The 111,127-nt window shown below is 66.8% G+C and carries 112 protein-coding genes and 3 pseudogenes (2 of these 115 cut by a window edge); 52 read left to right on the forward strand and 63 right to left on the reverse strand.

The window, feature by feature from the left end:
• The 5 genes from ACILR9_RS06760 to ACILR9_RS06780 form a co-directional block, all read left to right on the forward strand.
• Window positions 1-276 carry the 3' portion of an NADP-dependent malic enzyme gene (locus ACILR9_RS06760; protein ID WP_395709143.1) on the forward strand. It extends 2,025 nt beyond the left edge of the window, so 276 of the gene's 2,301 nt are visible here — the last part of the coding sequence; its start codon lies beyond the left edge, outside the window; the stop codon is at window positions 274-276.
• 2 nt (window positions 277-278) lie between these two features.
• A complete protein-coding gene (locus ACILR9_RS06765; RefSeq protein WP_395709144.1) occupies window positions 279-2,000 on the forward strand; it encodes an amidohydrolase family protein in 1,722 nt (573 codons plus the stop codon).
• Window positions 2,001-2,251: 251 nt separating this feature from the next.
• Window positions 2,252-3,286, forward strand: a complete 1,035-nt coding sequence (locus tag ACILR9_RS06770) for a TRAP transporter substrate-binding protein (protein ID WP_395709145.1) — start codon at window positions 2,252-2,254, stop codon at window positions 3,284-3,286.
• 94 nt (window positions 3,287-3,380) lie between these two features.
• On the forward strand, window positions 3,381-3,881 hold the full coding sequence (locus ACILR9_RS06775) for a TRAP transporter small permease (RefSeq protein WP_395709146.1): 501 nt from the start codon (window positions 3,381-3,383) through the stop codon (window positions 3,879-3,881).
• A gap of 12 nt (window positions 3,882-3,893) precedes the next feature.
• Window positions 3,894-5,177 carry a TRAP transporter large permease gene (locus ACILR9_RS06780; protein ID WP_395709147.1) on the forward strand — a complete coding sequence of 428 codons (1,284 nt, stop codon included), beginning with the start codon at window positions 3,894-3,896 and terminating at the stop codon, window positions 5,175-5,177.
• 164 nt (window positions 5,178-5,341) lie between these two features.
• Here ACILR9_RS06780 and ACILR9_RS06785 read toward each other — a convergent pair whose 3' ends face one another.
• From ACILR9_RS06785 to ACILR9_RS06795, 3 genes are read right to left on the reverse strand one after another with little or no spacing between them, the layout of a single operon-like run.
• Window positions 5,342-6,289 carry a 2-dehydropantoate 2-reductase gene (locus ACILR9_RS06785; RefSeq protein ID WP_395709148.1) on the reverse strand — a complete coding sequence of 316 codons (948 nt, stop codon included), beginning with the start codon at window positions 6,287-6,289 and terminating at the stop codon, window positions 5,342-5,344.
• Window positions 6,286-7,221: a ketopantoate reductase family protein gene (locus ACILR9_RS06790; protein ID WP_395709149.1), complete on the reverse strand. Its 936-nt coding sequence runs from the start codon at window positions 7,219-7,221 to the stop codon at window positions 6,286-6,288. The genes ACILR9_RS06785 and ACILR9_RS06790 overlap by 4 nt, the downstream gene beginning before the upstream one ends.
• Window positions 7,218-7,898 (reverse strand): pyrimidine 5'-nucleotidase, encoded by a 681-nt coding sequence (locus ACILR9_RS06795; RefSeq protein WP_395709150.1) that lies wholly within the window; start codon window positions 7,896-7,898, stop codon window positions 7,218-7,220. The genes ACILR9_RS06790 and ACILR9_RS06795 overlap by 4 nt, the downstream gene beginning before the upstream one ends.
• A 116-nt stretch (window positions 7,899-8,014) precedes the next feature.
• Between ACILR9_RS06795 and ACILR9_RS06800 the strand changes: the two genes are divergently transcribed.
• Window positions 8,015-9,073 carry a DNA recombination protein RmuC gene (locus ACILR9_RS06800; RefSeq protein WP_395709151.1) on the forward strand — a complete coding sequence of 353 codons (1,059 nt, stop codon included), beginning with the start codon at window positions 8,015-8,017 and terminating at the stop codon, window positions 9,071-9,073.
• Window positions 9,074-9,319: 246 nt separating this feature from the next.
• A complete protein-coding gene (locus ACILR9_RS06805; RefSeq protein WP_395709274.1) occupies window positions 9,320-9,460 on the forward strand; it encodes a hypothetical protein in 141 nt (46 codons plus the stop codon).
• Window positions 9,461-9,497: 37 nt separating this feature from the next.
• Here ACILR9_RS06805 and htpX read toward each other — a convergent pair whose 3' ends face one another.
• On the reverse strand, window positions 9,498-10,427 hold the full coding sequence (gene htpX, locus ACILR9_RS06810; protein WP_395709152.1) for a zinc metalloprotease HtpX: 930 nt from the start codon (window positions 10,425-10,427) through the stop codon (window positions 9,498-9,500).
• Window positions 10,428-10,486: 59 nt separating this feature from the next.
• Between htpX and ACILR9_RS06815 the strand changes: the two genes are divergently transcribed.
• The 4 genes from ACILR9_RS06815 to purH all read left to right on the forward strand — a co-directional run bounded on the left by ACILR9_RS06815 (window position 10,487) and on the right by purH (window position 15,129).
• Complete coding sequence (locus tag ACILR9_RS06815) at window positions 10,487-10,684, forward strand: DUF1674 domain-containing protein (protein WP_395709153.1); 198 nt, start codon at window positions 10,487-10,489, stop codon at window positions 10,682-10,684.
• A 72-nt stretch (window positions 10,685-10,756) separates the two neighbouring features.
• A complete protein-coding gene (locus ACILR9_RS06820; RefSeq protein ID WP_395709154.1) occupies window positions 10,757-12,082 on the forward strand; it encodes an NAD(P)/FAD-dependent oxidoreductase in 1,326 nt (441 codons plus the stop codon).
• Between the two features lie 3 nt (window positions 12,083-12,085).
• Window positions 12,086-13,312 (forward strand): threonine ammonia-lyase, encoded by a 1,227-nt coding sequence (locus ACILR9_RS06825; RefSeq protein WP_395709155.1) that lies wholly within the window; start codon window positions 12,086-12,088, stop codon window positions 13,310-13,312.
• Between the two features lie 203 nt (window positions 13,313-13,515).
• The gene (gene purH / locus ACILR9_RS06830; RefSeq protein WP_395709156.1) at window positions 13,516-15,129 is read left to right on the forward strand and encodes a bifunctional phosphoribosylaminoimidazolecarboxamide formyltransferase/IMP cyclohydrolase; all 1,614 of its coding nucleotides are present in this window, start codon (window positions 13,516-13,518) and stop codon (window positions 15,127-15,129) included.
• Here purH and ACILR9_RS06835 read toward each other — a convergent pair.
• On the reverse strand, window positions 15,101-16,015 hold the full coding sequence (locus ACILR9_RS06835) for a DMT family transporter (protein WP_395709157.1): 915 nt from the start codon (window positions 16,013-16,015) through the stop codon (window positions 15,101-15,103). The genes purH and ACILR9_RS06835 overlap by 29 nt on opposite strands.
• Before the next feature lie 100 nt (window positions 16,016-16,115).
• On the opposite strand from ACILR9_RS06835, the gene ACILR9_RS06840 reads away from it, so the two are divergent.
• Window positions 16,116-16,910, forward strand: a complete 795-nt coding sequence (locus ACILR9_RS06840; protein ID WP_395709158.1) for a helix-turn-helix domain-containing protein — start codon at window positions 16,116-16,118, stop codon at window positions 16,908-16,910.
• Here ACILR9_RS06840 and ACILR9_RS06845 read toward each other — a convergent pair.
• Window positions 16,907-17,611 carry a diacylglycerol/lipid kinase family protein gene (locus ACILR9_RS06845; RefSeq protein ID WP_395709159.1) on the reverse strand — a complete coding sequence of 235 codons (705 nt, stop codon included), beginning with the start codon at window positions 17,609-17,611 and terminating at the stop codon, window positions 16,907-16,909. The genes ACILR9_RS06840 and ACILR9_RS06845 overlap by 4 nt on opposite strands.
• 81 nt (window positions 17,612-17,692) lie before the next feature.
• Between ACILR9_RS06845 and ACILR9_RS06850 the strand changes: the two genes are divergently transcribed.
• The 3 genes from ACILR9_RS06850 to ACILR9_RS06860 all read left to right on the forward strand — a co-directional run bounded on the left by ACILR9_RS06850 (window position 17,693) and on the right by ACILR9_RS06860 (window position 19,184).
• On the forward strand, window positions 17,693-18,382 hold the full coding sequence (locus ACILR9_RS06850; protein ID WP_395709160.1) for a helix-turn-helix transcriptional regulator: 690 nt from the start codon (window positions 17,693-17,695) through the stop codon (window positions 18,380-18,382).
• Window positions 18,383-18,570: 188 nt separating this feature from the next.
• Window positions 18,571-18,711: a hypothetical protein gene (locus tag ACILR9_RS06855; RefSeq protein WP_395709161.1), complete on the forward strand. Its 141-nt coding sequence runs from the start codon at window positions 18,571-18,573 to the stop codon at window positions 18,709-18,711.
• Window positions 18,712-18,722: 11 nt separating this feature from the next.
• Window positions 18,723-19,184, forward strand: coding sequence for an EVE domain-containing protein (locus ACILR9_RS06860; RefSeq protein WP_395709162.1), 462 nt, complete (start codon window positions 18,723-18,725; stop codon window positions 19,182-19,184).
• On the opposite strand, the gene ACILR9_RS06865 is transcribed toward ACILR9_RS06860, so the two are convergent.
• From ACILR9_RS06865 to ACILR9_RS06880, 4 genes are all read right to left on the reverse strand, one after another.
• Window positions 19,147-20,136 carry an LLM class flavin-dependent oxidoreductase gene (locus ACILR9_RS06865; protein ID WP_395709163.1) on the reverse strand — a complete coding sequence of 330 codons (990 nt, stop codon included), beginning with the start codon at window positions 20,134-20,136 and terminating at the stop codon, window positions 19,147-19,149. The two genes, ACILR9_RS06860 and ACILR9_RS06865, sit on opposite strands and share 38 nt — an antisense overlap.
• 176 nt (window positions 20,137-20,312) lie before the next feature.
• Window positions 20,313-21,644 carry an aspartate aminotransferase family protein gene (locus ACILR9_RS06870; protein WP_395709164.1) on the reverse strand — a complete coding sequence of 444 codons (1,332 nt, stop codon included), beginning with the start codon at window positions 21,642-21,644 and terminating at the stop codon, window positions 20,313-20,315.
• On the reverse strand, window positions 21,641-22,546 hold the full coding sequence (locus ACILR9_RS06875) for a MurR/RpiR family transcriptional regulator (RefSeq protein ID WP_395709165.1): 906 nt from the start codon (window positions 22,544-22,546) through the stop codon (window positions 21,641-21,643). The genes ACILR9_RS06870 and ACILR9_RS06875 overlap by 4 nt, the downstream gene beginning before the upstream one ends.
• A 135-nt stretch (window positions 22,547-22,681) precedes the next feature.
• Window positions 22,682-23,713: an amino acid ABC transporter substrate-binding protein gene (locus ACILR9_RS06880; protein ID WP_395709166.1), complete on the reverse strand. Its 1,032-nt coding sequence runs from the start codon at window positions 23,711-23,713 to the stop codon at window positions 22,682-22,684.
• 174 nt (window positions 23,714-23,887) lie between these two features.
• Between ACILR9_RS06880 and ACILR9_RS06885 the strand changes: the two genes are divergently transcribed.
• Window positions 23,888-25,036 (forward strand): efflux RND transporter periplasmic adaptor subunit, encoded by a 1,149-nt coding sequence (locus tag ACILR9_RS06885; RefSeq protein ID WP_395709167.1) that lies wholly within the window; start codon window positions 23,888-23,890, stop codon window positions 25,034-25,036.
• A 19-nt stretch (window positions 25,037-25,055) separates the two neighbouring features.
• Window positions 25,056-28,246, forward strand: a pseudogene (locus tag ACILR9_RS06890) (efflux RND transporter permease subunit).
• 267 nt (window positions 28,247-28,513) lie between these two features.
• Here ACILR9_RS06890 and ACILR9_RS06895 read toward each other — a convergent pair.
• On the reverse strand, window positions 28,514-29,494 hold the full coding sequence (locus ACILR9_RS06895) for an aldo/keto reductase (protein ID WP_395709168.1): 981 nt from the start codon (window positions 29,492-29,494) through the stop codon (window positions 28,514-28,516).
• Window positions 29,495-29,513: 19 nt separating this feature from the next.
• Window positions 29,514-30,509, reverse strand: a complete 996-nt coding sequence (locus ACILR9_RS06900) for an aldo/keto reductase (protein WP_395709169.1) — start codon at window positions 30,507-30,509, stop codon at window positions 29,514-29,516.
• Between the two features lie 93 nt (window positions 30,510-30,602).
• Between ACILR9_RS06900 and ACILR9_RS06905 the strand changes: the two genes are divergently transcribed.
• Together ACILR9_RS06905 and msrA are read left to right on the forward strand one after the other, a co-directional pair.
• Window positions 30,603-31,460 carry an SDR family NAD(P)-dependent oxidoreductase gene (locus ACILR9_RS06905; RefSeq protein ID WP_395709170.1) on the forward strand — a complete coding sequence of 286 codons (858 nt, stop codon included), beginning with the start codon at window positions 30,603-30,605 and terminating at the stop codon, window positions 31,458-31,460.
• Window positions 31,461-31,462: 2 nt separating this feature from the next.
• Complete coding sequence (gene msrA / locus ACILR9_RS06910) at window positions 31,463-32,167, forward strand: peptide-methionine (S)-S-oxide reductase MsrA (RefSeq protein WP_395709171.1); 705 nt, start codon at window positions 31,463-31,465, stop codon at window positions 32,165-32,167.
• On the opposite strand, the gene ACILR9_RS06915 is transcribed toward msrA, so the two are convergent.
• On the reverse strand, window positions 32,168-33,391 hold the full coding sequence (locus tag ACILR9_RS06915) for an MFS transporter (RefSeq protein ID WP_395709172.1): 1,224 nt from the start codon (window positions 33,389-33,391) through the stop codon (window positions 32,168-32,170).
• An 89-nt stretch (window positions 33,392-33,480) separates the two neighbouring features.
• Here ACILR9_RS06915 and ACILR9_RS06920 point away from each other — a divergent pair, with 89 nt between their 5' ends.
• Window positions 33,481-34,062, forward strand: a complete 582-nt coding sequence (locus ACILR9_RS06920) for a TetR/AcrR family transcriptional regulator (protein ID WP_395709173.1) — start codon at window positions 33,481-33,483, stop codon at window positions 34,060-34,062.
• A gap of 153 nt (window positions 34,063-34,215) precedes the next feature.
• On the opposite strand, the gene ACILR9_RS06925 is transcribed toward ACILR9_RS06920, so the two are convergent.
• Complete coding sequence (locus ACILR9_RS06925) at window positions 34,216-34,713, reverse strand: DinB family protein (RefSeq protein WP_395709174.1); 498 nt, start codon at window positions 34,711-34,713, stop codon at window positions 34,216-34,218.
• A 20-nt stretch (window positions 34,714-34,733) separates the two neighbouring features.
• On the reverse strand, window positions 34,734-34,865 hold the full coding sequence (locus tag ACILR9_RS06930) for a hypothetical protein (protein WP_395709175.1): 132 nt from the start codon (window positions 34,863-34,865) through the stop codon (window positions 34,734-34,736).
• A gap of 101 nt (window positions 34,866-34,966) precedes the next feature.
• Here ACILR9_RS06930 and ACILR9_RS06935 point away from each other — a divergent pair, with 101 nt between their 5' ends.
• From ACILR9_RS06935 to ACILR9_RS06950, 4 genes are read left to right on the forward strand one after another with little or no spacing between them, the layout of a single operon-like run.
• On the forward strand, window positions 34,967-35,872 hold the full coding sequence (locus ACILR9_RS06935; protein WP_395709176.1) for a LysR family transcriptional regulator: 906 nt from the start codon (window positions 34,967-34,969) through the stop codon (window positions 35,870-35,872).
• 57 nt (window positions 35,873-35,929) lie between these two features.
• Window positions 35,930-36,295, forward strand: coding sequence for a hypothetical protein (locus ACILR9_RS06940; protein ID WP_395709177.1), 366 nt, complete (start codon window positions 35,930-35,932; stop codon window positions 36,293-36,295).
• 17 nt (window positions 36,296-36,312) lie between these two features.
• Window positions 36,313-36,681, forward strand: a complete 369-nt coding sequence (locus ACILR9_RS06945; protein ID WP_395709178.1) for a nuclear transport factor 2 family protein — start codon at window positions 36,313-36,315, stop codon at window positions 36,679-36,681.
• Window positions 36,682-36,684: 3 nt separating this feature from the next.
• Complete coding sequence (locus tag ACILR9_RS06950; RefSeq protein ID WP_395709179.1) at window positions 36,685-37,476, forward strand: enoyl-CoA hydratase-related protein; 792 nt, start codon at window positions 36,685-36,687, stop codon at window positions 37,474-37,476.
• 83 nt (window positions 37,477-37,559) lie between these two features.
• Here ACILR9_RS06950 and ACILR9_RS06955 read toward each other — a convergent pair whose 3' ends face one another.
• The 9 genes from ACILR9_RS06955 to hemE form a co-directional block, all read right to left on the reverse strand.
• Window positions 37,560-37,685: a hypothetical protein gene (locus ACILR9_RS06955; RefSeq protein WP_395709180.1), complete on the reverse strand. Its 126-nt coding sequence runs from the start codon at window positions 37,683-37,685 to the stop codon at window positions 37,560-37,562.
• A complete protein-coding gene (locus tag ACILR9_RS06960) occupies window positions 37,682-38,926 on the reverse strand; it encodes a glyoxalase superfamily protein (protein WP_395709181.1) in 1,245 nt (414 codons plus the stop codon). The genes ACILR9_RS06955 and ACILR9_RS06960 overlap by 4 nt, the downstream gene beginning before the upstream one ends.
• Before the next feature lie 390 nt (window positions 38,927-39,316).
• Window positions 39,317-40,276 (reverse strand): cysteine synthase A, encoded by a 960-nt coding sequence (gene cysK / locus ACILR9_RS06965; protein ID WP_395709182.1) that lies wholly within the window; start codon window positions 40,274-40,276, stop codon window positions 39,317-39,319.
• Window positions 40,277-40,280: 4 nt separating this feature from the next.
• Window positions 40,281-41,414: a C45 family autoproteolytic acyltransferase/hydolase gene (locus tag ACILR9_RS06970; protein ID WP_395709183.1), complete on the reverse strand. Its 1,134-nt coding sequence runs from the start codon at window positions 41,412-41,414 to the stop codon at window positions 40,281-40,283.
• Entirely contained in the window at window positions 41,411-42,025 is a 615-nt protein-coding gene (locus tag ACILR9_RS06975) for a thiamine pyrophosphate-dependent enzyme (protein WP_395709184.1), read from the reverse strand. The genes ACILR9_RS06970 and ACILR9_RS06975 overlap by 4 nt, the downstream gene beginning before the upstream one ends.
• Before the next feature lies 1 nt (window position 42,026).
• A complete protein-coding gene (locus ACILR9_RS06980; RefSeq protein WP_395709185.1) occupies window positions 42,027-42,572 on the reverse strand; it encodes a thiamine pyrophosphate-binding protein in 546 nt (181 codons plus the stop codon).
• 334 nt (window positions 42,573-42,906) lie between these two features.
• Window positions 42,907-43,332, reverse strand: coding sequence for a protoporphyrinogen oxidase HemJ (hemJ, locus tag ACILR9_RS06985; protein ID WP_395709186.1), 426 nt, complete (start codon window positions 43,330-43,332; stop codon window positions 42,907-42,909).
• The gene (gene hemH / locus ACILR9_RS06990) at window positions 43,332-44,264 is read right to left on the reverse strand and encodes a ferrochelatase (protein WP_395709187.1); all 933 of its coding nucleotides are present in this window, start codon (window positions 44,262-44,264) and stop codon (window positions 43,332-43,334) included. The genes hemJ and hemH overlap by 1 nt, the downstream gene beginning before the upstream one ends.
• 4 nt (window positions 44,265-44,268) lie before the next feature.
• The gene (hemE, locus tag ACILR9_RS06995; protein ID WP_395709188.1) at window positions 44,269-45,312 is read right to left on the reverse strand and encodes a uroporphyrinogen decarboxylase; all 1,044 of its coding nucleotides are present in this window, start codon (window positions 45,310-45,312) and stop codon (window positions 44,269-44,271) included.
• Between the two features lie 324 nt (window positions 45,313-45,636).
• On the opposite strand from hemE, the gene ACILR9_RS07000 reads away from it, so the two are divergent.
• The 9 genes from ACILR9_RS07000 (at window position 45,637) to ACILR9_RS07040 (ending at window position 53,592) form a co-directional block, all read left to right on the forward strand.
• Window positions 45,637-46,470 (forward strand): pyruvate, water dikinase regulatory protein, encoded by an 834-nt coding sequence (locus ACILR9_RS07000; protein ID WP_395709189.1) that lies wholly within the window; start codon window positions 45,637-45,639, stop codon window positions 46,468-46,470.
• Window positions 46,471-46,488: 18 nt separating this feature from the next.
• Window positions 46,489-46,914, forward strand: coding sequence for a hypothetical protein (locus ACILR9_RS07005; protein ID WP_395709190.1), 426 nt, complete (start codon window positions 46,489-46,491; stop codon window positions 46,912-46,914).
• Entirely contained in the window at window positions 46,884-47,876 is a 993-nt protein-coding gene (locus tag ACILR9_RS07010; RefSeq protein ID WP_395709191.1) for a Bug family tripartite tricarboxylate transporter substrate binding protein, read from the forward strand. The genes ACILR9_RS07005 and ACILR9_RS07010 overlap by 31 nt, the downstream gene beginning before the upstream one ends.
• Before the next feature lie 130 nt (window positions 47,877-48,006).
• Window positions 48,007-49,146, forward strand: coding sequence for an ABC transporter substrate-binding protein (locus ACILR9_RS07015; RefSeq protein ID WP_395709192.1), 1,140 nt, complete (start codon window positions 48,007-48,009; stop codon window positions 49,144-49,146).
• 214 nt (window positions 49,147-49,360) lie between these two features.
• Window positions 49,361-50,239 carry a branched-chain amino acid ABC transporter permease gene (locus ACILR9_RS07020; protein ID WP_395709193.1) on the forward strand — a complete coding sequence of 293 codons (879 nt, stop codon included), beginning with the start codon at window positions 49,361-49,363 and terminating at the stop codon, window positions 50,237-50,239.
• Window positions 50,236-51,204, forward strand: coding sequence for a branched-chain amino acid ABC transporter permease (locus tag ACILR9_RS07025; RefSeq protein WP_395709194.1), 969 nt, complete (start codon window positions 50,236-50,238; stop codon window positions 51,202-51,204). Before ACILR9_RS07020 ends, ACILR9_RS07025 begins: the two co-directional genes overlap by 4 nt.
• Complete coding sequence (locus ACILR9_RS07030) at window positions 51,201-51,944, forward strand: ABC transporter ATP-binding protein (RefSeq protein WP_395709195.1); 744 nt, start codon at window positions 51,201-51,203, stop codon at window positions 51,942-51,944. Before ACILR9_RS07025 ends, ACILR9_RS07030 begins: the two co-directional genes overlap by 4 nt.
• Window positions 51,945-51,946: 2 nt before the next feature.
• A complete protein-coding gene (locus ACILR9_RS07035; protein ID WP_395709196.1) occupies window positions 51,947-52,711 on the forward strand; it encodes an ABC transporter ATP-binding protein in 765 nt (254 codons plus the stop codon).
• Window positions 52,708-53,592, forward strand: a complete 885-nt coding sequence (locus tag ACILR9_RS07040) for a shikimate dehydrogenase (protein ID WP_395709197.1) — start codon at window positions 52,708-52,710, stop codon at window positions 53,590-53,592. The genes ACILR9_RS07035 and ACILR9_RS07040 overlap by 4 nt, the downstream gene beginning before the upstream one ends.
• A gap of 1 nt (window position 53,593) precedes the next feature.
• On the opposite strand, the gene ACILR9_RS07045 is transcribed toward ACILR9_RS07040, so the two are convergent.
• Both ACILR9_RS07045 and ACILR9_RS07050 read right to left on the reverse strand, forming a co-directional pair.
• Entirely contained in the window at window positions 53,594-53,821 is a 228-nt protein-coding gene (locus ACILR9_RS07045; RefSeq protein ID WP_395709198.1) for a hypothetical protein, read from the reverse strand.
• Between the two features lie 11 nt (window positions 53,822-53,832).
• Complete coding sequence (locus tag ACILR9_RS07050) at window positions 53,833-56,625, reverse strand: [protein-PII] uridylyltransferase (RefSeq protein WP_395709199.1); 2,793 nt, start codon at window positions 56,623-56,625, stop codon at window positions 53,833-53,835.
• Between the two features lie 132 nt (window positions 56,626-56,757).
• Between ACILR9_RS07050 and ACILR9_RS07055 the strand changes: the two genes are divergently transcribed.
• The 3 genes from ACILR9_RS07055 to ACILR9_RS07065 all read left to right on the forward strand — a co-directional run bounded on the left by ACILR9_RS07055 (window position 56,758) and on the right by ACILR9_RS07065 (window position 60,203).
• Window positions 56,758-57,105 carry a ComEA family DNA-binding protein gene (locus tag ACILR9_RS07055; protein WP_395709200.1) on the forward strand — a complete coding sequence of 116 codons (348 nt, stop codon included), beginning with the start codon at window positions 56,758-56,760 and terminating at the stop codon, window positions 57,103-57,105.
• Window positions 57,105-58,469 carry a tRNA uridine-5-carboxymethylaminomethyl(34) synthesis GTPase MnmE gene (gene mnmE / locus ACILR9_RS07060; RefSeq protein ID WP_395709201.1) on the forward strand — a complete coding sequence of 455 codons (1,365 nt, stop codon included), beginning with the start codon at window positions 57,105-57,107 and terminating at the stop codon, window positions 58,467-58,469. Before ACILR9_RS07055 ends, mnmE begins: the two co-directional genes overlap by 1 nt.
• 282 nt (window positions 58,470-58,751) lie before the next feature.
• Window positions 58,752-60,203 carry an amidase gene (locus ACILR9_RS07065; RefSeq protein ID WP_395709202.1) on the forward strand — a complete coding sequence of 484 codons (1,452 nt, stop codon included), beginning with the start codon at window positions 58,752-58,754 and terminating at the stop codon, window positions 60,201-60,203.
• A gap of 32 nt (window positions 60,204-60,235) precedes the next feature.
• Here the strand turns inward: ACILR9_RS07065 and ACILR9_RS07070 are convergent, their stop codons facing one another.
• From ACILR9_RS07070 to ACILR9_RS07080, 3 genes are read right to left on the reverse strand one after another with little or no spacing between them, the layout of a single operon-like run.
• The gene (locus ACILR9_RS07070) at window positions 60,236-62,347 is read right to left on the reverse strand and encodes a molybdopterin cofactor-binding domain-containing protein (RefSeq protein WP_395709203.1); all 2,112 of its coding nucleotides are present in this window, start codon (window positions 62,345-62,347) and stop codon (window positions 60,236-60,238) included.
• Between the two features lie 2 nt (window positions 62,348-62,349).
• The gene (locus ACILR9_RS07075) at window positions 62,350-63,336 is read right to left on the reverse strand and encodes an FAD binding domain-containing protein (protein ID WP_395709204.1); all 987 of its coding nucleotides are present in this window, start codon (window positions 63,334-63,336) and stop codon (window positions 62,350-62,352) included.
• The gene (locus tag ACILR9_RS07080; protein WP_395709205.1) at window positions 63,333-63,995 is read right to left on the reverse strand and encodes a 2Fe-2S iron-sulfur cluster-binding protein; all 663 of its coding nucleotides are present in this window, start codon (window positions 63,993-63,995) and stop codon (window positions 63,333-63,335) included. The genes ACILR9_RS07075 and ACILR9_RS07080 overlap by 4 nt, the downstream gene beginning before the upstream one ends.
• 109 nt (window positions 63,996-64,104) lie before the next feature.
• Between ACILR9_RS07080 and ACILR9_RS07085 the strand changes: the two genes are divergently transcribed.
• From ACILR9_RS07085 to ACILR9_RS07105, 5 genes are all read left to right on the forward strand, one after another.
• On the forward strand, window positions 64,105-64,716 hold the full coding sequence (locus ACILR9_RS07085) for a histidine phosphatase family protein (RefSeq protein ID WP_395709206.1): 612 nt from the start codon (window positions 64,105-64,107) through the stop codon (window positions 64,714-64,716).
• Window positions 64,717-64,786: 70 nt separating this feature from the next.
• Window positions 64,787-66,679, forward strand: a complete 1,893-nt coding sequence (gene mnmG, locus ACILR9_RS07090) for a tRNA uridine-5-carboxymethylaminomethyl(34) synthesis enzyme MnmG (protein WP_395709207.1) — start codon at window positions 64,787-64,789, stop codon at window positions 66,677-66,679.
• 214 nt (window positions 66,680-66,893) lie between these two features.
• Window positions 66,894-67,502, forward strand: a complete 609-nt coding sequence (gene rsmG / locus ACILR9_RS07095) for a 16S rRNA (guanine(527)-N(7))-methyltransferase RsmG (RefSeq protein WP_395709208.1) — start codon at window positions 66,894-66,896, stop codon at window positions 67,500-67,502.
• On the forward strand, window positions 67,444-68,337 hold the full coding sequence (locus ACILR9_RS07100) for a ParA family protein (protein WP_395709209.1): 894 nt from the start codon (window positions 67,444-67,446) through the stop codon (window positions 68,335-68,337). The genes rsmG and ACILR9_RS07100 overlap by 59 nt, the downstream gene beginning before the upstream one ends.
• On the forward strand, window positions 68,321-69,271 hold the full coding sequence (locus tag ACILR9_RS07105; RefSeq protein WP_395709210.1) for a ParB/RepB/Spo0J family partition protein: 951 nt from the start codon (window positions 68,321-68,323) through the stop codon (window positions 69,269-69,271). The genes ACILR9_RS07100 and ACILR9_RS07105 overlap by 17 nt, the downstream gene beginning before the upstream one ends.
• A gap of 181 nt (window positions 69,272-69,452) precedes the next feature.
• On the opposite strand, the gene holA is transcribed toward ACILR9_RS07105, so the two are convergent.
• From holA to ACILR9_RS07120, 3 genes are all read right to left on the reverse strand, one after another.
• Window positions 69,453-70,499 carry a DNA polymerase III subunit delta gene (holA, locus tag ACILR9_RS07110; RefSeq protein WP_395709211.1) on the reverse strand — a complete coding sequence of 349 codons (1,047 nt, stop codon included), beginning with the start codon at window positions 70,497-70,499 and terminating at the stop codon, window positions 69,453-69,455.
• Between the two features lie 6 nt (window positions 70,500-70,505).
• Window positions 70,506-73,112, reverse strand: coding sequence for a leucine--tRNA ligase (leuS, locus tag ACILR9_RS07115; protein ID WP_395709212.1), 2,607 nt, complete (start codon window positions 73,110-73,112; stop codon window positions 70,506-70,508).
• A gap of 121 nt (window positions 73,113-73,233) precedes the next feature.
• The gene (locus tag ACILR9_RS07120) at window positions 73,234-73,662 is read right to left on the reverse strand and encodes a DUF3576 domain-containing protein (RefSeq protein ID WP_395709213.1); all 429 of its coding nucleotides are present in this window, start codon (window positions 73,660-73,662) and stop codon (window positions 73,234-73,236) included.
• Between the two features lie 591 nt (window positions 73,663-74,253).
• Between ACILR9_RS07120 and ACILR9_RS07125 the strand changes: the two genes are divergently transcribed.
• Window positions 74,254-75,531 carry a porin gene (locus tag ACILR9_RS07125; RefSeq protein WP_395709214.1) on the forward strand — a complete coding sequence of 426 codons (1,278 nt, stop codon included), beginning with the start codon at window positions 74,254-74,256 and terminating at the stop codon, window positions 75,529-75,531.
• 87 nt (window positions 75,532-75,618) lie between these two features.
• On the opposite strand, the gene ACILR9_RS07130 is transcribed toward ACILR9_RS07125, so the two are convergent.
• The 4 genes from ACILR9_RS07130 to ACILR9_RS07145 are packed head-to-tail and all read right to left on the reverse strand — an operon-like array spanning window position 75,619 to window position 79,281.
• Window positions 75,619-76,383 carry a class I SAM-dependent methyltransferase gene (locus ACILR9_RS07130; protein ID WP_395709215.1) on the reverse strand — a complete coding sequence of 255 codons (765 nt, stop codon included), beginning with the start codon at window positions 76,381-76,383 and terminating at the stop codon, window positions 75,619-75,621.
• On the reverse strand, window positions 76,380-77,069 hold the full coding sequence (locus ACILR9_RS07135) for a lactate utilization protein C (RefSeq protein ID WP_395709216.1): 690 nt from the start codon (window positions 77,067-77,069) through the stop codon (window positions 76,380-76,382). Before ACILR9_RS07135 ends, ACILR9_RS07130 begins: the two co-directional genes overlap by 4 nt.
• Window positions 77,066-78,484, reverse strand: a complete 1,419-nt coding sequence (locus ACILR9_RS07140; protein WP_395709217.1) for a LutB/LldF family L-lactate oxidation iron-sulfur protein — start codon at window positions 78,482-78,484, stop codon at window positions 77,066-77,068. The genes ACILR9_RS07135 and ACILR9_RS07140 overlap by 4 nt, the downstream gene beginning before the upstream one ends.
• Window positions 78,484-79,281, reverse strand: a complete 798-nt coding sequence (locus ACILR9_RS07145) for a (Fe-S)-binding protein (RefSeq protein ID WP_395709218.1) — start codon at window positions 79,279-79,281, stop codon at window positions 78,484-78,486. The genes ACILR9_RS07140 and ACILR9_RS07145 overlap by 1 nt, the downstream gene beginning before the upstream one ends.
• A 275-nt stretch (window positions 79,282-79,556) precedes the next feature.
• On the opposite strand from ACILR9_RS07145, the gene ACILR9_RS07150 reads away from it, so the two are divergent.
• Window positions 79,557-80,510 carry a 2OG-Fe(II) oxygenase gene (locus ACILR9_RS07150; protein WP_395709219.1) on the forward strand — a complete coding sequence of 318 codons (954 nt, stop codon included), beginning with the start codon at window positions 79,557-79,559 and terminating at the stop codon, window positions 80,508-80,510.
• Here the strand turns inward: ACILR9_RS07150 and ACILR9_RS07155 are convergent.
• From ACILR9_RS07155 to ACILR9_RS07175, 5 genes are all read right to left on the reverse strand, one after another.
• On the reverse strand, window positions 80,507-81,610 hold the full coding sequence (locus ACILR9_RS07155) for a murein transglycosylase A (protein ID WP_395709220.1): 1,104 nt from the start codon (window positions 81,608-81,610) through the stop codon (window positions 80,507-80,509). The genes ACILR9_RS07150 and ACILR9_RS07155 overlap by 4 nt on opposite strands.
• A gap of 16 nt (window positions 81,611-81,626) precedes the next feature.
• Window positions 81,627-82,361: a Tim44/TimA family putative adaptor protein gene (locus ACILR9_RS07160; RefSeq protein WP_395709221.1), complete on the reverse strand. Its 735-nt coding sequence runs from the start codon at window positions 82,359-82,361 to the stop codon at window positions 81,627-81,629.
• Window positions 82,362-82,518: 157 nt separating this feature from the next.
• Window positions 82,519-83,874 (reverse strand): adenylate/guanylate cyclase domain-containing protein, encoded by a 1,356-nt coding sequence (locus tag ACILR9_RS07165; RefSeq protein WP_395709222.1) that lies wholly within the window; start codon window positions 83,872-83,874, stop codon window positions 82,519-82,521.
• Window positions 83,862-84,704, reverse strand: a complete 843-nt coding sequence (locus tag ACILR9_RS07170; protein ID WP_395709223.1) for a class I SAM-dependent methyltransferase — start codon at window positions 84,702-84,704, stop codon at window positions 83,862-83,864. The genes ACILR9_RS07165 and ACILR9_RS07170 overlap by 13 nt, the downstream gene beginning before the upstream one ends.
• 22 nt (window positions 84,705-84,726) lie before the next feature.
• Window positions 84,727-85,575: an MBL fold metallo-hydrolase gene (locus ACILR9_RS07175; RefSeq protein WP_395709224.1), complete on the reverse strand. Its 849-nt coding sequence runs from the start codon at window positions 85,573-85,575 to the stop codon at window positions 84,727-84,729.
• Window positions 85,576-85,811: 236 nt separating this feature from the next.
• Between ACILR9_RS07175 and hspQ the strand changes: the two genes are divergently transcribed.
• A complete protein-coding gene (gene hspQ, locus ACILR9_RS07180; protein ID WP_395709225.1) occupies window positions 85,812-86,183 on the forward strand; it encodes a heat shock protein HspQ in 372 nt (123 codons plus the stop codon).
• Between the two features lie 96 nt (window positions 86,184-86,279).
• On the opposite strand, the gene ACILR9_RS07185 is transcribed toward hspQ, so the two are convergent.
• The 4 genes from ACILR9_RS07185 to rph all read right to left on the reverse strand — a co-directional run bounded on the left by ACILR9_RS07185 (window position 86,280) and on the right by rph (window position 89,820).
• Complete coding sequence (locus ACILR9_RS07185; protein ID WP_395709226.1) at window positions 86,280-87,149, reverse strand: transporter substrate-binding domain-containing protein; 870 nt, start codon at window positions 87,147-87,149, stop codon at window positions 86,280-86,282.
• Entirely contained in the window at window positions 87,146-88,333 is a 1,188-nt protein-coding gene (gene hemW, locus ACILR9_RS07190; protein WP_395709227.1) for a radical SAM family heme chaperone HemW, read from the reverse strand. Before hemW ends, ACILR9_RS07185 begins: the two co-directional genes overlap by 4 nt.
• 123 nt (window positions 88,334-88,456) lie before the next feature.
• A complete protein-coding gene (rdgB, locus tag ACILR9_RS07195) occupies window positions 88,457-89,071 on the reverse strand; it encodes an RdgB/HAM1 family non-canonical purine NTP pyrophosphatase (protein ID WP_395709228.1) in 615 nt (204 codons plus the stop codon).
• A complete protein-coding gene (rph, locus tag ACILR9_RS07200) occupies window positions 89,071-89,820 on the reverse strand; it encodes a ribonuclease PH (protein ID WP_395709229.1) in 750 nt (249 codons plus the stop codon). The genes rdgB and rph overlap by 1 nt, the downstream gene beginning before the upstream one ends.
• A 149-nt stretch (window positions 89,821-89,969) precedes the next feature.
• On the opposite strand from rph, the gene hrcA reads away from it, so the two are divergent.
• Window positions 89,970-91,070, forward strand: coding sequence for a heat-inducible transcriptional repressor HrcA (gene hrcA, locus ACILR9_RS07205; RefSeq protein ID WP_395709230.1), 1,101 nt, complete (start codon window positions 89,970-89,972; stop codon window positions 91,068-91,070).
• A 150-nt stretch (window positions 91,071-91,220) separates the two neighbouring features.
• Here the strand turns inward: hrcA and ACILR9_RS07210 are convergent, their stop codons facing one another.
• Window positions 91,221-91,829 carry a L,D-transpeptidase gene (locus tag ACILR9_RS07210; RefSeq protein ID WP_395709231.1) on the reverse strand — a complete coding sequence of 203 codons (609 nt, stop codon included), beginning with the start codon at window positions 91,827-91,829 and terminating at the stop codon, window positions 91,221-91,223.
• Window positions 91,830-91,881: 52 nt separating this feature from the next.
• Here ACILR9_RS07210 and ACILR9_RS07215 point away from each other — a divergent pair, with 52 nt between their 5' ends.
• Window positions 91,882-92,583 carry a fumarylacetoacetate hydrolase family protein gene (locus ACILR9_RS07215; protein WP_395709232.1) on the forward strand — a complete coding sequence of 234 codons (702 nt, stop codon included), beginning with the start codon at window positions 91,882-91,884 and terminating at the stop codon, window positions 92,581-92,583.
• 134 nt (window positions 92,584-92,717) lie between these two features.
• The gene (locus ACILR9_RS07220) at window positions 92,718-93,182 is read left to right on the forward strand and encodes a hypothetical protein (RefSeq protein ID WP_395709233.1); all 465 of its coding nucleotides are present in this window, start codon (window positions 92,718-92,720) and stop codon (window positions 93,180-93,182) included.
• A gap of 72 nt (window positions 93,183-93,254) precedes the next feature.
• On the opposite strand, the gene ACILR9_RS07225 is transcribed toward ACILR9_RS07220, so the two are convergent.
• Both ACILR9_RS07225 and ACILR9_RS07230 read right to left on the reverse strand, forming a co-directional pair.
• Window positions 93,255-94,253, reverse strand: coding sequence for an alpha/beta fold hydrolase (locus ACILR9_RS07225; protein ID WP_395709234.1), 999 nt, complete (start codon window positions 94,251-94,253; stop codon window positions 93,255-93,257).
• Window positions 94,250-95,173: a fatty acid desaturase gene (locus tag ACILR9_RS07230; protein WP_395709235.1), complete on the reverse strand. Its 924-nt coding sequence runs from the start codon at window positions 95,171-95,173 to the stop codon at window positions 94,250-94,252. Before ACILR9_RS07230 ends, ACILR9_RS07225 begins: the two co-directional genes overlap by 4 nt.
• Before the next feature lie 360 nt (window positions 95,174-95,533).
• Between ACILR9_RS07230 and ACILR9_RS07235 the strand changes: the two genes are divergently transcribed.
• Window positions 95,534-95,824 (forward strand): hypothetical protein, encoded by a 291-nt coding sequence (locus tag ACILR9_RS07235; protein ID WP_395709236.1) that lies wholly within the window; start codon window positions 95,534-95,536, stop codon window positions 95,822-95,824.
• Between the two features lie 188 nt (window positions 95,825-96,012).
• Window positions 96,013-97,305 (forward strand): O-acetylhomoserine aminocarboxypropyltransferase/cysteine synthase family protein, encoded by a 1,293-nt coding sequence (locus ACILR9_RS07240; protein WP_395709237.1) that lies wholly within the window; start codon window positions 96,013-96,015, stop codon window positions 97,303-97,305.
• 263 nt (window positions 97,306-97,568) lie between these two features.
• On the opposite strand, the gene ACILR9_RS07245 is transcribed toward ACILR9_RS07240, so the two are convergent.
• The 3 genes from ACILR9_RS07245 to ACILR9_RS07255 all read right to left on the reverse strand — a co-directional run bounded on the left by ACILR9_RS07245 (window position 97,569) and on the right by ACILR9_RS07255 (window position 99,683).
• Window positions 97,569-98,570, reverse strand: coding sequence for a Bug family tripartite tricarboxylate transporter substrate binding protein (locus ACILR9_RS07245; RefSeq protein ID WP_395709238.1), 1,002 nt, complete (start codon window positions 98,568-98,570; stop codon window positions 97,569-97,571).
• A 129-nt stretch (window positions 98,571-98,699) separates the two neighbouring features.
• The gene (locus tag ACILR9_RS07250; protein WP_395709239.1) at window positions 98,700-99,209 is read right to left on the reverse strand and encodes a DUF302 domain-containing protein; all 510 of its coding nucleotides are present in this window, start codon (window positions 99,207-99,209) and stop codon (window positions 98,700-98,702) included.
• 129 nt (window positions 99,210-99,338) lie between these two features.
• Window positions 99,339-99,683: a nuclear transport factor 2 family protein gene (locus ACILR9_RS07255; RefSeq protein WP_395709240.1), complete on the reverse strand. Its 345-nt coding sequence runs from the start codon at window positions 99,681-99,683 to the stop codon at window positions 99,339-99,341.
• Window positions 99,684-100,067: 384 nt separating this feature from the next.
• Here ACILR9_RS07255 and ACILR9_RS07260 point away from each other — a divergent pair, with 384 nt between their 5' ends.
• Window positions 100,068-100,502 (forward strand): MT-A70 family methyltransferase, encoded by a 435-nt coding sequence (locus ACILR9_RS07260; protein ID WP_395709241.1) that lies wholly within the window; start codon window positions 100,068-100,070, stop codon window positions 100,500-100,502.
• Here ACILR9_RS07260 and tnpC read toward each other — a convergent pair.
• Window positions 100,463-101,032, reverse strand: a pseudogene (gene tnpC / locus ACILR9_RS07265) (IS66 family transposase); the annotation flags it as partial. The gene ACILR9_RS07260 and the pseudogene tnpC sit on opposite strands and share 40 nt — an antisense overlap.
• A 93-nt stretch (window positions 101,033-101,125) precedes the next feature.
• Here tnpC and ACILR9_RS07270 point away from each other — a divergent pair.
• Window positions 101,126-101,641 (forward strand): annotated as a pseudogene (locus ACILR9_RS07270) (transposase); the annotation flags it as partial.
• Between the two features lie 34 nt (window positions 101,642-101,675).
• Window positions 101,676-102,062, forward strand: coding sequence for a DUF3883 domain-containing protein (locus tag ACILR9_RS07275; RefSeq protein ID WP_395709242.1), 387 nt, complete (start codon window positions 101,676-101,678; stop codon window positions 102,060-102,062).
• Here ACILR9_RS07275 and ccmI read toward each other — a convergent pair whose 3' ends face one another.
• The 11 genes from ccmI to ACILR9_RS07330 all read right to left on the reverse strand — a co-directional run.
• On the reverse strand, window positions 102,063-103,337 hold the full coding sequence (ccmI, locus tag ACILR9_RS07280) for a c-type cytochrome biogenesis protein CcmI (protein ID WP_395709243.1): 1,275 nt from the start codon (window positions 103,335-103,337) through the stop codon (window positions 102,063-102,065).
• Window positions 103,337-103,789 (reverse strand): cytochrome c-type biogenesis protein, encoded by a 453-nt coding sequence (locus ACILR9_RS07285; protein WP_395709275.1) that lies wholly within the window; start codon window positions 103,787-103,789, stop codon window positions 103,337-103,339. The genes ccmI and ACILR9_RS07285 overlap by 1 nt, the downstream gene beginning before the upstream one ends.
• Before the next feature lie 20 nt (window positions 103,790-103,809).
• A complete protein-coding gene (locus ACILR9_RS07290; RefSeq protein ID WP_395709244.1) occupies window positions 103,810-104,349 on the reverse strand; it encodes a DsbE family thiol:disulfide interchange protein in 540 nt (179 codons plus the stop codon).
• The gene (locus ACILR9_RS07295; RefSeq protein WP_395709245.1) at window positions 104,346-106,319 is read right to left on the reverse strand and encodes a heme lyase CcmF/NrfE family subunit; all 1,974 of its coding nucleotides are present in this window, start codon (window positions 106,317-106,319) and stop codon (window positions 104,346-104,348) included. The genes ACILR9_RS07290 and ACILR9_RS07295 overlap by 4 nt, the downstream gene beginning before the upstream one ends.
• A gap of 22 nt (window positions 106,320-106,341) precedes the next feature.
• Window positions 106,342-106,776, reverse strand: coding sequence for a cytochrome c maturation protein CcmE (gene ccmE, locus ACILR9_RS07300; RefSeq protein WP_395709246.1), 435 nt, complete (start codon window positions 106,774-106,776; stop codon window positions 106,342-106,344).
• A complete protein-coding gene (gene ccmD / locus ACILR9_RS07305; protein WP_395709247.1) occupies window positions 106,773-106,928 on the reverse strand; it encodes a heme exporter protein CcmD in 156 nt (51 codons plus the stop codon). Before ccmD ends, ccmE begins: the two co-directional genes overlap by 4 nt.
• Window positions 106,925-107,644: a heme ABC transporter permease gene (locus ACILR9_RS07310; protein WP_395709248.1), complete on the reverse strand. Its 720-nt coding sequence runs from the start codon at window positions 107,642-107,644 to the stop codon at window positions 106,925-106,927. Before ACILR9_RS07310 ends, ccmD begins: the two co-directional genes overlap by 4 nt.
• Window positions 107,645-107,678: 34 nt before the next feature.
• A complete protein-coding gene (gene ccmB, locus ACILR9_RS07315) occupies window positions 107,679-108,344 on the reverse strand; it encodes a heme exporter protein CcmB (RefSeq protein WP_395709249.1) in 666 nt (221 codons plus the stop codon).
• Window positions 108,341-109,009, reverse strand: a complete 669-nt coding sequence (gene ccmA / locus ACILR9_RS07320) for a heme ABC exporter ATP-binding protein CcmA (RefSeq protein ID WP_395709250.1) — start codon at window positions 109,007-109,009, stop codon at window positions 108,341-108,343. The genes ccmB and ccmA overlap by 4 nt, the downstream gene beginning before the upstream one ends.
• A 377-nt stretch (window positions 109,010-109,386) precedes the next feature.
• On the reverse strand, window positions 109,387-110,577 hold the full coding sequence (locus ACILR9_RS07325; RefSeq protein WP_395709251.1) for an ABC transporter permease: 1,191 nt from the start codon (window positions 110,575-110,577) through the stop codon (window positions 109,387-109,389).
• Between the two features lies 1 nt (window position 110,578).
• Window positions 110,579-111,127: the 3' portion of an ABC transporter permease gene (locus ACILR9_RS07330; RefSeq protein ID WP_395709252.1), read on the reverse strand. It continues 450 nt past the right edge of the window; the window shows 549 of its 999 coding nt (coding positions 451-999); its start codon lies beyond the right edge, outside the window — the gene reads right to left on this strand; its stop codon occupies window positions 110,579-110,581.

Here is a 111,127-nt window from a genome sequence, read left to right on the forward strand (position 1 = left end):
ATGCAGGCCGACATGGCGCTCGACTACGAGTTGCTGCGCGAGACCTATCCCTTCTGCCGCCTGACCGGGCCGGCCAACGTGCTGGTGATGCCGGGTCTGCACTCGGCGCACATCTCCTCGCGCCTGCTGCAGCGGCTGGGCGGCGTCACGGTGATCGGGCCGGTGATCGACGGCCTGCAGAAACCGGTGCAGATCGTGCAGATGGGCGCCACGGTGAGCGATCTCGTCAACCATGCCGCGCTGGCCGCGTATGGCGCGCTGGCACAACGGAGGTAGTCATGGCCGATCTCGTCATTCGCGGCGCCACCATCGTCGACGGCCTGGGCAGCGAGCCGCGGCGCGCCGACCTTGCGGTCGAGAACGGCCGCATCGCCGATATCGGCAGCATCCGCGACAAGAACGCCGAGACGATCGATGCCGACGGCCTGGTGCTGGCGCCGGGCATCGTCGACGTCCACACACATTACGACGCGCAAGTCACCTGGGACGCGACGCTGTCGCCCTCGCCGTCGCTCGGCGTCACCACGGCGGTGATCGGCAATTGCGGCTTTGGCATCGTGCCGGCGCCGCCTTCGGTGCGCGACCTCGTGATCCGCAACCTCTCGGTCGTCGAAGGCATGGATCTCGATGCGCTGCGCACCGGCATCACCTGGGATTTCGAGAGCTTCAGCGACTACATGAGCATGCTGCGGCGGCGCGGCGCCTACGCCAACCTCGCCGTGCTGGCCGGTCATTCGACCATCCGTACCGCCGTGATGGGCGAGGACGCCTCGCAACGCCACGAGGCGACGCCCGAGGAGATCGCGCGCATGAAGGCGCTGGTCGCCGACGCCATGGCCAACGGCGCGATCGGTCTCGGCGCTTCCTATTCGCTCAATCATTCGGGCTATGGCGGCGTGCCGATGCCGTCGACCGTCGCGCCGCTGTCGGAGCTCGATGCGCTGGTCGAAGCGATGGGCCCGCGCGGCAAGGGCGTGATCGCCATCGCCTCGGGCGCGAAGGAGCCGCAGGAGCTCGAGCCGATGGCCGCCAAGTACGGCAGGCCGTTCTTCCAGGGCACCGGCATGGCGATGCACAACGAGCAGGCACCGGAGCGCGCGCCGCGCCTGTTCGACCAGTGCGCCGCCGCCCTCCGTCGCGGCAACGGGCTCTATTTCCAGATCCCCTGCCAGCCGCTGTCGTTCGACTTCACGATGGCCAACGCCTATCCGTTCTACAGCCACGCCGCGTTCGACCCGATCAAGGCCTACTCGCCCGACCAGCTGAAGGCGGTGTTCCGCGATCCGTCGTGGCGCACCAGGTTCCGCGAGAACGTGAAGAACCCGCGGCCCGGGATGATCTTCCAGGGCAACTGGGATCGCGTCATGGTCGCGGTCGCGCACAAGCAGTCGAACGCGCGCTACGTCAACCGCTACGCTGCCGAGATCGCCGCATCGGAGCATCGCGATCCGCTCGACGTGGTGCTCGATCTCAGCCTCGACGAGAATCTCGAGACGGCGTTCCTCGGCCGCTTCCTCAATGTCGGCGACGACGGCGTCGCCCGGCTGCTGAAGCACGAAGCGGGTGTGGTGGCGCTGTCTGATGCCGGCGCGCATCTCATCTACATGTGCGATGCGGGCTTCGGCCTGCATTTCCTGGCGCACTGGGTGCGCGAGCGCGGCGATTTCGACATCGCCGAGGGCATGCGCCGCCTGACCAGCCATCCGGCCGATCTCTACGGCATCAAGGATCGCGGCCGACTCGCGGTCGGCGCCCACGCCGACCTGCTGCTGTTCGATCCGGTGACCGTCGGCATCAGCCCGGCCGAGCGCGTCGCCGACCTGCCGGGCGGCGGCCGCCGCACCATCCGCCGCCCGACCGGCGTGCATGGCGTGTTCTGCAACGGCGTGAAGACGTTCGACGGCAAGGACTACGTCAAGCACGCCATGGGACCGGGCCACGTGCTCGACAAGTTCAATGCCTCGCAGGGCCGGCACGTGACGGCGATCGCCGCGCAGTAGCACTGATCCGCCGCGCGCACATTCTTGTCGTCCTGAGAAGGACCTCATCGCTGCCTGCCAGGGCGTACTTTGGAACCTCTGGCGATGAGGTCCTTCGCTACGCTCAGGATGACAGGCAAGCGGTCGTCATCCGGAAGACGATGACACATCGACTGCAATTTCGCGAGCGAGGCGATTCGTTTGCACAATCGTAGCTCGTGCGTCGCCGACGCACTAAGCTTGCGCCAATCTATCCGCCTGGGAGGGCGCCCATGTCGTCGGTCATGAAGATCAGCAGCCGGAATCTCCCGGCATTGCGCCGCCGCAGCCTGGTCAAGGGCGGCATGGCCGGCATCCTCGCCAGCGGGCTGGCGCCGACCTTCGCCTACGCCCAGCCCAAGAAGCTGGTGATGGCGCATCTCAACGCCCTTCCCGAGTCGGCCGCCATCGCCTTCGACTGGCAGGCCCAGGAGGTGCGCAAGCGCTCCAACGGCGAGCTCGACATGCAGTTCTTCGGCTCGACGCTCCTCAACAAGGAGCTCGAGATCATGAATGCGGTGAAGTCGGGCAACATCGCCATCGGCAATCCCGGTGGCGCCGCCGCCACCGTGTTCCCCGAGATGGGCGTGTTCCTCGTGCCATACCTCGTGCAGAGCTACGATCAAGCCTACAAGATGTTCAACGGCAAGATCGGAGACACGCTCGATAAGCAGTTTCAGGACAAGTACAAGCTGAAGACGCTGTGCTTCTTCGACTATGGCTTCCGCCATTTCTGGACCAGCAAGAAGCCTATCGTCGAACCCCGCGACCTGCGCGGCGCCAAGATCCGCGTCCAGCAGGCCAAGGTGTTCGGCGACACGATCAACGGTCTGGGCGGCAATGCCGTGCCGATGGCGTGGGGCGAGGTGATCTCGGCCGCCAAGTCGGGCGTAATCGACGGCGGCGACCTGCCGATCGTCAACCAGATCGCGCTCAAGATCTACGAGGTCTCGAAATTCTGCTCGATGACCTTCCACAATTACGGCCCCACGCTCAACACCATGAACCTGGCGGTATGGGAAGGTCTCAGCGAGCCGCACAAGAAGCTGATGCTCGACACCAGCCGCGAGGCCCAGGCCAAGTGCCGCGAGCTTACCGAATCGGTCGACAACCTCGCGGCCGCCAAGAAGGAGCTCGAGCCCAAGGGCATGACGGTGGTGCAAGGCAACGTCGAGGCCTTCCGCAAGGTCGCGCAGGAGAAGATCTGGCCGGCCTACAAGGCCCAGTACGCCGCGCTGTGGGACGACATCGCCAACTTCAAGGCGTAGGCATGGACGCATTCATGCTCTTCCGGACCGCGAGCATCCTGCTCGCTCATGAGCTTGAGCGAGCAGGATGCTCGCGGTCCGGAAGACGATGAACATGAGCAGATTCATCGCCAACATCCCGAAGATCGTCGTTGCCCTGCTGCTGGTCGCCGCCATCGTCAACCTGCTGGTCGGCGTCTTCCTGCGCTACGTCATGATCGAGGTGACGGACTGGCTCGACGTCGATCCGATCCGCTTCACTTGGGTCGAGGAGGTCGGCGAGATGATGCTGGCTTGGCTCACCCTGATCGGCGCCGCGATCGGCGTGCGCGAGCGCTCGCATTTCGCGTTGCATGCGCTGACCCACCACTTTTCGTCGCGCACGCAGAGCCTGATCGAGCGTGTCCATCATGTGCTGATCGCGGCGATCGGCGGCATCGCCGCTTGGTACGGCGTGAAGCTTTGCCTGCTCAACCGCACGCTGGCGACGCCGGGTCTCGAGATCAATCTCGCCGTCCTCTACGCCTCGGTCGTGGTGGGCGGCGTCCTGCTTGTGATCTATGCTGTTTCGATGATCGTGGCGCCGCCGCCGATCGCCCCCGACCCCGTGCACTGAGGAACAGCCGCTATGCTGCTGCTCGTCGTCGGCGTGATCTTCGTCGCCTTGATCCTGTTCTCGATGCCGATCGTGTTTGCGCTGGGCGTCGCCGGCGTCGCCGGCCTGCTGCTCGGCGGCTACGACATGCAAGTACTGTCGTCGAGCATGGTGTCGGGCTCGCAGAGCTGGGTGCTGCTCGCCATCCCGGCCTTCGTCTTTGCCGGCGGCCTGATGGAGAAATGTGGCATGAGCCACGCCCTGGTCGACTTCGCCCGAGCTTTGGTCGGCTGGGTCAAGGGCGGGCTCGGCATGTCGGTGATCGTCGTCGCCTATTTCTTCTCCGACATCTGCGGCTCGAAGATGGCCGAGGTCTCGGCACTCGGCTCGACCCTGATGCCGCCGCTCACCAGGGCGGGCTACAAGCGCCAGGACTCGGCGTCGCTGATCGCCGCAGGCACCGCGATGGGCATGCTGGTGCCGCCCGCCATCTTCATGATCGTGATCGCCCAGGTTACCAACACCTCGGCGGTGGCGCTGTTCCTCGCGGGCTTCGTGCCCGCTGCCACCATCATGGTGTGCCTCATGGTCCTGGTCTATTTCCGCGCCCGCAAATACGACTGGCCGGTCGATACCCGGCCCAGCATCGCGCTGATCACCGGCACGGCACGCAAGGCCGCGGTCCCGCTGGTCATTCCCGTTGTCATCCTGGGCGGCTTCTTCCTCGGCGTCTTCACCGCCACCGAGGCGGGTGCCGTGGTCGCGGGCTATGCCTTCTTCGCCGCGCGCTTCTACTATCGCAATGTCAGCTATGGCCAGATGGCCAGGCTCGCCTACGACAGTGCCATCCTGACCGCCGCCGTGGTGTTCCTGCTCGCCGTCGCCTCTGTGTTCCAGTACCTGATGGGCGTGTCCGGCGTGCCGAAGCTCCTGGCCGAGGTCCTGCATCCGCTGCGCGACGCGCCCTGGCTGTTCCTGCTGGCGACGGCGCTGATCACCATGATGTTCGGCATGGTGCTCGAAGGCCTGCCCGCCGCCGTGGTGCTGATCCCGGTGGTGTTCCCGATCGCCGAGGAAATGGGAATCGATCCCATCCACTTCAACATCGTGCAGACCGCGGCGGTCGGCATCGGCCTGTTCCTGCCGCCGATGGGCGTCGGCCTGCTGATGGCGCTGCGCTTCGCCAACCTGACGGTTGGCCAACACTGGCGTTCCTACATGCCCTATGTCGCCGCCCTGCTGGTCGGGTTGATGCTGATCATCCTGTTCCCGCAGATCTCGCTGTTCCTGCCGCGCAGCGCCGGGCTGATCAAGTAGCGCAAACGCTTCCGACTCTTGTCATCCTGAGCATAGCGAAGGATCTCATCGCCGCTCGCCACGCACGGCTATGGCGACCTGGAAGCCCGTGTTTGCATCAACCGGCGATGAGAGATCCTTCGCTGCGCTCAGGATGACATGAGGGCCGCAGCGCCTCCCGACCGCTACATCGCCGGCTTGCCGATGCCGCCACGCGCGCGGCGAGCGAGGTAGACCTGGAGATGGGCGTAGGCCAAGCGCAGGTTGGGCGTGGCGATGCTGGCCTTCTTCGCCCGTGCGATCATGTCGCCGACCGCATGGTCGGCCTCGACCATGGAACCCTTCTCGAGATCGTGCAGCATCGAGGCGGCAAAGCGCGAGCCCTTCTGCGTGAGAAAGGACCGCACGTTGATCATGCCCTTTTCGCCGGGGTCGCAGCCCGCCGCGGCGGCGACCTTGCGGCACTCCTCGACCGTCTCGAGCATGATCGCCTGACCCTCGGCCGCCTCCAGGATGTCGCCCGACGTGCCGCGCATCAGGCAGCACATCGAGGCGAGGGTGCACAGCATGATCCACTTGTCCCACAAGTCCTGGACGATGTTGGCGTGAAGACCGCCATCGACTCCGGACTTCTTCACCGCTGCATCGAGCTCGACCAGGACCCCGCGCGCCGGCCTGCCGTCGCGCTCGCCGAACGAGATGGCGGCGAATGGGCTCGTGTGCAGGATCTCGCCCTCGGGTGACATCGCGACGCCGACCCGCGCCAAGCCGCCGGCCACCTTTTCGGCACCGAACCTGGCGTCGAGCGCATCGAGATGGCGCATGCCGTTCAGCAGCGGCACGACCGTTGCCTCGGGCACGACAGCAGGCGCAACAGCGTCGATCGCCGAGTCGAGATCGTAGGCCTTGCAGGTGAGGAGGACGATGTCGTACGGGCCACCCTCTGTGCCGTCCAGCACCGCCTTCACTTTTTGCGTGATGTCGCCCTTGGTGCTCCTGATCACCAGGCCGTCGCGCTGCAGCGCCTCTCGCCGCGCCGGGCGCACCAGGAACGTGACGTCCGCGCCGCTCTGGTGCAGGCGGCCGCCGATATAGCCGCCGATCGCGCCGGCACCGAGGATCAGGGTCTTCACGGTCTCAATCCTCCGCGCGCGCGGCGCGCTTCATAGGCCTGCAGATGAGCATAGGCGAAGCGCAGGTTGGGCGCGGCCACGCCCGCCTTGCGCGCGCGCATCAGCATGTCGCCCACGATCGAGCGGGCTTCGACTGCGCCGCCCTTCTCCATGTCGCCCAGGATCGAGGCCACGGACTTAGCCCCAGGCTGCGTCAGGCCGGCTTCCAGCCCGGCCCGCACCTTGGCGCTGGGCGCGTGACCTGCGGCAGCGGCGACCTTGCAGCATTCGTCCAGGGTTTCGCGCACCAGCGCGGCGCCGTCCTCGGCGGCGACGATGTCGCCCACCGTGCCGCGCATGGCGGCGCACATCGAGGCGATGGTGCCCAGCATCACCCACTTGTCCCACAGGTCCTGGTTGATGTCCGGGTTCAGGCCGCCATCGATGCCGGCCTTCTTGCAGGCCGCGTCGAGCTCGACCAGCGCCGGGCGCGCCGCCTTGCCGTCGCGCTCGCCGAACGACACGCCCGAGGCGCCGCTGTGCACGATCTCGCCGTTCGGTCCCAGCATGCCCGAGATGCGCGCCAAGCCACCCGCCACGCGCGCCGCGCCGAACGTCGCATCGAGCGTGGCGAAGTGGGCGTGGCCATTCAGCATCGGCACGATGGTGGTGTCGGGACCGACGGCCGATGCGATCGACGCGATGGCCGAGTCGAGGTCGTAGGCCTTGCAGGCCACGATCACGACGTCATAGGGCGCACCCTCGTCGCCCCTGGTCACGACCTTCACCGGCACGGTGAAGTCTCCCTTGGGACTTTTCACCACAAGGCCGTTGGCCTTCACCAGCGCCGCGCGTTTCTCGCGCAACAGGAAAGTGACGTCGACGCCGGCCTGTGTCAGGCGCGCGCCCCAATAGCCGCCGACCGCGCCGGCGCCCAAGATCAGGATCTTCACTTCTTGACCTTCCTTTCGGCCACCCAGTCGGCGAGCCAGGTCGCGAGATCGTCGGTCTGGTGGTGAATGTGGTCGAGATCGAGGCCTTCGGCGCGCTTGACGCTCTCGTCGGTGCGGATCCACACCGTGCGCATGCCGAGGTCGCAGGCCGGCTTGAGATTGACCGCGATGTCGTCGCACATGGCGGCGCGCGCCGGATCGATGCCGTGCCGGTAAACGAGCTGCTCGTAGATCTGCTTGTGCGGCTTGGGCCAGTACTCGCCCGCCACGATGTCGAAGATCGCCTCGAAATGGTGCGCCACGCCCAGCCGCTCCATCACCCGCTCGGCGTGCGGCACGTCGCCCGCGGTGAAGATCAGCTTGCGCCCCGGCAGGGCAGCCAGCGAGGCCTCGAGCGACGGATCGGGCTGCACCGGCGAGTAGTCGATGTCGTGCACGTAGTCGAGATAGTGGCGCGGATCGACGCCATGCAGGCTCATCATGCCGCGCATCGAGGTGCCATGCTCACGCCAATACTGCTTCTGCACTCGCCGCGCCTCCTCGGCGTCGACCTTGAGCCAGTCGGAGATGTAGCGGCCGATGCGGACATCGATCTGGGCGAACAGGTTGCACCGCGCCGGGTACAGCGTGTTGTCGAGGTCGAACAGCCAGACGTCGGGATCGTGTTGCGGAGGCATGGAGCCCTGGATTAGCGGCGCTGGGTACATTTGTCGATCACCCTCAGGCAACCGCCAGGGCCGGGACTGATATCCTCCGGGGCCGCCCGCTCCGTTGTGGCACAATGGCAGGCATCATGGATTTCCTGACGATCGGTCTGCTGGGCGCCGTGGCGCTGCTCCTTCTGGCGCTGTTGTTCGTGACTCTGCGGCGGCGTGACGGCGAGGCCGCCGAAGCCTTGCGCCAGCAGCTCGGCCTGGCCCTCGGCCAGCAGGCCGAGACCGTGCAGCGGGTCGAGCGCTCGCTGCGCGAGCAGGAGCAGGCGCTGTCGAAGGTGGTCGCCGAACGGCTCGAGCGCACCGAGAAGGCGACCGGCCAGATCGTCACCGACCTGCGTGAGCGCCTCGTCCGCATCGACGAGGCGCAGAAGAAGATCGGCGAGCTGTCGACCCAGATGGTGGGCCTGCAGGCGGTTCTGTCCAACAAGCAGGCGCGCGGCGCCTTCGGCGAGGTCCAGCTGGCCGACCTGGTGCAGAACATCCTGCCGCCGCAGGCCTACGAGTTCCAATGCACGCTCTCCACGGGCGCGCGCGCCGACTGCGTGCTGAAGCTGCCCAATCCGCCTGGCGCGATCGCCATCGACGCCAAGTTCCCACTCGAGAGCTACACGGCGCTGCGCGCCGTCCCGGCCGGCGACGTGGCCGCCCTGCAGGCCGCCCAGCGCGGCTTCCAGCAGGCCATCCGCAAGCACATCGGCGACATCCGCGACAAGTACATCGTGGCCGGCGAGACCGCCGAATCGGCGTTGATGTTCCTGCCCTCAGAAGCGGTCTATGCAGAGCTGCACGCGAGCTTCACCGGGCTGGTCGAGGAGTCCTATCGCGCTCGCGTCTGGATCGTCTCGCCGACCACCCTGATGGCCACGCTCAACACCGTGCGCGCCGTGCTGAAGGACGTACGCATGCGCGAGCAGGCCGGCGAGATCCAGAAGACGGTCGGGCTGCTGCTCGATGACGTGAGGCGCCTCGCCGACCGCGTCGACAAGCTCAAGATTCACTTCGCCCAGACCGAGAAGGATCTGCGCGACGTCGACATCTCGGCCGACCGCATCACCAAGCGCGGTCAGCGCATTCTCGACGTCGAACTGGAAGAGGAGCCGGCGGCGCTGCCGCCGCCAGGAGGAAACCAGAAATGAACAACTCCGGCGCCAGCCTCGCGACCCTGAAAGCCCTGGTCGAGGCCTTCAATGCCCACGACCTCGATCGCATCATGAGCTTCTTCGCCGAGGACGCCGTGCTCGAGATGCCGCGCGGCCCTGATCCGTGGGGCTACCGCCATGTCGGCGCCGCTGCGGTGCGCGAAGGCCTGCGCAGCCGCTTCGAAGGCCTGCCCGACGTCCACTACGGCGACGACAGCCACTATCCACTATGTCGACGGCGACATGGGCATTTCGCAATGGACCGTCACTGGAACCACCCGGAGCGGCGAGAGCATCGCCGCCCGCGGATGCGACTTCTACAGCTTTTGCGGCGGCAAGGTGGTGAAGAAGGATTCCTTCTGGAAGATGGTCGAGAAGGGTTGATGCCCTGGGCTGACGCGCCCTTCTCGACCCTGAAGCGTCAGCCCCAGGGGCCGCGGCGGCTCGACTGTGGCGCCGAGGCCCACGGGCCATTCGGCGACATGGCCGGCGCCATGCCGTAGCCATGGCCCGTCATCGCTTCCAGCCGCGCGATGCGTTCCTCCATCGGCGGATGGGTCGAGAACAGGCTGGCCAGCCCGCCCGAGCTCAGCGGGTTGGCGATGTACAGGTGCGCCGTCGCCGGATTGGCTTCCGCCACCTGGTTGGGGATCTGCTGGGTGCCGGCATGCAGCTTGGCGAGCGCCGAGGCGAGCCATTGCGGCTGGCCGGAGATCTCCGCGCCCATACGGTCGGCCTCGTACTCGCGGCTGCGGCTGATCGCCATCTGCACCAGGGTGGCGGCGAGCGGCGCCAGGATCATGGCGGCAATCGCTACGATCGGATTGACCAGCGGCCTGCCTTCCGAGTCACGGCCGCCGCCCATCAAACCGCCAAAGCTCGCCAGCATGCCGATGGCACCCGACAGGGTGGCGGCGATGGTCATGATCAGTGTGTCGCGATGGCGGACGTGGCTGAGCTCATGGGCCATCACGCCGGTGATCTCCTCGCGGCTCAAATAACGCAGCAAGCCGGTCGTCGCCGCCACGGCGGCATGCTCGGGGTCACGGCCGGTGGCGAAGGCGTTGGGCTGCTCCTCGTTGATGATGTAGACGCGCGGCATCGGCAGGCCGGCGCGCTGGGCCAGCCCCTGGACGATGCCGTAGAGCTCGGGCGCCTCGTTGGGCCCGACCTCCTGGGCGTTGCTCATGCGCAGCACCATCTTGTCGCTGTTCCAGTAGGCGAACAGGTTCATGCCCAGCGCCACGACGAGGGCGATGACCAGGCCGGACTGGCCACCCAGCAGGTAACCCACGACCAGGAAGAACCCGGTCAGCGCGGCCAGAAGGAGGGCAGTGCGAAAGTAGTTCATGGCCGCAAAGATGGTTTGCGACTGTGGCGAATCAAGGCAGGGACCGGCATCATGACGCCATGACCGACCCGAAGAAACCGACCGTCCCCGAGGACGCCCCGCCGCCTGAGGCCGCTTCGCCGGAACCACCACCGGCCGCCCCGAACGAGGCGGCAATGGCGCTGATCAAAAAGGTCGAGGAGATCGGCGGCCCGCCCGGCCCCGAACCGACGCGCTACGGCGACTGGCAATTCAACGGCCGGGTTACGGATTTTTAGCTTCCTCAGGACCGCGGGCGACCCGCCAGCGGTCCTGAGGACAAGAAGCCCATCAAGCAGGCGCCACAGGTCATGCGTAACGACATCTTCCACCCCGACTTCAAGGCGGCACCATGGTGGTGGGAGGCGTGGAGTCCCAATAACGCGCTGTCGCAGGATCCGCCGGCGCGCGCCGACGTGGTGATCGTGGGTGCCGGCTATGGCGGCCTGTCGACGGCGCTCGAGCTCTGCCGCAACGGCGCACGCGCCGTGGTGCTGGAGCGCGGCGATTTCGGCATCGGCGCCAGCACGCGCAACGGCGGCATGGTCTCGGGCGGCACCAACCTCGGCAAGGGGCTGGGTGGCAAGAGTCCGATCGCCGACGAATTCGAGCGCAACAAGGCCGCCCTGATGGGCGCCGGCGCCGATTCGCTCAGCGTACTGGCCGACATCATCGCCCGCGAGAAGATCGAGTGCGGCCTGATGATGAATGGCCGTTTCGTCGGCGCCTGGACGCCGCGCCATTACGCCGACATGGCGACCAAGGTCGAGACCTACAACACCTACGCCAATGCCGGCAGCCACATGGTGCCGCGCGAGCGCCAGCGCGAGATGATCGCCTCGGACTATTATTTCGGCGGCATGTATTCGACCCGCGCCGGCCACCTCCACCCGGCGCTCTACTACAAGGGCCTGATCGAGGCGGCGCACCGCGCCGGCGCCATCCTGTGCGCCAACGTCGAGGCCGAGCGCCTCGAGAAGACGGCGACCGGCTGGCGTGTGCTGACGGCCAAGGGCCCGGTCGAGGCGCGCGAGGTCGTGGTCGCGACCAACGGCTACACCGGCGACCTGACGCCACGCCTGAAGCGGCGCGTGGTGCCGGTGGCGAGCCACATCATCGCGACCGAGGAACTGCCGGAGAACGCCCGCACGTTGCTGATCCCGGAGCTGCGCGCCATCGGCGACACCAAGCGGGTGCTGACCTATTACCGGCCGTCGCCGGACGGGAAGTACCTGATCTTCGGCGGCCGCGCCCGCTTCACCGCGGCGCCGCCCGAGGTGAGCGCGCCGGCACTCTATCGCTACATGGTCGATCGCTTCCCGCAGCTCGACGGCATCCGCATCACCCACGCCTGGACCGGCAATGTCGCCTTCGCGCTCGACTACATGCCGCACATGGGGACCGATCAGGGCGTCCATTATCTGCTGGCGTGCAACGGCAACGGCGTCGCCATGATGACCTACCTCGGCACCCAGACCGCCCGGAAGATCGTCGGCGGCCGCAACGAGCCGGTCAATCCGCTGGACGGCCGCGACTTCCCCGAGCACGCGCTCTACAACGGCGAGCCGTGGTTCCTGCCGATGATCGGCGCCTGGTATCGCACGCGCGACTGGCTCGACCGCCGACTGGCAGCCTGAAGAATGAATGAGCTTCCCGTCAGCCTGGCCGATGTCCAGGAAGCCGCCAAACGGATTGCCGGCGCGGTGGTACGCACGCCGTGCCTGAAGAGCGATACGCTGTCGCGTATCGTCGGCGCCGACATCTGGGTCAAGTTCGAGAACCTGCAGTACACCGCCTCGTTCAAGGAGCGTGGCGCGCTCAACACGCTGCTGCAGCTCACGCCGGACGAACGCAAGCGCGGCGTCATCGCCATGTCGGCGGGCAACCACGCCCAGGGCGTCGCCTACCATGCCGGCCGCCTCGGCATCCCGGCCACCATCGTCATGCCCTCCTTCACGCCCAACGTGAAGGTGAAGCACACGCGCGACTACGGCGCGCGCATCGTCCTGCACGGCGACACGCTCGCCGAGGCCGGCGCCGAGGCGCACCGCCTGGCGGCAGCCGAGCACCTGGCGTTCGTGCATCCCTACGACGATCCGCGCATCATCGCCGGCCAGGGTACGGCGGCGCTGGAGATGCTGCAGGACGCGCCCGAGATCGACACGCTGGTGGTGCCGGTCGGCGGCGGCGGCCTGATCTCGGGCTGCGCCGTCGCGGCGCGCGGCATGAGGCCCGACATCCGCCTGATCGGCGTCGAGGCGGCCGGCTACGCCGCCATGCGCCAGCTGCTCGCCGGCGAGCCGGTGACGGTGGGCGGCGACACGATCGCCGAGGGCATCGCGGTGCGCGATATCGGCCGCGCGCCGCTCGCCATCGCCCATGCCCTGCTCGATCGCGTGCTGGCGGTCGACGAGGTGACGATCGAGCGCGCCATCGCGCTGCTGCTCGAGATCGAGAAGACGGTGGCCGAAGGGGCAGGTGCTGCCGGCCTGGCGGCCCTGCTCGCCCATCCGCAGGTCTTCGCCGGCCGCAAGGTCGGGCTGGTGGTGAGCGGCGGCAACATCGACACCCGCCTGCTCGCCTCGATCCTGCTGCGCGGCCTGGTGCGCGACGGCCGCATCGTCCGCCTGCGCCTCACCATCAGCGACCTGCCCGGCCAGCTCGCCCGCGTCGCCGGGCTGATCGGCAAGGCCGGCGGCAACATCGTCGACGTCCAGCACCAGCGCCTGTTCGGCGGCGTCGCCGCCAAATCGACCGAGCTCGACGTTACCGTCGAAACCCGCGACCGTCCGCATGTGCGCGAGCTGGTTGCCGCCCTGGAGAGCGAGGGATTCAAGGTCCGCGTGCTGCAGGATGCGGACGCATGACAACAGCGCTCCGAGTGATATCAGCTACACCGATGCCTGCCCAGGTTCGTCGCAATGGATCGCCAGGATCGCCGACCCGTCGGTAGCAATCAATCGAACGATCCGTTCTTGTTGTATCCGAGGATCTCGTCCTCGGTGGCCGTCGACAGGACGGGCAACTTCTTCTCTTACGGCGCACGGCCGCGCGGAGTATAGACCGCGCCATGTCCGCCGCCCCGCACTACGTCCCGTCGCCCACGCCCGACCTTGCCCGTATCGAACGGGCGCTGGTGTCCGTCTCAGACAAGGAAGGCCTGACCAAGCTCGGCAAGGCGCTGGCCCGGCACGGAGTCGAGATCCTGTCGACCGGCGGCTCGGCCAAGGCCTTGCGCGACGCCGGGATCGCCGTGGTCGAGGTGAGCGACCATACCGGCTTCCCCGAGATCATGGACGGACGGGTCAAGACCCTGCAGCCGTCGATCCATGGCGGCATCCTGGCCCGCCGCACCGATGCCGGCCATCGCAAGGCGATGAACGATCACAAGATCGCGGGCATCGATCTGGTGGTGTCGAACCTCTATCCCTTCGAGGCCACGGTCGCGCGCGGCGCCGATTTCCCGACCTGCGTCGAGAACATCGACATCGGCGGGCCGGCCCTGATCCGCGCCTCGGCCAAGAACCATGATTTTGTGACGATCGTGGTCGATCCGGCCGATTACGGCGCGGTGATCGCCGAGCTCGAGGCGAACAAGGGCGCCACCACGCTGGCGCTGCGTCGCAGGCTCGCCGCCAAGGCCTATGCGCGCACCGCGTCCTACGATGCCGCGATCGCCACCTGGTTCGCGGGCCAGCAGGGCGAGACGTTCCCGGAGCGGCTCACCCTCACCGCCGAACGCGCGCAGATCCTGCGCTACGGCGAGAACCCGCATCAGCAAGCGGCGTTCTATTCCGACGGCAGCCGGCGCCCGGGCATCGCCACGGCGCGCATGGTCCAGGGCAAGGAGCTTTCCTACAACAACATCGGCGATACCGAGGCGGCCTACGAATGCGTCGCCGAGTTCACGGAGCCGGCGGTCGTCGTGGTGAAGCACGCCAACCCGTGCGGCGTGGCGATCGGCGCCGATCAGTACAGCGCCTACCTGAAGGCCTATGCCTGCGATCCGGTGTCGATCTATGGCGGCATCGTCGCCCTCAACACGACGCTCGAGGCGCGCACGGCCGAGGATCTGGCGAAGCGCTTCCTGGAAGTCATCATCGCACCCGATGCGACCGAGGAAGCCCTGGCGGTGCTGGCCCGCCGCAAGGCCGTGCGCGTGCTGCTGGCCGGCAGCCTGCCCAATCCGGCGAGCGCCGGCATGACCCTGAAGAGCGTCGCCGGTGGCTACCTGCTGCAGAGCCGCGACAACGGGCATGTGCCCGCGAGCGCACTCAAGGTCGTGACCAAGCGCGCACCGACGGCGAAAGAGATCGACGACCTGCTGTTTGCCTTCACGGTGTGCAAGCACGTCAAGTCGAACGCCATCGTTTACGCCAAGGACGGCGCCACCGTGGGCGTCGGCGCCGGCCAGATGAACCGCCGCGATTCCTCGCGCATTGCCGCCATCCGCGCCGCCGAATCGGGCGAGCTGGCCGGTCTCAAGGAGAGCCCGGCGATCGGCAGCGTGGTGGCGTCCGACGCCTTCTTCCCCTTCGCTGACGGGCTGCTCGCCGCCGCCGAAGCCGGCGCCACGGCGATCATCCAGCCCGGTGGCTCGCTGCGCGATCAGGAAGTGATCGACGCCGCCGACGAAAAGGGCCTGGCCATGGTGTTCAGCGGGATGCGGCACTTCCGGCACTAGGCTCGCTCTTGGCCGCGACCGGCTCGCTGGTGGCGAGCCAGATGCCGGCGAAGACGGCGACCAGGCCGAGCACCAGGTTGAGCGTCACGGGCTCGCCCACCAGCACGCTCGCGAGCAGCGCCGCGGCAATGGGATTGACCGTCATGGTGTTGGCGACACGCGTCGGCGAGGCGCGCTCGAGCGCCATCACCCAGAGGATGAAAGCCAGCGCACCGCCAGTGACGCCGAGATAGACGCCGGCGATCCACTGGCCCGTGCCGAAGGTTGCCAGGACCGCGAGCCGGCCCGTGACGAGCGTGACGATCAGCAAGGCCACGGCGCCGGCCCCCATGCCGACCGCCAGGAATCCCAGCGCGCTGGAACGCTGGATCAGCGGCCGCGACAGGACGTTGTAGAGCGCCATGCAGACGACACCGACGGCCATGATCAGCTCGCCCTTCCACGCGCCGGCCGGTGCGATGCCAAGATCCAGCGCCAGGGCAGCGACGACGCCCAGCACGGCGATGCAGACGCCCAGCGTCTTGCGCACCGTCAGCGCCTCGACGCCGAGGAGCGCGCCCACCACCATGGTCTGCAGAGGCAGGGTCGAGAGCGCGAGGCTGGCGCGCGCCGCCGTCGTGTAGCCGATCGCGAGATTGTAGAGGATGGTGAACAGGCCATAGAACAGGAAGCCCAGGCCGACGACGCTCGGCAGGTCCTGCGGCCCCGGCCACCGCGCCCGCATCAGCAGCGCCACCGGCAGCACGCACAGCACACCGATGCCCCACCGCAACAGGGCGAGCGTGAGTGGATCGGCACTAACCACAAGATAGCGAGTCACCGCCGCCGCCGTGCCGCCCAGAGAGCTCGACACGATCGCGATCGCCACGCCCAGCCACTCGCTCACCGAACCCTCCCTCTGTCGCACCGCCGCGCCCTGTCGCGTCACCGCGCGATATGCCATGGTGGCAAATATAGATGTGTTTTCAACTACTTGGCAGGTAATCATGGAGAAGGGGCAGGGCTTTGCGGCAGAGTTGCGGGCGTGGCGCCAGCGCCGCGGGCGCTCGCAGCTCGATTTGGCCGGCCGTGCCAACATCTCGCAGCGGCATCTCAGCTTCCTCGAACTGGGTCGCGCCGCGCCGAGCCGCGACATGGTGGTGCGGCTGGCGACCGCGCTCGACGTGCCACTGCGCCAGCACAATGCACTGCTGCTTGCGGCGGGCTTCGCCCCGGTGTGGCGCGAGACCGACCTCGCCGCGCCCGAGCTCGCCCAGGTGAACGATGCCGTGGGGCACATGCTGGCCCAGCAAGAGCCGTTTCCGGGCGTCGCCGTCGATCGCCAATGGAACCTGCTCAAGGCCAACGCTGGCGCCGTCCGCCTGGTCGAGTACCTGGTCGGTTCCCTGGCGCCCGATGCCAAGGTCAATCTCGCCGATGCACTGGTGGCGCCCGATGTGTTGAGGCCGTTCCTGGTCAACTGGGCCGACGTCGTGCGCTACTTCGTGCGCAGCGTCGAGGCCGATGCCGCCGCCGACGGACGGCCCGAGACGACCGCACTGCTGGCGCGGCTGCTGTCCTACGACGGCGTGCGGCCAGTGCTGCAGGAGCCCGCATCCTATGGTGCCGCCAGCCCGGTGCTGCCGATGCATTTTTGCAAAGGCGATGTCTCGCTGAAGCTCTTCACCACCATCGCCACGCTCGGCATCCCGCGCGACATCACGCTGGAGGAGCTGCGTATCGAATGCTTCTTCCCGATGGATGCAGCGACAGCCGATATCCTGCGCGGTTGGGCTGCCTAGCGATCCGGAATGCCGACGGAGAACGCCGCCGGCAGGACGCTGACCTCGAGCGGCAAGCGGCCCGCCATCTCGCCATCGACGTCGACCAGCGTCTCGACATCAGAGTCGAAGCGGAACGACGCGCCGCGGCTGGTGCGGACCTTGGGGTGGCTGAGATGGCCGCCGCTGTAGAGCTTGGGCATGACGCCGAGCAGCACGCCGAGCCGCGATACGTCTCTCATCTCGATCAGGTCGAGGACGCCGTCATCGAGATAGTCGAAGCGGTCGACCGGCCGGCCGTCAAGGCCTGTGCAGCGCACGCGCATCAGGTCGATGGTGCGCGTGGCGCGACCGGCCGCGGCATCGAAGGCGCGGACCGGATCGCGCAGGTAGCCAAGCGCGCGACACAGTTCGTTGGCTGTTCCGGCCGGGATCGGGCAGAGGACGGCATCGGGTGCCGCGAGGCGGCCCGATGGCTCCAGCAGGCCGTTCAAGGTCTCGTTTACCGTCCCGTCGCCGCCCACCGCCACGAAGCGGCGCACGCCGCGCCCCAGGGCCGCACGGGCCAGGGCGGTCGCATGGCCGGGCGCCGCGGTAAAGAGCGGTTCGATGGCGCCGAGGCGCGTGGTCAGCGCCGCCTCAATCACCGGCCAGCGCCGCGCCGCCCCGCCCATCTGGGCAGCGCGGTTGACGATCACGACGGCCAACGGCTGCGAGGTCATGCTTCTCTTCTGCTGCCAGAATCTGACAGCGGCTCGTGGTAGGGTAGTTGTGAGAATCCAGTGTCGCATTAAGGAGCCGCCGTGTCGCGCGCGCAACGCCTGCTCGACCTCATCCAGGTGCTGCGGCGCCATCGCCATCCAGTGAGCGGCGCGACGCTCGCCGAGGCAACCGGCGTGTCGCTGCGCACGCTCTATCGCGACATCGAGACCCTGAAATCGGAAGGCGCGTCGATCGATGGCGAGGCCGGCGTCGGCTACGTGCTGCGTCCGGGCTTCATGCTGCCGCCGCTGATGTTCAGCGAGGAGGAGATCGAGGCGCTCGTGCTCGGCTCGCGCTGGGTGCATCAGCGCGCCGATCGCTCGCTGGCCGATGCCGCCGCCAACGTGCTGGCCAAGATCGGCGCGGTGCTGCCCAAGGATCTGCGCGACGCTCTCGATGATTCCGGCTTGCTGATCTCGCCGGGCGAGCCCATCCCGGCCGGCGACGCCGAGCTGCCGAAGATCCGCCAGGCCATCCGCAACGAGCGCAAGCTCGGCCTTTCCTATCGCGACAAGGATGGCGTCGCCAGCAAGCGTACCGTGTGGCCGTTCGCCGTCGGTTTCTTCGAGAAAGTGCGCGTCGTCGTGGCGTGGTGCGAGCTGCGCCAGGACTTTCGCCACTTCCGTACCGACCGCATTGTCACCTTGACGGTCACCGACAAGCGCTATCCACGCCGGCGCCAGGCTATGCTCAAGGAATGGCGTGATCGCGAGCAGACGCGGGAAGCGTAGCAACCAACCCTGTCGTCCTGAACGAAGTGAAGGACCTCATCGCCGCCTGCCACGAGCGCACTCTATTACCTCTGGCGATGAGATCCTTCGCTGCGCTCAGGATGACAGAGAAACGCCAGGCACTCCCTGCTGACACAATCTGACAGCTACCTCACCTACATTGGCTTCACCGAGAAATGGAGACCCCGATGGAACAGACGCACGCCGACTGGGAGCAGCGCGGCCTGCCAATCGCCCAGAAGCCCACCGCGATGGATTTCGGCCATACCTTCGTGGCACTCGACCTCGACGGCCATCGCCTGCGCGTGTTCGCGCCGACGGCAGCGTAAGGAGAATTGCCATGACCAGGAACTGGCTGGCGGTCGCGTCCGCCGAGCATGTCGAGATCGGCCTCACCGAGGGATTCATGCAGGTCTCGCACGGCAAGGCCTCGCCGCTGCGTCGCATCCAGCCCGGCGATCGCATCGTCTACTACTCGCCGAACCGGCACTACACGCCGAGCCATGCCGTACGCGGCAAGGACCAGCTGCAGGCCTTCACCGCGATCGGCACGGTAAAGCAGGGTTCGCCCTACCAGGCCGACATGGGCTTCGGCTTCCGGCCCTATCGCCGCGACGTCGCTTGGCACGAGGCCGAGCCGACGCCGCTGGCAGCGCTGAGGGATGCGCTCACCTTCACCCGGGAGAAGAACTGGGGATACCGGCTGCGCCAGGGCGTGGTCGAGATCAGCGACGCCGACATGACGGCCATCGCCGAGGCGATGTTCAAAGCCTCGGCACCACCTCGTCGGCTAGCAGCTTGAACGTCGAGCGGCTGAGCGGCGCGCACATCAGGTAGTTGAGACCGATTTCTTCCCGCAGCCGGTGGATCTTCTCGACCACCGACTGCGGCGTGCCGTGAATGATCACGCTGTCGACATAGTGCTGCGCCGGCTCCTTGCCGTCATAGGTACGCGGCGGCATCGACTTGCGGTGCGCATGTTGTGGGCCGGAATAGGAATCGACGATCCACTGAGCGCCGCGCCGGGCGATCTCCTCGGCTTCGCTCGTGGTCGGCGCCAACGCGAGCAGGCGCGCCATCGGGATGTCGCGCCCGTCATCGACGAAGCCTGCTTCCTGGAGCTTCGTGGTGTAGTACCGGCGCTTGCGGCCGATATCGGCCATCGAGGCGTGCGGGTCCATCAGGATGGAGAAGCCGCGACTCGCCGCCCAGTCGATGGCCGTCTCCGACGTCGCCGCCATCCAGATCGGCAAATCCGGCTGCAACGGCTTGGGCAACACCTCGATATCCTCGAAGTCGAAATGCGCGCCCTTGTAGTTGAGACGTTCCTGCGTCCAGCATTGCAGCACGATCTCGACAGCTTCGCGGAAGCGTTCGGCGCTTTCCTGGGGCGGCACGCCAAAGGCGGCGAACTCAGACAGCGCGAAGCCGCGGCCAGCGCCCCAGTTGACACGGCCGCCCGACAGCACGTCGAGCAGCGCCACCTCCTCGGCAAGACGCAGGGGATGATAGAGCGAGGCGAGCGACACCGCCGTGCCGATGCGCAACCGGCTGGTGCGCGCCGCCGCCATCACACCCAGCATGTGCACCGAGGGGCAGACGCTGAACGTGGTGAAATGATGCTCGGCCAGCCACACCGCGTCGAAGCCGCCGCGGTCCATGATCTCGATACGCTCGAGCGCGCGCGCATAGACCTCTTCCAGGGGGCCGTGGCGACCGGGCCACGCAAAGAACTGCAGAACGCCAATCTTCATGACCACTCCGCCTTGATGCCGGTGGCCTTCACGATTGGCCACCATTTCTCGTTCTCAGCCTTCTGATAGGCCGCCAGCGCCTCCGGCGTGAGCTACCCAATGCCCTCATCGCTGGGCCCGCGCCATTTCAGGCGGAGGTTACTCCCTGAAATGGCGCGGCCCAGCGATGAGCCTCTCTAAGGACGCCACCCCAGCACGTCGTCGATCGCATTGCCCAGGCGGTCGACGATGTCGCCGATCTGGTCTGGCGTGACGATGAAAGGTGGCGCCAGCATCACGTGGTCGCCCGACGCGCCGTCGATCGTTCCGCCCATCGGATAGACCATCAGACCGCGCGCCATTGCCGCCTTCTTGACTCTGGCATGGAGCTTGAACGCCGGATCGAACGGCGCCTTGCTGGAGCGGTCCTCGACCAGCTCGACGGCCTGCATCAGGCCGCGGCCGCGGATATCGCCGACATGCGGATGGTTGCCGAAGCGCTCCCCGAGCCGGCGGCGCAGCAGCGCGCCCATCGTCCCCACGTTCCTCAGGAGATCGTCGTGTCGGATCGTCTCCTGGACCGCGAGCCCGGCGGCGCAGGCCAACGGATGGCCCATGTAGGTGTGGCCGTGCTGGAAGAAGCCGCTGCCCTTGGCAAAGGTCTCGTAAATATGCCGCCCGAGCAGCACCGCGCCGATCGGCTCATAGCCGCCACCCAGCCCCTTGGCGATGGTCATCAGGTCGGGCGCGATGCCCTCCTGCGCGCAGGCATGCAGCGTGCCGGTGCGGCCCATGCCGCACATCACCTCGTCGAGGATCAACAGCACGCCGCGGCGATCGCAGATCTCGCGCACGCGGCGGAAATAGTCGCCGACCGGCGGCACGGCGCCGGCGGTGGCGCCGACCACAGTCTCGGCGACGAACGCCATGACGCTCCCGGGTCCGAGCTCCTCGATCTTGGCGTCGAGCGCCGCGGAGGCACGCGCGGCATAGGCTTCGTCGGACTCTCCCGGCTGCTGGAAGCGATAGGCGAAGCACGGGTCGACGTGATGGGTCTCGATCAGCAGCGGCGAGAACGGGGCGCGGCGCCATTCATTGCCGCCGGTGGCCAGCGCGCCCAGTGTGTTGCCGTGATAGCTCTGGCGGCGCGCGACGACGTGGCGGCGCCCGGTCTCGCCGCGTTCGACGAAATACTGCCGCGCCATCTTCAGCGCCGCCTCGATTGCCTCCGAGCCGCCGCTCACCAGGTAGGCATGGCTGATGCCGGCGGGTGCATCGGCGATCAGGCGATCGGCAAGCTTCTCGGCGACCTCGGTGGTGAAGAAGCTCGTATGGGCATAGGCGAGCTTGTCGAGCTGCTCATGCAGCGCCGCAGTCACCGCCGGATGGCCATGGCCGAGACAGGACACGGCGGCACCACCCGAGGCATCGAGGTAGCGCCGCCCGGCCGTGTCGACGATCTCGATGCCGCTGCCGCCGGCGGCAACGGGAAGGGTGCCGGCGATCTGACGATGCAGGATGTGGGTCATGGCGTTTCGCCTCCGCTGCCCCTGACGCCCCGCCGCGGCAAATGCACGCCGAAGGCGGCAAGCTGCGCCTCGGTGCGACCGAGCGCCTCCAACGCCTCGGCGCCATCGTGGCCGGCGATCAGCGCCGCCAGGATTTCGGCCACCGCCAGCAAGGGCGTCATGGTGTGGAAGAAGGATGGGCTCCCGGTCGCCACCAGAACCGCACAGGCGGCGATCTGGGCGAGTGGCGAGACCTCGGAGTCAGTGATCGCAACGACCGGCACGCCGCACGCCACGGCATAGCGCGCGCCGTCGATCGTGGCACGGGCATAGGGTTCGACACTGGCCGCCAGCAGCACATCGTCGGGGCCAGCGCCGCGGATGGCGTCGAGACCGGTCCCACCGGCGTCGTCGAGCATGACCGTGCGATCGCCGAGCAGGGACAGCATGTAATGGAAATGCCAGGCGGCGGCATGGCAGGAGCGCAGACCGAGGCAATAGATGCGCCTCGCGGCGTGCAAGCGACCGGCCGCATCGGCCAGCCGGTCGAGCGTCGCGGGCTGGGCAAGGGCGCTGATCTGGCGCGACAGGGAGTGCGCCATCTCGGCGGCGAGCGCGCGTTCGCCGCGCAGCTTCTGAGCCTCGACCTGCGCACCGGCCTTCTGCGCGAAGCCCAGCGTGCCGTCGCGCAGCGCGCCGGCATAGAGCTCGCGCACCGACTCGTAGCCTTCGAGGCCAAGGCGCTTGGCGAGCCGCGTCATGGTGGCCGGCGGCACGCCGGCGCGCCGCGCCTGCTCGCGCATCGACAGCAGCGCCACGTCGTCGGGCCGATCGAGCATATAGCGCGCCGCCGTCTGCAGCTGGCGCGGCAGGGCGTCGAAGGTCTCAACGATGGCAGCGTTCAGCGGGCCGGGGGGGTGCATGGAAGACTCATGGCTGGGAGCGCGCCACGCTCTTTTGTCATCCGAGCGTAGCGAGGAATCTTTGGGGCAACAGGAAAGATCCCTCGCTACGCTCGGGATGACAGTGTGGGGAAGTGGCGCGCTCCCCGCGAAGACTCAACGCAGCGGGATCGCGTACATCAGGCCGCCCTTGGTCCACAGGCCGTTGAGGCCACGGACCAGCTTGAGCGGGCTTTCCATGCCGACATTGCGCTCGTAGCTCTCCCCGTAATTTCCGACTTGCTTTATGATGTTGTAGGCCCAGCCCTCGTCGAGCTGCAGCGCCTTGCCGTTGCCCGGCTTGACCCCGAGGAAGCGCTGCACCAGCGCATCGGTCGATTTCAGCTGCTCGTCGACGTTGGCTCTGGTGATGCCGCGCTCCTCGCCTTCGATCATGGCGAACAGAGACCAGCGCACCACTGCCAGCCAGACGTCGTCGCCGCGGCGCACGAACGGCCCCAGCGGCTCCTTCGAGATCAGCTCGGGCAGCACCATGTATTCGCCCTGCCGGCCGCGCGTCGCCAGCGCCGAGGCAAGTGCCGAGGAATCCTGGGTGATGGCATCGCAGCGGCCGCCGAAAAACGCCTCGTACATGACGTCCTGGCTTTCGTAGACCACCGATTTGACCGAGAGATTGCGGCCGCGGAACCAGCTCGCCATGTTGAATTCGTGGGTCGTCCCCTGCGCGACGCAGACCGTGGCGCCGGCGAGCTCGGCGAGCGACTTCACGTTGAGCTTCTTCGGCACCATGAAGCCCTGGCCGTCATAGAAATTGACGCCGGCATACTGGAGGCCAAGACCGGCATCGCGCTCGAGAGTGATCGTCGAGTTGCGCACCAGCATGTCGATCTCGCCCGACTGCAGGGCGAGGAAGCGCTGTTGCGCCGACAGCGGCACGTACTTGGCCTTGGTCGCATCGCCTAGCACCGCGGCCGCGACGGCGTTGCACATGTCGATGTCGAGGCCGGACCACTTGCCCTGGCTGTTGGGCAGCGAGAAACCGCCCAGCCCGACATTGACGCCGCAGATGATCTGACCGCGCTTCTTCACGGTCTCGAGGGTCGATGGCGTCTGGGCGAAGGCGGCGGATGTCGCAACGACGGCGCCGAACGCTGCGCAGGCCGAAACAAGTCGCATGAAGGCGTGCATAGGCTTCCTCCCTGAAAGCGGGCTCGAACTCTAGCCCAGTTTGCATGATTTTGCAACGAATGCTCCATTCTCATGGCGATATGATCCAATTGGATCACATCGCTTACCAATTGAAACCGGCTCGCGGCGCAACCACATCTCCCGCGCTGCAGAAGTGTCCACGGGGAGCTGGTTTTGCCCATACGTCGCCGTTTGCTGGCCCTTGCGGGCTCTTTCTTCCTCACCTTCACCTCCGCAGCCTTCGCCCAGGGTGGCCCGCCGGCGATGCCGGTCAGCGTCGCCGCCCCGGTCGCCAAGCGCGTGATCCAGTGGGACGAGTACTCCGGCCGCTTCGAGCCGGTGGCCTCGGTCGAGGTCCGCGCCCGCGTCTCAGGCTTCATCGACAAGCTGCATTTCCGCGACGGCCAGATCGTCAATGTCGGCGATCCCCTGTTCACGATCGACAAGCGGCCGTTCGAGATCGCGGTCGAAAGCGCGCAGGCCGAGGTCGCCCGCAACAAGGCGCAAGTCGACCTCGCCGATCTCCAGGTCCAGCGCGGCGCGTCGCTGATCTCATCACGGACCATCACGGACGCCGAGTACGACCAGCGCAAGGCCAACTTGCAGGTGGCGCGCGCCCAGCTCAAGACCGCCGAGGCCGCCGTGCGCCAGGCCGAGCTCAATCTCGAATGGACCGATGTGCGCGCGCCGATCGCCGGCCGCATCTCCGACCGCAAGGTCGACGCCGGCAACCTGATCGCCGGTGGCCAGCAGGGCGCCACGCTGCTGGCGACCATCATGACGCTCGACCCGATCCGTTTCGTCTTCGACGTCTCGGAGGCAGACTACCTGCGCTACACGCGCCTCGCCTTGTCGGGCGCCATGGCCTCGTCGCGCGATGCGATCGCGGTGCGCATCCGGCTGATCGACGAGACCGACTGGACGCGCACCGGCAAGGTCGACTTCGTCGACAATGCGCTGAGCCCGCGCTCCGGCACGATCCGCACCCGCGCCATTCTCGACAACAAGAACCAGTTGCTGACTCCCGGCATCTTCGGCCGCGTGCAGCTCTATGGCGGCGAGTACGATGCGGTGCTGGTCCCCGACTCGGCGGTGATCTCGGATCAGTCGCGCAAGATCGTGTTCACCGTCGGCAAGGACAATGTCGTGCAGGCGAAGCCCGTGACCCTGGGGCCGATCGTCGACGGATTGCGCGTGGTCCGCGAAGGCCTCACCGCCGAGGACCAGGTCGTGCTCGACGGGCTCGCCAATCCGATGGTGCGCCCTGGCGCCAAGATCGTGCCCCAGAAGGGCGAGATCAAATCCGCCTCCGCCAAGCCCTAGTCAACGGCGCGTTCCCCTTATGCGTTTTTCTCATTTCTTCATCGACCGGCCGATCTTTGCCTCGGTCCTGTCGATCATCATCCTGATCGTCGGCGGCATTGCCCAGCGTGCCCTCCCGGTCGCCGAATATCCCGAGATCGCGCCGCCCACGGTCAACATCACCGCGACCTATCCCGGCGCCTCGGCCGAGGTCATCTCGCAAACTGTCGCCACGCCAATCGAGCTCGAGGTCAACGGCGTCGACGACATGCTCTATATCGAATCGCAGTCGACCGGCGACGGCCGGCTGTCGATCAACGTCGTGTTCAAGCCCGGCGTCGATATCGACCAGGCCCAGGTCAACGTGCAGAACCGCGTCGCCGTCGCCCAGCCGCGCCTGCCCGAAGATGTCCAGCGCCTCGGAATCGTGGTGCGCAAGGCCTCGCCCGACCTGATGATGGTCGTGCACATGACGTCGCCCGACGGCAGCCGCGACCAGCAATACATCTCCAACTACGCCACGCTGTTCGTGAAGGACGTGCTGGGCCGCGTCGACGGCGTCGGCAACGTGCTGGTGTTCGGCGGGCGTGACTACTCGATGCGCGTCTGGCTCGATCCGGCGCTGGTGGCGGCGCGCAATCTCACCGCCGGCGAGGTCATGCTGGCCATGCGCGCGGCCAACCTCCAGGTCGCGGCGGGCGCCATCAACCAGGCGCCGGCGGTGTCGCCCGGCGGCTTCACGCTGTCGGTGCAGACCCTGGGACGGCTCACCTCGCCCGAGGAATTCGGCAACATCGTGCTGCGGGCCGAGACCGACGGCTCGGTGACGCGCCTGCGCGACGTCGCCCGCATCGAGCTGGGCGCGCAGGACTATACGATGAACGCCTACCTCGACAACAAGAACGCCACGGCGCTCGGCATCTTCCAGCGGCCGGGCTCGAACGCGCTCGCCACCGCCAACGAGATCAAGGCGCAGATGGAGCGTCTGAAGAAGAACTTCCCGCCCGGGCTCGACTACTCGGTGGTCTACAACCCGACGGAGTTCATCCAGGCCTCGGTCGATGCCGTGATCGAGACGCTGTTCGAGGCGCTGGTCCTGGTCGTGCTGGTCGTGCTGCTGTTCCTGCAGACCTGGCGGGCGGCGATCATCCCCATCCTGGCCATCCCGGTGTCGCTGATCGGCTCGTTCGCCGTGATGGCGGCGGTCGGCATCTCGTTCAACACGCTGTCGCTGTTCGGCCTGGTGCTGGCGATCGGCATCGTCGTCGACGACGCCATCGTCGTGGTCGAGAACGTCGAGCGCTATCTCGCCCAGGGCTTCTCGCCCAAGGAGGCGGCGCACAAGACGATGGACGAGGTCGGCGGCGCCCTGGTCGCGATTTCCCTGGTGCTGATCGCGGTGTTCCTGCCGACCGCCTTCATCACCGGCCTGCAGGGCACGTTCTACAAGCAGTTCGCCATCACGATCGCCGCCTCGACCGCGATCTCCGCTTTCGTATCGCTCACCCTGTCGCCCGCCATGGCGGCGGTGCTGCTGAAGACCCACGCCCTGACCCATATCGAGCACGCCAAGCCGACGCTCGGCGAACGGCTGATGTGGCCGATCAACTGGTTCTTCCGCCAGTTCAACCGCGGCTTCGAGGCGCTGTCCAACTTCTATGGCCGGGCGACGGCGCGGCTGATCCGCATGGCCGTGGTCGTGCTGGTGATCTACGCCGGCCTGGTCGCCCTTACCGCCAATCGCCTGATCGAGACGCCGACCGGCCTGGTGCCGCAGCTCGACCGCTCGTACTTCATCGCCGCCATGCAGCTGCCCCCGGCGCGACCCTCGAGCGCGCCGACAAGCTGGTGCGCGAGGCCTCCGAGCTGATCATGCAGACGCCGGGCGTCGAGCACGCGGTGTCGTTCGTCGGCTTCGACGGCGCCACCTTCACCAATGCACCCAACACTGGCGTGATCTTCGTGCCGTTGAAGCCGTTCGCCGAACGCCGTGATCTGCCCAAGGAGAAGATCCTGGCCGACCTGCGGGCCAAGATGTTCTCGCTGCGCGAGGCCTTCGTCTTCGTGCTGGAGCCGCCCTCGGTGCCCGGCATCGGCACCGGCGGCGGCCTCAAGGGTTACGTGCAGGATCGCGCCGCGCGCGGCCTGCATGCGCTCGAGGGAGCCACCTGGGCGCTGGCCGGCGCCGCCGGGCAGACGCCGGGCCTCACCCAGGCCTTCACCCTGTTCAGCACACGCACGCCGCAGATCTGGGCCGAGATCGACCGCACCAAGGCCGAGCAGCTGGGCGTGCCGATCGCCCGCGTATTCGAGACCCTGTCGGTCTACATGGGCTCGGGCTACGTCAACGACTTCAACATCCTGGGACGCACCTATCGCGTGACGGCGCAGGCCGACAATCCCTACCGCCTGACCTTGCGCGACGTCGCCAACCTCAAGACGCGCAGCGCCAGCGGCGAGATGGTGCCGATCGGCTCGGTCGCCACCTTCTCCGACACCACCGGCCCCTACCGCGTGGCGCGCTTCAATCTCTACCAGGCAGCCGAGGTCCAGGTGGCGCTTCAGCGCGGCTTCTCGTCGGGCCAGGGCATTGCCGCCATGGAGGGCCTCGCCGCCAAGGTGCTGCCGTCCGGTTTTGACTTCGAATGGACCGAGATCGGCCTGCAGGAGAAGCTCGCCGGCAACACCGCCGTTCTGGCCTTCGGGCTGGCCGTGGTGTTCGTCTTCCTGCTGCTGGCGGCGCTCTACGAGAGCTGGCTGCTGCCCCTCGCCGTCATCCTGATCGTGCCGATGTGCGTGCTGGCCGCGATGATCGGCGTCAACCTGCGCGGTCTCGACCGCAACATCCTGGTCGAGATCGGCCTCGTCGTGCTGATCGGCCTCGCCGCCAAGAACGCCATCCTGATCGTCGAGTTCGCCAAGCAGGCGCACGAGGCCGGCATGACGCGCTACGACGCGGCGGTCAGCGCCGCCCGCACCCGCCTGCGGCCGATCCTGATGACCTCGCTCGCCTTCATCCTGGGCGTCGTGCCGCTGGTGGTGAGCTTCGGCGCCGGCGCCGAGATGCGCCAGTCGCTCGGCACCGCGGTGTTCGCCGGCATGCTGGGCGTGACCTTCTTCGGCCTGATCTTCACACCGGTGTTCTACACCGTCGCCACCGGCCTCGCGGAACTGCGCTTCAAATGGCGCAAGCCCGAGGTCCGGCCCGAGTTCACTCCGGACAAGGCCTGACGAGGCTTCATCTCAGGCCAGCGAGACAGACACTACTCCCTGTTTCTGCGAAGGCATGGCCGCCGATGAACATATGAAAACAGCCACAGATAAACACAGATGAACACGGATGCTAGATCAGTTTGCCGACCAAGGGCGACCTGCGTGTCGTTCAAGTTCGACAAGCTCCGTCCAACGATCCAGCGCGTGATCTGTGTTCATCCGTGTTCATCTGTGGCTGATTCATCTTTTGCTCTGGATCGACAAAGACTGCCCCGGAGTGGCGCCTTAGGAGGATCGAGCTTCCTTCATCGCCGCATCGATCCGCGCCGTCAGGTCGGCCGGCAGAGGCCCCGCCTCTGCCGCCGCGACACACTCGGCGAGCTCGGTGCGGTTCTTGACGCCCAGCACCAGCGTGTCGATGGCGAGCGCCAGCGCGTAGCGGTGGGCGACGACGGCCGGGTTCTCACCGAGCTCGGCGCAGATGCGGCGGAACGGTGCTGCCAAGGCGTAGTCGCGCACTTCCGGATGGTCGGCCGGCAAAGGTCGATCAATCGCGCTGGTCAAGGCGCCGGCCTGCACGGCGCGGATGCCCATCACGCCGATGCCATTGGCGCGCGCCGTCGCGATCACCTGGCGCGGCTTGGCCGGGCCGTCGAAGAACTTCAGGCCGCCGGGTGAGTCCAGCAGATTGGCGATGCATTGGACCGCGGCCGGCGCCGGCCGCTCGCCGAGCAGCCTGATGATGGTGTCGGGATGGCCGATGCCGGTCAGGCCCCAGGCGCCGATCAGGCCTTCGGCCACCAGACGCTCGAACACCGGGCGCACATGGTCGACGAACACGGCATAGGGCGTCATGCGGCTGGCCGCATCGGGACGACGGGCGAAGAAGGTCTCGTCGGGCACGACATTAGAATGGAGGAAGAACAGGTCGAGCCGCGACAGGCAGAGATGCTGCAGGCTCGTCTCGATCGAGCGACGCAGCAGCGACTCGATCTGGCCGGGCGGCGGATTGCCCAAGTTGCACTTGCTGGTGACGCGGACGCCCGCCGGCAGCTTGCCGCCAAAGGCCGCGCCCACCACCTGCTCCGCCTTGCCGTCGCCATAGCGCGGCGCGAGGTCGAGCAGGGTGATGCCGGCGTCGACGGCGGCATGCACCGTGGCGATGCACTCCTCGACGGTCGTCTCGCCCCACAGCATGCCGAGACCGCCGCCACCCAGGGTCAGGGTCGAGACGGGCGGCAGAGAACCGAACGCGTGCGTCTTCATGACGGAACCTCCTCGATGCTCAACGATCAGCGTCGATGGCGCGCCATTCCGCCGTCAGCTCATCGAGCTTCGCCTTCAGGTCGGCCGGCAACGCGCCGTTCTCTGCCGCCGCGAGACTGTCGGCGAGCTGCTCGGGGCGACTGGCGCCGACGATCGGCGCGGTGATCGCCGGATGCGACAGCACCCAGGCGACTGCCAAGGTTGCCAGGCTCATGCCGGCCTCGTTGGTTACCGCCCGCAGGCGCTCGATGGTGGCGAACTCGCGGTCGTGCCAGTAGCGCGCCTGGTAGCGCGCGCCGGCGCTGCCGAGCGTGAAGCGCGAGTCCGCCGGCGGTGGCGCCGACTGGTCGTGCTTGCCGGTGAGCAGGCCGCCGGCCAGCGGATTGTATGGGATGACGGCGATCCCTTCCTCCTGGCACAGCACCAGCAGCTCGCGCTCGAAGGGACGGAACAGCAGGTTGTAGCGCGGCTGCACCGAATCGACGCGCACCGTGCCCTTGACCTCGCTGCGGCCGAGGGCGCGCGCCACCTTGTAGGCCGGCCAGTTGGAGACGCCGACATAGCGCGCCTTGCCGTGACGGACCACGGTGTCGAGGGCATCGAGCGCCTCGTCGATCGGCGTCTGCGGATCGAAGCTATGGAGCTGGTAGATGTCGATGTAGTCGGTGCGCAGGCGGCGCAACGAGCCTTCGATGGCGTCGAGGATGTGCTTGCGCGACATCCCGCGGTCCCACGGCTTGGGGCCCATCTGGCCGACGCACTTGGTGGCAATGACGACTTGATGACGCTTGCCCTCGAGCCAGGCGCCGACGATCTCCTCGGTGCGCCCGGCCGTCGCCCGCCCGCCGCCCAGCGGATAGACGTCCGCGGTATCGAAGAAATCGATGCCGCCCTCGGCCGCCTTGTCCATGATGGCGTTGCTGCGCGGCTGGTCGCACTGCAGGCCGAAGGTCATGGTGCCGAGGCAAAGCCGGGAGACGCTGAGCCCGGTCCTGCCGAATCTCGTATACTGCATCGCTTGCTCCCCCAATTCTCCGTTATGTTCGATGGACTATAGCGCATCGGCGCGGTCCCTCGACGGCGCGAACCCTAGCAGAGGAATTGCCCGATGAGTGTTCATCCTGCTCTTGCCACCGGGCGCGTCGCGGTCGTGACCGGCGCGGCAAGTGGAATCGGCCTGGCGGCGGCCCGCCGCTTCGCGACGCACGGCATGAAGGTCTGCCTGGCCGACCTCTCGGCCGACGCGCTGATCGAGGCGGCGGCGGCAGTGGCGGCCGTGGCGCCGGCAGGGGCGGCGTCGGTGCTCACCGTGCCGACCGACGTCAGCCGGCTCGACAGCGTGCAGGCGCTCAAGGACACGGTTTACGCCGCGTTCGGCGAGGTGGCGGTGCTGATGAACAATGCCGGCACGGCGCCGGGTGGCGGACCATGGGACCATATCGAGCGCTGGCGGCGTGTGCTCGAGGTCAATCTGTGGGGCGTGATCCACGGCGTGCAGACCTTCGCCCCGGCCATGCTCGCCCAGGGCACGGCCGGCGCCATCGTCAACACGGGATCCAAGCAGGGCATCACCTGCCCGCCCGGCGACACCGCCTACAACGTCAGCAAGGCCGGCGTGAAGGTGCTGACCGAGGCGCTGGCCCACAGCCTGCGCAACGAGGCGGGCGCCCACATCACCGCCCATCTGCTGATCCCGGGCTCGACCTTCACCGGCATGACGAGCCGCGGCCGCACCGAGAAGCCGCCGGGCGCCTGGACGCCCGACCAGGTCATCGACATGCTGGTCGAGGCGATGAATGCTGGCGATTTCTACGTGCTCTGCCCCGACAACGAAGTGACGCGCGAGATCGACGAGCGGCGCATCCAGTGGGCAGCCGGCGACATCACCGAGAACCGGCCCGCCCTGTCGCGCTGGCACCCCGACTACAAGACGGCGTTCGAGCAATTCCTGCACGCGGAGAAATGACCATGCCTCGCCTGCCCTTCCTCATCGCCGGCGCCCTGGTGCTGGCGGCGGCTGCCCTGCATTTCGGCCTGACACCGTCGGCCGCCGAGTCGGCGCGGGTGATCCCGCCGCCGACACAGGACGACTCTGCCGCGCCGGAAACGTCAGCGACGATCGTGCTGGCGGGTGGCTGCTTCTGGGGTGTGCAGGGCGTCTACCAGCACGTCCAGGGAGTCACGAGCGCGGTGTCGGGCTATGCGGGCGGGGCCAAGGAAACCGCCAGCTACGACAAGGTGACCAGCGGCCGCACCGGCCATGCCGAAGCGGTCCGTATCGTCTACGACCCGCGCAAGGTGACTTTGGGCCAACTGCTGCAGATCTATTTCTCCGCCGCGCACGATCCGACCCAGCTCAACCGGCAGGGCCCCGATGTCGGCACGCAGTATCGCTCGACGATCTTCCCGACGACCGAGCGGCAGGCGACCTTGGCCAAGGCCTACATCCTGCAGCTCGATCAGGCGAAGGCTTTTCCGGCGAAGATCGTGACCACGATCGAGCCTGCGCAGACCTTCTATCCGGCCGAGGCCTACCATCAGGACTACATGACGCTGCACCCCCGGCAGCCCTACATCGTCATGCACGACCTTCCGAAGGTCGAGAGCCTGAAGCGGCTGTTCCCGACGTCGTGGCGCGCCGACCCGGTGCTGGTATCCAAAACCGGGATGTAGTCAGGGAAAGGATGGCGCGCGGGGTGGCCGCATCAAAGCGAAGCTCACCTGCACGAGGCCGGCGACGAGGCCCATGCCGACTCCCAGGCGCCAGGCGAGGTCGTAGGAGCCGAGCGTATCGAACAGCAGGCCGCCGCCGAAAGCGCCGAGGAAGCTGCCGAGCTGGTGGCTCATGAAGGCGACGCCCTGGATCATCGCCTGCCAGCGCAGTCCGAACATCTCGACCACCGAGCCCGCGACCAGCGGCCCGACGCCGAGCCACAGGAAGCCCATCAGCGAGGCGAAGACCAGCGTGGTAGCCGGCGTCGGCGGCAGCAGGAAGTAACAGGCGAGCACGATCGAGCGCGAGATGTAGATGCCGCCCAGCAGGGCAAGCTTCGACCAGCGGCCGCCCGCCCAGCCGAAGAACAACCCGCCGAACACGTTGAACAGGCCGATCGCGGCGAGCGCCTGGGCACTGAGCGTCGGATCGAGGCCGCAGATCGCGAGATACGACGGGAGGTGGGTGGTGATGAACAGGAGCTGCATGCCGCAGACGAAATAGGCGCCGGTCATGACCAGGAACGACGGATTGGCCAGGGCACGGGCAAGCGCGGTGCGCGGCGAGACATCTCCCAGCGCCGCGCCGGCAGTGGGGAGCGGCAGGCGGTCGACCCGGCCGGCCAGCCAGGCGGCCGGCAACATGCCCAGCGCCAGCACGAGAAAGCCCAGCACGCCGGCGCGCCAGCCGAGCTCGATGATCAACGCCTGGCCGAGCGGCGCCGACAGGAGCGCACCCAGCGAGCCGGTGGCGGTGATGACGCCGAGGATGAGGCTGCGCGAGCGGGCGGGCACGGCGCGCGAGCCGACCGCCAGCGCAATCGCAGAGGCCGTACAGGCAAGCGCTATCCCGATCAGCGCGCCGGCGCCCAGCATCACGCCGAGGAGGCCCTGCGCCGAGGCGAACACGGCGAGGCCGGCGAGATAGAGCACCGTTCCCGCCAGCATCACCGGGCGGAAACCCAGGCGAGAAGCCAGCAGGCCGGCGACCGGCTGCAGGAAGCCCCAGGCGAGGTTCTGCATCGACATCGCCAGCGCGAATTCCGAGATGGTGACGGCGATGTCGCGGGTGAGCGGCGGCATGACGAGGCCGAAGCTTTGACGCACGCCCATGCCGAGGCTCAGCATCACCGCCGCACCGAGCACGATCGCCAGGTTGGGCCGCAGGTCCTTGGCGATGCTCATCTCGGACGCTCCTCTTATGTACACAGATCTGTGTACCTAAATCACCGCTCGCCGGCCGGTCAACAACCAAGTAAACAGATCGGTGTAAAATGACCCGCGCTTCCGACAGGACAGAGATGCAGGAACGCATCCTCGAGACGGCCGACCGGCTGTTCTACGGGCAGGGCATCCGCGCGGTCGGCGTCGACACGATCGCGGCCGAGATCGGCATCAGCAAGCGCACGCTCTACAACTACTTTCCGTCGAAGGACGAGCTGATCGTCGCCTACCTGTCGCGACGCCTGCGGCCGGCGCCGCCGTCCGACCTGCCGCCGGTGCAGCAGATCCTCGGCGCTTTCGACCGGCTCGAGCGCACCTTTGCGAGCAGCGTCTTTCGCGGCTGTCCGTTCGTCAATGCCGTGGCCGAGCTCAAGGAACCGAACCACGCCGCCAACCGGATCGCCCTCGCCTTCAAGGAGCAGCGCCGACTCTGGTTCCGCGACCTGCTGCAACGTCTCGAGGTCGACGATGCCGACACCCTCGCGATGCAGCTCCAGATCCTGGTCGACGGCGCCATCGCCGCGGCGCTGGTTCGCGGAGATCCCAAAATCGCCGCCACCGCGCGCGCGGCCGCGGGCGTGCTGCTGGAGGCTGCAGGAGTGAAGCTGCCGGCGCGGCGGAGGGAAAAATGATCGTGAGCTCTCTCATGTCATCCTGAGCGCAGCGAAGGATCTCATCGCCAGGAGTTTCAAAGCACACTCGTGGCGACCGGCGATGAGGTCCTTCGCTGGCGACGCTTGCTACGCAAGCGCCTTGCTCAGGACGACCAAAGGCGCTCGGGCTCGCTAGGCCGGATTCGGCCGCAGCACCCGGTGCAAGTCCAGCACCGGCGGGTCCTGGCCGAGCTGCGAGAGCATCGTGTGGACCTGCGCGCGATGGTGGGTCTGGTGATTGAAGAAGTGCGGCAGGATCACCGACGCCGGGTCAGTCGTGTCGAAGCCGGAATTGTTGACGTAGCGAAGGTCGCGCTCGGCGAAGTCGGCCGGCAGCGCCACGAAGAACGCCTCGATGCGGCGGTCCATGGTCGCGCGGGCGGCGCGCAGGGCGTCGAACGCCTCGAACAGGATGGCGCCGAGATCGGTCGAGGGATGCGAGCCGCCTTCAAAGCGAGTCATCCAGATGCGGTCACCCAGCAGCAGGTGGTTGAGCGTTCCGTGCACGCTGCCGAAGAACGCCCCGAGGTCGCGCCGCCTCGCCTCGTCGGAGAGGGTGGCGCAGGCCTCGTAGAGCGTCTCGTTGGCCAGCCGGTTGTAGAGGGCGTACTGCGCCCAGATGCCTGACATCTGCCGAGCTTAGCCGCGTTTCAGCGGGCGGCGGCCGAAACCCACCGCGCCAGATCACGGACCAGGCTCACCACGACGGCGCCGCGCAGACGATGAGCCCGCACAGCATAGGCCCGGCGTTCGTTGGGTGTCGGATAGGGAACAGTGAACATGGGAAGTCCTCCAGAATTGGAGGTGACGTAATTACTCCTCGGTATTCATTTAATAGACGTCTCTTGACCATCACCTGTGACTATAATTCACTAATCCGGCAATGATCGATCATGCCAGCGAGATGGCCGCCTTCGTCCGGGTGGTCGATTCGAGGGGCTTTTCCGCCGCCTCGTCCAGCTTGGGCCTGACTCCATCGGCCGTCAGCAAGCTCGTCACCCGGCTCGAGACCCGGCTGGGGGTGCGCCTGCTGCAGCGCACCACCCGGGCCCTGCACCTCACCGCCGAAGGCGAAGTATTCCATGCCGCGGCGCGCCGCATCCTGGCTGAGATCGAGACATTGGAAAACCAGGTCTCCGGGCAAGGCAGCACGCCGCAGGGCCTGCTGCGGGTGACGACGTCGCTTGCCTTCTCGACCCATCAACTGACGCCGGTCCTGCCCGAGTTCCTGGCCCGCTACCCGCTGGTCCGCCTCGAATTGCTGCCGACCGATCGCATCGTCGACATGATCGAGGAAGGCATGGATGTCGCGCTGCGCATCGGGCGGCTGGCCGATACCAGCTTCATGGCGCGCAAGATCGGCGAGGACAGGCGCCTGATCTGCGCCGCGCCGTCCTACCTTGCGCGGCACGGCGCGCCCGGCCGGCCCGAGGATCTGGCGCGACACAACTGCATCCTGTCGCGCGAGCGGGGCGCGCTCAATCGCTGGCAGTTCCGCATCGACGGCGAGATCCTCACTATCGACGTCACTGGCCGCCTCGCCGTCGACGAAGGCGAGTTGCAGTTGCAGCTGGCGGTGCAGGGACTGGGCATCGTGCGCTTGACTCGCCTGACCGTCGCCCAGGCGGTTCGCAGCGGCGCGCTGGTGCCGTTGCTGGACGCCTTCTCGGCCGACGATCCCGTGGCCATCCATGCGGTCTATCCGCATCGCCGCCATCTCGCGCCGCGGGTCACGGCCTTCGTCAATTTCCTGATCGAGAAATTCACGCCGCCGCCCTGGGAGATTTGAGAGAGAATTGGGCTAGGATCGGTCAAACCGGCGAGCAGAGGGCGAGGGAGAGGCGGAATGGATCGCGAGACGGACATCTTCGTGCAGGCGTTCTGGGTAAGGTGCCGCGAGACGGTGCGCCCGGAGCTGGACCACGTGATCGACACGCTGAAGGGCGAGGGTCACGACGCGCATGTGGCGACCCAGGAATATTCCGATGTTCCGGACGAGCTGCCCGATGCCGGTCCCTCGCTCGTGCTCACCGTGCATCCCAACGGCTCATCCGCCGCGCGCACCCTGAAATTCCGCGGCGACGTCGGCGGCAAGGTGATCGAGGTCACGGCCTCACCGGGCGGGACCAATCGCTACGAGATGTCCGACCTCGAGCTGCCAATCGTCAAGCGCGAGGTGAAAGACTGGCTCGCCGAGATCCTGAAATCGTGAACGTATGGAGAAATAGCATGCCCGACGCCATCGACGACCTGTTCCGCCGCTTCGGCAAGGCCTTCAACAAGGCCGACGTCGAGGAGATTGCCGCCTGTGTCACCGACGATTTCGAATGGCGCCTCAACGCCGGCGGCTCGCCTTCCGGCACCGTGCTCAGGGGCAAGGAGGGCTTGCGCGCCCATTTCGCCGACAAGAGCAAGGCCCATCGCGAAGCGCGCTACTCCGAGGCACGCATCCATCGCGCCGGTGACAAGCTGTTCGGCACCTTCCGCGTCGCCGGCGTCGATCATGCCGGCAAGCCGTTCGACCGCTACGGCATCGACCTCTACGAGCTGAAGGACGGCAAGATCGCGCTCAAAGACAGCTACCTCAAGGTCGACTGAAGCATGACCAACGATACGGTACTTTGGGCAGTCGACCGGCGCGGCGTAGCGACGGTCACCTTGAACCGCCCGCAGGTCAACAATGCCTACAACGGCGATCTGATCGACGGCCTGCATGCGGCGATGGACGGGCTCGGCGGCACCGCCGGCTTGCGTATCGTCGTGCTGCGCGGCAATGGCCGGCATTTCCAGGCCGGCGCCGATCTCGCCTGGATCAGCGGCGTCGCCACGCAATCACCGGCCGAGAACGAAAGGGTGAGCCGGCGCACCGCCGAAGCGATCCGCCGACTCGACACCTGCCCGGTGCCGACGCTCGCCCTGATCCAGGGCGGCTGCTTCGGCGGCGGCACCGGCATCGCCGCGGCCTGCGACGTCGTGGTGGCCTCCCAGGATGCGATCTTCTCGATCAGCGAGACGCGTTGGGGCCTGATGGCCGGCATCATCCTGCCGCAGCTCTGCCAGGCGATGGGCCTGCGCCAGGTCCGGCGCTATGCCCTGACCGGCGAACGCTTCGGCGCCGACGAGGCGCGCCGGCTCGGCCTGGTGCACGAGGTCTGCCCGACCGGAGGGCTGGACGCCGCCGGCGACAAGATCATCGAGGCCGTGCTGATGAACGCACCGGTCGCCACCACCGCGACCAAGCTCCGCTCGCTCGCCGCCGCCCGCGCCTTCGTCGACGATGGCGACCTGCGCGACCTGATCGACGAGCACGCCCGCACACGGCAACAGGAGGAAGCCCGCGAGGGCCTGGCGAGCTTCAAGGAGAAGCGCAAGCCGGCGTGGTATCCGGGGTAAAGTTCATCATCTTCCTGGACCGCGGGCGTCTCGCCCGCGGTCCAGGAAGAGCTCATGAATCATGAGCGAGACCTTCGACAAGCTCAGGGCAGACGCTCGCGGTCCGGAAGACTCAAGAAGCGCCGCGCGCTGTCGATGCCTGCACAGGACGGCGTCGCCACCAGGCGCGACGCCAGCTCGACGATGCTCTCGACGGGCGCTGCGTTCATGGCGAGCGATTCTCCCCGGCGCCATCGCCGCTGAAGCGCAGATGATGGCCGTCGACGTCCTCGACATCCATGCCGCGCACGCCCCATGGAAAGTCAAAAGGTGGCCGGCGTATGAGCGCGCCGCTCGCCCGATAGTCGTCGTGGAGCGCATCGACGTCCTGCACGAAGATCGAAAGAGACGTCGGCCCCACCCATGCCTCCTGCGACAGGAAAATTTCCACGCCATCGCGCGAGACGCTGGCGAAGGTCGGCGGGTTGCCCCACTCGAACAATTTTTGAAAGCCGAGCTTGTCGACATAGTAGTCGAGCGAGGCCGTGATGCTGGCGACCCTCAACACCGGCACCAGCCGCTCGAAGCGGTTGGACCGACGCTTCGCTGGAGTGGCCCCCGCAGCAACCAGAATCTCGGCAATGGCGGACTCCGTTTCCGGTTTCACGAAGTCGATCGGCGCATAGTCGCGACTGTCGTGCGCGCGCGGATCGGCGCCGAGCTCAATCAGCAGCCGCACCATGCCCGGCTGGTTCTTGAGCACGGCGACGTGCAGCGCCGTGCGATGGTGGTCGAACCGGCTCATGCGCAGCGTGCCGAGCCGCGACGGGTCGTCGCGGACCAGCGCGCGCACCAGATCCTCGCGACCGAGCGCGACGCTGGAAAAGATCGTCGGCCTGGCGCCGCGCTCGAGCAGGAGCTCGGCAAAGGCGCAGTGAACCGTCCGAAAGCAGGTCGCCCAGCCGATCACGCCGAGGTCATGGGCGTCGCCCGACCCATCGATGTCGGCGCCCGCCGCCAGCAGCCGCTTGCCGATCTCGAGGTGGCCGCCCGCCGCGGCCCAGTGCAGGGCCGTGGCCTTGTCGGTGCGATCGCGCGTATCGACCGCGAAGCCCAGGCGCAGCAGCAGGTCGATGCAATCGAGATGGCCGCGCTCGGCGGCGAGGTGGAGCAGCGGCGCGTTCCACGGTCCGCCGGTCAGCGCGAGCTTGCGCGGATGCGCCGCGAGCAACCGCCCGAGTGCCGCTGCATCGCCGGCCAGCGCGGCGCCGACCACCTGGCCGTCGAGGCTGCGCGACTCGACATGGGTTTTCAGGGCACGCCAGCTCGCGAAGCCGTAGTCGCGGGCGATGTCCAGCTGTGCCTGATGCAGTCGCGCCGATAGATCCTGCGCGCGCAAATCGGCCAGGCGATCCTTGGCGGCCTTCTTGAGCCAATCGAGATTGGGTCTCTCGGGGAGAGTCTTCGCCATGACGTACCTTCTTCCTCTGCGCCCGGGGTCCGCGGTTCACGGGCAAGAAAGAAGGAACGACAACAGCGATCGTGCCAGGTGGGTTGGATCCTTTACGCGGACGGAAGGTCACCGTGTTGACCTTCGGCAAGGGTAGGAGCGCGGGGAAGTCGAGTCAAACGCGTTGCTGCAAGCGCGCTCGAAGAACGAATTCACCTTGCGCGGTCGTCCGAAGGGCCGCCATTCTGTCATCCTGAGCGCAGCGAAGGATCTCATCGCCGTTAGCACAGGCGTGCGCTGAACCTTCTGGCGATGAGATCCTTCGCTGCGCTCAGGATGACAAGGAAGATGCGCGTTCGGTCACTGCCGCGCTGTGACCTCCAGGCGTTCTTCCGCGTGAATGGCGCAGCGCTAGTCCAACCCCTCGAACAGGGTCGTCGACAGGTAGCGTTCGGCGAAGTCGGGGACGATCACCACCACACGCTTGCCGGGATTGGCCTTGCCGACCTCGATCGCTGCGGTGATCGCGGCGCCGCCGGAGATGCCGATCGGGATGCCTTCAAGCGTGGCCATGCTCTTGGCAGCCTCGAACGCCGACTTGTTGCTCACCTTGACGACCTCGTCGATCGCCTTGCGATCGAGGATGTCGGGAACGAAGCCGGCGCCGATGCCCTGGATGGGATGAGGCGTATGCTGGCCGCCCGACAGGACCGGGCTGGCCTCGGGCTCGACCGCGACCACCTTCAGCCCGGGCAGGCGCGGCTTCAGCGTCAGGCCGACGCCAGTGATGGTGCCGCCGGTGCCGACGCCGGCGACGAAGAAATCGAGCTTGCCGCCGGTGTCCTGCCAGATCTCCTCGGCGGTGGTGCGCACATGCACGGCAGGATTGGCCGGGTTCTGGAACTGCTGCGGCATGAAGCTGTCGGGCACCTCCTGCAGGAGCTCCTCGGCCTTGGCGATGGCGCCTTTCATGCCCTTCTCGCGCGGCGTCAGCTCCAGCCGCGCGCCGAGGAAGCGCAGCATCTTGCGGCGCTCGATCGACATCGAATCGGGCATGGTGAAGATCACCTTGTAGCCGCGCGCCGCCGCCACGAAAGCGAGGCCGATGCCGGTGTTGCCCGAGGTCGGCTCGATGATCGTGCTGACGCCGGGCTTCAGCTTTCCCGCCTTCTCGGCCGCCTCGATCATCGACACGCCGATGCGGTCCTTGACCGAGGACATCGGATTAAAGAACTCGAGCTTGGCCAGGATCTCGGCCGTCACGCCGGCCTGCTGCGGCAGTCGATTGAGCCGGACCAGCGGCGTCGCACCCATGGTCTCGGTGATGTCGCCGTAGATGCGGCCGCGAAACTCCGCCCCAGTCCCGGTCATGGCTCTACTCCGCTGCTGCGCGCCGGGCCGTCGCGTCCGGCTTCAGGCTGTAGGTCGTGAACTGACGATTGAGCGCCGGCATCGGGCAGGCCTCGAGATGACCCTCGCCCGGGCGCATCAGGATCATCGCCGTCGTCGCCACGGCAACGCCGCGCGTGTTGAGTCGCGGCGGCCGGCACACCGACCAGGGCGAGCCCCAGTCGTCGAAGAAGGCCTGGCGGAAATCGTCGAGCGAAAGCCTGCCGCGCTTGGGTCCGAGCTGCTCTCGCACGCGTCTGTCGCGATAGATTGAGCACGGCGTCTCGGCCAGCCCGGTATCCTTCACCCGGGCGCGGGCCGATGGTGCGATCCAGTGGTTGGCATGGACGTACAGGCCGTCCTCCGGCGCCAGCCAGAACGTCTCGTCGGGCGCGCATTCGAAGCCGAAGGCCTCGCCGTCGCAATGGCTCACCGCCATGTGGTTGGAGCCGAGCTTGGGCGTCGCCACGATGGTGTGGACTGCCTCGGCGAGACGCGCGCTCTCCAGCACCTTGCGCCGGACGAACGGCAGCGGAACGCCCGGGCCGCGCTGGTAATCGCGATCGCACTCCAGTGCATTGGCGGTGAGGCCGATGCCGGCCGAGTTGAGACCTGAACGGGCGAGCCCGCCCGCCTCGGTGAAGGTCAGGATGTCCGGCCCATCGTCGCGGCGGATGCACAGCACGACGCCGGTCTCGGCGCATTCGGCGCGCCAATCCCAGTTCTGGCCATGCAGCAACACGCCGTCTGCGCTGGCCGATGGCAGGGCGAGCGCGGCGGTACAGCCGTCGGGCAGCTGCCGCTCCTGCTGCTTGCGCGCCGCCACCACCATCTCGGTGCGGGCATTCATCAGGACGACGCCGGCGAACGGCTCGCCCGATCCCTCGGCAATCCCACGCATCTCCTCGACGTAGGCCGGATCGAATTTCTCGATCGCCGGCACCATCGCCTCGGCGCGGCGTTCGAGCTCGCGCCAGTCGACGCCGCTCTTCAGGAGCGACTCCGAGTACATCTTGATGCCGCGACGCAGGCGGTCGGCCGCCACCTGGCCATGGGTGCGGCCGCGCTCGCGCGGGCTGCCGGTGAGCTCGATCAGGGGAAACGGGGCGTAGGTGGTCATGGGTGTCCCAGCAAGGCCTGACGGAAACGATCCTTGAGATGCGCGCCATCCTGCGGCGGCATGACGAACTCGAGCTTCTCGACCATCACCTTGACGACGCGGAAGACCGGGCCCTTGGCGGTGCGCAGGTCCTTGACCAGCTGCGCGACCTCGCCTGCCTCGCGCACCGTGCCGGTGTCGGCGATGCCGCAGCCGCGTGCGACCATCGCCAGGTCGGTGCCGGCGCCCGACTCGGTCGGGCCGTTGTTGCGCGGGCTGGTGTGGGTCGCCTGGTTGCCGGTCTCGCCGAACTTCTCGTTGTCGAGCACGGCGATGGCGAGATTATCCGGCTGCTGGGTCGCCACGGTGGCGAGCGAGCCCAGGCTCATCAGCATGTCGCCATCGCCGGTGATGACCAGCACGCGCTTGGTGGGCTGCGCCAAGGCCAGACCGAGACCCATGCCGACCGGTGCCCCCATGCCGCCCCACATCGGCATGTTGAGCGGCCGGTCGCCGGCATTGGTGATGTCCCAGTTGGACGAGCCCAGCCCGCCGATCACCAGGAGATTGTCGTCGGCGCCGGCGAGGATCTGCTTCACCAGCGGACGCCGCTGCAGCGTTGCCTGGGCCATGTCACTTCTTTCCAAATGTCTTGATGCCAATGAGCTTCTGGCGCAGCAGCACCGCCACCGCCTGGCCGCCGTTGAAGGCGGCGCGCGTGGCTGCATCGACCGTCGCCCGCACATCCTCGGCCTTGTCGACCGAGTAGAGCAGCACGCCCATCGCCTCCAGCACCTTGGGCGTTCCCTGGCCCATCGGGTACTGCCACGAATTGAACTCGCCGTAGTCGCCGCGCATGGTGATCAGGGTCAGGAACGGAAAGCGCAGGGTCTTGGTGAGGCCCATCAGGTTGATCGTGTTGCCAACGCCCGAGCTCTGCATCAGCATCACCGACCGCTGCCCGCCCAGCCACGCGCCGGCGGCGAGAGCGATGCCCTCCTCCTCGGTGGTGAGCGGCACGGTGCGGATCGAGTTCGAGCGCTGGCAGTGCTCGATCAGCCGCGAATGGCCGGCATCCGGCACGTGATAGACCTGCCTGATGTCATGATTCTGCAGCACGTCGAAGATGTCGTCGCGCCAGTCGCCGTTTCCCAGGGCATCACTCGTCTCGGCGTTCATGTCACTCCCATCATCATGGCTACAGGACCGCAAGGAACACGATAGCGAGCCTCGGGCAAGGTCGGCTCCCCACTTAGTCTACATACTACTATGCAAGAACGCGGCTGCTCTCCGGAGATGGCCAGGTCACGATCTCACAGGTGCCAACTGTAGTCGAACCAGCAATATCCTCATCCTGAGGAGCGCCTTAGAGGCGCGTCTCGAAGGATGGGCCGCATGGGAACTCGCGAAATTTGCCGGTCCGAAGCACCCACGTGCTGCCCATCCTTCGAGACGGCCGCTGGGCGGCCTCCTCAGGATGAGGACATTGTGGCCCCGACCAGAGATGGCGTGCCTACAGGGGTTTCATGACAGCCAAAAACACGATGCCGATCATCAGCAGGGTCGGCACTTCGTTCCAGAAGCGGTACTGCCGGGCAGTCTTCGTGTTGCAGTCTGCCGCGAAGTCCTTGCGCCAGCGCGCATACAGGTGGTGGACCAGCGTCAGCCCGGCCACCAGGCCGAACTTCATCTGCCACCAGCCGGCGTGCCACCAGTCACCGCGCCAAGCGAGCAGCAGGCCGAAGATCCAGACCAGGACCATCGCCGGGTTCATGATCCCGCGCAGCAGGCGGCGTTCCATGACCTTGAAGGTCTCGCTCTCCTTCGAACCGGGTGCCGCGTCGGCGTGATAGACGAACAGGCGCGGCAGGTAGAGCAGGCCCGCCATCCAGGCGATCACCGCAATGATGTGCAGGGCCTTGAGAACCTCGTAGAGCATCACATCACCGAGCGGACCAGGTTGGCCAGCCCGCCGATGAACAGCGGATGGGTGCCGACCGTCGGCACGCGGATGTAGGTTGTCACACCCTTCTGGGTCGCGAGATGGCGATACTCGATGTCGAGCTCGACCAGGGTCTCGGAATGTTCCGACACGAAAGACAGCGGATAGAGCACGACGCCCCGCTTGTCGCTGCCGGCGCGCGCGATCTCGGCGTCGGTCGACGGTCCGATCCATTTCAACGGGCCAACCCGGCTCTGGTAGCACACCGACCAGTCGACCAGGTTCATGGTGTCGGCGATGGCCTTCGCCGTCTGCTCGACCTGCGACTGGTAGGGATCGCCCGCCTTGATGACTCGCTCGGGCAGGCCATGCGCCGAGAACAGCACGCGGGTTGGCTGCCGACCGGCCTGGGCCACGCCTTGCTGCAGCAGCTCGACCGACGCGGCAATGAATCCCGGCTCTACCGGATAGGAGTCGATCGATTTGGTCGGCACCGTGAACCTGGCCAGGTCGTTCCACGCCTTGAACGAGGACGCCGTCGTCGCCGTCGAATATTGCGGATAGAGCGGCAGCAGCACGATGCGGTCCGGTGCAAAGCGCGTGACCGAGCGCACCACCGCCTCCGTCATGGGATGCCAGTAGCGCATGCAGACATAGCCGCGCCATTCGTGCTCGCCGCCCAGCGCCTCTTCCAGCGCACGCGCCTGCGCCTCGGTCTGTCCCAGGATCGGCGAGGCACCGCCAATCTTGTCGTAGATCGCCCGGGCGGTCGGCGCGCGCCGCCGCGCCAGCAAGCTCGCCAGAGGGCTGCGTATGAAAGACGGCACGCGCAGGATCGCCGGATCGCCGAACAGGTTACGCAGGAACGGCTGCACCGCCTCCGGCGAATCGGGCCCGCCGAGATTGAACAGGATGATGGCGATCTTCACGGCGTCACGACAGCGAGGGCTTCCAGTTGCGCACGATATCCACGAGATGCGCGACATGGTCGGGCGGAGTCTGTGGCACCACGCCATGGCCGAGATTGAACACGAAGGAGCCGTGCGCGAGCTTGTCGAGAATGCGCGTCGCTTCGCGCTCCATCGCTGCACCGCCCGCAACCAACATCAGCGGATCGAGATTGCCCTGCACACAGATATGCGGCTGCAGCTCTCTCGCCGCCCAGTGCGCACCGATGCCGGTATCAAGCGACAGGGCAGCGAAGGCATCGGGCCGGCGATACATCAGCGCAGCCGGCCCGACGGCGCGCGGGAAGGCGATGATCGGCGTCCGGGGATGACGCGACCGTACGGCGTGCGCGATGCGCACCAGAGGGTCGAGCGACCAGCTGAAGAGCTGCTCCTCGGGCAGAACGCCAGCCCACGAATCGAAGAGCTGCACGGCATCGGCGCCGGCTTCGATCTGGTTGGTGAGATGGTCGACCACCGCCTCGACCAGCAGGTCGATCAGCAAGGCGAAGGATTCAGGATGGGCATAGGCCCAGCCTTTGACCTTGGCGAAGTCGCGGCTGCTGCCGCCTTCGATCATGTAGCAGGCAAGCGTGAACGGCGCACCGGCAAAACCCAGAAGGGCGGTGTCATCCGGCAGCGCCGCCCGCGTCAAGCGAATCGCGTCATAGACCGGTGCCAAGCGATCGGGCAGGCGGGCGCGCGACAGCTGGCCGAACTGGACCGGATCGGTCAGCGCCTCGAGCTTCGGCCCCTCGCCCTCCTCGAACCAGACCTTCTGCCCCAGGGCGTCGGGCACCACGAGAATGTCGGAAAAGATGATGGCGGCGTCGAGCCCGAAGCGCCGGATCGGCTGCAAGGTAACCTCGACGGCCTTGTCGGGCGTATAGCAGAAATCGAGGAACGAGCGGGTGGTCGCCCGCACGGCGCGATACTCCGGCAGGTAGCGACCGGCCTGGCGCATTAGCCAGATTGGCGGCGTCGCAAAACGCGTCCCGCCCAGGGTTTCCAGAAACTTTCCTTGCCTCACCGGTTTTCCTTCATGCCTTCCCTCATACCCTCTCATAGAAGGTAGTAGGAGTCGTAGAGCATGTGGCATGTGGGGATGCGCCTTATTGGCCAACCCTCCCCAGGCCGCTGTGAATCGGCGATGGCCGGTTTTGCCGGTCCGGATGGGCTGTTCCCCATGTCTCCGGACATTCGTCCCGAGCTGTCCGCAGGGGATGGCGAGCGGGACCGGACGGGCAAGGCGGGTCCCGATTCGGCTGGCCAGTGCTCGACCCGGGACCTGTCCCCGCCTTGCCGTCGCCAATCCGCGATTTCTCCCGGCCGGTCTGTGGGGTAAATAAAGGCCGTGGCGAACCGAAACTTCCACGTCCACCTGGTTTCCGACTCGACCGGCGAAACGGTATCGAGCGTGGCCCGTGCCTGCCTCGTGCAATATGAGGGCATCTTCGTTCAGGAGCATGTCTGGTCGCTGGTGCGCACCACGGGGCAGATGAACAAGATCATGCAGGCGGTCGAGCGCGATCGTGGGCCTGTCCTTTATACGCTGGTCGACCCCGAGCTGCGCGATCAGCTGCGTGATCATTGCCGGCGCCTGCAACTTCCCTGTGTCGGCGTGCTTGACCAAGCGATGAGCGTGCTCGCCGTGCATTTCCATTCCAAGAGCGAGCAATGGCCGGGCCGCCAGCATCAGCTCGACGAGGGCTATTTCGATCGCATCGATGCGATGCACTACACGCTGGCGCACGATGACGGCCAGTCGACCCATGATCTAGACGATGCCGACGTCATCCTGGTCGGACCGTCACGCACCTCCAAGACGCCGACCTGCGTGTATCTCGCCAATCGCGGGGTGCGGGCGGCCAACGTGCCGCTGGTGCCGGCAGTCGATCCGCCGGTCGAGCTCGAGCAGGCCAAGCGGCCGCTGGTCGTCGGCCTGATCACCGATCCCGAGCGGCTGGTACAAATCCGGGTTAACCGTTTGCGCCTGCTGCAGCGCGACACCGAGACCGAGTATACCGACATGGAGCGCGTACAACGCGAGATCCAGGAAGCGCGGCGACTCTATGCCCGGCGCAAATGGGCGACCATCGACGTCACGCGCCGCTCGATCGAGGAGACGGCAGCGGCAATCCTGCAGATGCTGGCGACGCGCCGAGAACAGCGGCTGCAGGCCGAATAAGTCGCGCGGGAGGCAAACATGACCGCGATATTTTTGCGTCGACCAGCTTTCCTTTCACTTGGTCTGCTTCTTGCTGCTTCGGCGGCACTCGCCGCGAATGGCATCGATGTCAGGCGCGGCATGGACTCTACGGTGTTCGGCAATTGCGTGCCGAGCCTGGAGGTCGAGAACAGATCGGCGGAAACCATCGACTATCTGCAGGTCGATGTCGCAGTCGCCCTGGGCAATGGCCAGGAACGCACCGTCGAGCTGAAATCGGCCTATCGTGAAGGTGTGCTCTATCCGATCCAGCCGGGAGGTAAGGCGGTCTTGAAACAGCATCTCGATACATCGATGGCGCTCGGCGTCGGCTGCGCCGACGTCAAGAGCCGCAAGGTCGTGCGGACGATTTGCGAGGCGGCGGGCGGCAAGGAATGCGCCTCGTCGGTGTCGGTCCAGCCGTGATCGGGCGTCGCACCGTCCTGGGCGCCGCCGGCGTCTCTCTGCTTGCCGCGCCCGCAATCGGCCAAGCCTTTCCCAGCAAGCCGCTCAAGATGATCGTGCCCTATCCGCCGGGCGGCGGCACCGACGGACTGGGTCGCATCACCGCGGAGCGCCTGCAGGAGAAGCTCGGCCAACCGATCGTCGTCCAGAATATCGGCGGCGCTTCGAGCGTCACCGGTTCTGACACGGTGCGCCGCTCCGATCCGGATGGCTACACGCTGCTATTCAATGCCAGCCTGTTCGTGCTCGGCAAGACAATCCTGCCGTCCTGCCCGTACGATCCACAGACCGATTTCCGAGCCATCGCCCAGGCTGGCGAAGCTCCGCTGGTCCTGTTGTGCAACAACGACGTGCCGGGCACCGACTATGCCAGCACCATGGCGGCGATCGCCAAGGAGCCGAAGAAGTACTTCTTCGCCCTCTCGTCGGGTGGCTCCGCTGGCCATATTGCCACGCTCGCGTTCCTGAAACGCACCCGCCTGCCGCTCGACACAATCCTCTACAAGGGCACGGCGCCGGCCAATACCGACCTGATGGCCGGCAACGTCCAGCTGTTCATGGATCCGTGGACGGCTCTGCTGCCGCTCGCGACCTCGGGCCGGGGGCGCGGCCTGTTCGTGACGTCAAAGGAACGGACCCAGTTGGCGCCCAACATTCCGACCTCGGCCGAGGTCGGGCTGACCGACTTCAACCTGAGCTCGTGGTATGGCGTGTGGGCGCCCAAGGACACGCCCGAACCGGTGGTCGAGAAGCTGGCGGCCGCCATGGCCGAGGTGTCGAAAGACCCGGCCTTCATCGCCAAGACGACCTCGCTCGGCATCGTGCCGACAGCGCGTGGCCCGGCCGCCTTCGCCGCCTTCATCAAGAGCGAGGTCGAGACCAACGTCGCCCTGCTGAACGCCGCCGGCTACAAGCCGGAGTAAGGCACCTCGTCACGGGGCATGCGCCGCGCCAGTGGCGCATCTACCCTCGATCTTGATCATGGACGTTGCTTTTCCTCTTCGGCATCTAGGCGCGGGGGATCGTGCAAATTTGGAGTTTCGAGGAGGAAAAATGGTGCGCAAGACATTGGCCGTCGCCGCGTTGGCGATTGGCGGGCTATGGGCGTCGGCGGGATACGCCCAGGAGATCGTGATCCCGAACATCATCGAGCTGTCGGGTGGCGGCGCCACGGTCGGAGCGATGTGGAAGAACGGATCGAGCCTCGCCGTCGAGGAGATCAACAATTCGGGCGGCATCCTGGGCAAGAAGATCAAGCTCGAGTTCGTCGACACGGCGAGTGATCCCGGCAAGGCGCGCGCCGCCATGCAGCGAGCGCTCGACGACAAGCCGATTGCCATCTTCGGACCGATCTATTCCGGCTCGGTGAGCTCGACCCTGAAGCTCACGGCCGAGGCCGAGGTGCCGCAGGTGATCGGCGGCGAGGCCGGCAATCTCACGGCGCAAGGCTCGAAGTACATCTTCCGCACGTCGTTCGGCCAGAACGTGTCGATGCCCAAGATCGCCAACTACCTGCGCGATGGCGTGAAGGCCAAAACCATCGCCGTGGTCTACGTCAACAACGACTTCGGCAAGGGTGGCCGCGACGCCATCACCAAGGAACTGGCATCACGCGACATCAAGATCGTCGCCGACATCTCGACCGAGGCCGGCCAGGCCGATTTCGCCGCCGACGTGATCAAGCTCAAGGGCGCCAATGCCGACGCGATCTTCGTTTACCTGAACGAGGAGGAAAGCGCGCGCTTCCTGCGCGAGGCCAAGAAGCAGGGCCTCAGCAAGCCGATGATCGGCGAGACCACGCTGCTCGGTCAGAAGGTGATAGAGCTGGCCGGCGATGCCGCCAACGGCGTCAAGGGCCATGTCGGCCTGACCGTCGATGCGCCGATCCCCGCCATCCAGGAGTTCGGCAAGAAGTACGAGGCCAAGTACAAGTCCAAGCCCGACCATAACGGCGTGAAGGGCTACATCGCGCCCTACATGATCAAGGCGGCCGCCGAGAAGGCCGGCAAGCTCGACGCCAAGGCGATCGCCGCGGCGTTGCACGGCATGACCATCACGCCCGACAAGATACCCGGCATCCTGATCGAGGCGACCTGGGACGACACCGGCGAGATCGACCGCATCTCCTTCCTCGGTGAGGTCAAGGACGGCAAGCAGGTCATCACCGAGGTCCTGCCGAAGCTCAAGAAGTAGGCTCATGCCCTCCCCAGCTTTGCTGGGGAGGTATCCGCGAAGCGGATGGAGGGGCCATGAGTCTTTGCTGGGAGCGCGCCACTCCGTGGCGCTCATGGGATGTGTAATCAACAAGAAGAGTGCCACCAGAGTGGCGCGCTCCCAGCCCATGACCCCTCCGCCCCGTAGGACGGAGCACCTCCCCAGCGACGCTGGGGAGGAATAAGAGAAGCCCATGACCGACCTCTTGCAGCTCCTGATCGCTGGCCTTGCCACGGGCGCGATCTATGCCCTGGCGGCGATCGGCTTCACCCTGTTGTGGCAGACGTCGCAGACCATCAACTTCGCGCAGGGCGAGTTCGTGATGGTGCCGGCGTTCTTCGCCCTCATCGCCACCAACTGGCTCGGCGTCCCCTTCCTGCTGGCGCTGCTGCTCAGCATCGCGGCTTCGCTGCTGCTGCTGGGCGTGGCCTTTCGCTACGTCGTGGTCGGCCCTCTGCTGCGTCAGGGGGTGCTGCCCCTGGTCATCTCGACCTTGGCGCTCAGCATCCTGATGAAGGAGTCGGTGAAGGATTTCTACAGCGCCGAGGCGCAGGTCTTCCCGACCCTGCTGCCCGACACCGCGTTCAGCCTGCTGGGCGTCACGATCTCTCTGGCGCAGCTCGGCGTGCTTGCGGTGGCGCTGGTCGTGATCCTGCTGCTGCAATGGTTTCTCGCCGGAACGCGCACCGGCCGGCAGATGCAGGCGACGGCGCAGAACCCGAGCGTGGCGCGCATCCTGGGCGTGCCGGTCGAGCGCATGATCCTCTATACCTTCCTGATCAATGCCGGTCTGGCGGCGATGGCCTCGCTGCTGATCTCGCCGATCTACCTGGCCAAGTTCTCCAACGGCGAGACGCTGGGCCTGATCGCCTTTGCCGCCGCGATCGTCGGCGGCTTCAACCAGGTGCGCGGCGCCATCGCTGGTGGCCTGCTGATCGGCGTCCTCGACAATCTCGCCGCTGCCTACGTGTCGACCTCGTACCGCCAGGCCGTGCCGCTGATCCTGCTGGTGCTGGTGATCCTGTTCCGCCCGCAAGGCCTGCTCGGCCGGCGCGAGGAGCGCGCGGTATGAGCACGCGCACGACCCTGCTGATCGGATTGGGCCTGCTGGTGGTCCTGGCGCTGCTGCCGGTCGACCTGACATCGATCGGCATTCCCTATCCCGGCCTGCGACGCTACGGCACCTACATCCTCACGCTGTGGCTGGTGACGGCGCTCGCCGCCATGGGCGTCAACCTGATCGTGGGCTACGCGGGCCAGGAGACCCTGGCGCAGGCCGCCTTCGTCGGCATCGGCGCCTATCTTACGGCGATCACCACGAAGGCCGGCGTGCCGTTTGGCGCGGCCTTCGCCGCTTCCGCCCTGCTCACCTTCGTCATCGGCATCGTGCTCGGGTTTCCGGCGCTGCGCGTGCAGAAGCACTACCTCGCCTTCGTCACCCTGGCCTTCTCGGTGCTGTGCTGGCTGGTGTTCCGCAACGAGCAATGGATCACCGGCGGCGTCATGGGCCTGCGCGACATCGAGCGGCCGGCGCTGTTCGGCCTGTCGCTGCGCAACCACGTGCGCTTCTACTGGTTCGTGCTCGGCATCGCGGCCGTGCTGACCTTCGTGCTGTGGTGGATCGTGCGCTCGCCGTGGGGCCGCGCCTTCAATGCCCTGCGCGAGAACCCGCTGCGTGCCGAGAGCCTGGGCGTCGACGTGCGGCTCTATACCTTGCTCGCCTTCGCCCTGGGCTCGGCCTATGGCGGCATGGCGGGCAGCCTGTACGCGCCGCTGGTCGAGTTCATCGACCCCAGCCCGTTCGCTTTAGGGCCCTCGCTGCTGTTCATGCTGATGGTGGTGATCGGCGGCAGCGGCACCTTCCTCGGTCCCTTCGTTGGCGCCGGCGTCGCCGTCCTGTTGCCGGAATGGCTGCGCGCCTGGGAAACCTTCTACCTGCTGATCTATGCCGTGATGGTCATGCTGATGATGGCGCTGTTCCCCGACGGCATCGTCGGCCTGGCCGGCCGGCTGCTGCGGCGACGGGTGCGCGCATGACCGCCCTGCTCGAGGTCCGCGATATCGAGAAGGCGTTCGGCGGTGTGCAGGCGGTGCGCGGCGTCAGCTTCGACGTGCATGAGGGCGAGATCCTGGGCGTGATCGGGCCCAACGGCTCGGGCAAGTCGACCCTGTTCAATTGCATCCTGGGCCAGCTCCTGCCCGGCAAGGGCCAGGTCAGGGTCGATGGTCGCGACGTCACCGGCCTGCGACCGTCGCAGCTCAACCGGTTGGGCGTCAGCCGTACCTTCCAGCTCCTGCAGGTCTTCCCGCAGCTCACGGCGCGCGAAAACCTGATCCTCGCCGGCCAGGAGCATCGCGGCTCGCGCCTGTCACGCCTGTTCGGCGCGCGCGATGCCGGCCTCGGTACCGAGGCCGATCGCATGCTGGCGTTCTTTCGTCTCACGGCGCTCAGCGGCGAGAAGGCGGGCAGCCTGTCCTACGGTCAGCAGAAGCTGCTCGATGCGGCGATGGCCTTCATGGCAGGCTCACGCCTGGTGCTGCTCGACGAGCCGGCGGGCGGTGTCAATCCCACCATGCTGGGTGACCTGCGCGAGCGGCTCGAGGCGGTCAACCGCGAGACCCGCGCCACCTTTGTGGTGATCGAGCACAACATGGAATTCGTCATGGCGCTGTGCTCGCGCCTGATCGTGCTGGCCGAAGGCCGCATCATTGCCCAGGGAACGCCCGAGCAGGTGCGCAACGATCCCGTGGTCATCGAAGCCTATCTGGGACACTGACCATGGCCCCAGAGATCATGGACAAGGACACCATCCTCCACATCGACAGCGTCGTCGCCGGCTACGGCAAGATGACGATCCTGAACGGCCTCTCGGCGTCGATCCGGCGCGGCGCCATCACCACCGTCATCGGACCGAACGGCGCCGGCAAGTCGACCCTGTTCAAGACCATCTTCGGCCTGCTCGGCGTGCGCTCCGGCCGCGTGACCTTCGACGGCGCCGAGACGACGGCGCTGCCGCCCCGGCGCCTGCTCGATCTCGGGATGTGCTACGTCCCGCAGGGCCGCAACCTGTTCCCTGAGCTGTCGGTGCGGCACAATCTCGAGCTCGGCGGCGTGGCGCTCGCCGACACCGCGCGCCTGCCGGCGCGGATCGAGGCCATGATGCAGCGCTTTCCCATGCTGCGCGAGAAGGCCGATGCGCAGGCCTCGACGCTGTCGGGCGGCCAGCAGAAGCTGCTCGAGGTGGCGCGCGGGCTGCTGCTCGACCCCAAGCTGATGCTGATCGACGAGCCGTCGATCGGCCTGTCGCCCCTGATGGTGCGCGAGGTGTTCGGCATCCTGACCGACCTGCGTCAGGCCGGCATGACGGTCCTGCTGATCGAGCAGAATGCGCGGCAGGCGCTCGCCGTCTCGGACTATGGTGTGGTGCTGGAGCAGGGCCAGACGCGCATCGAGGATGCGGCGGCCCGGATCCTGGTCGATCCGCGCATCGCCCAGCTCTTCCTGGGCGGCGGCCTCGCCCCGACACCGGAGACACGGGCATGAGCGGACGCAGACTGGTTGGCCTGATCGGCACCAACATCGGCAAGTCGCTGTCGCCCTTCCTGCACGAGGACGCGTTCGCCGCCGCGGGCGTGATCGGCCATTACCATCTGATGGACGTGTCCGTGCTGCAGGGCCGCCGTCTCGAGGATCTTCTGGCTGCGGCGCGCACCGCGGGCTTCGCCGGCGTCAACGTCACGCACCCCTTCAAGGAATCGGTGATCCCGTTGCTCGACACGGTGGCGGACGAAGCGCGCGAGATCGGCGCGGTGAACACGGTGGTGTTCGACCAGAATGGCGGCACCACCGGCCACAACACCGATTGTTCGGGCTTTCGCCAGGCCTTCATCGAGACGCTGGGCGAGGACGCCGCGCGCGAGCGGGACGTGCTGCTGCTGGGCGGCGGCGGCGCCGGCCGCGCCGTTGCCTTCGCCCTGATGTCGCTCGGTGTCACGACGCTCAAGATCTTCGACCAGGACGCGGCCCGCGCCACCGGGCTCTGCGCCGATCTGAACCAGCGCTTCGGCGCGGGCCGATGTGAGCCCTTGTCCGATCCGCAAGCCGCGGTAGCCTCGGTGGCGGGCATCGTCAATGCGACGCCGGTCGGCATGGCGGGCTACCCCGGCGTGCCGCTGCCGACACGTCTCGTCCAGCCGACGCAGTTCGTCGCCGACGTGGTCTATACCCCGATCGACACCGAGCTCTTGCTGGCGGCGCACGGCAAGGGCTGTCGCACGATGAACGGCGGCGGCATGTGCGTGCACCAGGCCGTCGATGCGTTCCGCCACTTCACCGGCTGGATGCCTGATGTCGAGCGCATGCGGCGGCGATTCGAGGCGGCACTCGCAGAACGCGAGGCGCGAGAGGCGAGTTCATCGGCGTAGTTCATCTTGCGTGCCAATGGCGTGCCGCCGCTCTACCACCATCGCCACAGAAGCCGCCCGCATCGCCACAGGCTGGCGTGAAGCCGCTGTCGTGGGCGATCGCGTGTCCGGCGCGGGCATGGAAGACCGTCGTGTTGTCGTCGCGGTGAAGATCGTTCTGCCTGCGTGGGCGCAGCAGCGTGAGCACAATGCCGGCGATCGTCGCCGCTGCAAGCAGGGTGCTGCCCATGTGGGGTGCACCTATTCGGCCGCCTTGGCGATCGGATCGAAGCGGGCATCGAAATCGCGGATCGATTTTTCGACGGTCGCCGCGACCTGCTTCAGCTTGTCGGGATGGACGACCTTCAGGCCGAACAGGTCCTTGACGTAGAAGACGTCAACGGCGCGCTCGCCGTAGGTGGTGATGTGCGCCGAGGTGATTTGGAGGTTGAGCCGCGTCAGGGCACGGGTGACCACATGAAGGAATCCCGGCCGATCGCGGCCGTTGACCTCGATCACCGTGAAGGTATCGGACGCGTTGTTGTCGATCAGCACACGCGGCTCGACGGTGAAGACGCGGTCGCGGCGCGGCCACGAACCGCGCTGGCTGTCGAGCTCGCGCTGGATGTCGAGACGGTTGCTGAGCGCCAGCTCGACCCGAGCGGCGAGCCGCGCCAGGCGTTGAGGGCCGTCGAACGGCTTGCCTTCGAGATCCTGCAGCCAGAACGTGTCGAGCGCCATGCCGTTGGCCAGGGTGAAGATCTTGGCGTCCACGATGTTGGCGCCACTCACCGCCATGGCGCCGGCGAGGCGGGCGAACAGGCCGTGGGTGTCGAGCGTGTAGACTGTGACCTCGGTGACCGAACGCTCGACATCGATGCGATGCTCGATGGCGAGCGGTTGGTGATCTCGCTCGGCGCTGCGCACCAGCTCGGCCTGGCGGGCGAGCGTGTCGGGCGTGAAGGAGAGCCAGTATGGTGCATAGCCGCGCGCGAAATGCTCCTCTTTGTCCTGCTCGTTCCAGGCCGGCAGGCGCTCGGCGACCTCGGTCTGGATCGCCTTGATGCGCTCGGCGCGGCCGCCCGCCAGTGTCCCGCCCGACAGCACGCGTTCGGTGGCATTGTAGAGCTGGCGCAGCAGGGCGGCCTTCCAGCCGTTCCACACGTTGGGTCCGACGGCGCGGATGTCGCATACCGTCAGCACCAGCAGCAGGCGCAAGCGCTCGGGCGATTGCACGAGCGCGGCGAAGCTGTCGATGGTCTTGGGGTCCATCAGGTCGCGCTGGAACGAGGTGTTCGACATCGCGAGGTGATAGCGGACCAGCCACGCCACCGTTTCGGTCTCGGCGGCGCTGAGGCCGAGGCGCGGGCCGAGCTGCATCGCCACCTCGGCGCCCAGCACCGAATGATCGCCGCCGCGACCCTTGGCGATATCGTGCAGCAGCACGGCGAGATAGAGCACCGGCCGCGACAGGATCTTGTGCACGATGTCGGATGCGAGCGGATGGTCTTCCTTCAGCTGGCCGGCCTCGATGCGGGCGAGGATGCCGATGGCGCGGATCGTGTGCTCGTCGACCGTGTAGGTGTGATACATGTCGTGCTGCGTCTGCGCGACGACGCGGCCGAAGTCGGGCACGAAACGGCCGAACACGCCGGCCTCGTTGAGGCGGCGTAGAGTCGTCTCCGGATCGTGCCGCGACGTCATCATCTGCATGAACAGCCGATTGGGCTCGGGGTCGTTGCGCAGGCGATCGACCAGGCGGATGTTCTGCGTGATCAGGCGCAGCGTCGCCGGATGAATGTCGAGATCGTTCTCCTGGGCGACGTGGAACAGGCGCAGAATCGCCACCGGATCCTTGGCGAAGGCGTCCGGCGAGCTGACCGCGAGGCGCTCGCCATCGAGCCGAAAACCTTCGAGCTCGCGCGGGCGCAAGGTCTGCCACAGCGCAGCGAGCCGCGGCTTGCGACGCCGGCTGTCCTCGAGCGCGGCGACGAAGATGCGGGTCAGATCGCCGACTGTCTTGGCGTGCAGGTAGTAGTGCTTGGTGAAGCGCTCGACGCCGCGGCTGCCCGGCCGGTCGTTGTAGCCGAGCCGTGCAGCGATCTCGCGCTGCAGGTCGAACGACAGGCGGTCCTCGGCGCGGCCGGTCAGGTAATGGATGTGGCAGCGCACCGTGGTGAGGAAGCGCTCAGCGCGCGCGAAATGGCGCGCCTCCTCCTTCGTCAGCACGCCCTTGGCGACCAGCTCGCTGGGCTCGCGGACGCGATAAAGATACTCGGCGATCCAGAACAACAGGTGCAGGTCGCGCAGCCCGCCCTTGCCTTCCTTGACGTTGGGCTCGACGACGTAGCGCGAATCGCCCATGCGCTGATGGCGCTGGTCGCGTTCAGCGAGCTTGGCCTCGACGAAGTCGCGGCCATCGCCGCTCAGGAATTTCTGGGCGAAGCCCTTGATCAGCTCGTCGAACAGCTCGCGGTCGCCCCACACGTAGCGCGCCTCGAGGAGCGCCGTACGGATCGTCTGGTCGCGCTCGCCATAGCGCAGGCTTTCCTCGACCGTGCGGGTGGCGTGGCCGACTTTCAGCCCCATGTCCCACAGGAGGTATAGCATGAACTCGACGATCTGCTCGCCGCGCGGCGTCTGCTTGTAGGGTCGCAGGAACAGGAGATCGATGTCGCTGAGCGGCGCCAGCTCGCCGCGGCCGTAGCCGCCGGTCGCCACGACGCCGAGACGTTCGGCAACGCTGGGATTGGCGGCGGGATAGATGCGCTGGTCGGCGAGGTTGAAGACCACGCGGATCAGCTGGTCCATCAGGAACGACGTGGCGGCCAGCACCATGTCGCCATTGTTCTTGAGCGGCCCGGCCTCCTCGAAGCGGCGGCGGATCTCGGCCCGGCCGGTCGCCAGCGCGTCGCGCAGCAGCGCCAGCACCTCCAGACGCGGCGGCTCCCCCCCCGTCGGCAGATCCTCGACCAGTCTGGCCAGGGCTGCCTCGAGAGCGCGGCGATGCACGATTGCGCGCCGGTCGGGGATCTGATCGTAGGGCTTGGCCATCGGGGCGGGATACTACAGGGCAGGCCTAGGCCAATACAGCGAGGTTAGAGGAGTGAGCGGATATTTATTGCGGACAAGATGCAAATACCGCAGCCATCGAGCCTTGGCGCAAGAAGGTGTACGCTGACCGGCATGGGATTGAAGGCCATCGCTGCACTGCTCGTCCTGGTGCTCTGGATGTCGGTCGGCTGGGCACAGCAGAAGCCCGCTCCGGCGCCGGCCCAACCCGCCGCGCCTCAGATCGACCTCAACGCGGCGAGCCGCGACGACCTGATGAACCTCGAGGGTATTGGAGAGGTGCGGGCCGACGCCATCATCCGGGCGCGCCCGTTCAAGGCCAAGACCGAGCTGGTCGAGCGCCGGCTGATCCCCGAATCGCTCTACGAGAAGATCGCCGACAAGGTGATGGCGCGCCCGCCGCCGGCAGCCACCCCGACGCCCGCGACGCGTCCGCCGGCCGGCCAGCAGCGCCGCACTTGATGAGCCCGCCGGCGGAAGCCGACACGATCTATGCGCTCGGCACGCCCGCCCCGACGCGGGCGCGTCCCGGCGCCTTATCCGTCATCCGGCTGAGCGGTCCGCGCGCGACCGAGGCAATGCTGGCGTTGGCGGGTGGGGCCGCCGGCCGGCTGCCGCCGCCGCGCCGGCTGGGGTTGCGGGCGGTGCGCGATCCGGCGACCGGTGAGGTGATCGATCGCGGCCTTGCCGTCTGGTTCGAGGCGCCGAACACCGAGACCGGGGAGACCATGGCCGAGCTGCACCTGCACGGTGGGCGGGCCGTCGTCGGTGCCGCGCTGTCGGCGTTCCATCGCCTGGGCTTCTGCCGCCTTGCCGAGCCTGGCGAGTTCACCCGCCGCGCCTTCGAGCATGGCCGGCTCGACCTCACCCAGGCCGAGGCGATCGCCGACCTGGTCGCCGCGGAGACCGATGAGCAGCGCCGCGCCGCGCTGCGCCAGATGGATGGCGCCCTGCATCGCCTGTACGAGGACTGGCGCGGTCAGGGATTGCGCCTGCTCGCCCATCTCGAGGCGGCGATCGATTTTCCCGACGAGGATCTGCCGGCCGGGCTGACTGACGAGGTCGCCGTCGGCATCGAGGCGCTGCGCGGCGCGATCGCCAGCCATCTCGGCGACCGGCGCGGCGAGCGCCTGCGCGAGGGCCTGTCGATCGCCATCATCGGCCCGCCCAACGCCGGCAAATCGTCGCTGCTCAACCTGCTGGCGCGGCGCGACGCGGCGATCGTGTCGGAGACCGCCGGCACGACCCGGGACGTGATCGAGGTCCATCTCGATCTCGGCGGTTGGCCTGTGGTTCTGGCCGACACCGCCGGGCTACGCGACTCGGACGATCCGATCGAGCAGGAGGGCGTGCGGCGCGCCCGGGCCCGTGCCGCTACCGCCGACCTGCGCATACTGGTGCTCGACGCGACGACGGACTGGCGGCGCGCCCGTCAGGGGCTGATCGCTGGCACGGACAAATGGGACCCCGCGCGCGACATCGTGGTCGTGAACAAGATTGATCTCGTCGAATCGCAGATTGCCGACGCACTGCCTTTCTCGGCGACGTCGGGCGCGGGCTTGCCGGGTCTGCTGCAGAGCCTGCAGCGTTCGGCCGAAGGGTTGATGCAGGAGGGCGCCGGCCAGCCGCCTCTCACGCGCGCCCGCCATCGCGCAGCGCTCGAGGAATGCCAAGGCTCGCTCTCTCGTGCGCTGGTCGCGCCGGAAGTAGCGCTCGCCGCGGAGGATTTGCGCCTGGCGATGCGCGCGCTCGGCCGCATCACCGGAGTCGTGCGGATCGATGAGCTGCTGGACGTCATCTTCCGTGACTTCTGCATCGGGAAGTAGAAGTGCAGCCGCGCGCTCAGCCGTCCACCAGCTCAGGCGCACGCCGGCGGTAAGCGCGTGGCTCGAATCCTGGCCCGAGATGTCGCCCTCGTAACGCAGGTATGGTCGTCGTGTCGCTCTAACAGGGTCCCCTCAAACGAGGCCGGTCAACGGAGCTTACGGCAATGGGTACGCCGGTTCGCATTGCTTGCTCTCTCGATGCTGTTGTCATCCCGGGCGCGGCGAGCGACCTTTCGTCAGTCTGTGCCGAAGAAGAGGATCTCATGACCATGAGCGCTTGCTATGAATGACAGTGATCTGTGCTTCACGGCGGCGACCGACCTGGTCGACGCCATTCGCGCCAAGAAGCTGTCTTCCGTCGAGATCACGAGGGCGGTGCTGAAGCGCATCGAGCGGCTCGAGCCGAAGCTCAACGCCTTTGCCTATTTGGCGGCCGACGAAGCGATGGATGCGGCGCAGGCCGCCGACCGAGCGCTGGCCAGGGGCGAGCCGATGGGGCCGCTGCACGGCGTGCCGGCGACCATCAAGGATCACGAGGCGGTGCGCGGCATGCAGCTCGAGTACGGCACGCATCTGCGGCGCGGCGAGGTGGCGACGGCCGACAACGCGATGGTGGCGCGGCTGCGCCAGGCCGGCGCCATCATCCTCGGCAAGACGTCGACGCCGGAGTTCGGCTGGATGGGCGTCAGCAACTCGCCGCTCACTGGGATCACGCACAATCCGTGGAAGCATGGCTTCAATGCCGGTGCCTCCTCGGCCGGCGCCGGCGCCGGTGCGGCGGCGGGCTATGGGCCGTTGCACCAGGGCAGCGACGGCGCGGGATCGATCCGCATGCCGGCGCATTTCAGCGGCGTCTTTGGCCTGAAGCCGACCTACGGCCGGGTGCCGCAATCGCCGGTCGCGGCCAGCGACTTCACCGTGCATCTCGGCCCGCTCACGCGCACCGTCGCCGACGCGGCGCTGATGCTCAGGACCATGGCCGGCCCGCATCCCGACGATCACACCAGCCTGGAAGCCCAGCCCGCCGACTATCCGCGCCATCTGAGTGAGCAGCCGCGCGCGCCGCGTCTCGCCTACAGTCCGGATCTTGATCACGCGCGCGTCGATTCCGAGGTTGCGGCGCTGGTGCGCCAGGCGGTCGATGCGTTCGAGCGTGACCTCGGCATGAAGGTCGAGCAGGTGAAGACGCCATGGGGGCCGAAGGGTCCGCCGCTCGCACGGTTTTTCTGGCCGGCGCATTTCATGCGCCACTTCGACCGCCTCCCTGAATATCGTGACCGCATGGATCCGGGGTTTGTCGCGTGCATCGAGGCCGGCCAGCGCGTCACCATGGCCGACTACCAGAAGACGCGGCTGGTGAAGTACGCCTACTGCGCCGAGATTCATCACTTCTTCGACGACTGGGACTTCCTGCTGACGCCCGCCGTGTCGGTTGCGGCATTTCCGGCGACGCTGCTGCAGCCGCCGCACTGGCCACAGCATCCATGGGACTGGCTGTCGTGGGCGGAGTTCTCCTACCCCTTCAACCTGTCGGGTAATCCGGCGGCATCGGTGCCCTGTGGATTCACCAAGGAGGGTCTGCCGGTGGGCCTGCAGATCGTCGGGCGGCGCTTCGACGATCTCGGCGTGCTGCAGATGTCGGCCCTCGCCTGCGGCGCTTGCTTCGCAAGCGCCTTGCTCGGGATGACACTATTGTTGTCGCGAGCAACAACATTGCTGTCATCCCGAGCGTAGCGAGGGACCTTTCAAATCATGACGGCAGTGGATCACCCAAGATTTCTGCCGACCAGCGTCGGCAGCACCTTGTCGAGGGTGATCGGGTAGCTGCGGACGCGCGCGCCGCAGGCGTTGTAGACGGCGTTGGCGACGGCGGCGCCGGCGCCGCAGATGCCGAGCTCGCCGACGCCCTTGGAGCCCAGCACGTTGGCGTGGGGATCGAACTCGTCGAGCAGGATCGCGTCGACGTTCGGCACGTCGGCATGGACGGGGACGTGATAGTTGGCGAGGTCCTGGGTGATGAAGGCGCCGAAGCGCGGATCGACAATAGCCTCTTCCTCCAAGGCGGCGCCGACACCCCAGATCATGCCGCCGATCAGCTGCGAGCGCGCCGTCTTGGCGTTGAGGATGCGGCCGGCGGCGAACACGCCCAGCATGCGGCGCAGGCGGACCTCGCCGGTCGTCTCGTCGACGCCGACCTCGGCGAACTGCGCGCCATAGGCGAACTGCGAGTACTTCTTGTAGTCCTCGCCCGGCGTCACATGGCCTTCTGCCGACAGGCCCTGGGCGCCCTCGCCTGATGCGAGCCTGGCCTTGAGCCTGGTGCAGGCATCGTGGAGCGCGGCGCCGCAGCTCGAGGCGCCGAACGATCCGCCCGAACCTGGCGTGTCGGGATAGGAACTGTGGCCGAGCCTGACCTCGATATTGCCGACCGGCAGGCCAAGCACGTCAGCGGCGATCTGGGCGAACACCGTGTAGGAGCCGGTGCCGATGTCGGTCATGTCCATCTCAACGAAGGCTTGGCGCGCCGATTTCATTGTGACGCGGGCCGCCGCCTTGCGCAGGTAGTTGCCGCGGATCGCCGCGGCCACCCCCATGCCGACCAGCCACTTGCCGTCGCGCGCGCTGCCCGGCTGCTTGCGGCGCTTGTCCCAGCCGAAGCGCTTCGCGCCTTCGGTCAGGCATGGGATCAGCGCGCGGGTCGAGAACGGCACCTCCTTCTCGGGATCCTGCTCCGGCTCGTTCTTGAGGCGAAGGGCGATCGGATCGATGTCGAGGGCGACGGCGAGCTCGTCGATCGCCTGCTCGAGCGCCAGCAGGCCAATCGCCTCTCCGGGCGCGCGCATCGCGTCGGGCACCGGCAGGTCGAGCGCCGCGATCCGCTGGCTGGTCAGTCGGTTGGGCGCCGCGTAGAGCGACCGGGTCGACGTGACGATCGGCTCGGAGAACTCGTCGGCCCGCGCGCTCTGGCTCAACGATTGATGGGCGATCGAGGTCAGGGTGCCGTCCGGGTCGGCGCCCAGCCGCACGCGCTGGATCGAGGCAGGCCGATGCGTCGTGACGTGGAACATCTGTTGGCGGCTGAGCACGATGCGGACCGGGCGCTTCAGCTCGCGCGCGGCGAGGGCCGCCAGGATCGCGTCGGCATAAACCGGCAACTTGCCGCCGAAGCCGCCGCCGACATATTCCGAGATCACCTCGAGCTGGTCGGGTTCGAGCAGCAGCGTGTCGGCAATCGACTTGTGGGCGCTCTCGATCAGCTGCAGCGCGCTCCACACCGTGAGCTTGCCGTTCTGCCACGAGGCCAGGCTGGCATGCGGCTCCATCATGGCGTGGCTCTGGTAAGGCGTCGTGTATATCGCATCGACGCGCGCATGGGCCGAGTCGAAGGCGGCATCGAAGGAGCCGACCCGGCTGTCGGAGGACGTGCCGTTGCTGTTCTTCAGCGGGTCGTAGGCGTCGCGGCTCGCGGCCACGAGCTCGAAGGCGCCGGCGATCTTCTCGTAGACGACGGTGATGACCTCGGCGGCGGCGCGCGCCGTTTCCGGCGACTCGGCGACGACCAGGGCCACCGGCTCGCCGAAATACTGCACCTTGTCGCTGGCGAGCTGGGGCTTGGGCCGGGCGTGGCGATCGTTTGCCTTGGCCTGGAAAGGCGCCTGTTTCGGCGCATTCTCGTGCGTCATCACCATCAGCACGCCGGGCATGCTGCGCGCGCTCGCACTGTCGATGCTGGTGACGCGGCCACGACCGATGGTTGCCGTCACGATCGCGCCATAGGCCATGCTGCCGGTGCGCTTGTCGGCGGCGTAGGCGGCCGATCCGGTGACCTTGGCGCGGCCGTCGATGCGGTCGATCGGCTGGCCGATGATGGTGTCCATGGTCAGCCTCCGCTGGCGGCGGTGTCGGCCAGGGTGCGGGCGATCAGGCGCTCGGCAAGGCCGATCTTGAATTCGTTGGTGGGTTGCGGCCGGGCGCCGGCGACTGCGGCCCGTCCGGCCGCCTTGTAGGACGCTCCATTGGCCGGCGCGCCGGCCAGCTCGCGTTCGGCGGCGCGGGGGTGCCACGGCTTGTGCGCCACGCCGCCCAGGGCGAGCCGCACATCGCGGACCGTGCCGCGGCCGATATCCAGGATGGCGGCGACCGAAACGACCGCGAAGGCAAAGGACGCGCGATCACGCACCTTGCGATAGGTCTGCCGGCCGGCCGGTGGAGGGGGCAGGATGATCGCCGTGATCAGCTCGCCGGGGGCGAGAGTGGTGTCGTGGTCGGGCGTCTCCTCGGGCAGGCGATGCAGCGCCGAGATCGGCAAGGTGCGCACCACGCCGGACGGCGCATGGACCTCGATTTCCGCTTGCAGGACCGTCAAGGCTACCGCCATGTCGGACGGATGCACCGCGATGCAGTCGCGACTGGCGCCCAGGATGGCGTGCAGGCGAGAGTAGCCGCCGATCGCCGAGCAGCCGCTGCCCGGCTGCCGTTTATTGCAACGCATATGGACGTCATAAAAATAGGGGCAGCGGGTGCGCTGCATGAGGTTTCCGCCAGCCGTGGCCTGGTTGCGCAACTGTCCTGAGGCGCCGTTCAGCAAGGCCTCAGCGAGAACCGGATAGCGCTCGCGCACCCGCGGGTCGCTCGCGATATCGGTGTTGCTCACGAGTGCGCCGATACGCAGGCCGCCCTCCGCCGTCGCGTTGAAGTCGCGCAGCGGCAGCGCGGAGATGTCGACCAGATTGGTCGGGCGTTCGACGTCGACCTTCATCAGGTCGAGAAGATTGGTGCCGCCGGCGATGAACTTGCCGCCGATCTGGCTCGCCGACTGGGTCGCTGCCGCGATGCTGGTCGGACGTTCGAAGGTGAACGGTCTCATCCGGCGCGCCCCTGCCGACTGTCGAGGATTGCGGCGACGATGTTGGGATAGGCCGAGCAGCGACAGATGTTGCCGCTCATGCGCTCGCGGACCTCCGTGGCGGTGAGCGAAGGGTTTGCAGCGACGCTGGCCATCGCGGCGGATGGCACGCCGTGCTCGATTTCCCGCAACATGCCCACGGCGGAGCAGATCTGGCCGGGTGTGCAAAACCCGCACTGCAATCCGTCGTGTTTCCAGAAGGCCTGCTGCATGGGATGTAGCGTCTCGGCCTCGCTCAGCCCTTCGATGGTGACAATCTCGTCACCGTTGCGCATGGCGAGCAGCGACAGGCACGAGTTCAGGCGTACGCCATTCACCAGCACGGTGCAGGCGCCGCACTGGCCGTGGTCGCAGCCCTTCTTGCTGCCGGTCAGGCCGAGATGGTCACGCAGCGCGTCGAGCAGCGTCGTGCGCGGATCGAGCGTCAGCTCCTGCACCTGGCCATTGACCGTGAGGCGTGTGGTGAGCTTTGTGGCGGGCGGCGCCGGCCGGGTCTCGGGCACGGCGGCAGGAGCCTTGGTCTGGGCCTGCAGTTCGCGGCTGAAGACTGCCGCCATGATCGAGGCGAACCCCAGCAAGCGGCGGGTGATGGCCGAGGGTGACTGGGAAGAAATGGTCATGACGGACGATCAACGAAGGATTGCGGCTCTCGTTGCATCGCGTGCGGGGTAAGATCGCCGCGGAGGGCGGAGGCCCGGACGGGTGCGCCAGAACGTGGGATCGGGGGATATGACGAGAATTCTGCTGACGCGACACGGCCATGTCGAAGGCATCAAGCCGGAGCGGTTTCGTGGCCGTGCCGAGTTGCAGCTGACCGCACAGGGCATTGCCGAGGCCAAGGCGCTGGCGGCGCGGATCGTGCGGCAGTGGAAGCCGGCCAAGGTCTACAGCAGCGCCCTGCAACGTTGCGTGCTGACGGGTAGAGCGATTGCCCAGGCGGCGGGGGTGGTGGCGGAGCCGCTCGCCGGCCTGATGGATATCGACTACGGCGCCTGGCAGATGCGGACCCACGAGGAGATCGAGCAGGAGATGCCTGATGCTTATCGCTTGTGGCGCACGGCGCCGCAGCGCGTGCGCTTCCCCGGCGGTGAATCGCTGCAGGACGTGATGGCGCGGACTGCCGACGTGTTGCGCTTGGTGCTGGTTGAGCATGCCGCCGACACGGTCGTGCTGGTCGGGCACGACAGCGTCAATCGCGCGATCCTGATGCAGCTCCTCGACATGCCGCTGGCTGCCTACGGGCGTCTTACCCAAGACCCTTGCACCCTGAATGAGATCGAGGTCTCCGCCGCTGGGGACAGCCGCATCCATCGGATCAACGACACCAGCCACCTGGGATGAACAATTCCTTCCGGGACTTCGCCAGTCAGGCCTTGACCGGTGGGCCGGCTTCTCCGAGTAGAGCCTCACCATGACGACCTTTCCCTATGATGTGATCGTGGTCGGCGGGGGGCACGCTGGGTGCGAGGCTGCGGCTGCCGCGGCGCGCGTCGGTGCGCGGACACTCCTGCTGACCCACCGAATCGACACGATCGGTGAGATGTCCTGCAACCCGGCCATCGGGGGTCTGGGCAAGGGTCACTTGGTTCGCGAGATCGATGCCCTGGACGGCGTCATGGGGCGGGCGATCGATCGCGCCGGCATCCAGTTCCGGACACTCAATCTTTCAAAAGGACCCGCTGTCCGGGGGCCGCGGGCTCAAGCTGATCGGAAGCTTTACCGGCAAGCCATGCAGGCTTTATTGGCCGAGCAGAAGAACCTGAAGATCGGCGCCGATGCTGTTGCAGATATCATCGTTGATTCTCGTGGAAGTTGTGTTGGGGTCTTGACCGAGTCAGGGTCCTGCATCGGCGCCGGGCGGGTGGTCCTGACGACGGGGACCTTTTTGCGCGGACTGATCCACCTTGGCGAGACTACGATTCCCGCCGGACGGGCGCGCGGCCAGCGTGACGGTGTGCCTGCCGATCTTGCTGCCGATGCTGTGGAGCAGCCGTCGACAGCCCTGGCGGATCGCTTGGCCGCCCTGGGCTTCAGGCTAGGCCGACTGAAGACGGGGACGCCGGCGCGCCTGGACGGGCGCACCATCGACTATGCAGCACTTGAACGCCAGGAGGGAGACGATCCGCCGATGCCGTTCTCCACTCTCACAGATCGAATCACGACGCCCCAGATCGCCTGCCATATCACCAGCACGTCGGCTGCAACGCACGAGCTCATCCGGGCCAATTTGCAACGATCACCGATGTACTCGGGGCAGATTGCAAGCGTAGGGCCCCGCTACTGTCCGTCGATCGAGGACAAGGTGGTTCGGTTCGGTCAGCGCGACCGCCATCAGATCTTCCTTGAGCCGGAAGGGCTCGATGATCCGACGGTCTATCCCAATGGCATCTCGACGTCGCTGCCGCGGGACGTTCAGGTTGCCATGCTGAAGACCATTCGGGGGCTGGAGCAGGCAGTAATGCTCCGTCCCGGCTATGCCATCGAGTACGACCACATCGATCCGAGGGAGCTTCATCCTACCCTCGAGACTCGGCGGATTCCGGGCCTGTACATGGCCGGCCAGATCAATGGTACGACAGGCTACGAGGAGGCGGCAGCGCAGGGGCTGATGGCAGGCCTGAACGCGACGTTGGCCGAACCGTTCGTCGTCGATCGGGCAGACGGGTATCTCGGCGTGCTGATCGACGACTTGGTGAGTCTAGGCGTGACGGAGCCGTATCGGATGTTCACGTCGCGCGCCGAGTATCGGTTGTGGTTGAGGGCGGATAATGCCGATCAGCGCCTGACGCCGCGGGGTCTCGCCATTGGCTGCGTGTGCGGTGAGCGGGCGCGCGTGTTTCACGTGAAACAAGCAGCCTTGGCATCAGCCCGGGAGTTGGCGGCAGGACTCAGGCTCAGCCCCTCCGTGCTGGCCAAAAGAGGTATCGCCATCAATCAGGACGGCATTCCCCGATCGGCGCTGGATCTCCTGGCCTACCCGGACATCGCCTGGGTTCGCCTGGTTGACCTTTGGCCGGAGCTGTCTCGGATTCCGGATGGTATTGTCGAGCAACTGACCATCGACGCCCGTTACGAAGGCTACCTGGCCCGGCAGCGCACCGACATCGCTGCCTATCGACGGGACGAGGCGCTGGAACTCCCCGCAGACCTCGACTACGCCGCCATCGGCAGCCTGTCGAATGAAGTGAGGCAGAAGCTGCAGGCGCACAAGCCGGCCACTCTTGGGCAGGCAGGTCGGATCTCTGGCGTCACCCCGGCTGCCCTGATGGCCCTTCTGAAGCACGTCCGAAGGCGCGCCGCCTAGTCCTTCAATTCAGGTTTGGAGACTGCGTTCGCCGGCCGTCGTGCTTTTTCCGGCCTGCAGGGGGTGATACTGCAAAGGACGGCGGCTCTCTAATTGATGTGCTATATTTTTCTATGTTCGCCAAGTCCTTGCCTGTCAGACTCGTAAACGCCTTTCCAGACCGATGAGTGCAATCCCGCTTGGGCGGGCGGCGTTCATAGGGGAAATGGCCGGCTTGGGGGTCGATGTTTCACGTGAAACAATCGAAAGACTGCAAGCCCTCGTTGATACGCTTGGTCGCTGGCAGAAATCCATCAATCTGATTGGTCGTGGCACAGTCGATGACGTATGGAACCGTCATGTTCTGGATTCCGCTCAGCTCCTGCCGCTAATACCCCGGACGGCTGAAACGCTGGTCGATCTCGGTAGTGGCGGTGGGTTTCCGGGCTTGGTGATTGCCGCCCTGGTACCGCATCTGCGGGTCACGCTGATCGAAGCCGATGCCCGCAAAGCAGCCTTTCTCGCAGAGGCTGCCCGGCGGATGGGTCTCGAAAGGACGGCCATCATTCGCATCGGCCGGATCGAAGCAGTGGAGCCTGTCAAATCGGATGTCGTCACCGCCCGTGCGCTCGCGCCCTTGAGCCAGTTGCTCTCTTGGGCGGCCCGGCATCGAGGCGATACCACTATTTGCCTTTTCCACAAGGGTAAAGGTTGGCAGGCAGAGTTGACCGAGGCCATGAAGAGCTGGGACATTTCCCTCCAACCCTCAAACAGTATAACTCACATTGACGCCGTCATCCTTCGAATCGGCCCCTTCTCCCTCCGGGGAACCGGCAGCGCCTAGCCACGGCCCGGCGGTACAAATCTTTGCCATCGCCAATCAAAAGGGTGGCGTCGGAAAGACGACAACGGCAACGAACCTCGCGACCGCCTTGGCGGCCGTGGGCGAGACGGTGCTACTGATAGATCTCGATCCGCAGGGCAATGCGTCGACAGGCTTGGGATTGGAGAGAAGTGAGCGCTCACCCGGAACCTATGAATTCCTCCTTGGTTTGGCACCTCTCGACGCCTGTGTGCGACCAACGCAAATCCCCAACCTGTCGGTGATGCCGGCGTCGGTGTCGCTGGCCGGCGCCGAGATCGAGCTGATCGACGTCGAGCGCCGAGAGCATCGGTTTCTGGAAGCGCTGAACGCTCCGGAGAGCCAAGCTCTTTCCCGCTTCACGACCATTCTGATCGATTGCCCGCCGTCTCTCGGTCTCGTGACCCTGAACGCCCTCGTGGCGGCCGATGCTGTCCTGGTTCCGCTACAGGCCGAGTTCTTGGCGCTCGAGGGTATCGGCGCCTTGTCCAACACGGTCGAACGAGTCAAGAGAAGACTCAATCCTAAGTTGCATATTTACGGCGTCGTGCTCACCATGGTCGACCGCCGCATGACGCTCAGTCAGCAGGTCGAAGCCGATGTGCGACGGCACTTCGGCGAGCTTGTCTTTGGTACAACGATACCGCGTAATGTTCGCATCGCCGAGGCGCCCTCGCACGGCATGCCGGTGCTGATCTACGACAGTGCCTGCGCCGGCGCCCAGGCCTACATCCTGCTGGCCAGCGAGTTCATCCGCCGCCGTCGCCCCGCACCCGAAATCCCGACAGACATGGTGTCCCATGAGCCCACCTCCTAAAGCACGCGGCCTCGGTCGCGGTCTGTCTGCCTTGCTGGGCGACGATGACGTCGCGACCGCCGTCGCTCCCGCACCGCCACAATCTTCAAGCGAGGCACCTGCGACTGCGCACGCCTCCGCCTTCGTCTCCAGCCGCCCACCGACAACCTTGCCGATCGGCCAGCTCAAGGCCGGAAAGATGCAGCCGCGTACCAGCTTCGAAGGCATCGACGTGCTGGTCGATTCGATCAAGGAGTTCGGTCTGCTGCAACCGATCCTTGTGCGTCCGGCAGGCGGGCAGCCCGACAGCTACGAGATCGTCGCCGGCGAGCGACGCTGGCGCGCTGCCCAGAAGGCGCAGCTCCACGAGGTGCCGGTCGTCGTCCGCACGATGGGCGATCTCGACGCGCTGCAGCTCGGGTTGATCGAGAATCTCCAACGTGCCGACTTGTCGGCCATCGACGAGGCGCGCGGCTATCGCCGACTGATGACCGACTTCACCCAGACCCAGGAGGACGTGGCCAAGGTCGTGGGCAAGAGCCGACCCCACGTCGCCAATACGCTGCGCCTGCTGGAACTGCCGGCGCCAGTGCAGGAGATGGTGCAGCGCGGCGCGCTGTCGGCCGGCCAGGCAAGAACCCTGGTCGGGGTGCCTGATGCCCTGGCGCTGGCCAAGCGAGCCAGCGAGGAGAAGCTGTCGGTGCGCGAGCTCGAGCGTCTGCGCAACGAGGCCGCCCAGCCGCCGCCGGCGGCCGGAGGCCGGGGTGGCAAGGTCGCCTCGCCTGCCAGCCCCAAGAGCGCCGACACGCGGGCATTGGAGCGACGCATCGAGGAAGCCCTGGGCATCAAGGCCGACCTGCGGCTGCGTGGCCTCGGTGAGCAGAGTGTGCTGACCCTGGAGATCCGTGATTTCGACCAGCTCGACTCGGTGGTCGACAAGCTGACCCGGCGGTAGAGGACAACCCTAGAGCGTGATTGCTTCAAGTGGAAACCTCACCCTGAGGAGCCACGCAGAGCGTGGCGTCTCGAAGGGGCGGCGACAGACGTGATTGGGTCGACCCTTCGAGACGCGGCCTGCGGCCGCTCCTCAGGATGAGGTCTCCTTTGGTGCTACAACCAAAAAAATCATGCTTAGCCTACCGACGACGCTGCCTGGCGCCCTGGGCGGCCAAGGCCAGGCGGAGGCAGAGCCGGCGGACGATGGCCTTGTCGGGCAAGCCCGTGCGCTTGCAGTCCATCTCGGCATCGAGAATCACGCTCAGGGCGGCGCCGAGCCGCGGCAGCGGCCACGCCTGGAGGTGGCGTCCGAAGCGCACGCGCACGGGCCCGCCGCGCGGCAAGGCGCGGGCCTTGAACATGGCCGCTTCCAGGTTGCCGCTAGCGGCAGCATGCGAGGCTACTACATGGAGCTGGTCGACATGGCGCTGCAGTGCCCGCACAAGTTGCACGGCATTGCCGCCTTCAGCGAACACCCGGTCGAGGGCGCGGTCGAGGGTGGCGAGCTCGCCGTCGAAGGTTGCGGCGACGACCTCGTCGATGCCGATCGCCGCGGTATCGCCCAGCACCGCGAAGGCATCGTCGAGCGACACCATGCGGGTGCTGTCGCCTTCCTTGTAGAGCATGAGCTTGTCGATTTCGCTGCGGCTTTGTCCGCGATCGCCGCCCAGCCGTTCGACGATCCAATCCAGGGCGTCGGGATCGACCGTGAGGCCGCGCGCGCGGGAGGCGCTCTCGACCAGCGCCTGCAGGGCCGCCTCGTTGTCCATGTAGCACGGCAAGGCGGCGAGGCAGGGTTCGTTCTCAGCCAGGGTCCGCAGGCCCGAGCGCGGCGGCAGGTTGCCGCCTTCGATCACCACCAGTGCGTCTCCCGCGGTGGCGGCGACCAGGTTCTCGACCGCCGCAACGACTTCCTCGCCGGCCGGCCGCACGCGAACCACCCGTCGTCCGCCCATCAGGGAGATCGCGCCGAACTCATCGGCCAACCGCGCCGGATCGGCCTTGAGGACGTCGCCGCCGATATCGACGACCCGGAACGGATCCTTGAGATCCTCGCACACCGTTCTGGCCAGCGCGACCGCCCGTTCGGCGATCAGGCCGTCATCGTTTCCGTAGACGACGATGCCGCGAACGGTTGCATCCGGCTTCTTGAGGAAGGCGTCGACCTGGCGCGGCTCGATCTTCACGCGTGCTCACACAACCACGTTCACCAGACGATTGGGAACGACCACCACCCTCTTCTGCGGCTTGCCCGCCATCGCTTTCTGGACGTCGGCGTGGGCCAGGGCGGCTGAGGTGTTCGCCTCCTTCGAGGAGTCCTTCGGCATCTGGATCGTGCCGCGCAGCTTGCCGTTGACCTGCAGCGCGATCGTCACGGTGTCGTCGACCAGCAGGGCATCCTCGGCCGCCGGCCAAGGCGAATCAGCAAGCAGCGCCGTGTGGCCGAGCGCCTGCCACAACTCCTCGGCGAGATGCGGCGTCATCGGCCCAGCCAGGCGCACGAAGATCTCGAGCGCCTCGCGGCGCGCCCAGCGGCTGCTCTCGTCGGCCGGCGCGAAGCCGTCGATCGTGTTGGCGAGCTCGTAGAGCCGGGCGACGGCCTTGTTGAAATGGAAGGCTTCGATGTCGGTCGAGACGCCGGCAACCGCCTTGTGCGCGGCGCGCCGGAGATCGGTTGCCGCACTCGTGAACTGGGCAGGCCTCGGCGTGCCGACCGCCGGCAGGTCGCTGAGCGCCGTCGAAGCGATGCGGAACAGCCGCTGCTGGAAACGCCAGGCGCCGGTGACCCCGGCCTCCGTCCATTCCAGATCGCGCTCCGGCGGCGAGTCCGAGAGCATGAACCAGCGCGCCGTATCCGCTCCGTAGTCGTGAATGATCTGGTCCGGATCGACCACGTTCTTCTTCGACTTGGACATTTTTTCCGAGCGGCCGACCTGGACGGGGGTCTTGTCGGAGAGGCGCACGACGGCACCGCCCGTGGTGCGCTCGACCTCCTCCGGCAAAAGCCAGGAGCCGTCGGCGGCGCGATAGGTCTCGTGGCAAACCATGCCCTGGGTGAACAGGCCGTCGAATGGCTCGTCGCGACTGGTCATCTGGACCTCGCGCATGGCGCGTGTCCAAAAGCGCGAGTAGAGCAGATGCAGGATCGCATGCTCGACGCCGCCGATATATTGATCGACCGGCATCCAGTAGTGGTTCTCCTCGCGGTCGAACGGCGCGCTCGCCAAGCGGGGCGAGGTGAAGCGGTCGAAGTACCAGCTCGAATCGATGAACGTGTCGAACGTGTCGGTCTCGCGCCGCGCCGGCTTGCCGCACGATGGGCAGGCGACGTGCTTCCAGGTCGGATGGTGGTCGAGCGGATTGCCCGGGCGGTCGAAGGTGACGTCCTCCGGCAGCTCGACCGGCAGGTCCTTTTCCGGCACCGGCACGACGCCGCAACTCTCGCAATGGATCGCCGGGATCGGGCATCCCCAATAGCGTTGGCGCGACACCAGCCAGTCGCGCAGCCTGTACTGGACGGTGCCGCGACCGACGCCCATCTCCTCCAGGCGTGCGATCACGGCGGCCTTCGCTTCCTCGACCGGCAGACCGTCGAGGAAATCGGAATTGATGATCACGCCATCCTCGACGAATGCCGCCTTGGCGACGCTGAAGCTCGCGGCATCGCCATCCCGCGGCATGACGACGGGGATGATCGGCAGGCCATACTTGGTGGCGAACTCGTGGTCGCGCTCGTCGTGGCCCGGGCAGCCGAAGATGGCGCCCGTGCCGTACTCCATCAGAACGAAGTTGGCGGCATAGACCGGAACGGTCCTGCTGGGTATCAGCGGATGCTTGGCGAGCAATGGCAACCGGAAACCCATCTTCTCGGCTGTCTCGAGCTCGGCCGCTGCCGTTCCGGTCTTGCGGCATTCGGCGACGAAGTGCTGCAGGGCCGGATCGCGCTCGGCCAGCTCGGCGACCAGCGGGTGCTCGGCCGACAACGCCATGAACGACGCGCCATACAGCGTGTCCGGCCGCGTGGTGAAGATCTCGAGCTGGCCCCAATCCTGTCCGGAAGAGGCGGCGCCGGAGGCATCGGCGAGCTGCCAGAAGACGCGCGCGCCGCGGCTCTTGCCGATCCAGTTGGCCTGCATCAGGCGCACCTTCTCGGGCCAGCGGTCGAGCGTATCCAGCCGCTCGAGCAGCTCGTCGGCGAAGGTCGTGATCTTGAGGTTCCACTGGGTGAGCTTGCGACGCTCGACCGGCGCGCCGGTACGCCAGCCCTTGCCTTCGATGACCTGCTCGTTGGCGAGCACGGTGTTGTCGACCGGATCCCAGTTGACCCAGGCCTCGCGGCGATAGGCGAGGCCTGCCTTCCAGAAGTCGAGGAACATCTTCTGCTGGTGGCGGTAGTAGGCCGGATCGCAGGTCGCCAGCTCGCGGCTCCAGTCGAGCGACAATCCCATCGACTTCAGCTGCGCCTTCATGGTCGCGATGTTCTCGTAGGTCCATTTGCGCGGGTGGATTTTCTTCTCCATCGCGGCGTTCTCGGCCGGCAGGCCGAACGCATCCCAGCCCATTGGATGCAGCACGTTGAAGCCTCGCGCCCGCTTGTAGCGCGCCACCACGTCTCCCTGGGTGTAGTTGCGGACGTGGCCCATGTGAATGCGCCCCGACGGATAGGGGAACATCTCGAGGACGTAGTATTTGGGCCGGGCGCGATCCATCTCGGCGCGGAAAGTCTGGCGATCGTCCCAAACCTTCTGCCATTTGGCTTCGGTCTCGCGGAAATTGTAGCGGGCTGGCGTCGACGACACGGAAGGACCCCGAAAAAGACTGCGGCCGCAGCGGATGCCCGCTGCGGCCGCAGTCGTCAAGCGTTGCGATGGCGCTCGCAGCCGAGGATCAGCCCGACTTGACCCGATCAGGCCGGCCCGATCAGGAACCGCCGGCGATGCGGAGCTGGCGTGCGCGGGTGAGGATGGCGTTCTCGATGTCGATGTTGGTGCGCGGATCGACCTGGGCGTCGACCCAGTTGCCGCCGCGCGGCGACGTCGTCTGCTTGAACACCGCCACCCGCACGCCATCAGCCCTGAGATCCCGGTCGAGGATAGTGACCTGGACCTTCATGCGCTCGTTGGGTGTTTCAGCCGGCGTGTACCAGTCGGTGATGATCACGCCGCCGAACGGATCGGCCGAGACCAGGGGAATGAAATTGATGGTGTCGAGCGAGGCCCGCCACAGGTAGGCGTTCACAGCCACGCCTGTTCCACTATCGATCTGCTTCTCGGCCTTGCTGCCGAACAGGCCACCCGGCCCGAACAGGCTTCCCTGCTCGCGATTCTGGCCGCCGAGGCCCTGGACCATGTCCCGCGAGTTACGGTCGTTCGAGGGTCCGCTCTTGGTCTCTTTCACGGCGTTGGGGTTGCCGCCACAGCCAGCAAGGCCAGCGGCGATCAAACTCAGTCCGACTGCAAGGATTTTTGCGCGGTGCGACGAGCGCGGCATCGTTGGCGTCCTTTCATGGCCACGATAACACTGCGGCGGGCCGGACCATAAAGGGACGATGCTATCGCTGCAAGTGACTCCCGGTGGAGCGTTCAATGTTAGTCCTTTCAGGCAATTCACTGAGATCTGTGCATTTTATGGAAAAACCAACAAGTAGGGCTAGCCTTTGGCTTGTCTAGGATTTATCGAAGAAAAGCTACTCGCGCAGCTCTCCCGAATTGTGACAAAGACGCCACAGGTGAGGGCAGAATCGAGCGCTGGCGCGTCGATTCCTTGACCCCCGAGGGGCCCCAATGGTTCTATATGGCGGCCGTATTGGCGGGGCCGTGTGTCGCCGGGTCTCTCGGGCTCCCACTTCCGCCGGTCGGACAGGCCTTGTGGTACGTACCAGTCTCTGATCAATGAGAGAGGGAGAATGATGAAAAAGCTTCTACTCGGCTCGAGATGGGCTTGGGAGGTTATTATACCTTCTACGCCATGGCGGGTGGCGTCGATTCGACCTACGCCTTCAACGGCAGCGTGACGGCCTACAAGGGCTTCGCGTTCATTCAGGAAGGTGAAATCCACTTCCTCGGTCAGACCAAGCTGGACAACGGCACGTCGGTCGGTCTGACCGTCGAGCTCGAAGCGTGGAATCCGAGCACGGGCGCGACCGGCGCGGCGCTGCAGATCGACGAAGCGTTCCTGTACGCCTTCGGCGACTGGGGCCGTGTCGAGTTGGGCGCGCGCGATGCGGCCACTTATCGTATGTACTACGGCACGCCATCGGCCCTGATCGGTTGGGGCGCCATCCAGCACAACCACAACTGGGCCAACTCGTCCGTCATCGCGAACAACAAGGCGTATGCCCGTACGATGGCGACGACGATCACGCCGACGTGGCAGGACGTCAACCGTATCAACTACTTCACGCCGCGCTTCCAGGGTCTGCAGATCGGTGTCGGTTATGCGCCCAAGATGAACGGTGGTATCGGTGCGGGACAAGGCATGGCCACCGGCCCGGCCGGTCAGGCGGGTGTCTGCGGCTATCAGCAGGCGGCCAACCCGAACAACTGTCCGACCGCAGACTACTCGTACCAGGATGCGATCGATATCGGCGCCAACTACCTGAACAAGTTCGGCGATCTGACCGTCGCGCTCTACGGCGCGTTCGCCTATGCCAGCTTCGTTCCCGGCTACATGCCGTTCGGCGCCTCGGCCAACATGGTGACGGGTGCCAACTACGCGGCATGGAAGCAGTGGGTCTTCGGCGCGCAGTTCGGCTATGCCGGCTTCACCGTTGGCGGCGCGATCGGCTGGGACAACAACGGCCTCGGCTCGAACTACTTCACCGGGATCGACAACGACACCCGGTTCTACACCGCCGGCATCATGTACGAGACCGGTCCGTGGCAGATGTCGTTCATGTGGGCCGGCTTCTACAATACCAACGGCAACGGCTCCGCCAGCGTGACCGCGATTGCTCCGGGCACCAACGCTCAGACGCTCAATATCGCGGGGGCCGGCGGTATTCCCGGTGTCAACAGCACTGCGTTCAACGGCAATCCCGCCACCTCGCTGCTGTTCGGATCGGAAACCGTCAACAAGTGGGAAATCGGCGTCAATTACGCGCTCGGGCCCGGAATCAAGCTTGTCGGCGGTGCCCAGCTGTACACTGCATCGGGCCCCACAAACCTCGTCAGTGGCAATTCGTGGGTCATCCAGCTCGGCATGGACCTGCGCTTCTAGTCGTAGATCGAATCCATCAACGGGAAGAGCGGGCGAAAGCCCGCTCTTTTCGTTCGGGCCTAGGCTCCTGAGCCCTGCGCGCTTCGTTCAGGTATTCCGTCGCCCGACGATATTGACGAACAGGGTGGGCAGGTAGGTACGCGACACCGGCAACCGCTCGGTCGCCTGGCGCGCCAGCACGGCGCGATTGTCTTCATGGTCGAGCACGAGCTGAAACAACCCCTGCTCGACCCCGGCGGCCTGCGGCTCGAGATCGGGTTTGCCGTCACGGACCACGCGGTAGGCGACATCGAGGCCGACATCGCCGCCGCTGTAGAATGACGACACGATGTCCAAGCGCGCGAACATCAGCATCAGGCCACGCACCGAGAAGCGCCAGTAGTCGTCAGGAGCAGCGTGGAAGGCTTGCGACCAGGGCGTGGCGATGTAAGCCAGGCCGCCGGGCTTCAGGATCTGTTCGATGTTGCGCGCCGCCTTGCCAGGGTGCCGCGTATGCTCGAGCACATGGCAGCAGATCACGAGGTCAAAGGGCTCGTCCCCGAGCTTGCCGAGCAGTGTCCTGAGGGTGCCACAGATGTCGAGCACGCAGTCGACGTTCGACCCTCCCTGGAGGTCGATACCGACGAAGCGGGCATGGTTGCCGAAGCGCTTTGCAACGAGGGCGCGCCAGTTGCGTTCGTTGCGATCCGACGCGACGGTGCGCGATCCGACCTGAAGGATGCGCGGTGCCCGCTTGCCGCACGCGTCGGCAGTCTGGTCGAGCAGCCGTTCGACCTCGCGGGTGACGCTGGTGCCGACGACGCGCAGCTCTCCCCGCGATTGGGCAGGCGGGGCGTCGCCGGCCGCGCTCATTCGCGCACGACCAGGACGTGCATGCGACGTGGCCCATGCGCGCCGAGCTCGATGGTCTGCTCGATATCGCCGGTGCGCGACGGTCCGGTGATCGTGTTGACGGTGCGTGGCATGCGATCCTTGCCATACCGTGCGCGCAGTCGGGTCCACACGTCCTCGTAGCCGCCGACGATGTCGCTCTCGCGCAGAACGACGACGTGCGTGGGGGGCAGCAGATTTAGGGTAACCGGATGATCCGGCCCGGAGGTCATCACCAGCGTGCCGGTCTCGGCGATGCCGGCAAAGGCGCCGGTGATCGATATATGATCGGTGCCTTCCGCACGGCCCTTGTGCAGGGACAGCATCTTCTGGCTGCCCCAGTCGAAGCGATCGAGGGCGGCACCGGGCGCCATGACGGCTTCAGCGGGCAGGTTGTTGCGGGCCAGATAGCCGACGACCTCGGCCGGCACCTGGTTCACGCCAACTCGCGCAACAGTTGCGTTGTTCGCCTCTGCCCACTGGCAGAACAACGCGACCTTCTCGGCTTGCGGCAGGGCGGCGCGCGCAACCGCGGGACCGCGCGGCGGCTGAGCCAGGCGTGCCTCGGCCTCCTCCCGGCCCGCGCCCGACAACGCGTCGCGGCGCAGCGCGCGGCGAATGCCGTTCAGAATCTGCATCCGCGCCGTACCGTTGTCGCTCCGGTTCATGGCCGCCGCCGCTGCCATTGCACATGAAACGTGCCGCCGGGTTCGGGCGCCGGGAAGTCGCGAAAGCGCGTCCAGCCGCCGGCCAGCGGCAGGCTGCGGTAACGGCCGTCGACGCGGCCGAACAAGCCGAGCACCCGATTGGCCAGCGACGTCAGTCGGCGGTACAGGCGCGGCCGGCGCGCCAAGAAACCCCACAGGGCGAGGCCTTGGCGCACGGCCTTGGGGGTGAGATGGCGTTCGAATTCGCGCTCGCGCCAGTGGCGCATCAACCCGGGCAGGGGGATGCGAACCGGGCAGACGCTCTCGCACCGACCGCAGAAGGTCGAGGCGTTGGGCAGGTTGCTCGCTTCCTCGAGGCCCACCAGCTGCGGCGTCAGTACCGCGCCGATCGGGCCCGGATAGACCCAGCCGTAGGCATGGCCGCCGATCGCGCCATAGACCGGGCAATGGTTCATGCAGGCGCCGCAGCGGATGCAGCGCAGCATGTCCTCCATCTCGGTGCCCAGCACCGAGGAGCGGCCGTTATCGAGGATGACGACGTGATACTCCTCGGGGCCGTCGAGATCGCCTTCCCGCTTCGGTCCGGTGTTGAGCGTCGTATAGGATGACGATTCCTGCCCCGTCGCCGAGCGTGCCAGGACGCGCAACAGGACCGCTGCGTCCTCGAGGGTCGGGATCACCTTCTCGATGCTTGCCAGCACGATGTGCATCTTCGGCAAGGTATTGGAGAGATCGGCGTTGCCTTCGTTGGTGACCAGCATCGACGATCCGGTCTCGGCGACCAGGAAGTTGGCGCCGGTCAGCCCGACGTCGGCGTCGAGAAACTTCTGGCGCAGCACGTAGCGCGCCTCGGCCACCAGATCGGCGCGCTCGCTGAGCCGCTTGGTGAAGCCGAGCTTGCGATGGTGCTCTAGGAAGGTGTCGGCGACCTGGTCCTTGGTGAGATGGACGGCGGGCGCGATGATGTGGCTGGGCGGCTCGTCGCGCAGCTGGATGATGTATTCGCCGAGATCGGTCTCGATCGGCGCGATGCCCATCTCCTCGAGATGCTCGTTGAGCGCGATCTCCTCAGCCACCATCGACTTCGACTTGGCAACGGTCCTGGCGCCGACGCTGCGGCAAAGCTCGCCGATGATGCGCCGTGCATCCTCGGCGGTGGGCGCCCAATGGACGTGGCCGCCCAGCGCCGTCACCTTGCGCTCGAACTCCTCGAGGTAGAAATCGAGATTGGCCAGCGCGTGGTTCTTGATGTCGCGCGCGCGATCACGCAGGACCTCGAACTCGGGCAGGCGCTCGGCCGCCTGACGACGGCGCTCGGAGAACCCGACCTTCAGCTTGCCGAGTGAATCCTGCAGGTTCGGATCGGCCAGGGCTGTGCCGACATTGTCCTTGAAGTCGTGCGCGGTGGAGTGCATCAGCGCGGGTTCCAGCCGGCCTCGCCGATCGGAGCGCTGTCGCCCATGTCGGCCAGCACCTCGGCGACGTGGCGCACGCGCACCGCGCTGCCATCGCGCTGCAGCTTGCCCGCCATGTTCATCAGGCAGCCGAGGTCGCCGGCGAGCAGGGTATCGGCTCCGGAGGCGGCAATGTCGGCGGTCTTCTCGCTGACCATGGCGTTGGAAATGTCCGGATATTTCACGCAGAAGGTGCCGCCGAAGCCGCAGCAGACTTCCGGCGATTCCATCTCGCTGAGCCGCAGGCCCGACACCGAGCCGAGCAGGCGGCGGGGCTGGCCCTTCACGCCGAGCTCGCGCAGGCCCGAGCATGAATCATGGTAGGTCGCGACGCCGTCGTAGCGCGCCGCGACCCGGGTGACCCCCAGGACGTCGACCAGGAACGAGATCAGCTCGTGGCTGCGTTCGGCCAGGCGCTCGGCGCGCGCCTTCATGGCCGGGTCGTCGTCGAACAGTCCCGGGTAATGGTGGCTGAGCATGCCGCCGCACGAACCGGACGGCGCGACCACGGCGTCGTAGCCTTCGAAGGCGTCGATGACCTGTCGGGCGATGCTGCGCGTCGTGGCGCGATCGCCGGAATTGTAGGCCGGCTGGCCGCAGCAGACCTGAAGCGGCGGTACCTCGACCGAGCAACCCGCTTCCTCGAGGAGCTTCACGGCGGCAAAGCCCACCGAGGGGCGGAACAGGTCGACGAGGCAGGTGACGAACAACGCGACGCGGCGGGGCGGCGGACCCGAGCTGGACAGCGGCTTGGACACGACGGGCACATTGGCAGCGGCTCAAAACTCCTGCAATGGGGCCATTGTTGAGAATTGATCTCAGAACCGGCGATGCGAAGTGTTAGGATGATCGCCGACGGACGGCGTTGCGGGGTGCGGCCCGACGTTTGACCTCCGTCAAGTCAGGCGTTTGATGGATACGATATCCAGTCAGTGTCGCTCTGATGCCAACGGAAGGGCCTTCTCGGGTGCCAACGACCAATCGACCTTCGGCGAAACCATCAGCCCGCGCGTCCATTGGCGTCGGCGACGTGATGCCGCGAATCACCCTGCCGTCGGCGTCCGGAGGCCTGTTCGACTCGTGGGACCAGCTGACGTCCGGCATGGCGCGCGCCTATTGGCTCGGCACGCCGCCCGATCCGGACACGGCGATGCAGCTGTCGGAAGAGCTGGCGGCGAGCGAGATGCTGTTGCATGTCGTGTTGACCTCTGAGCCGCCGGCGTCGGCTGACTATCCGTCGTGGGTGCTCGACCAGGCCGGGGAGCTTGGCCAGGCCTTTGGTGCGACTGGGCCGCTCGTCGTTCTTGTCGATCCCGCCGGGCGCGTGGCGGCGCTGCTGCCGGCGCCGTCGTCGGAAGCGATCGTGGTGCGCGCCGCCGAGCTCTATGCCGCCAGTGCGCCAGTCCTGGTGCAGGCCAAGGCGCCCGTGCTGCTGCTCGAGCGCGTGGCCGAACCGGCCTTCTGCAAGACGCTGATGGATTATTGGCAGCGCAGCAGCAAGCTCGCCAACCAGGTGGCGTCTGATTACGGCAACGTCGTCAATGCCGACATCAAGCGCCGCCAGGACGTCCAGGTGAGCGACCCGCTGCTGTTCGTCCAGCTGCGCGATTGCGTGATGCGCCGTGTCGTGCCGGTGATGGAGCAGGTCTATCATGCGCGCATCAACGTCATGGAAGCGCCACTGATCGGCTGCTACGGCTCCGAATCCGGCGGTTGGTTCCGCCGCCACAAGGACAACACCAGCAGCGCCACCGCCCATCGCCAGTTCGCGCTCAGCCTCAACCTGAACAGCACCGACGAGTATGATGGCGGCCTGCTGCGCTTTCCGGAGTTTGGCCGCGAGCTCTACGCGCCGGTCGCCGGTGGCGCCTTGGTATTCTCCACGGCCATGGTGCACGAGGTCACGCCGGTGACGCGCGGCCGCCGGTTCGGCGTGTTCACCTTCCTGTCGGCCAGCGGACCCTCGGTAATCCGTCAGCCTTCCTAGTTCTTGTTGGGGACGAGAACGACCGCCCGCCCGTCGCTGTTCATGCGGCCGGCCCAGTCGGCAGCCTGGGGGCCGCTGCCGAAGAACACATCACCGCGGGCTGGCCCGACGATCGCGGCGCCGGTGTCCTGGGCGATGGTCAGGCGGCGATAGGGCTCGGTCGCGCCGGGCTTCTTCGCCACCGGCCGCACGGTATCGATCCAGATCGGCGTGCCGTAGGGCGTCAGCGTCGTGTCGACGGCGAGGCTGCGCTGCGCCGTCAGCGGCACGCCTTCGGCGCCGGCCACGCTCGCGGTCTTGGTATCCTTGAAGAAGATGTAGCGCTCGTTCTTGCGCATCACGTCGCGCGCCTGCTGCGGGTTGCGCGTCAGCCACTCGCGGATCGCCGGCCAGGTCGCGCTACCCTTTTGCATGACGCCCATCTCGATCAGCACGTTGCCGATCGTCGTGTAGGGCCGGTTGTTCGAGCCGTCGAAGCCGAGCGTGAGCGTGCCGCCCTCGGCGAGCTGCACGCGCCCGCTGCCTTGGACCTGGACCTCGAACAGGGCGACCGGATCCTGCACCCAGGCAATCTCCAGCCCCTTACCCTTGAGGGCACCCTGCTCGATTTCCGCGCGCGTGTAGTAGGGCTTGTCGGTGAGATCGGGCGGCCGGCGGTAGACGGGCACCGTGAAGAGGCGCGACGGCGCGCGGCTGCCGCGCATCTCGGGCTCAAAATAGCCGGTGAACTTGCCCGGCGCCTGCACAGTCAGCGGCCGAAAATTGCTCTCGAAGAAGAGTCGCGCAGCCCGGTCATCGCCCGCTCTCACGACGTTGGCGGCATCGCAGATGCGCGCCCATTCGGCTGGCGCAATGCTCTTGGTGCCGCCGTCAGTCGCGATCCTGGTCTCGGGTCCGCTCGTGAGCTTGGGGCAGGAGCGCTGGAAGGCCACGAGAGCCTCACCGTGCTTGTCGCTTGCCCACCCGCTCACTTCGTTGAAGGAAACCGGCGCCATCGCCACACGCCGCTCGCTCGCTCCGCCCATGCCGCCCGCGCAGGCCGCCAGAAGGCCCGCAGCGGCCAGACAGGCTGCCCCGCTGGGCGGGACGATCCAGCGCATGATCGCAGAGCCCTCGTCAGCCTTCGCTTTCGGTCTTGGTCAGCACCCAGTTGGGATCGGTCGACGTCGTGTCGCGGCGGAACGTCCAGAGATCCACGACCTTCTGCACCTCGTTGGGATTGCCGTCGATAATCTGGCCCTCGACGTTGCGCACGACATTGATCTGCTCGCTGACGAAGCGGACGGTGACCAGGGCATTGCTGCCCTGCATAGCGGCGGCGGCGATATCGGAGGCCTCGAAACCGATCAGGGTGGTCTCGGCCTTCTCCTGCCGCTCGGTACGACCGCGAATGGCCGCCTCGAAGCTGGCATAGGTCGGCCCATCCAGCAGAGGACGCAGGGCGCCGATATCGCCCTTGGCAAAGGCTTCGACGATGGTCGTAAAGGCCGACCGTGCGCCGGCGCAGAAACCCATCGGCTCGAAGGTCGGATCGGCCGCGCGGATCGCGGCGACGCCGGTCGCGGCCGTCGGCAGCACCGTGGCGCGGATGCCGCCTGGGCCGGTGGCAGAGGCGGAGGGGCGCGACGCGTTGGCCGAGGGCAGCGGCACGACATTGTCATTGCCGGACTGGCCAGCCTGCGGCGGCGCGTCGCCGACCCGCGGCGACGCTGTTGGCGGCGCCGGAGGCGTGAACGGATCGCGCGCCGGCGGGCGTTCGTTGCCGGTGCGCTTGCCGAGCACGGAACGCAGCCGCAGGATCAGAAATACGGCGACCAGTCCGATGAGGATTATGTCGTAGTTGTTGCCCACGATGGCGCTCCGCCAACCCGTTCTCGACTCGCTTGCAAAATACATAGGCTGCGAATGGGGAAAGGGCAAGGCAACCCGACCGGTGCGCCCGCTCTCATTCTCCTCCCCAGCTTCGCTGGGGAGGAGAATGAGAGGTGTCCACGCCGTACCGGACAAATCAGGCCAGAACCACGACATCGACCGGCTCGGCGACACCGGCGACCGCTCGACCCAGCCGGCGCTCGCGTGTTCGGGGCGGGATGTAGCCCTGCTGCTCGGCCAACACGTAGGTCGCGGCATTGGTCACGGCCCGGGTCTTTTCATCCTTGTTGTGCTTTTCGAGCTTGGCGGCGAAATTCACGGCGTCGCCTATCACGGTGAATTCGAGACGCTCGCCGTCGCCCACCGCACCGAACACGACGCGGCCCGATGCCACTGCGAGCCCGATCGACAGGGGCGCCAGGTCGGCGGAATTGCGTTCGGCGGCCCACCGATCGGCAACCTCGAGCACCGCATCTGCCGCTCGCAAGGCGTCGGCCGCAGCGGTTGTCGACGGCGCCACGGCGCCGAACGACGCCAGGATGCCGTCGCCGAGGAACTTGTCGATGCTGCCCCCATGGCGGGCGATCAGCGGGCAAACCCGCCCCTGATAGTCCTGCAGCACCTTCATGACGTCGCCGGGCGGCAATTCCGTCGACAGGCGCGTGAAACCGCGCAGGTCGACGGTCAGGATGGCGACGTCGCGCATCTCGCCCTCGCCGGCCTTGATCGACATCGCGGCACTGCGAATGCGGCTGGCGACGCCGGGATCGAAGAAGCGCGACAGGTCGCGCGCTGCCGCGCCCTCCGCGACCGAGCGCACCAGCAGATTGCGGGCGCGGGCGATGGCAATCGCCAACACCGTGGTGGTCAGCAGAATGGCCAGGACCTTGCTGATCTCGGCATGGAACAACAGGGCATTCGAATTCATGTACTCGACGAAATCGTCGGTGACGTTGGGAGGGCCGCCGCGGCCGCCCAGGGCGTAGAGGACCAGCGCGATCCATCCCGCGGCCGCCGCAACCCCGGTGAAGATGACGAAGCGCGCCTCGAAGCGGAGCGCGCGCAAGGCGATGAACAGGAAGATGAAGATCAGCGTCGGCGCCTTGAGATAGAACACGGCCGGCTGCGCGAATGTGTAGTGGAAGGAATAGATTAGCGCCATGAACAGGCCGACATCGACGACCACGGAGACGTAGAGCAGCCACTCCGGCAGGCGGCGCAGATAGGCCAATCCCAGGCGAACCGCCGCGAACACCGCATAGAGCGCGAACACTTCCGATTCGAACGAGTAATCCTCCTGCACGACGCCCACTGGCATCGAGGTGGTCTCGTAGGCGGTGGCCAGCAGGGCAATCAGCGCGAGCTGGGCCCAGCCGATCAGGATCTCGCTGCGCTCCTGTTGTCGTCGGATCGTCTCGCGCACCCGGTCTGGCAGCGCTTCGAAGCCGCCGCCCTCGAACAGCCAATTTCGCAAGCGGATCAGGATCGACATTTTTCCAGCCACAGGCTGGCCGAGATGGCATCAGGCAGCCGCGGCAGGCGCGGCACGACCGAGCGCGCCAATCGATCGGCCAGCCGGCGCTCCACCCAGGCGCTCGAGAACAAGGGGCGGTAGGCGCCGCTCACCAGCAGCGGCGCGATGCCCTGTTGCTCGTTGTAGGCGCGCCAGCCCCAGATCGGCGGATAGTCGAAGGGCAGGAAGACATCGTGAATGTGCACCAGCGCACCGGCCGGCAGGATGGGAAGGACCCGGTTGAGCAGAATGTCGACATCGCTGCCGGGCATCAGGATATGGCTCGAGTCGATGAACAGCAGGTCGCCCGGCTTGAGGTCGTCGAACAGGCTGAGCGGCGCTGCCTGCAGGGTCGAGGCCACGATGCGCACGCCCGGCAGGTCGGCGATGTCGGCGCGCGGTGCGGGATCGATGGCGACGATCTCGCCCATCCCGCCGTGCGCACGCGCCAGCACGCGGGTCGAGTGGCCGGAGCCGACCTCGATGATGCGCCGGGGCTTGCGCTCGCGGACCAGGGTGTAGGCGACGGCACCGTCGAGCGAGGGGAACCACGACTGCTCGAACAGGGTCTTCTTGGCTTCCAGCGCCGCGGCATTCGCGTCGACCGCGTCGAGCACCGCGCGGAACGATTCGGCGTTCTGCTCGAAAATCGACTCGACCGCCGGGTATGGCGGCTGTGCACCAGGCGGCGGCAGCAGCGGCGCATAGCGATGCGGGATGAACCACCCGCGCGGCTTCAGGCCGAGCACCGTGGGCAGGCCGAGCTTGAGCCGTCGCCAGCGGCCACGCAAGCTAGACGAGGCGGTCATGATAGCGACTCATGGGCAGGACCTAGGGACTGAGCGTCAACCCTTCATGAGCAACGAGAACGCGCGGCAGGCCGTTGGGCGTCCTGCCGGGCCGGGCGAGCGCCGCCTCGCGCGCCACGCCGTCCATGAAGGCATCGTCGTGGCTGGGGTCGTGGTGAAAGATGGCGAGGGTGCCGACTCCGGCGGCGTCGGCGATCCGCACGCCTTCCTGCCACGTCGAATGGCCCCAGCCGCGATAGCTCTCATATTCGGCGTCGGTATAGCTCGAATCGTAAATCATAACATCGGCGCTGCGACACAGCTCGACGATCGTGCGGTCCGGCCCGTGCCCGCGATGCTCGGTGTCGGTGATGTAGCAGATCGATTTGCCGCCGAAGGCGACCCGATAGCCGGTCGCGCCGTTGGGGTGGTTGAGTGGCGTGGTGTGCATCGTCACTTCCCCGCAGCTCAGCGGCTGGCCGGCCTGGAATTCCTTGAACTCCACGCGCGCCTGAAAAACATCGAGCGACACGGGGTAAAGCGGCGCCTGCATCAGGTTGCTCACGACTTTCTTCAGTGTGTAGGGCGCCACGAGATGGCCGGCCCACATGCGCACCGAATTGCGATTCTCGAACAGCGGCGCAAAGAAGGTCAGGCCCGAGATGTGGTCGAGATGGGTATGCGTGAAATAAATGTCGAGATCGAGCGGCCCCTCGCGGGCAAGCTCGAGGCCCAACGTTCGGATGCCGGTTCCCGCGTCGAAAATCAACCGCCTGCCGCCTGCCGTGACTTCCAGGCAGGAGGTGTTGCCGCCATAGCGGACATACTCGGCTCCGGCACAGGAGATCGAACCCCGTACGCCCCAGAAGCGAACTTTCAGGCCACCCGCCAAGCGTTCAGTCTCCCTTCCCGCCACAGAGTCCACGGGAGGGCCGCTCGCGTCAACCGAGCCCGACCGACGAATATTGCAGTCACGGGCCGGCCAATCGTCTTGGCCGTCTTCTTGCCAGGCGTTCCCTGCGCCAGGTCTTCCTGGCCAAGGCCTTCACGAACAAGTTTACCGCCGCGTGCGGCGTCGCAAACCCAGGCGCGTTGCTTTGCCGATCCATTCGGAGCAATACTTGCATCATGGAAATCGAAAACCCAGCCGCCCGGGCAGCGATCGTCCCCCCGCCGATGCGCCGGGCAAAATTCGCCATCGGCCAAGTGGTGAAGCATCGCGTTTACCCGTTCCGGGGCGTCATCTTCGACGTCGATCCGGTATTCTCGAATACCGAGGAATGGCTCGCCTCGATTCCCGAGGAGGTCCGGCCGCGGCGCGACCAACCATTCTATCACCTGCTGGCGGAGAATGCGCAGAACACTTACGTGGCCTACGTTTCGGAACAGAATCTGCTGCCCGACGAGACCGGCAAGCCGGTGTCGCATCCGCAGGTGCCGCACTTCTTCAAGGAGCTGAAGCGCGGACATTACGTCTCGCGCGATCGCGCGCTGCATTGAGCATGCCGGAAGCGCGCCACTCCGTGGCGCTCATGCTCTTCCGGGCCGCAACAAGACATGAAGCGTCACGGAACCGGCGCGCACGGTCAGCTGTGATCAATTGAGCGCAAAGGGAAAATACTTTTCGTTGATCTTCTTGTAGGTGCCGTCGGCGATCATGTCGCCGAACGCCTTGTTCAGGGCGTCGCGCAACTTGACATCCTCCTTGCGCAGCCCGGCGGCGACCCCGACACCCAGTGTCTGGTTGTCCTTGATGTCCTGGCCGACCACTTCGCAGCACTTGCCCTCCGGCTTCTGACTCCACAACCAGAGCTGCGTCTTGTCGCCGAACACAGCGTCGACCTCGTCCTTGGCCAGGGCCTCCAGAGCCTCGGCGATGGTGGCGTAACGTTTGATCAGGGCCGATCGGCGGAAGCTCTTGTCGAGCCAGTCGGCATGCGTCGAATCCTTCTGTACGCCCAGCCGCTTGTTGCGAAGCAGGGAGGGCGGCCCGTCGAACGGAGCGCCCTTGCCGGCAATGAAGGCGCCGGGCGAGAGGTAGTAGCGGCGCGACATGCCGAGCCGCTTGCGCCGCTCGCTGGTGACTTCCAGCGACGACATGATGACGTCGAACTTCTTGTCGAGCAGGCCGGGAATCAACTCGTCCCACTTGAAGGCGGCAAACTCGCACTCCGCCTTGATACGCTGGCAGGCCTCCTGTGCGAGCTCCATCTCGAATCCGGCGGGCAGGCCCTTGCGATCGAGATAATTGAACGGCGGGTAGGCAGCTTCGGTGGCGATCATGATCTTGAAGGCCGGTGGCGGAAACGTCGGTTTGGCGCCAGGGCGGGGCGGCGGGGTAGGCGTCCGGGCCGTCGGCGGCGGCTTTTGCTGTTGCGATGGCGGCGCCTGCTGCTGTGCCGTCGCCGTCCCGACGACGCTGGCCAACAGGACGGCCAACCCGGTCAAAGGCGCCGTCCAGCTCATGCGACCAGCCGCTCGAGCACGGCATTGAGACGCTGGCGGCCGGCCGGCGTCGCCCGCAGATGCGTGGCGTCGATCTCGAGGAGACCGGCCGCGACGAGCGGGGCCAGCCGGGCTTCGCCCAGGGCGGCCACGGGATCGCAGCCGGTGACCGAGGTGAACCGGGTGCGGTCGATCCCGTCGGCCAGCCGCAATCCCATCATCAGCGCCTCCTCGATCAGATCCTGCCCGGCGATCGACGAGGTTTCCGCCGTGCCATGGCCGGTGCTTTCGACCGCCTCGATCCAGGCTTCCGGCCCGCTCGTCCGCCGGGTCGCTCGCTTGGCCGGGCGGCCTGCGTCGTCGGCGAAGCGGCCATGTGCGCCCGGCCCGATGCCGACGTAATCCTGATATCGCCAGTAGATCAAATTATGGCGGCACGCCGCTCCCGGCCGGGCGTGGTTTGAAATCTCGTAGGCCGGCAACCCGGCGGCAGCCAGCCGGGCCTGGGTCTGCTCGAACAGGATGGCCGAGGTTTCGTCGTCCGGCAGGACGAAGGCGCCTCGAGCCTGATCGACGAAGAACCGCGTGCCGCGCTCGATCGTGAGCTGGTAGAGCGAGAGGTGCTCGCCGACCAGGGCAAGGGCCCTGTCCAGCTCCGCCGCCCAGCTCTCGGGCGTCTGGCCCGGCCGGGCATAGATCAGGTCGAACGAGTATCGGGCGAACTGCCGGCGGGCCAGCTCGAGCGCGGCGAGCGCCTCGTCGGCCGAATGCTCGCGGCCGAGAAAGCGCAGGGCGGTGTTGTCGAGCGCCTGAATGCCGAGCGACAGACGATTGACTCCCGCCTGGGCGAGCGCTGCGAAGCGTCCGGCCTCGACCGAGGTCGGGTTGGCCTCGAGCGTGATTTCGACGTCAGGGTCGGTATCCCACAATGCCTTCACGCGGGCGATCAGGGCGGCCACCGTCGTCGGCGCCATCAGCGACGGCGTGCCGCCGCCGAAAAAGATCGTCTCGACCCGGCGTCCCGGAGCCTCCCGCGCCGCGTGCTCGAGCTCGGTGATCAGCGCGTTGCGCCAGCGTTCATGGCGCACGCCGTCGCGCACATGGGAATTGAAATCGCAGTACGGGCACTTCGATTTGCAGAATGGCCAATGAATGTAGACACCCAGAGGTTCGCCGGCTCGTTGGCCGGCCGCCGCGCCCGTCAAGGGAGATCCCCGGCACGGACGGCGTGCACCAGAGTGCCGCGAAAATCCCCATGGTGGGTTGAGAAGCTCATGGCTGGGAGCGCCACTGGAGTGGCGCGCCCCAGCATGCTTCAACAGGAGGCATCATTTGAAGCAGGCCTCGACCAGGAGGCGGAAGGCGCGCCCGCGATGGCTGATGGCGTTCTTCTCGGCCTCGCTCATCTCCGCCGTGGTTCGCGTCTCGCCGACGGGCTGGAAGCAGGGGTCATAGCCGTGGCCGCCGCTGCCGCGCGGCGGCCAGACGATGCGCCCGTCGAGCGTGCCGTGCACCAGCTCCACATGGTCGTCGGGCCAGGCCAGCGCGAGCACGCAATGAAAGGTTGCGGCGCGCGCCGCGTCGCTGTCCGGGACACCGCGTTTTGCGAGCTCGTCCTGGATGCGCCGCATGCCCACCATGGCGTCGCGCGTCGGGCCTTCCCAGTCGGCAGTGTAGAGGCCGGGCTGGCCGCCGAGGGCCCGAACGCTCAGGCCCGAATCATCGGCGAGCGCTGGCAGGCCGCTCGCCCGCGTGGCGGCCAGCGCCTTGAGGGTGGCGTTGTCCTCGAACGTCTTGCCGGTCTCCTCCGGTGCCGGCAGGCCGAACTCCCCAGCCGACACGATATCGACGCCGAAGGGCGACAGCATGGTGCGGATCTCCCCGGCCTTGCCACGATTGTGGGTGGCCACCACCAGGCGGGGAAGGGCGAAGCGGCGCGCCATCAGGCGGTTGGCACGATCGGCGACTTGGCCGCCGATGGGCCGATGGCCAGAAGCTGCAGGCGGGTGAGCTCGCTGATGCCCTTCTTGGCGAGCGCCAGCAGGGCCAGGAACTCGGGCTCGCTGAACGGCTTATCCTCCGCGGTGCCCTGGACCTCGACGATGCCGCCAGCGCCAGTCAGGACGAAATTGGCGTCGGCCTGCGCCTTGGAATCCTCCGGATAGTCGAGGTCGAGCACCGGAGTCCCTTCCCACAAGCCACATGAAACCGCTGCGACCTGGCCGGTGATCGGGTTGGCGGCGAGCTTGCCCTCCCTGACCAGGCGCTCGAAGGCGAAGTGCAGCGCCACCCAGGAGCCCGTGATGCTGGCGGTGCGGGTGCCGCCGTCGGCCTGCAGCACGTCGCAATCGATGTTGATCTGCCGTTCGCCCATGGCCTGAAGATCAACGACGGCGCGCAGCGAGCGGCCGATCAGGCGCTGGATCTCCTGGGTTCGGCCCGACTGGCGGCCTCGCGCCGCCTCGCGGTCGGTGCGGGTGTGGGTCGAGCGGGGCAGCATGCCGTACTCGGCGGTCACCCAGCCGCGATTGGTGTTGCGCATCCAGGGCGGCACCCGTTCGTCGACGGAAGCGGTGCACAGCACATGGGTGTCGCCGAACTTGACCAGGCATGACCCCTCGGCGTGCCGGGAGAAGCCCGGCTCCAGGGAGACGACACGAAGCTGATCGGGGGCGCGACCGGACGGGCGCATCGGGTTCTCCTGGGTATCTGCCATGCCAATAGGGGTGGCCAGTCAAGCCAATGGGCGGCCGGTTTAGCGCCGCGCCCCGGCCGAATCCAGCCATCCCTCATTCCGCAGCCTGCGTTGACCCGCCGGTTGGCGCTACCTACATTTTTTCCATGGCACTGCATCGGATTGGCGCCCCTGGCGGCCTGGCGGACGGCGCGACGAGTCAACGGCCGGCGGCGTCGGTTACCGAGCTGAACGAGCGCGCCCGCGAGGTGCTGCGGCTCGTGGTCGAAGGCTATGTCGAGACCGGCGAGCCGGTCGGCTCACGCTCCCTGACCCGGCGTCTCACCGAGGCGCTGTCGCCGGCCACCATCCGCAACATCATGGCCGACCTGCAGGATCTCGGCCTGCTCTACGCACCGCATACCTCGGCGGGTCGGCTACCGACCGACGCCGGGCTGAAACTGTTCGTCAACGGCCTGCTCGAGCTCGGCAATATCAGCGAGGAGGAGCGCGAGAGCATCGAAGCGCGCTGCGCCGCGGTCGGGCGCAGCGTCACCGAGGCGCTCGAGCAGGCGACGACGCTGCTGTCCGGCCTGTCGCGCTGCGCCAGCGTCGTGCTGGCGCCCAAGAGCGAACAGCCGCTGAAACACATCGAGTTCGTGAGCCTGGGACCGGGCCGCGCGCTGGTCGTCACGGTGACCCAGACGGGCCATGTCGAGAACCGCCTGATCGAGGTGCCGATCGGCATGCCGGGCTCGGCGCTGGTCGAGGCGAGCAACTACCTCAATTCACGTCTCATCGGGCGCACCATCGAGGACGCGCGCAAGCTCATCCTCGAGGACGTCAAGCTGAAGCGTGCCGAGCTGAACGACCTGACGGCGCGCGTGATCGAATCGGGACTGGCGACCTGGGCTGGCGAGCCCGGCGGCGCACTGATCGTGCGCGGCCAGGCTCGCCTGCTCGAAGACATCACGGCGATCGCCGACCTCGAGCGCGTGCGCACCCTGTTCGATGCGCTGGAACGCGGCGAGAGCTTCGTGCGCCTGCTCGAGCTCGCCAATGCCGGCGCCGGCGTGCAGATCTTCATCGGCTCCGACAATCCGCTGTTCGCCAACACGGGGTGCTCGATGGTGGTGGCGCCGTTCCGCGATTCGCGCGAGCGCATCCTGGGCGCCATCGGCGTCATCGGCCCGACGAGGCTGAACTACGCCCGCATCATCCCGCTGGTCGACTACACCGCGCGCACGATCGGACGGTTGGTGGGGTAGCGCTCACCTGGACCGCGGGCCTCCCCGCCCGCTTATGGTCTTCGGACTGCGAGGGTCCCGCTCGCCCATGCTCATGGATCCCGAGCGGGCGGGACGCTCTCCGAAAGACGAAGAGGGTGAGTGCGCGAGACGCCCGCGGTCCAGGAAGAGCTACCAGTCACTCTCGTCGAAATCCTCGAACTGCTGCATGACCTCGTCGTCTGCGGTCGGCGCTTTCTCCTGGTCGGCCGGCAGCGACAGCACCTGCAGACGCGTCTCGGGGCCGATCAGGGTGACGAGCTCGAGGAGATCGTCGCGGGCGAAGGCGACGCAGCCGCGGGTCGGCGCGTAGTCCGCGCGGGCGAGATGAAGGAAGATGGCGCTGCCCCATTCGCCCTCCGGCGGGTCGTCGTTGTAGCCGACGACCACGACGAGGTCGTAGAGCCCGTCGTCGCGCCACATCCGCTCGTGGCTCCACTCGTTGGGAGTGCGGACCAAGCGGTTGTAGGCAGGGGATCGCGGATCGTCGCACCAGCCGTCATGCTCGTCGATCGGCCGCGCCGGCAGGCGGACCTTGGGCAGGACCAGCCGATCGTTGCGGAAATAGATATGACGCAAGGGAAACGTGCCGACCGGAGTCGCGGCGTCGCCTTCGACCTTGTCTTCGCGCACGCCGCCTGCACCCACTGTGCAGCGCCAGCGACGATCTCCCAGCATCGCCCAGCCGAGCGCGCTTTCGCCGGTGTCGATCTGGACCGTCAGGACGTCTGCCTCGGACATTGCCTAGAACTCCGGCGCTCTTCATAAAGGCTCGCTCGCGAAGGAGAAAGCGATGGCTTATGTCGTGACGCCGCCCGCCACGGTCGGCGTGCCGGTCAATGGGACCGGCGATCTGTTTCCCGTGCGGCGCATCTTCTGCGTCGGCCGCAACTATGCCGCACATGCCCGCGAGATGGGCCACGACCCCGATCGCGAGCCACCCTTCTTCTTCACCAAGCCGGCTGATGCCATCGTCATCTGCGCCGATCCGAAGAACCCGACCAAGATCGCCTATCCATCGGCCACCAAGAACCTTCATCATGAGATGGAGCTGGTGGTCGCGTTGAAGTCGGGCGGTGCCGACATCCCGGTCGACAAGGCGCTCGACCATGTCTTCGGCTATGCCGTCGGCCTCGACATGACCCGTCGCGATCTGCAGAACCAAGCCAAGGACATGGGCCGGCCGTGGGACATGGGCAAGGGCTTCGACCAGTCGGCCCCAATCGGCGAGATCTTTCCTGCCGCGCGCATCGGCCATCCGGCCAAGGGCATCATCCAGCTCGACGTCAACGGCAAGACCCGCCAGAAGTCCGATCTCGACGCACTGATCTGGAGCGTGCCGGAGACGATCTCCTATCTGTCCGGCCTGGTGGCGCTCGCCGCCGGCGACCTGATCTATACCGGCACGCCGGACGGCGTGGCTGCGGTTGTCCGGGGCGACACCCTGGCGGGCTTCGTCGACGGCTGCGGTACGGTGACCTGCACCTTGGTGTAGTGCCGCTTAGCCACGCCGGGGCAGTCTTGGTGTCACGGGAATGGTATGGTCCATGCGCGTCGTCGTCGGGTAAGCGCTACGCTTTGGAGGGCAAGGTGCCTGTGTATGTGGAGATATCCCCGCTCCATCGACTGGTGACGATCGTCGCTCGGGGCCAGCTCACCTCCGATGAAGTCCGCGGCACCGCTCAGAAGCTCGCCGATGCCCGGGTCCGGCGCTTCGCAAAGATCGTCGAGGTCGCTGGCGCATACCTCGACCTGCCTCCGGAGGATATTGCGCAACTGGCCCAGATCCTGCGCGGCGATCCCGCCATTCGCGGTCCGGTCGCGTTTGTCGTTGCCCCCGGCCGCGGCGAGTTTGCTCGACGCTTCGCGGCTCTCACGGAGAAGGAGGGACCGGTCGATGTCTTTCAGAAGCTGCACGATGCCCGCGCCTGGATAGCCAGCATTCAGCTGGCCGACCCTCGTACGGGACTCGATCATCCGGCAGCGCAAGCCGGGCCAGCCGAGGGGCACTCGTGGTCCGATCCAGATCGCCGTGGCACGATGATCCGTGGACGGCAGCAGCGCGCGTTCACGACGCGCGCTCTGGTGCGCTAGAGCAAGCGCTCCGGGGCGCCACGACGCTGACGTCGGCCGGAGGCGAGCGTCGATCTGAACTCCTCGTTGGCCCTAGCTCGCCAGCAGCTTCTCGACTTCGGCGTCGATGAAGGCCGCATCCTCGCGATTGTCTCGCGGATTGCCGGCGCGATGGCCCCACACGGACGGAATCTCGGCCAGCCTGCCGTATTTGAGGTGCGGCAGCTCGGCGCGATTGTCGTCGGTTTGGAAGTAGAGATCGGTGGCCGACGGCATCAGCAGGACCTGAGCCTTGATGCCCGCCAGCGCCAACTCGAGATCGCCGCGGTAGAGGTCGTTGGCCGAGATGTCGCCGTTCTGCCAGGTCCACAGCTGGGCAAGCAGGTCCGATGCATCGCGGCGCAGGAAGCTCGCCTCCCACGAGCGCACCAGGAAATCCTCGAGCGAGGCGAAGCCAAGCCCGCGCCACATCTCGCGGCGATAGAAGGTCTGGCTCAGCGCCCAGCCGGCATAGATGCGGCCCATGGCGCGCAAGCCGCGCTCGGGCTTGGCGATGTATCTCGTGCCGTCCCAATTCGGATCGGCCTGAAGCGCCGCACGCACGCCTTCGAGGAAGACGAAATTGTGCGGCGCTGTCTTGGCCGAGCCGCAATTGACCACGATGCGCTCGACGGCCTCGCCGAACAGGGCTGCCCAGTGATAGGCCTGCTGGGCGCCCATCGACCAGCCATAGACCAGCTTCACGCGATCGACGCCGAACAGCTCGGCCATCATGCGCCGCTGCTGCATGACGTTGTCGTAGGTCGTGACCGCGGGGAAGTCCGGGGTGTTCGACGGCGACGACGACAGGCCGTTGGTGAACATGTTGGGTATGACGATGAAGTAGCGGCTCGGGTCGAGGCAATGCTCGGGCGAGACCAGCCATTCGATGTCGGCGTGCTGCGCCGAGTAGCTTGTCGGATAGACGATGACGTTGTCGCGCCCGGGCGAGAGCGTGCCGAACGTCTTGTAGACGATGCGTGCGCCGCGGAGCGTGCCGCCGCGCTGCAGGGGAACGTCACCGCAGTCGAAGACGCCTTCGCTCGTCCTCACGCCAGGCTCCGGACGATCTCGCGCTGAACCTGGATGTAGCTCTTGCCGACGAACTTCAGGTGTGGCCGCAGCAGCCGATGCGCCTCGGGCAGATGATGGAAGGCGATGCTCGGGAACAAGTGATGCTCGGCGTGATAGGGCAGGTTCCACATCAGGAAGCGTACCAGCGGATTGCTGAGCGTCGTGCGCGTGTTGGCGAAGCCGTCATCGGTGTTCGGGCAAAGGGTGTGCTCGCAAAGAAGATAGAGTCGCAACAGCGGCAGGCCGACCAGCAGAGGGATGAACCAGGCCCACACCAGCACGTCCGTCTGGAGCGCGGTCGACCCGGCGATCAGCACTGCGTAGAGGGCGAGCAACCAGCGGCCCCACCGCGCCACCTCGGGCCAGGCGGACGGCTCAATGTAGGTCACGTTGCCGTGGTGGCCGAGCGGGAACAGGAAGATGTCGCGCGCCCGCAGCATCAGGAACGGGATGGCGCTGATGCGGAGGAGATACTGGCGCCAGGTGCGCGGCGAGCCCGAGGTGACCAGCTCGGGATCGCGGTCGGGATCCTGGGTGTAGCGATGGTGGGCATAGTGGAAGTGCCGGTAGAACCCGGCATTGTTCAGGATCGCCGCACCTGAGAGGAAGGCGAGAAGATCGGCCATCCAGCGCGTCTTGAACGAGCCGTAATGCACCGACTCGTGCATGGCGCCGAACAGCGCATTGACGAAGATGCCTTGCACCACCAACGCCGGCACGATCCACCACGAGCCCTTGGTCGCCAGCACCAGCGCGCCGCCCGCGATCAGCAGCGCGATGTGCTCCGTCGTCTGCACCAGGCCGTGGACGTCCGACTTGGTGGACAGGCGCTTCAGCACATCTGGCGGCACCACCCGCATCTGGCGGGCGCGCTGGCCGGTTACGACATAGGCGCCCACGGTCCCTCCTTGTGCATGTCCTGCTTGCCAGTCGCGTCGGCGGTGGCCACGAGGCGCATCGGCGAGAAGCTGATGAAGCGAGGCATGTGCCCGATGCGCCTGAGCTGTGTGTCACTGCTGACCGCGCCGTAAGATCCGACCAACAGCGTCGCGCCGGCGTCGTCCAGGAGCACAGGCGGACGGGACATCCGGCAAACCGGCATCGCAACCCTCCAAGTCTTGTGAAAACCTAGCATGAATCGCGCCGTGTCGTTGAAATTTCCACCTAACTCATTGATTCGGCGGATCAAAACAGGATGGAACTGGATTGGCGCGACAGGCGTTCATCTGCCAGCGCTTCCAAGGAAAGGAGAAAATTCCATGAGCGATTACATCCCCAATCCGCCCAATCCGGAGCGCGATCCGCGCGCCTATGACCGGTACTATGACAAGGCTGGAGAAGGCCGCGGGCTCGGTCTTGTCGTCGGCATCCTGGTGGCGATCGCCCTGGTGGCGGGCCTGCTGTTCTTTGCGGCGCCGAAGGGCGATCGCACCGAGGTCGCCCAGCAGCCGGCCGTCGAGCGGACGACACCCGCCCCCGATCAGCCGCGCGCGCCGGGCTTGGCGCCGGCACGCCCTGCGGCGCCGGTGACACCGGATACCCAGAAGTAGCGAAATGCTGCGTGAAAAAAAGCCCGACCACCGGCCGGTGGTCGGGCAAACAGGCATTGCTGTACCAAAATCACGCTAGCACGGCCGGATCGGCGGCACCGCACGCGGAAGATGCAAAGCTGCCTTGTTCGTTTGTGTGAAACAGCGTCACCTGTATAGTCGCCCCCCTCGACACGAGGGGAGTGACCATGGCGACCAACAGCAAGCACCCTGAGACGCTCGTTCTTCACGCGGGATATCGCAGCGATCCGGCCACCAATGCGGTCGCCGTGCCGATCTATCAGACGACCAGCTACCAGTTCCGCGACACCCAGCACGCATCGAACTTGTTCGGCCTGGCCGAGCTGGGCAACATTTACACCCGCATCATGAACCCGACCAACGACGTGCTCGAGCAGCGCGTCGCGGCGCTCGAAGGCGGCGTAGCCGCCCTGTGCCTGGGATCGGGCCAGGCGGCGTCCCTGTTTGCGGTCCAGAACATCTGTCATGCCGGCGACAACTTCGTTGCCTCGACCGACCTCTATGGTGGCACGTGGAACCTGTTCGCCAACACGCTGAAGACGATGGGCATCGAATGCCGCTTCGTCGATCCGGCCGATCCGGAGAATTTCCGCCGCGCCACCGACGCCAAGACACGCTGCTATTACGCCGAGACCCTGCCCAACCCCAAGCTGACCGTGTTCCCGATCGGCGAGGTGGCGCGCATCGGCCGCGAGCTGGGCATCCCGCTGATCATGGACAATACCGCGGCGCCGGTGCTCTGCCGGCCGCTCGACCATGGTGCGGCGATCGTCATGCACTCGACCACCAAGTATATCGGCGGTCACGGCACCTCGATCGGCGGCATCCTGGTCGACGGCGGCAACTTCGACTGGGAGAAGCACAAGGATCGCTTCCCCATGCTGAACACACCCGACCCGAGCTACCACGGCGCGGTGTGGACGCAGGCGACCAAGCCGATGGGGCCGGTCGCCTACATCATCAAGGCCCGGGTGACGTTGCTGCGCGACATCGGCGCGCCGATGGCCCCCATGAACGCCTTCCTGTTCATCCAGGGGCTGGAGACCTTGCCGCTGCGCATGCGCGTGCATTGCGACAATGCCAATGCCGTCGCCAGGCACCTCTCGAGCCATGCCAAGATCTCGAAGGTGATCCATCCCTCGCTGATGACCGGCGAGGCCAGGCGCCGCGCCGACGCCTACCTGTCGCGCGGCCTCGGCGCCCTCGTGGGTTTCGAGCTCAAGAACGGCGTCGAGGCCGGCCGCAAGTTCATCGACAACCTGAAGATGTTCTACCACGTGGCCAACATCGGTGACGCGCGCAGCCTCGCCATCCATCCGGCCTCGACCACCCACTCCCAGCTCACGGCCGACGAGCAGGCCAAGACCGGCGTCACGCCGGGCTATGTCCGCCTGTCGATCGGCATCGAGCACATCGAGGACATCCTGGCCGATCTCGACCAGGCGCTGGCCGCGGTGTAGCGGAGCCAGAGAAGGAGGCAAAGGTCCTTCGCTGCGCTCGGGATGACAAGGATACTGTCATCCCGCGCACAGGGGCCTCATTCATCGTCGAGCACGAGAAAGACCTCACCCTGAGGAGCCGCGCATTGCGCGGCGTCTCGAAGGGTCGGAGCAGGCATGGTGCTCGATCCCATCCTTCGAGACGCGCCCCGCCGGGCGCTCCTCAGGATGAGGTAAAATCGAGCGCAGCGAAATCTTCGTGACGGCGTGGTGCCGAGCACTCGTCAGATCTTGATGTCGGCGGTCTTGATGATCTCGCCGAACGATTTCGCCTCGCGCGCAATGGTCTCCTTGAAGGCGGCAGGCCCGAGATAGCTCGCATAGTTGCCGCTGATCACCAGCTTCTCGTTGATGTCGGGCATCTCCGCTGCCTGCGCGATCGCCTTGCCGAGCTTGTCGATGATCGGCTGCGGCGTGCCCTTGGCCGCCAGGATGCCGTACCACGCATCGCCGCCGATCTTGCCGTAGCCCTGCTCGCGCAGGGTCGGGATGTCGGGCCGGCCCGGCCAGCGCTTCTCGCCGACGATGGCGAAGCATTTCAGGCGGCCGGCGGCGATGTGGGGCAGCGTCGTCGGATCGAACTGCACCTGGATCTGCCCCGACAGCAGGTCGTTGGTCGCCGGTGCGCTGCCCTTGTAGGGCACGTGCACCATCTTCACGCCAGTCTCGATGTTGAACATCTCGCCGTAGAGCTGGGTGATGGTGGCAAGCCCGGCTGAGCCGAAATTGATCTTGCCCGGGTTGGCCTTGGCGTAGGCGATGAACTCCTGGAGGGTGTTGGCCGGCACCTGCGGGTTGATGCCCATGCCGATCCACGACGTGGCCGTCCGCGCCACAGGAATGAAGTCGGCCGCCGGATCGTACGGCAAGGGCTGCAGATGCTGGGTGATGCAGACCATCGCCGTCGTGGTGGTGAGGAACGTGTAGCCGTCGGGCGCGGTGTTCTTGACGTGCTCGGCGCCGATTGCGCCGCTGGCGCCGGCCTTGTTGTCGAACAGCACGCTCTGGCCGAGCAGCGATGCCGCGCGCTCCAGCACGACCCGCGTGGTGATGTCCGACGGACCGCCCGGCGGATAGGGAACGACGATCCGGATCTGGCGCGACGGCCAGTCGCTCCCCGCGGATTGCGCCGACACGATCGCGGGTGCGGCGATCACGCCGGCGATCGATGTCGACACGAAGACGCGACGGCCGAGCGCCGCTCGGCCTCTCCCATGCTTGCTCATGTTTGCTGCTTCCTCCCAAGACTCTCCGCTCGTCGAGCATACACGACGAAACGCGCCGGACCTCAGCGGCCAGCGCTGTCGAAATCGTCTTCCGGGATGCAGTCGATTGCGGGCAGGCATCCTCGGCCGCTACTTCCTGGCAGCCGCCGCGATCGAAACCACGACCTCGTTGGCCATCTTGAGCTGGGCGTCGAGACCAGTGAGGCCATGACGCTTGGCGATCCAGTCGAAGTCGGTCCAGGCGATCATCACCCGGCCGGGCGCCTCGAGATAGACCAGCATGCGCACTGGCCAATCGAGACCGGCCTGCTGGCGGCCGCCGACGAACTGCGTGCCGAGCGGCGGGTTGCCGAACATCAGCAGCACCGACGGCTTGACCCCCGGCACGCCCGAGACGGCGGCGAGGGCACCCTGGTCGACCTCGCCGAAATACAGGATGCTTTTGGCCGCGATATCCTTCTTCAGCCGCTCGACGGTCTCGATCATGCCGTAGCCCGAGGGGACGGCGATCACGCCAGCGGTGTTTGCAGCGGCGACCGGATTGGCCCCTTCGGCGTAGACCGAGGTAATTGGGTTGCCGACCGCCAAGGCGACGGCGAGCAGGGCGGCGTAGCAGAATTGGGCAAGACAGCTGGGCATGGGTGATCTCCAGGATTGAGAGCTGGAGGCAGGCTGCCGCTTCGACCGCAGCCGCTGAAATGCCGATGCCCTATCGAGTCGATGCCTCTCGCGCCGAGCTTGGCGCGATAGGCGATCGAGATTGCGGTTTCAGGACGGCATCTTGTCGATGAAGCCCACGACCGAGGCGAGACGCCCGTCGGCTGCCAGGGCGCAGAAATCGACGCCCTCGACGATCGACGGCCCGGCAGCCGGCCCGAGCGACCAGGAGAAGCGCACCGCGCCGTTGTGATGGTCGATCTTCGACGTCCGCTTCAGCACGAAGCCCGGGAACTTGCCCTGCACGCCCGCCAGCATGGCGTCGACCCCGGCGTGGCCGTCGCTCTTCATCAGCGGGTCGCGATAGCTGCCCGCCTCCGCCCACGCCCGGGCGATGCCGGCGCGCCGGCGGGCAGGATCGGTCTCGTTCCAGGTGGCGACATAGGCATCGATCACGCTGTCGACGCCATTCGCGGTGACAGTGGTGGATATGGCTTCCTCCTTCGGATGGTTGGTCCGGGAGCGAGGTAAGCTTGCCTGGGGCCTGGTGGCGATTGCCTGCGAGGTAATGAGGCGGGCGGCGATCGATGTGGACAGGTCCTCGCTACTAGAATACTATGTAAATAGTACAACTTTTACGTGTTCTCCATGCAAACATCGAAGTTGCTCTGTCGCCCCGAGCGCTCTCTGGAATTGCGTCAATTGCGGATCGCCCTGTGGGAACAATCCACAACTTGGCCGGACAACGGGGATACTCCGAACAAGCTTCTTGCTTTGGATGCAATTGAGAGGATGCGGGCAGTTGGCCGTTCCCCTGGCCCAGCGAATCAGTATCGCCCAATGCGACGGCCCGACAATGAACAGGCATCCGCAGATTTGCTGCGTTTCGTGGGCGAGCGTCGCTTCAAGACGGTTTTGGCCGACCCTCCTTGGCGCTTCATGAATCGTACCGGAAAGGTCGCGCCCGAGCATCATCGTCTGTCTCGCTACGGCACCCTGACGGTCGAGGAAATCGCCGCGCTCCCGATTCATCAAGCCGTGGACGCTACGGCTCACCTCTACTTGTGGGTTTCGAACGCCCTGCTGCCAGAGGGTCTTCAGGTCTTGCGAGCCTGGGGTTTCGGCTACAAGAGCAACATCGTCTGGCACAAACTGCACAAGGATGGCGGTTCCGACGGACGCGGCGTTGGCTTCTATTTTCGCAACGTCACCGAGCTGCTTCGTAAGCGATGTTGTCAGGCCGCGGCGCGATCGAGCGCTTTCGGCTTGACGTAGGCGAAGGGCAGAAGTTCGTCGATGCGGCTCCTGGGATGTCGCGCAACGATCTTGGTTAGAACGTCGGTCAAGTAGGCGTAGGGATCGACGTCGTTGAGCTTGCATGTGGCAACGAGCGAGGCGATCACTGCCCAGTGCTGGCCGCCGCCGTCGGACCCTGCGAACAGGTGGTTCTTTCTGCCCAGAGTGATCGGCCGGATGGTGCGCTCGACGACGTTGTTGTCGAGCTCGATACGGCCATCGTCGAGGAAGCGGCAGAGGCCTTGCCAGCGTGACAGCGCGTAGCGGATCGCCTCGGCGAGCCTGGACTTGCCCGACACCAGGCCGAGCTGGCGCTCGAACCACGGCTTGAGCGCCTCGAGGATCGGCTTGCTGCGCAGCTGACGCAGGTGGCGGCGCTGCTCGGCCGACTGCCCACGACAGGCCGTCTCGACGGCGTAGAGCGCGGCAATGCGGGCGAGCGCCTCGCTGGCGATCGGCGCCGGTGTGTCGCCGGCCTGCAGCTCGTAGAACGGCCGCCTCACGTGAGCCTTATGTGGTGCACCACATAAGGCTCATGCGCGGCGCAAGTTCTTCGACTCGGGCGGAGTAATCTCAGCCCTGTGGCGCGGCTCAACAAGGTGCCGATCGCCATCGAGGCGGTGGCCCGCATCGATGCCCTGCTGGACATCGAGCGCGACATCAACGGGCTGTCACCCGACGCGCGGCGCAAGGTCCGACAAGAGCGCAGTCGCCCGCGAGTCGCGGCATTGGAAGCCTGGTTGCGCGAGAATTACGCCAAGCTCTCTGCGCACAACAAGCTCGCCAAGGCGATCGCCTACAGCCTCAATTGCTGGCAGGCCTTGACCCGCTTCCTCGACGACGGCCGGCTGTGCATGACCAACAATGCCGCCGAGCGGGCGCTGCGCTGTGTCGCCGTCGGCCGCCACAACTGGACCTTTGCCGGCTCCGACGCCGGTGGCCAGCGCGCTGCCGCCATCTACACCTTGATCGAGAGCTGCAAGCTCAACGATGTCGATCCACAGGCTTGGCTCACCGACGTGCTGACGCGCCTGCAGGATCACCCCGCCAAGCGCATCCACGACCTGTTGCCCTGGAACTGGAAGCAACTGCGATCGCCGTTGAAGGCCGCCGCGTAGGTCGCAGATCAGATTCGCCCAACCGCTTCAACCGTTGATACCGCGGCCTTCACCGAACGCGTACCATGAAACCAAGCGCCTTGCGCAGCTCGGGATCAATCGATCGCCCGTCTGGATGTCAATCGAAGACAACACCGCTGGCTATGACATCCGGTCGTTCGATCCCGGAATAGAAGAGCCCATCGCACGCCTGATCGAGGTGAAATCAACGATTGCTTCGCCGTTGCGGTTCTGGTTGTCGCGCAATGAGTGGGAGACGGCGAAAAAGTTTGGAGCTGCGTACCACTTTCACATTTGGGACCTTCAAGGCCCTCAGTTGCATGAGCGCACCACCGCTGAGATCCTGCCGCATATCCCGACAGACAATGAGCGTGGAAGATGGGCGAACGTCCTCATCCCGATCGTACAGGCATCGGGCTAACTACTTGGGCGCCCCTTCCGCCTCCTTGATCCTCTCCTCGAGCATCGCCCGGATCGGTGCATCGGCCGGCAGCATGGCGAGCAGCGTCTTCCAGCGCTCGGCTGCCGCCTTCCTGTCGCCCGCCGCAAAGGCGGCGGCGCCGAGATAGAACAGGGCGAGGCCGTTGCGCGGCTCGGCTTTCTCCAGCCGCTGCAGCACGGCGACCGCGGCGGGCGACGGCGTCTCGCCCGGCTTGAGCTGGCGGACATGCGACTCGGCCCAGTCGGCGAGCAGGCGGGCATCGACCGGCGCCAGCGTGTCGGCCCGGGCGTAGGCGTCGACCGCGTTGGCATTCTCGCCCAGCACCTTCCAGGCATTGGCCAGTCGCAGCCAGCCGGTGCGGTCCTGCGGATTGTCCTTCAGGCGCGCGGCCAAGCCCTCGACCATGCCGCGGATCGCCTGCTGGCGCTGCTCGGGCGTGAGCGTTGCCATCGCGTCCTGCTGCTCGCGCGAGGGCTGGGGCATGGCCGACTGCGGCGCGCCCGGCACCTCGATGTTCGCAGCCCTGGCGATGCGGGCGATCTCCGATCGCAGCATCGGCAGGTACGGGGCGTCGGGCGGGCTTTTGGCTTCGAGCTCGCGCCAGCGCGCGACGGCGGCGCGGCTGTCGCCGCTCTGCGCGTCGTGCAGGCCGAGATAGTAGATGGCACGTGCATCGCCCGGCTGGAGGGCGGCGGCCTTCCGGAAGGCGGCGACGGCGGCCTCCGTCACCGTGCCGTCGGCTTCGAGGGTCAGCGCCTCGCCCAGCGCCGATTGCGCCTCGGCATCGTCGGGCTGGGCGGCGGCGCGGTCCCGCGCCATCTTGACCAGGCGGGCGACGTCCATCGGCTCGGCTGTCTGCGAGGGTCGCGTCGCGCCGGTGATGGCGGGTGCCGCCGGCAGGCCCGGCCGACCGAGGTGCAGATAAAGCCCGAGCGCCAGCAGCGGGATCGCGAGCGCGAGCGCCGGCGACAGGATCTTGTGCAGCACGTTGTCGGCCGGAGCGATCGTCAGCCTGGTGGCTGTCTGATCGCCCGCGGCAAGCGCGCGGCGTTCGATCTCGAGACGGGCCGCGGCGGCGTCGCTCTCGGCAATCGCGCCGACCGCGCGCTCGCGCTCGATCTCGTCGAGCTGGTCGCGATAGATCGCCAGCTCGCCGTCGAGCCGACCGGCTGAGCGGCGCGGCGCGCGCAGCAGCGGGATCAGCAGCACGCCAACCGTGGCCGTGGCGAGAAGCGCGAGGGCGAATTCCAGCATCAGGGCTTCAGCAACGCGTCGAGGCGCTGGCGTTCCTCTGCGCTGAGCGGCTGCGGTGGCGTCACGATGCGCCGCGTGCGGCGGCGTGCGGCGATCAGCAGGGCGCCACCGGCGACGATCAGCAGAAGCGGGCCGCCGAGCCACAGCACCAGCGTGCCGGCCTTGAAGGGCGGCTTCAGCAACACGTAGTCGCCGTAGCGCGCCACCATGTAGGCGAACACTTGGTCGTCGCTGTCGCCGGCCGCCAGGCGCTCGCGCACGGCGCGGCGCATATCGCGCGCCATCTCGGCCGACGAATCGTCGATCGACTGGTTCTGGCAGACGACGCAGCGCAAGGCCTGGCCGATCGTTCGCGCGCGCGCTTCGAGCGCCGAATCCTTCAGAATCTCGGTCGGCTCGACGGCCAGGCAGGCGCCGATGAAGAGCACGAACGCCAGGACGAAGGCGCCCAGCGCCGGGGGAGACGGCAACCTCACTTCGTCCCCTTGAGGAACGGCAGGATCGAGTCGGTGAGGTCGCGCTCGGTGATGGGCCCGCGGAAGTGCAGGCGCACGATGCCGTTGCCGTCAATGGCATAGGTTTCCGGCACGCCGCTCAGGCCCCAGTCGAGGCCCGTCTTGCCCTCGAGATCGAGGCCGGCCGTCTTGAAGGGATCGCCCAGGCGCTTCAGCCACGCGGTGGCGTCCTCGCGTTTGTTCTTCCAGGCGACGCCGATGATGGCCGCGCCCTCGCGGTCCCGGAGCCGCATGAACAGCGGGTGCTCGGCCAGGCAGGGTGCGCACCAGCTCGCGAAGAAATTCACCAGCACGGGCTTGCCGGTCCTGAGCATCGCGTCGTCGAGCGGCGGCTCTCCCGGCGCAATCGCCGGCAGGTCGAGGCGCGGCGCCGGACGGCCGATCATGACCGAGCCGATCGAGGCGGGATCGCGCCCGGCCAGCAAGGACCAGGCGAAGAAGCCGGTCATCAGCGCCAAGGTCAGCAGCGGCAGCAGGAACAGGAGACGGCGGCTCATGAGCGTACCGTTGCAGGCCGCAGACGCGAGGGTGCGCCGATCCGCAGGCGGCGATCCGACAGCGAGACGAAGCCGCCGAAGGCGCACAGGGCGGCGCCCAGCCAAATCCAGGGCGCCAGCGGATTGAGGTAGAGGCGAATCACCCAGCCCGCTGTCGCATCGCCCTCGCCGAGCGTGGCGTAGAAATCGCGCAGCAGGTTGGTCTGGATGGCGGTCTCGGCGACTTGGCGGCGCTGCACCACGAACAGGCGACGCTCGGGCTGCAGGATCGTGTAGGGCCTGCCGTCCAGGGTGACGGCGAGCGTCGCGCGTTCGGCGACGTAGTTCGGGCCCTGCACGGTCTCGACCCGCTGCAGCGTCACCTGGTAGCCGGCGAAGCTCATCGTCTCGCCGGTCTTCACGGTGCGGATCAGCTCGCTGTGCCACGCCGCCGTTGCCACGGCGCCCAGCACGACGAAGCCCAGCGCGGAGTGCGAGATCGTCATGCCGAGGCTGGCGCGCGGCGTCGCCCTGAGCCGGCGCAGCGAGTCGGCAAGCGGCGCGCGGCCGAGCCGCAGGCGCTGCGCCAGCTCGACCAGGCTGCCGGCGATCAGCCAGACGCCGAAGCCGAAGGCGATCGCCGCCAGGGCGGAGCGGCTGTCGACGACGATGGCGGCGACGATCGCGGCGATCACCGCGACGACGAACGCCAGCCTGAGGTGCATCAGGGCGGGCCACAGCTCGGCGCGCTTCCAGCCGAGGAACGGACCGACGCAGAGCGCGGCGAACAGGGGCGCGCAGATCGGCACGAAGGTGGCATTGAAGAACGGCGGTCCGACCGACACCTTGGCGCCGGTCAGCAGGTCGAGAAACAATGGGTAGAGCGTACCCAGCAGCACCGTGGCGGCGAGCGTGCACAGCAGGAGGTTGTTCAGGATCAGCGCGCCCTCGCGGCTGATCGGCTGGAACAGGCCGCCGCCTTGCAGGCTGGGCGCCCGCCAAGCGTAGAGTGCCAGGCCGCCGCCGGTCACCGCGATCAGGAAGCCCAGGATGTAGAGGCCGCGCGCCGGGTCCTGGGCGAAGGCATGCACCGAGGTGAGCACGCCTGAGCGCACCAGGAAGGTGCCGAGCAGCGACAGCGAGAAGGCCAGGATGGCCAGCAGGACGGTCCAGCTCTTCAGCGCGTCGCGCTTCTCGACGACGATCGCCGAGTGCAGCAGCGCGGTGCCGGCGAGCCACGGCATCAACGAGGCGTTCTCGACCGGGTCCCAGAACCAGAAGCCGCCCCAGCCGAGAATGTAGTAGGCCCACCAGCTGCCGAGTGCGATGCCGAGCGTCAGGAAGCACCACGCCGCCAAGGTCCACGGCCGCACCCAGCGCGCCCAGGCCGGATCGACACGGCCCTCGAGCAGCGCGGCAATGGCGAAGGCATAGGTCACCGAGAAGCCGACATAGCCGAGATAGAGCAGCGGCGGGTGGAAGGCGAGGCCGGGATCCTGCAAGAGCGGGTTGAGGCCGTTGCCGTCCGGCGGCGCCGGCAAGAGGCGCTCGAACGGGTTGGAGGTGAAGATCAGGAAGGCGAGGAAGCCGACGCCGATCAGCCCCTGCACCGCCAGCACACGGCTGCGCAGCGTGTCGGGCAGCGTGCTGCCGAAGATCGCCACCGCGGCGCCGAACAGCGCCAGGATCAGCGCCCACAGGAGCATGCTGCCCTCGTGGTTTCCCCACACGCCGGAGATCTTGTAGAGCAGCGGCTTGGCCGAATGCGAGTTGGCGACGACGTTGGCCACCGAGAAGTCCGATGTCACGTAGGCCTGCGTCAGCGATCCGAACGCCAGGATGACCAGGAAGGCCTGCGTCAGGGCAGCGGTGCGGCCGAGCGCCATCAGGCGCTGATCGCCCTGCGCGGCGCCGAGCAGCGGCAGGCTGCCCTGCACGAGCGCGACGCACAGCGCCAGAATCAGCGCGAAATGGCCGACTTCAGGAATCACGAGCGCAGCTCCACCGCGCGCGTCACTTCTTGTCCTTCCACTGCCCGGCCTCCTTGATGGCCTTGGCGACCTCGGGCGGCATGTAGTTCTCGTCGTGCTTGGCCAGGACCTCGCGGGCGACGAACACGCCGTCGGCCCGCAGGACGCCTTCGGCGATCACGCCCTGGCCTTCGCGGAACAGGTCCGGCAACAGGCCGCGATAGACGACAGAGATGGTCTTCTGTGTGTCGGTGACCGTGAAGCGCACTTCCTCGCCGTTCTTCTGCACGCTGCCCGCCTCGACCAGTCCGCCCAGGCGGAAGCGGCGATCGGGGGCGATGCCTTTCTCGGCCACCTGCGAGGGCGAATAGAAGAATACCAGATTGTCGTTCAACGCGGTCAGCACGAGCGTGGCGGCGGCGCCCAGCACCGCCAGCGACCCGACCAGCAACCACAGGCGGCGGCGCTTGGGGATCACGAGGTCGCTCCCGCGCGCTGCCGCTCGAGGCCGCGGCGCGCCAGCTCGCGACGCACGCGGCGGCGTGCGCTCAGTGAGGCGATGGTGAGCCCCCCCAGGATCACCAGCACCGCCAGGTAGGCGGACAGGATGAAGACCGCGTAGCTGCTCATGCGGCCTGATCCGCGATCTCGAGGCGGCGGCGATCGATCTCGGTCTCGGTGCGCACCAGCACCAACAGGATGAACAGCAGGGTGAAGGCAGCCGCCATCCACAGCAGCGGCATGAGGATGGTGGGATGTATGGCCGGCCCGCTGAGCTTGGCGACTGACGCCGGCTGGTGCAGCGTGTTCCACCAATCGACCGAGAACTTGATGATCGGCAAGTTGATTGCGCCGGCCAGCGCCAGGATGGCGGCCGAGCGATCACCGCGCTCGCTGTCGTCGAAGGCGTGCGTCAGCGCGATGTGGCCGAGATAGAGGAAGAACAGCAGCAGCATCGACGTCAGCCGCGCGTCCCACACCCAGTAGGTACCCCACATCGGCCGGCCCCACAGTGAGCCGGTGAGCAGGCAGGTGAGCGCGAAGCAGGCGCCGACCGGCGCCGCGCCGCGCGCCATCAGCGCGGCCAGGGGATGGCGCCACACCAGCAAGGCCGCCCCCAGCGCCGCGAGCAAGGCATAGCCGGCCATCGACAGCCAGGCGGACGGCACATGCACGAACATGATGCGCACGGTCTCGCCCTGCTGATAATCGGGCGGCGAGCCCAGCAGGGCAAGGTAGAGGCCGATCCCCAGGCACAGCACCGTGGCCAGCGTCAGGCCTGGCAGGACGCGCTGGCTGAAGCGGCGAAAGCGCGCCGGGTTGGCAAGGAAATGGAGGTCGACCATCGGGGATTGGTTTCCGTTCCGCCGGCGATTTTGTCTATTCGCCAGCCTGCCGCAAGGCCGCCGCCATGGCCCACGGCGTCGTCGCCAGCGCCACCAGGGCGAGCGCCGCCAGCACCAGCAGGGGTGCGGCAAAGTCGTCGCCGGTCGCCAGCATCTCGATCGCGCTGGTGCCGAAGATCAGCGTCGGCACGCAGAGCGGCAAGGCGAGCAGGGCCAGCAAAGCCCCGCCCCGCCGGGCTCCGAGCGTCAGCGCCGCGGCAAGGCCGCCGATCAGCGACAAGGTGGGCGTGCCGATCAGCAAGGTCGCCGACAGGCCGAGAAGCGTGGTGCCGGCGTGGCCGAAGGCGACACCCAGGACGGGCGCCAGGGCCGCCAACGGCAGGCCGGTCACAATCCAGTGAGACAGGCACTTGGCGAGTGCGGCAAGCTCGAGCGGCCACGGCGCCAGCAACAGCAAGTCGAGAGTCCCGTCTTCGTAATCGGCCGCGAACAGGCGCTCGAGCGAGAGCAGCGAGGCGAACAGCGCGGCGCACCACAGCACGCCGGCGGCGATGCGTGCCAACAGGTTGGTCTCCGGCCCGATGCCGAGGGGGAACAGGGACGTCGCGACGACGAAGAAGGCCAGCACGACCGCGACGTCGCCCGGCCGTCGCCACACCAGTTGCAGGTCGCGGACGACCAGGGCCACGAAACCGCTCATGGGGAACCCCAAGCGGGAGTGGCCCGCCCGGGAGCGTTCAGCTCGAGGCTGCGGCCTCGGGCCAACCCCAGCGGCGCATGGGTGGCGACAATGGCGAGGCCGCCAGCGTCGAGATGAGCCTGCAAGACGGCATGAAAGGCCTGCTGCGCCGGCTGGTCCAGGGCATTCAAGGGCTCGTCGAGCAGCCACACGGGCGCCTGCGCGAGTAGGACGCGGGCAAGCGCCGTCCGTCGCCGCTGGCCGGCCGACAGGCTGCGGACGGCGCGGGACGCCAGCGCCGGCAGATCGAACGCGACCAGGGCGCTGTCGACGCGATCCTCGGCCGGCGCTGCGCCGCGCAGACGCTCCGCGGCCAGCAGGTTCTCGCGGACGGAAAAGTCGCCCTTGAGGCCGTCGAGATGGCCGAGCCAAGCCACCTTGCGGCGCCAGTCCTCCGGCTCGCGCCTGATGTCGGCCGCCTGCCAGCGGATGACGCCTGTGTCCGCGCGGACCAGCAGGGCGAGGGCGCGCAACAGGGTGGTCTTGCCGCTGCCATTGCGGCCAAGCAACGTCAGGAGCTCGCCCTTGCCCATCGCAAATGACAGATGATCGAAAACCCCGCGGCCGCCGCGGCGGCAGGCGAGGTCGGAAACTTCCAGGATCGGGACACCAGGCTCGACCACCATGACAGGTCGTCCTAGCATGCGACAAAGAAAAAGGCCGTCCTCTCGGGGGAGAGTGAGAGGACGGCCCAAGCGCCTCCGAGGAGGCTAGAACGTGGTTTTGGGGGGACCACGTTCGGGGGAGATACAGCCCGAACATGGAAACCCTGCATGGCCGTCGCTAGTCCCAATTGGGGCGGAAGTGTGATTTTTTAGTCACACCAGATGTAGATAGCAGCGTGTGCGATCGCCGCGACCTGTGCCGATTTAGCTGCCCCTGTGCTCGCCCTTTGAGCATTTGTGCGCATGTGCGAAGCGCAGGCGCAACAATTGAACAGGCAGCGGCTCTTTTTCTTCCGGACCGCGAGCGTCTCGCTCGCGGTCCGGAAGAAATGAGTTGGTCACGCGTAGGGATCGGCGGCGTCGCGCATGCCGTCGCCTAGGAACTGGTAGGCCAGGATCACCAGGATCACCGGCACGACCGGGAACATCAGCCACCAGTTCACCGCCACGACATTGATGTCGGTGGCCTCGTTCAGCAGGACGCCCCACGACGTGATCGGCGGGCGCAGGCCGAGGCCCAGGAAGGAGAGCGCCGTCTCGGCCAGGATCATCGACGGGATGGAGAGCGTGGCCGAGGCGATCAGATGGCTCATGAAGCCGGGCAGCAAATGGCGCCCGATGATGCGGCCCGGCTTGGCACCCATCATCTGCGCCGCCGCGGCGTAGTCCTCCTCGCGCAGCGACAGGAGCTTGGAGCGGACGGCGCGGCCCAGCCCCGGCCAGTCGAGCAGGGCCAGGATGATGGTGATCCCGAAATAGACCAGCAGCGGTGACCAGGTCACCGGCAGCGCCGCCGACAGGGCCAGCCACAATGGCAGATGGGGGAAGCTCTTGATGATCTCGGTGATGCGCTGGACGACGTTGTCGACCCAGCCGCCGTAGTAGCCGGCGAGGCCGCCCAGGACCAGCGCCAGGGCAAACGACAGGGTGATGCCGATCAGGCCGATGGTGAGCGAGATGCGTGCTGCGTAAACGATGCGGCTGAACATGTCGCGGCCCAGCCGGTCCGTGCCGAGCAGGAACAATTGTCCACCCTCGGGCGGACAGAAGAAATGGAAACGCCCCTCGATCAGGTCCATAAATTCGTAGCGGTCGCCTAGGCAGAAGAAGCGGATCTGTTGCGGCCTGGTGGGATCGGGCGTGTAGACGCGCTGCAAGGTCTCCGGGTCGCGTGTCGTCTTCAGCCCGTAGACGAACGGCCCGAGGAAGCTGCCTTCGTGGAACAGATGGACCTGCTGCGGCGGCGCGAAGATGTAGGCCGAATGGCGGGTCTGCAGATCGTACGGCGCGATGAATTCGCTGAGCAGAGTCGAGGCGTACATCAGCAGCAGGAAGATCAGCGACACGACCGCCGGCTTGTGGCGGCGGAAGCGCCACCACATCAGCTTCCACTGGCCCGCCATGTAATAGCGTTCCTGCTCGGCGGTCAGGCGCTCGGAGACGTAGGGATCCCACGGCTCGCGATTGACGAAGTGCGGCGATTTGGCCCGCGGGGCGGCGGCAGGGGGCGTCGACGTGCGGTCGGTCATGTCACTTCTCCGACGTCGCGCCGAAGCGGATGCGCGGATCGAGCGCCGCCAGCGCCAGGTCGGAGATCAGCATGCCGATCACCGTGAGCGTTGCCACGAACAGCAGGAACGTGGCGGCCAGATTGACGTCCTGGGTTTTCAGCGCGCCCAGCAACATCGGTCCGGTGGTCGGCAGCGACAGCACGACCGAAACGATCACCGAGCCCGAGATGACGTCGGGGAGCAGACCGCCGATGTCGGCGACGAACGGATTGATGGCGTGGCGCAGCGGGTACTTGATCAGGAGCCGCATCGGCGGCAGGCCCTTGGCGCGGCCGGTGACGACGTATTGCTTCTGCAGCTCGTCGAGCAGGTTGGCGCGCAGGCGGCGGATCATGCCGGCGGTGCCCGACATGCCGATGACGATGACCGGGATGATCAGGTGCTGCAGGATCGACACCACCTTGCCCCAGCTCAGCGGTTGCTCGATGTACTCCGGGTCCATCAGGCCGCCGATCGACAGGCCGAAATAGACCTTGCCGACATAGAGCAGCACCAGCGCCAGCAGGAA

Source organism: Reyranella sp., from assembly GCF_044224635.1.
In the GTDB taxonomy this organism is placed as follows: Bacteria; Pseudomonadota; Alphaproteobacteria; order Reyranellales; family Reyranellaceae; genus Reyranella.

Coding starts and splice junctions, on each gene's coding strand:
- ACILR9_RS06770 (WP_395709145.1), top strand. CDS start 2,252: ATGTCGTCGGTCATGAAGATCAGCAGCCGGAATCTCCCGGCATTGCGC.
- ACILR9_RS06930 (WP_395709175.1), bottom strand. CDS start 34,865: ATGTTCACTGTTCCCTATCCGACACCCAACGAACGCCGGGCCTATGCT.
- ACILR9_RS07240 (WP_395709237.1), top strand. CDS start 96,013: ATGGCGACCAACAGCAAGCACCCTGAGACGCTCGTTCTTCACGCGGGA.
- ACILR9_RS06780 (WP_395709147.1), top strand. CDS start 3,894: ATGCTGCTGCTCGTCGTCGGCGTGATCTTCGTCGCCTTGATCCTGTTC.
- ACILR9_RS06955 (WP_395709180.1), bottom strand. CDS start 37,685: ATGAACGCAGCGCCCGTCGAGAGCATCGTCGAGCTGGCGTCGCGCCTG.
- ACILR9_RS07250 (WP_395709239.1), bottom strand. CDS start 99,209: ATGCCCAGCTGTCTTGCCCAATTCTGCTACGCCGCCCTGCTCGCCGTC.
- ACILR9_RS07040 (WP_395709197.1), top strand. CDS start 52,708: ATGAGCGGACGCAGACTGGTTGGCCTGATCGGCACCAACATCGGCAAG.
- ACILR9_RS07150 (WP_395709219.1), top strand. CDS start 79,557: ATGCCGCGAATCACCCTGCCGTCGGCGTCCGGAGGCCTGTTCGACTCG.
- ACILR9_RS06795 (WP_395709150.1), bottom strand. CDS start 7,898: ATGCCTCCGCAACACGATCCCGACGTCTGGCTGTTCGACCTCGACAAC.
- ACILR9_RS06875 (WP_395709165.1), bottom strand. CDS start 22,546: ATGCACCCCCCCGGCCCGCTGAACGCTGCCATCGTTGAGACCTTCGAC.
- ACILR9_RS07010 (WP_395709191.1), top strand. CDS start 46,884: ATGCGCCTCGTCGGTGTCGGTCCAGCCGTGATCGGGCGTCGCACCGTC.
- ACILR9_RS07045 (WP_395709198.1), bottom strand. CDS start 53,821: ATGGGCAGCACCCTGCTTGCAGCGGCGACGATCGCCGGCATTGTGCTC.
- ACILR9_RS06925 (WP_395709174.1), bottom strand. CDS start 34,713: ATGTCAGGCATCTGGGCGCAGTACGCCCTCTACAACCGGCTGGCCAAC.
- ACILR9_RS06775 (WP_395709146.1), top strand. CDS start 3,381: ATGAGCAGATTCATCGCCAACATCCCGAAGATCGTCGTTGCCCTGCTG.
- ACILR9_RS06820 (WP_395709154.1), top strand. CDS start 10,757: ATGCGTAACGACATCTTCCACCCCGACTTCAAGGCGGCACCATGGTGG.
- ACILR9_RS06815 (WP_395709153.1), top strand. CDS start 10,487: ATGACCGACCCGAAGAAACCGACCGTCCCCGAGGACGCCCCGCCGCCT.
- ACILR9_RS07140 (WP_395709217.1), bottom strand. CDS start 78,484: ATGCACTCCACCGCGCACGACTTCAAGGACAATGTCGGCACAGCCCTG.
- mnmG (WP_395709207.1), top strand. CDS start 64,787: ATGACGACCTTTCCCTATGATGTGATCGTGGTCGGCGGGGGGCACGCT.
- ACILR9_RS07025 (WP_395709194.1), top strand. CDS start 50,236: ATGAGCACGCGCACGACCCTGCTGATCGGATTGGGCCTGCTGGTGGTC.
- ACILR9_RS07080 (WP_395709205.1), bottom strand. CDS start 63,995: ATGACCATTTCTTCCCAGTCACCCTCGGCCATCACCCGCCGCTTGCTG.
- ACILR9_RS07030 (WP_395709195.1), top strand. CDS start 51,201: ATGACCGCCCTGCTCGAGGTCCGCGATATCGAGAAGGCGTTCGGCGGT.
- rdgB (WP_395709228.1), bottom strand. CDS start 89,071: ATGGCGCGCCGCTTCGCCCTTCCCCGCCTGGTGGTGGCCACCCACAAT.
- ACILR9_RS06945 (WP_395709178.1), top strand. CDS start 36,313: ATGCCCGACGCCATCGACGACCTGTTCCGCCGCTTCGGCAAGGCCTTC.
- cysK (WP_395709182.1), bottom strand. CDS start 40,276: ATGACCGGGACTGGGGCGGAGTTTCGCGGCCGCATCTACGGCGACATC.
- ACILR9_RS07215 (WP_395709232.1), top strand. CDS start 91,882: ATGGCTTATGTCGTGACGCCGCCCGCCACGGTCGGCGTGCCGGTCAAT.
- ACILR9_RS07260 (WP_395709241.1), top strand. CDS start 100,068: ATGCGACGGCCCGACAATGAACAGGCATCCGCAGATTTGCTGCGTTTC.
- ACILR9_RS06800 (WP_395709151.1), top strand. CDS start 8,015: ATGGATTTCCTGACGATCGGTCTGCTGGGCGCCGTGGCGCTGCTCCTT.
- ACILR9_RS06960 (WP_395709181.1), bottom strand. CDS start 38,926: ATGGCGAAGACTCTCCCCGAGAGACCCAATCTCGATTGGCTCAAGAAG.
- ACILR9_RS07075 (WP_395709204.1), bottom strand. CDS start 63,336: ATGAGACCGTTCACCTTCGAACGTCCGACCAGCATCGCGGCAGCGACC.
- ACILR9_RS07015 (WP_395709192.1), top strand. CDS start 48,007: ATGGTGCGCAAGACATTGGCCGTCGCCGCGTTGGCGATTGGCGGGCTA.
- ACILR9_RS07155 (WP_395709220.1), bottom strand. CDS start 81,610: ATGCGCTGGATCGTCCCGCCCAGCGGGGCAGCCTGTCTGGCCGCTGCG.
- ACILR9_RS06970 (WP_395709183.1), bottom strand. CDS start 41,414: ATGACCACCTACGCCCCGTTTCCCCTGATCGAGCTCACCGGCAGCCCG.
- purH (WP_395709156.1), top strand. CDS start 13,516: ATGTCCGCCGCCCCGCACTACGTCCCGTCGCCCACGCCCGACCTTGCC.
- ACILR9_RS06825 (WP_395709155.1), top strand. CDS start 12,086: ATGAATGAGCTTCCCGTCAGCCTGGCCGATGTCCAGGAAGCCGCCAAA.
- ACILR9_RS06865 (WP_395709163.1), bottom strand. CDS start 20,136: ATGAAGATTGGCGTTCTGCAGTTCTTTGCGTGGCCCGGTCGCCACGGC.
- ACILR9_RS06935 (WP_395709176.1), top strand. CDS start 34,967: ATGATCGATCATGCCAGCGAGATGGCCGCCTTCGTCCGGGTGGTCGAT.
- ACILR9_RS07290 (WP_395709244.1), bottom strand. CDS start 104,349: ATGAGCCGCCGTCTCCTGTTCCTGCTGCCGCTGCTGACCTTGGCGCTG.
- htpX (WP_395709152.1), bottom strand. CDS start 10,427: ATGAACTACTTTCGCACTGCCCTCCTTCTGGCCGCGCTGACCGGGTTC.
- ACILR9_RS06870 (WP_395709164.1), bottom strand. CDS start 21,644: ATGACCCACATCCTGCATCGTCAGATCGCCGGCACCCTTCCCGTTGCC.
- ACILR9_RS06915 (WP_395709172.1), bottom strand. CDS start 33,391: ATGAGCATCGCCAAGGACCTGCGGCCCAACCTGGCGATCGTGCTCGGT.
- ACILR9_RS07135 (WP_395709216.1), bottom strand. CDS start 77,069: ATGAACCGGAGCGACAACGGTACGGCGCGGATGCAGATTCTGAACGGC.
- ACILR9_RS07130 (WP_395709215.1), bottom strand. CDS start 76,383: ATGAGCGCGGCCGGCGACGCCCCGCCTGCCCAATCGCGGGGAGAGCTG.
- ACILR9_RS06805 (WP_395709274.1), top strand. CDS start 9,320: ATGGGCATTTCGCAATGGACCGTCACTGGAACCACCCGGAGCGGCGAG.
- ACILR9_RS06855 (WP_395709161.1), top strand. CDS start 18,571: ATGGAACAGACGCACGCCGACTGGGAGCAGCGCGGCCTGCCAATCGCC.
- ACILR9_RS07210 (WP_395709231.1), bottom strand. CDS start 91,829: ATGTCCGAGGCAGACGTCCTGACGGTCCAGATCGACACCGGCGAAAGC.
- ACILR9_RS07185 (WP_395709226.1), bottom strand. CDS start 87,149: ATGAGCTGGACGGCGCCTTTGACCGGGTTGGCCGTCCTGTTGGCCAGC.
- ACILR9_RS06900 (WP_395709169.1), bottom strand. CDS start 30,509: ATGCAGTATACGAGATTCGGCAGGACCGGGCTCAGCGTCTCCCGGCTT.
- ACILR9_RS07050 (WP_395709199.1), bottom strand. CDS start 56,625: ATGGCCAAGCCCTACGATCAGATCCCCGACCGGCGCGCAATCGTGCAT.
- ACILR9_RS07005 (WP_395709190.1), top strand. CDS start 46,489: ATGACCGCGATATTTTTGCGTCGACCAGCTTTCCTTTCACTTGGTCTG.
- ACILR9_RS07035 (WP_395709196.1), top strand. CDS start 51,947: ATGGCCCCAGAGATCATGGACAAGGACACCATCCTCCACATCGACAGC.
- msrA (WP_395709171.1), top strand. CDS start 31,463: ATGCCTCGCCTGCCCTTCCTCATCGCCGGCGCCCTGGTGCTGGCGGCG.
- ACILR9_RS06840 (WP_395709158.1), top strand. CDS start 16,116: ATGGAGAAGGGGCAGGGCTTTGCGGCAGAGTTGCGGGCGTGGCGCCAG.
- ACILR9_RS07235 (WP_395709236.1), top strand. CDS start 95,534: ATGAGCGATTACATCCCCAATCCGCCCAATCCGGAGCGCGATCCGCGC.
- rph (WP_395709229.1), bottom strand. CDS start 89,820: ATGCGCCCGTCCGGTCGCGCCCCCGATCAGCTTCGTGTCGTCTCCCTG.
- ACILR9_RS07020 (WP_395709193.1), top strand. CDS start 49,361: ATGACCGACCTCTTGCAGCTCCTGATCGCTGGCCTTGCCACGGGCGCG.
- ACILR9_RS07165 (WP_395709222.1), bottom strand. CDS start 83,874: ATGTCGATCCTGATCCGCTTGCGAAATTGGCTGTTCGAGGGCGGCGGC.
- ACILR9_RS06765 (WP_395709144.1), top strand. CDS start 279: ATGGCCGATCTCGTCATTCGCGGCGCCACCATCGTCGACGGCCTGGGC.
- ACILR9_RS07120 (WP_395709213.1), bottom strand. CDS start 73,662: ATGGTCCAGGGCCTCGGCGGCCAGAATCGCGAGCAGGGAAGCCTGTTC.
- ACILR9_RS07310 (WP_395709248.1), bottom strand. CDS start 107,644: ATGGTCGACCTCCATTTCCTTGCCAACCCGGCGCGCTTTCGCCGCTTC.
- ACILR9_RS06880 (WP_395709166.1), bottom strand. CDS start 23,713: ATGCACGCCTTCATGCGACTTGTTTCGGCCTGCGCAGCGTTCGGCGCC.
- hemJ (WP_395709186.1), bottom strand. CDS start 43,332: ATGCTCTACGAGGTTCTCAAGGCCCTGCACATCATTGCGGTGATCGCC.
- ACILR9_RS06980 (WP_395709185.1), bottom strand. CDS start 42,572: ATGAACGCCGAGACGAGTGATGCCCTGGGAAACGGCGACTGGCGCGAC.
- ACILR9_RS07245 (WP_395709238.1), bottom strand. CDS start 98,570: ATGAGCAAGCATGGGAGAGGCCGAGCGGCGCTCGGCCGTCGCGTCTTC.
- ACILR9_RS06845 (WP_395709159.1), bottom strand. CDS start 17,611: ATGACCTCGCAGCCGTTGGCCGTCGTGATCGTCAACCGCGCTGCCCAG.
- mnmE (WP_395709201.1), top strand. CDS start 57,105: ATGAGCCCGCCGGCGGAAGCCGACACGATCTATGCGCTCGGCACGCCC.
- ACILR9_RS07105 (WP_395709210.1), top strand. CDS start 68,321: ATGAGCCCACCTCCTAAAGCACGCGGCCTCGGTCGCGGTCTGTCTGCC.
- ACILR9_RS07065 (WP_395709202.1), top strand. CDS start 58,752: ATGAATGACAGTGATCTGTGCTTCACGGCGGCGACCGACCTGGTCGAC.
- ACILR9_RS06905 (WP_395709170.1), top strand. CDS start 30,603: ATGAGTGTTCATCCTGCTCTTGCCACCGGGCGCGTCGCGGTCGTGACC.
- hspQ (WP_395709225.1), top strand. CDS start 85,812: ATGGAAATCGAAAACCCAGCCGCCCGGGCAGCGATCGTCCCCCCGCCG.
- ACILR9_RS07070 (WP_395709203.1), bottom strand. CDS start 62,347: ATGGACACCATCATCGGCCAGCCGATCGACCGCATCGACGGCCGCGCC.
- ACILR9_RS06860 (WP_395709162.1), top strand. CDS start 18,723: ATGACCAGGAACTGGCTGGCGGTCGCGTCCGCCGAGCATGTCGAGATC.
- ACILR9_RS07055 (WP_395709200.1), top strand. CDS start 56,758: ATGGGATTGAAGGCCATCGCTGCACTGCTCGTCCTGGTGCTCTGGATG.
- ACILR9_RS06950 (WP_395709179.1), top strand. CDS start 36,685: ATGACCAACGATACGGTACTTTGGGCAGTCGACCGGCGCGGCGTAGCG.
- ACILR9_RS06940 (WP_395709177.1), top strand. CDS start 35,930: ATGGATCGCGAGACGGACATCTTCGTGCAGGCGTTCTGGGTAAGGTGC.
- ccmA (WP_395709250.1), bottom strand. CDS start 109,009: ATGGTGGTCGAGCCTGGTGTCCCGATCCTGGAAGTTTCCGACCTCGCC.
- ACILR9_RS06975 (WP_395709184.1), bottom strand. CDS start 42,025: ATGGCCCAGGCAACGCTGCAGCGGCGTCCGCTGGTGAAGCAGATCCTC.
- ccmI (WP_395709243.1), bottom strand. CDS start 103,337: ATGCTGGAATTCGCCCTCGCGCTTCTCGCCACGGCCACGGTTGGCGTG.
- ACILR9_RS06920 (WP_395709173.1), top strand. CDS start 33,481: ATGACCCGCGCTTCCGACAGGACAGAGATGCAGGAACGCATCCTCGAG.
- ccmD (WP_395709247.1), bottom strand. CDS start 106,928: ATGAGCAGCTACGCGGTCTTCATCCTGTCCGCCTACCTGGCGGTGCTG.
- ACILR9_RS07085 (WP_395709206.1), top strand. CDS start 64,105: ATGACGAGAATTCTGCTGACGCGACACGGCCATGTCGAAGGCATCAAG.
- ACILR9_RS07170 (WP_395709223.1), bottom strand. CDS start 84,704: ATGACCGCCTCGTCTAGCTTGCGTGGCCGCTGGCGACGGCTCAAGCTC.
- ACILR9_RS06895 (WP_395709168.1), bottom strand. CDS start 29,494: ATGAAGACGCACGCGTTCGGTTCTCTGCCGCCCGTCTCGACCCTGACC.
- hrcA (WP_395709230.1), top strand. CDS start 89,970: ATGGCACTGCATCGGATTGGCGCCCCTGGCGGCCTGGCGGACGGCGCG.
- ccmB (WP_395709249.1), bottom strand. CDS start 108,344: ATGAGCGGTTTCGTGGCCCTGGTCGTCCGCGACCTGCAACTGGTGTGG.
- ACILR9_RS07325 (WP_395709251.1), bottom strand. CDS start 110,577: ATGACCGACCGCACGTCGACGCCCCCTGCCGCCGCCCCGCGGGCCAAA.